Annotated in this window: 81 protein-coding genes, 1 tRNA gene and 2 pseudogenes (1 of these 84 running past the window's edge); 44 read left to right on the forward strand and 40 right to left on the reverse strand. The window is 72.2% G+C overall.

Going from position 1 to position 115,343, the window contains the following annotated elements:
- The 3 genes from ABH937_RS17395 to ABH937_RS17405 form a co-directional block, all read left to right on the forward strand.
- Nucleotides 1-2,397 (forward strand): acyltransferase domain-containing protein (locus ABH937_RS17395; RefSeq protein WP_370218711.1); only part of this gene is annotated, 2,397 nt, incomplete at its 5' end.
- Between the two features lie 57 nt (nucleotides 2,398-2,454).
- Nucleotides 2,455-2,655, forward strand: a complete 201-nt coding sequence (locus tag ABH937_RS17400; RefSeq protein ID WP_370218712.1) for a ferredoxin — start codon at nucleotides 2,455-2,457, stop codon at nucleotides 2,653-2,655.
- Between the two features lie 555 nt (nucleotides 2,656-3,210).
- Nucleotides 3,211-3,813 carry a TetR/AcrR family transcriptional regulator gene (locus ABH937_RS17405; RefSeq protein ID WP_370218713.1) on the forward strand — a complete coding sequence of 201 codons (603 nt, stop codon included), beginning with the start codon at nucleotides 3,211-3,213 and terminating at the stop codon, nucleotides 3,811-3,813.
- 18 nt (nucleotides 3,814-3,831) lie between these two features.
- Here the strand turns inward: ABH937_RS17405 and ABH937_RS17410 are convergent, their stop codons facing one another.
- Complete coding sequence (locus tag ABH937_RS17410; protein WP_370218714.1) at nucleotides 3,832-4,713, reverse strand: TetR/AcrR family transcriptional regulator; 882 nt, start codon at nucleotides 4,711-4,713, stop codon at nucleotides 3,832-3,834.
- Nucleotides 4,714-4,856: 143 nt separating this feature from the next.
- Here ABH937_RS17410 and ABH937_RS17415 point away from each other — a divergent pair, with 143 nt between their 5' ends.
- Nucleotides 4,857-5,318, forward strand: coding sequence for a nuclear transport factor 2 family protein (locus tag ABH937_RS17415; RefSeq protein WP_280693835.1), 462 nt, complete (start codon nucleotides 4,857-4,859; stop codon nucleotides 5,316-5,318).
- A gap of 89 nt (nucleotides 5,319-5,407) precedes the next feature.
- On the opposite strand, the gene ABH937_RS17420 is transcribed toward ABH937_RS17415, so the two are convergent.
- The 3 genes from ABH937_RS17420 to ABH937_RS17430 form a co-directional block, all read right to left on the reverse strand.
- On the reverse strand, nucleotides 5,408-5,998 hold the full coding sequence (locus tag ABH937_RS17420; protein ID WP_370218715.1) for a TIGR03086 family metal-binding protein: 591 nt from the start codon (nucleotides 5,996-5,998) through the stop codon (nucleotides 5,408-5,410).
- An 88-nt stretch (nucleotides 5,999-6,086) separates the two neighbouring features.
- Nucleotides 6,087-7,310, reverse strand: a complete 1,224-nt coding sequence (locus ABH937_RS17425; RefSeq protein WP_370218716.1) for a cytochrome P450 — start codon at nucleotides 7,308-7,310, stop codon at nucleotides 6,087-6,089.
- Nucleotides 7,311-7,391: 81 nt separating this feature from the next.
- Nucleotides 7,392-8,918, reverse strand: coding sequence for an FAD-dependent oxidoreductase (locus ABH937_RS17430; protein WP_280693832.1), 1,527 nt, complete (start codon nucleotides 8,916-8,918; stop codon nucleotides 7,392-7,394).
- 274 nt (nucleotides 8,919-9,192) lie between these two features.
- Here ABH937_RS17430 and ABH937_RS17435 point away from each other — a divergent pair, with 274 nt between their 5' ends.
- The 3 genes from ABH937_RS17435 (at nucleotide 9,193) to ABH937_RS17445 (ending at nucleotide 10,814) form a co-directional block, all read left to right on the forward strand.
- The gene (locus ABH937_RS17435) at nucleotides 9,193-9,381 is read left to right on the forward strand and encodes a ferredoxin (protein WP_280693831.1); all 189 of its coding nucleotides are present in this window, start codon (nucleotides 9,193-9,195) and stop codon (nucleotides 9,379-9,381) included.
- A 175-nt stretch (nucleotides 9,382-9,556) separates the two neighbouring features.
- Nucleotides 9,557-10,021, forward strand: coding sequence for a nuclear transport factor 2 family protein (locus tag ABH937_RS17440; protein WP_370218717.1), 465 nt, complete (start codon nucleotides 9,557-9,559; stop codon nucleotides 10,019-10,021).
- Between the two features lie 199 nt (nucleotides 10,022-10,220).
- On the forward strand, nucleotides 10,221-10,814 hold the full coding sequence (locus ABH937_RS17445) for a nuclear transport factor 2 family protein (protein ID WP_280693829.1): 594 nt from the start codon (nucleotides 10,221-10,223) through the stop codon (nucleotides 10,812-10,814).
- 101 nt (nucleotides 10,815-10,915) lie between these two features.
- Here the strand turns inward: ABH937_RS17445 and ABH937_RS17450 are convergent, their stop codons facing one another.
- The 4 genes from ABH937_RS17450 to ABH937_RS17465 all read right to left on the reverse strand — a co-directional run bounded on the left by ABH937_RS17450 (nucleotide 10,916) and on the right by ABH937_RS17465 (nucleotide 15,848).
- On the reverse strand, nucleotides 10,916-12,370 hold the full coding sequence (locus tag ABH937_RS17450) for an MDR family MFS transporter (RefSeq protein ID WP_280693828.1): 1,455 nt from the start codon (nucleotides 12,368-12,370) through the stop codon (nucleotides 10,916-10,918).
- A 170-nt stretch (nucleotides 12,371-12,540) separates the two neighbouring features.
- Entirely contained in the window at nucleotides 12,541-14,043 is a 1,503-nt protein-coding gene (locus ABH937_RS17455; protein ID WP_280693827.1) for an MFS transporter, read from the reverse strand.
- Between the two features lie 22 nt (nucleotides 14,044-14,065).
- The gene (locus tag ABH937_RS17460; protein WP_370218718.1) at nucleotides 14,066-14,602 is read right to left on the reverse strand and encodes a hypothetical protein; all 537 of its coding nucleotides are present in this window, start codon (nucleotides 14,600-14,602) and stop codon (nucleotides 14,066-14,068) included.
- 37 nt (nucleotides 14,603-14,639) lie between these two features.
- Nucleotides 14,640-15,848 carry a cytochrome P450 gene (locus tag ABH937_RS17465; RefSeq protein ID WP_370218719.1) on the reverse strand — a complete coding sequence of 403 codons (1,209 nt, stop codon included), beginning with the start codon at nucleotides 15,846-15,848 and terminating at the stop codon, nucleotides 14,640-14,642.
- Nucleotides 15,849-16,097: 249 nt separating this feature from the next.
- On the opposite strand from ABH937_RS17465, the gene ABH937_RS17470 reads away from it, so the two are divergent.
- From ABH937_RS17470 to ABH937_RS17490, 5 genes and pseudogenes are all read left to right on the forward strand, one after another.
- Nucleotides 16,098-16,682 (forward strand): hypothetical protein, encoded by a 585-nt coding sequence (locus ABH937_RS17470; protein WP_370218720.1) that lies wholly within the window; start codon nucleotides 16,098-16,100, stop codon nucleotides 16,680-16,682.
- Between the two features lie 167 nt (nucleotides 16,683-16,849).
- A complete protein-coding gene (locus ABH937_RS17475; protein WP_370218721.1) occupies nucleotides 16,850-17,671 on the forward strand; it encodes a thioesterase II family protein in 822 nt (273 codons plus the stop codon).
- A 77-nt stretch (nucleotides 17,672-17,748) separates the two neighbouring features.
- Entirely contained in the window at nucleotides 17,749-42,114 is a 24,366-nt protein-coding gene (locus tag ABH937_RS17480) for a type I polyketide synthase (protein ID WP_370218722.1), read from the forward strand.
- Nucleotides 42,115-42,152: 38 nt separating this feature from the next.
- Nucleotides 42,153-48,761, forward strand: a pseudogene (locus ABH937_RS17485) (SDR family NAD(P)-dependent oxidoreductase); the annotation flags it as partial.
- Between the two features lie 188 nt (nucleotides 48,762-48,949).
- Complete coding sequence (locus ABH937_RS17490) at nucleotides 48,950-49,690, forward strand: chitinase (protein WP_370218723.1); 741 nt, start codon at nucleotides 48,950-48,952, stop codon at nucleotides 49,688-49,690.
- Between the two features lie 166 nt (nucleotides 49,691-49,856).
- On the opposite strand, the gene ABH937_RS17495 is transcribed toward ABH937_RS17490, so the two are convergent.
- Nucleotides 49,857-50,567, reverse strand: a complete 711-nt coding sequence (locus ABH937_RS17495) for a hypothetical protein (RefSeq protein ID WP_370218724.1) — start codon at nucleotides 50,565-50,567, stop codon at nucleotides 49,857-49,859.
- Nucleotides 50,568-50,643: 76 nt separating this feature from the next.
- Between ABH937_RS17495 and ABH937_RS17500 the strand changes: the two genes are divergently transcribed.
- Nucleotides 50,644-51,561 carry a LysR family transcriptional regulator gene (locus tag ABH937_RS17500; protein WP_370218725.1) on the forward strand — a complete coding sequence of 306 codons (918 nt, stop codon included), beginning with the start codon at nucleotides 50,644-50,646 and terminating at the stop codon, nucleotides 51,559-51,561.
- On the opposite strand, the gene ABH937_RS17505 is transcribed toward ABH937_RS17500, so the two are convergent.
- Together ABH937_RS17505 and ABH937_RS17510 are read right to left on the reverse strand one after the other, a co-directional pair.
- A complete protein-coding gene (locus ABH937_RS17505) occupies nucleotides 51,554-52,048 on the reverse strand; it encodes a universal stress protein (protein ID WP_370218726.1) in 495 nt (164 codons plus the stop codon). The genes ABH937_RS17500 and ABH937_RS17505 overlap by 8 nt on opposite strands.
- Before the next feature lie 142 nt (nucleotides 52,049-52,190).
- Nucleotides 52,191-52,334 carry a hypothetical protein gene (locus ABH937_RS17510; protein ID WP_370218727.1) on the reverse strand — a complete coding sequence of 48 codons (144 nt, stop codon included), beginning with the start codon at nucleotides 52,332-52,334 and terminating at the stop codon, nucleotides 52,191-52,193.
- A gap of 220 nt (nucleotides 52,335-52,554) precedes the next feature.
- Here ABH937_RS17510 and ABH937_RS17515 point away from each other — a divergent pair, with 220 nt between their 5' ends.
- Nucleotides 52,555-53,142 (forward strand): DUF5994 family protein, encoded by a 588-nt coding sequence (locus ABH937_RS17515; RefSeq protein ID WP_370218728.1) that lies wholly within the window; start codon nucleotides 52,555-52,557, stop codon nucleotides 53,140-53,142.
- Between the two features lie 15 nt (nucleotides 53,143-53,157).
- Here ABH937_RS17515 and ABH937_RS17520 read toward each other — a convergent pair whose 3' ends face one another.
- On the reverse strand, nucleotides 53,158-53,409 hold the full coding sequence (locus ABH937_RS17520) for a hypothetical protein (RefSeq protein WP_370218729.1): 252 nt from the start codon (nucleotides 53,407-53,409) through the stop codon (nucleotides 53,158-53,160).
- Nucleotides 53,410-53,681: 272 nt separating this feature from the next.
- Between ABH937_RS17520 and ABH937_RS17525 the strand changes: the two genes are divergently transcribed.
- A complete protein-coding gene (locus ABH937_RS17525) occupies nucleotides 53,682-54,038 on the forward strand; it encodes a PRC-barrel domain-containing protein (RefSeq protein ID WP_280693813.1) in 357 nt (118 codons plus the stop codon).
- Nucleotides 54,039-54,070: 32 nt separating this feature from the next.
- Complete coding sequence (locus ABH937_RS17530) at nucleotides 54,071-54,235, forward strand: hypothetical protein (RefSeq protein ID WP_280693812.1); 165 nt, start codon at nucleotides 54,071-54,073, stop codon at nucleotides 54,233-54,235.
- Between the two features lie 38 nt (nucleotides 54,236-54,273).
- Here ABH937_RS17530 and ABH937_RS17535 read toward each other — a convergent pair whose 3' ends face one another.
- Nucleotides 54,274-54,867, reverse strand: coding sequence for a TetR/AcrR family transcriptional regulator (locus tag ABH937_RS17535; RefSeq protein WP_370218730.1), 594 nt, complete (start codon nucleotides 54,865-54,867; stop codon nucleotides 54,274-54,276).
- A 124-nt stretch (nucleotides 54,868-54,991) separates the two neighbouring features.
- Here ABH937_RS17535 and ABH937_RS17540 point away from each other — a divergent pair, with 124 nt between their 5' ends.
- Nucleotides 54,992-56,104, forward strand: coding sequence for an FAD-dependent oxidoreductase (locus ABH937_RS17540; protein WP_370218731.1), 1,113 nt, complete (start codon nucleotides 54,992-54,994; stop codon nucleotides 56,102-56,104).
- 49 nt (nucleotides 56,105-56,153) lie between these two features.
- Here the strand turns inward: ABH937_RS17540 and ABH937_RS17545 are convergent, their stop codons facing one another.
- Complete coding sequence (locus tag ABH937_RS17545; protein ID WP_370218732.1) at nucleotides 56,154-56,747, reverse strand: cupin domain-containing protein; 594 nt, start codon at nucleotides 56,745-56,747, stop codon at nucleotides 56,154-56,156.
- 37 nt (nucleotides 56,748-56,784) lie between these two features.
- Nucleotides 56,785-56,907 carry a hypothetical protein gene (locus ABH937_RS17550; RefSeq protein ID WP_280693808.1) on the reverse strand — a complete coding sequence of 41 codons (123 nt, stop codon included), beginning with the start codon at nucleotides 56,905-56,907 and terminating at the stop codon, nucleotides 56,785-56,787.
- A 147-nt stretch (nucleotides 56,908-57,054) separates the two neighbouring features.
- Between ABH937_RS17550 and ABH937_RS17555 the strand changes: the two genes are divergently transcribed.
- Nucleotides 57,055-57,657, forward strand: a complete 603-nt coding sequence (locus ABH937_RS17555) for a TetR/AcrR family transcriptional regulator (protein WP_280693807.1) — start codon at nucleotides 57,055-57,057, stop codon at nucleotides 57,655-57,657.
- A gap of 19 nt (nucleotides 57,658-57,676) precedes the next feature.
- Nucleotides 57,677-57,791 (forward strand): annotated as a pseudogene (locus ABH937_RS17560) (IMP dehydrogenase); the annotation flags it as partial.
- Here the strand turns inward: ABH937_RS17560 and ABH937_RS17565 are convergent.
- The gene (locus ABH937_RS17565; RefSeq protein ID WP_370146222.1) at nucleotides 57,775-57,972 is read right to left on the reverse strand and encodes an FAD-dependent monooxygenase; all 198 of its coding nucleotides are present in this window, start codon (nucleotides 57,970-57,972) and stop codon (nucleotides 57,775-57,777) included. The pseudogene ABH937_RS17560 and the gene ABH937_RS17565 overlap by 17 nt on opposite strands.
- Nucleotides 57,973-58,243: 271 nt before the next feature.
- Nucleotides 58,244-58,714 carry a MarR family transcriptional regulator gene (locus ABH937_RS17570; RefSeq protein WP_280693806.1) on the reverse strand — a complete coding sequence of 157 codons (471 nt, stop codon included), beginning with the start codon at nucleotides 58,712-58,714 and terminating at the stop codon, nucleotides 58,244-58,246.
- A gap of 115 nt (nucleotides 58,715-58,829) precedes the next feature.
- Here ABH937_RS17570 and ABH937_RS17575 point away from each other — a divergent pair, with 115 nt between their 5' ends.
- Nucleotides 58,830-59,186, forward strand: a complete 357-nt coding sequence (locus tag ABH937_RS17575; RefSeq protein WP_370218733.1) for a VOC family protein — start codon at nucleotides 58,830-58,832, stop codon at nucleotides 59,184-59,186.
- A 207-nt stretch (nucleotides 59,187-59,393) separates the two neighbouring features.
- Here ABH937_RS17575 and ABH937_RS17580 read toward each other — a convergent pair whose 3' ends face one another.
- Entirely contained in the window at nucleotides 59,394-59,828 is a 435-nt protein-coding gene (locus tag ABH937_RS17580; RefSeq protein ID WP_280693804.1) for a nuclear transport factor 2 family protein, read from the reverse strand.
- Nucleotides 59,829-60,013: 185 nt separating this feature from the next.
- Here ABH937_RS17580 and ABH937_RS17585 point away from each other — a divergent pair, with 185 nt between their 5' ends.
- Both ABH937_RS17585 and ABH937_RS17590 read left to right on the forward strand, forming a co-directional pair.
- Nucleotides 60,014-60,886, forward strand: a complete 873-nt coding sequence (locus ABH937_RS17585) for a helix-turn-helix domain-containing protein (RefSeq protein WP_370218734.1) — start codon at nucleotides 60,014-60,016, stop codon at nucleotides 60,884-60,886.
- A 53-nt stretch (nucleotides 60,887-60,939) separates the two neighbouring features.
- Complete coding sequence (locus tag ABH937_RS17590) at nucleotides 60,940-61,089, forward strand: hypothetical protein (protein ID WP_280693802.1); 150 nt, start codon at nucleotides 60,940-60,942, stop codon at nucleotides 61,087-61,089.
- Between the two features lie 64 nt (nucleotides 61,090-61,153).
- Here ABH937_RS17590 and ABH937_RS17595 read toward each other — a convergent pair whose 3' ends face one another.
- From ABH937_RS17595 to ABH937_RS17605, 3 genes are all read right to left on the reverse strand, one after another.
- The gene (locus ABH937_RS17595; protein ID WP_370218735.1) at nucleotides 61,154-61,744 is read right to left on the reverse strand and encodes a hypothetical protein; all 591 of its coding nucleotides are present in this window, start codon (nucleotides 61,742-61,744) and stop codon (nucleotides 61,154-61,156) included.
- An 11-nt stretch (nucleotides 61,745-61,755) separates the two neighbouring features.
- Nucleotides 61,756-62,262, reverse strand: a complete 507-nt coding sequence (locus tag ABH937_RS17600; protein WP_370218823.1) for a SigE family RNA polymerase sigma factor — start codon at nucleotides 62,260-62,262, stop codon at nucleotides 61,756-61,758.
- Nucleotides 62,263-62,363: 101 nt separating this feature from the next.
- Nucleotides 62,364-63,368 carry a helix-turn-helix transcriptional regulator gene (locus ABH937_RS17605; protein ID WP_370218736.1) on the reverse strand — a complete coding sequence of 335 codons (1,005 nt, stop codon included), beginning with the start codon at nucleotides 63,366-63,368 and terminating at the stop codon, nucleotides 62,364-62,366.
- 92 nt (nucleotides 63,369-63,460) lie between these two features.
- Here ABH937_RS17605 and ABH937_RS17610 point away from each other — a divergent pair, with 92 nt between their 5' ends.
- From ABH937_RS17610 to ABH937_RS17620, 3 genes are all read left to right on the forward strand, one after another.
- Nucleotides 63,461-63,868 (forward strand): VOC family protein, encoded by a 408-nt coding sequence (locus ABH937_RS17610; RefSeq protein ID WP_370218737.1) that lies wholly within the window; start codon nucleotides 63,461-63,463, stop codon nucleotides 63,866-63,868.
- 142 nt (nucleotides 63,869-64,010) lie between these two features.
- The gene (locus ABH937_RS17615; protein WP_280693798.1) at nucleotides 64,011-64,568 is read left to right on the forward strand and encodes a GNAT family N-acetyltransferase; all 558 of its coding nucleotides are present in this window, start codon (nucleotides 64,011-64,013) and stop codon (nucleotides 64,566-64,568) included.
- A gap of 71 nt (nucleotides 64,569-64,639) precedes the next feature.
- Nucleotides 64,640-65,350 carry a class I SAM-dependent methyltransferase gene (locus tag ABH937_RS17620; protein ID WP_370218738.1) on the forward strand — a complete coding sequence of 237 codons (711 nt, stop codon included), beginning with the start codon at nucleotides 64,640-64,642 and terminating at the stop codon, nucleotides 65,348-65,350.
- Nucleotides 65,351-65,425: 75 nt separating this feature from the next.
- Here ABH937_RS17620 and ABH937_RS17625 read toward each other — a convergent pair whose 3' ends face one another.
- Nucleotides 65,426-66,568 (reverse strand): DUF5954 family protein, encoded by a 1,143-nt coding sequence (locus ABH937_RS17625; protein ID WP_370218739.1) that lies wholly within the window; start codon nucleotides 66,566-66,568, stop codon nucleotides 65,426-65,428.
- Nucleotides 66,552-67,631, reverse strand: coding sequence for a bile acid:sodium symporter family protein (locus tag ABH937_RS17630; protein ID WP_370218740.1), 1,080 nt, complete (start codon nucleotides 67,629-67,631; stop codon nucleotides 66,552-66,554). Before ABH937_RS17630 ends, ABH937_RS17625 begins: the two co-directional genes overlap by 17 nt.
- 167 nt (nucleotides 67,632-67,798) lie before the next feature.
- On the opposite strand from ABH937_RS17630, the gene ABH937_RS17635 reads away from it, so the two are divergent.
- Nucleotides 67,799-68,716 (forward strand): LysR substrate-binding domain-containing protein, encoded by a 918-nt coding sequence (locus ABH937_RS17635; protein WP_370218741.1) that lies wholly within the window; start codon nucleotides 67,799-67,801, stop codon nucleotides 68,714-68,716.
- Between the two features lie 99 nt (nucleotides 68,717-68,815).
- Here ABH937_RS17635 and bla read toward each other — a convergent pair whose 3' ends face one another.
- Entirely contained in the window at nucleotides 68,816-69,793 is a 978-nt protein-coding gene (gene bla / locus ABH937_RS17640) for a class A beta-lactamase (protein WP_370218742.1), read from the reverse strand.
- A gap of 107 nt (nucleotides 69,794-69,900) precedes the next feature.
- Here bla and ABH937_RS17645 point away from each other — a divergent pair, with 107 nt between their 5' ends.
- Nucleotides 69,901-70,764: a LysR family transcriptional regulator gene (locus tag ABH937_RS17645; protein ID WP_370218743.1), complete on the forward strand. Its 864-nt coding sequence runs from the start codon at nucleotides 69,901-69,903 to the stop codon at nucleotides 70,762-70,764.
- On the forward strand, nucleotides 70,761-71,663 hold the full coding sequence (locus ABH937_RS17650) for a class A beta-lactamase-related serine hydrolase (protein ID WP_280693791.1): 903 nt from the start codon (nucleotides 70,761-70,763) through the stop codon (nucleotides 71,661-71,663). Before ABH937_RS17645 ends, ABH937_RS17650 begins: the two co-directional genes overlap by 4 nt.
- A 72-nt stretch (nucleotides 71,664-71,735) precedes the next feature.
- Here ABH937_RS17650 and ABH937_RS17655 read toward each other — a convergent pair whose 3' ends face one another.
- The 3 genes from ABH937_RS17655 to ABH937_RS17665 form a co-directional block, all read right to left on the reverse strand.
- Entirely contained in the window at nucleotides 71,736-73,847 is a 2,112-nt protein-coding gene (locus tag ABH937_RS17655) for an alpha-galactosidase (RefSeq protein WP_370218744.1), read from the reverse strand.
- 300 nt (nucleotides 73,848-74,147) lie between these two features.
- Nucleotides 74,148-75,509: a tetratricopeptide repeat protein gene (locus tag ABH937_RS17660; protein WP_370218824.1), complete on the reverse strand. Its 1,362-nt coding sequence runs from the start codon at nucleotides 75,507-75,509 to the stop codon at nucleotides 74,148-74,150.
- Between the two features lie 60 nt (nucleotides 75,510-75,569).
- The gene (locus ABH937_RS17665; RefSeq protein WP_370218825.1) at nucleotides 75,570-76,409 is read right to left on the reverse strand and encodes a glycosyltransferase family 2 protein; all 840 of its coding nucleotides are present in this window, start codon (nucleotides 76,407-76,409) and stop codon (nucleotides 75,570-75,572) included.
- Between the two features lie 190 nt (nucleotides 76,410-76,599).
- Between ABH937_RS17665 and ABH937_RS17670 the strand changes: the two genes are divergently transcribed.
- The 5 genes from ABH937_RS17670 to ABH937_RS17690 all read left to right on the forward strand — a co-directional run bounded on the left by ABH937_RS17670 (nucleotide 76,600) and on the right by ABH937_RS17690 (nucleotide 80,404).
- On the forward strand, nucleotides 76,600-77,016 hold the full coding sequence (locus ABH937_RS17670) for a hypothetical protein (protein WP_370218746.1): 417 nt from the start codon (nucleotides 76,600-76,602) through the stop codon (nucleotides 77,014-77,016).
- Nucleotides 77,017-77,107: 91 nt separating this feature from the next.
- The gene (locus tag ABH937_RS17675; protein WP_348533707.1) at nucleotides 77,108-77,677 is read left to right on the forward strand and encodes a hypothetical protein; all 570 of its coding nucleotides are present in this window, start codon (nucleotides 77,108-77,110) and stop codon (nucleotides 77,675-77,677) included.
- Nucleotides 77,641-78,492 carry a hypothetical protein gene (locus tag ABH937_RS17680; protein ID WP_370218747.1) on the forward strand — a complete coding sequence of 284 codons (852 nt, stop codon included), beginning with the start codon at nucleotides 77,641-77,643 and terminating at the stop codon, nucleotides 78,490-78,492. The genes ABH937_RS17675 and ABH937_RS17680 overlap by 37 nt, the downstream gene beginning before the upstream one ends.
- 2 nt (nucleotides 78,493-78,494) lie before the next feature.
- Complete coding sequence (locus ABH937_RS17685; RefSeq protein ID WP_370218748.1) at nucleotides 78,495-78,944, forward strand: GNAT family N-acetyltransferase; 450 nt, start codon at nucleotides 78,495-78,497, stop codon at nucleotides 78,942-78,944.
- Between the two features lie 287 nt (nucleotides 78,945-79,231).
- Entirely contained in the window at nucleotides 79,232-80,404 is a 1,173-nt protein-coding gene (locus ABH937_RS17690) for a glycosyltransferase 87 family protein (RefSeq protein ID WP_370218749.1), read from the forward strand.
- 68 nt (nucleotides 80,405-80,472) lie between these two features.
- On the opposite strand, the gene ABH937_RS17695 is transcribed toward ABH937_RS17690, so the two are convergent.
- A complete protein-coding gene (locus ABH937_RS17695; protein WP_370218750.1) occupies nucleotides 80,473-81,816 on the reverse strand; it encodes a hypothetical protein in 1,344 nt (447 codons plus the stop codon).
- Between the two features lie 304 nt (nucleotides 81,817-82,120).
- Here ABH937_RS17695 and ABH937_RS17700 point away from each other — a divergent pair, with 304 nt between their 5' ends.
- Nucleotides 82,121-84,049 carry a ricin-type beta-trefoil lectin domain protein gene (locus ABH937_RS17700; protein WP_370218751.1) on the forward strand — a complete coding sequence of 643 codons (1,929 nt, stop codon included), beginning with the start codon at nucleotides 82,121-82,123 and terminating at the stop codon, nucleotides 84,047-84,049.
- Nucleotides 84,050-84,128: 79 nt separating this feature from the next.
- Here the strand turns inward: ABH937_RS17700 and ABH937_RS17705 are convergent, their stop codons facing one another.
- The 4 genes from ABH937_RS17705 to ABH937_RS17720 are packed head-to-tail and all read right to left on the reverse strand — an operon-like array spanning nucleotide 84,129 to nucleotide 88,645.
- A complete protein-coding gene (locus ABH937_RS17705) occupies nucleotides 84,129-85,469 on the reverse strand; it encodes a GH1 family beta-glucosidase (RefSeq protein WP_370218752.1) in 1,341 nt (446 codons plus the stop codon).
- Nucleotides 85,470-85,528: 59 nt separating this feature from the next.
- Complete coding sequence (locus tag ABH937_RS17710) at nucleotides 85,529-86,407, reverse strand: carbohydrate ABC transporter permease (RefSeq protein WP_280693780.1); 879 nt, start codon at nucleotides 86,405-86,407, stop codon at nucleotides 85,529-85,531.
- Nucleotides 86,400-87,335, reverse strand: coding sequence for a carbohydrate ABC transporter permease (locus ABH937_RS17715; RefSeq protein ID WP_370218826.1), 936 nt, complete (start codon nucleotides 87,333-87,335; stop codon nucleotides 86,400-86,402). The genes ABH937_RS17710 and ABH937_RS17715 overlap by 8 nt, the downstream gene beginning before the upstream one ends.
- On the reverse strand, nucleotides 87,332-88,645 hold the full coding sequence (locus ABH937_RS17720) for a sugar ABC transporter substrate-binding protein (RefSeq protein WP_370218753.1): 1,314 nt from the start codon (nucleotides 88,643-88,645) through the stop codon (nucleotides 87,332-87,334). The genes ABH937_RS17715 and ABH937_RS17720 overlap by 4 nt, the downstream gene beginning before the upstream one ends.
- A 168-nt stretch (nucleotides 88,646-88,813) precedes the next feature.
- On the opposite strand from ABH937_RS17720, the gene ABH937_RS17725 reads away from it, so the two are divergent.
- Together ABH937_RS17725 and ABH937_RS17730 are read left to right on the forward strand one after the other, a co-directional pair.
- Entirely contained in the window at nucleotides 88,814-90,109 is a 1,296-nt protein-coding gene (locus ABH937_RS17725; RefSeq protein WP_370218754.1) for an ROK family protein, read from the forward strand.
- Nucleotides 90,110-90,410: 301 nt separating this feature from the next.
- Nucleotides 90,411-92,639, forward strand: coding sequence for a discoidin domain-containing protein (locus ABH937_RS17730; RefSeq protein WP_370218755.1), 2,229 nt, complete (start codon nucleotides 90,411-90,413; stop codon nucleotides 92,637-92,639).
- A gap of 71 nt (nucleotides 92,640-92,710) precedes the next feature.
- Here the strand turns inward: ABH937_RS17730 and ABH937_RS17735 are convergent, their stop codons facing one another.
- The 3 genes from ABH937_RS17735 to ABH937_RS17745 form a co-directional block, all read right to left on the reverse strand.
- Nucleotides 92,711-93,244 carry a nuclear transport factor 2 family protein gene (locus tag ABH937_RS17735; protein ID WP_370218756.1) on the reverse strand — a complete coding sequence of 178 codons (534 nt, stop codon included), beginning with the start codon at nucleotides 93,242-93,244 and terminating at the stop codon, nucleotides 92,711-92,713.
- 205 nt (nucleotides 93,245-93,449) lie between these two features.
- Entirely contained in the window at nucleotides 93,450-94,484 is a 1,035-nt protein-coding gene (locus ABH937_RS17740) for an alanine racemase (protein ID WP_370218757.1), read from the reverse strand.
- A gap of 59 nt (nucleotides 94,485-94,543) precedes the next feature.
- Nucleotides 94,544-95,674, reverse strand: a complete 1,131-nt coding sequence (locus tag ABH937_RS17745; RefSeq protein ID WP_370218827.1) for a lipid II:glycine glycyltransferase FemX — start codon at nucleotides 95,672-95,674, stop codon at nucleotides 94,544-94,546.
- Nucleotides 95,675-95,888: 214 nt separating this feature from the next.
- Here ABH937_RS17745 and ABH937_RS17750 point away from each other — a divergent pair, with 214 nt between their 5' ends.
- Nucleotides 95,889-96,248 carry a hypothetical protein gene (locus ABH937_RS17750; protein ID WP_280694964.1) on the forward strand — a complete coding sequence of 120 codons (360 nt, stop codon included), beginning with the start codon at nucleotides 95,889-95,891 and terminating at the stop codon, nucleotides 96,246-96,248.
- 280 nt (nucleotides 96,249-96,528) lie between these two features.
- On the opposite strand, the gene ABH937_RS17755 is transcribed toward ABH937_RS17750, so the two are convergent.
- Genes ABH937_RS17755 through ABH937_RS17765 form a run of 3 tightly spaced genes read right to left on the reverse strand, consistent with a single transcriptional unit; the run spans nucleotide 96,529 to nucleotide 99,264 of the window.
- On the reverse strand, nucleotides 96,529-97,818 hold the full coding sequence (locus ABH937_RS17755; protein WP_280694965.1) for a HAMP domain-containing sensor histidine kinase: 1,290 nt from the start codon (nucleotides 97,816-97,818) through the stop codon (nucleotides 96,529-96,531).
- A 7-nt stretch (nucleotides 97,819-97,825) separates the two neighbouring features.
- Nucleotides 97,826-98,557 carry a two-component system response regulator CseB gene (cseB, locus tag ABH937_RS17760; RefSeq protein ID WP_280694966.1) on the reverse strand — a complete coding sequence of 244 codons (732 nt, stop codon included), beginning with the start codon at nucleotides 98,555-98,557 and terminating at the stop codon, nucleotides 97,826-97,828.
- The gene (locus tag ABH937_RS17765; protein WP_370218758.1) at nucleotides 98,554-99,264 is read right to left on the reverse strand and encodes a hypothetical protein; all 711 of its coding nucleotides are present in this window, start codon (nucleotides 99,262-99,264) and stop codon (nucleotides 98,554-98,556) included. The genes cseB and ABH937_RS17765 overlap by 4 nt, the downstream gene beginning before the upstream one ends.
- A gap of 379 nt (nucleotides 99,265-99,643) precedes the next feature.
- Here ABH937_RS17765 and ABH937_RS17770 point away from each other — a divergent pair.
- The 4 genes from ABH937_RS17770 (at nucleotide 99,644) to ABH937_RS17785 (ending at nucleotide 105,907) form a co-directional block, all read left to right on the forward strand.
- Nucleotides 99,644-99,727 (forward strand) — tRNA-Leu (locus ABH937_RS17770).
- Between the two features lie 274 nt (nucleotides 99,728-100,001).
- Nucleotides 100,002-100,721, forward strand: coding sequence for a WXG100 family type VII secretion target (locus tag ABH937_RS17775; RefSeq protein ID WP_280694969.1), 720 nt, complete (start codon nucleotides 100,002-100,004; stop codon nucleotides 100,719-100,721).
- On the forward strand, nucleotides 100,718-104,647 hold the full coding sequence (locus tag ABH937_RS17780) for a DUF6531 domain-containing protein (protein ID WP_370218759.1): 3,930 nt from the start codon (nucleotides 100,718-100,720) through the stop codon (nucleotides 104,645-104,647). The genes ABH937_RS17775 and ABH937_RS17780 overlap by 4 nt, the downstream gene beginning before the upstream one ends.
- A gap of 177 nt (nucleotides 104,648-104,824) precedes the next feature.
- A complete protein-coding gene (locus ABH937_RS17785; protein WP_370218760.1) occupies nucleotides 104,825-105,907 on the forward strand; it encodes a sporulation protein in 1,083 nt (360 codons plus the stop codon).
- A 52-nt stretch (nucleotides 105,908-105,959) separates the two neighbouring features.
- Here the strand turns inward: ABH937_RS17785 and ABH937_RS17790 are convergent, their stop codons facing one another.
- Nucleotides 105,960-108,242 carry a DUF4185 domain-containing protein gene (locus ABH937_RS17790; RefSeq protein ID WP_370218761.1) on the reverse strand — a complete coding sequence of 761 codons (2,283 nt, stop codon included), beginning with the start codon at nucleotides 108,240-108,242 and terminating at the stop codon, nucleotides 105,960-105,962.
- A 420-nt stretch (nucleotides 108,243-108,662) separates the two neighbouring features.
- On the opposite strand from ABH937_RS17790, the gene ABH937_RS17795 reads away from it, so the two are divergent.
- The 3 genes from ABH937_RS17795 (at nucleotide 108,663) to lanL (ending at nucleotide 113,542) form a co-directional block, all read left to right on the forward strand.
- Entirely contained in the window at nucleotides 108,663-109,388 is a 726-nt protein-coding gene (locus tag ABH937_RS17795) for a dienelactone hydrolase family protein (protein ID WP_370218762.1), read from the forward strand.
- Nucleotides 109,389-109,605: 217 nt separating this feature from the next.
- Nucleotides 109,606-110,550 carry an SDR family NAD(P)-dependent oxidoreductase gene (locus ABH937_RS17800; protein ID WP_370218763.1) on the forward strand — a complete coding sequence of 315 codons (945 nt, stop codon included), beginning with the start codon at nucleotides 109,606-109,608 and terminating at the stop codon, nucleotides 110,548-110,550.
- Nucleotides 110,551-110,752: 202 nt separating this feature from the next.
- Nucleotides 110,753-113,542: a class IV lanthionine synthetase LanL gene (gene lanL / locus ABH937_RS17805; RefSeq protein WP_370218764.1), complete on the forward strand. Its 2,790-nt coding sequence runs from the start codon at nucleotides 110,753-110,755 to the stop codon at nucleotides 113,540-113,542.
- A gap of 15 nt (nucleotides 113,543-113,557) precedes the next feature.
- On the opposite strand, the gene ABH937_RS17810 is transcribed toward lanL, so the two are convergent.
- Nucleotides 113,558-115,343, reverse strand: partial view of an AAA family ATPase gene (locus ABH937_RS17810; protein ID WP_370218765.1) — the 3' portion only. Its footprint extends 1,148 nt past the window's final position; only the last 1,786 of its 2,934 coding nucleotides appear in the window; the start codon falls outside the window, past its right edge; it ends in the stop codon at nucleotides 113,558-113,560.

Here is a 115,343-nt window from a genome sequence, read left to right on the forward strand (position 1 = left end):
GCCGCCGAGGAGGCGATCCTTCCGCTGCTGGCGGGTCGGGAGGAACGGATCGGGATCGCCGCCGTCAACGGGCCCACCTCGGTGGTGGTCTCCGGTGAGCGGGAGGCCGTCGAGGAGTTGGCGGGCACGCTCGCCGCGCAGGGCCGCAAGCTGCGCCGGCTCAACGTCAGCCATGCGTTCCACTCGCCGCTGATGGAGCCGATGTTGGCGCAGTTCCGGGCGGTGGCCGAGAAGGTGGAGTTCCGGCCGCCGTTGCTGCCGGTGGTCTCCAACGTGACCGGTGAGATCGCTGACCCGGACGAGTTGTGCAGTCCGGACTACTGGGTGCGGCACGTGCGCCAGGCCGTGCGCTTCGCCGACGGGGTGCGCGCCCTGCACGCCCAGGGCGTGCGCACCTTCCTGGAACTCGGCCCCGACGCCGTGCTCACGCCGCTGACCAGCGAGAGCCTCGGGCACGACCGCGACTGCACGGTCGTCGCCACCCTGCAACGGGACCGGGCCGAGCCGCGTGCCGTGGCGCTGGCGGCGGCCCGGCTGTACGTCCAGGGCCGGTCGCTCGACTGGAACGCGGTGCTGCCGGCCGGCGGGCGTCCGGTCGACCTGCCCGGCTACCCGTTCCGCCGTCGCCGGTACTGGCTGGACGCGCCCGCCAAGGCCGCCGCCGAGGACACCGGCTTCTGGCAGGCGGTGGACGGCAACGACCTCGCTGCCCTCGCGGCCGAGTTGGGCCTGCCCCGGGAGAGCCGGGCGGCGCTGGGCGAGATCGTCCCGGCGCTGGCCTCCTGGCGGCGGCACCGCCGCAGCTGGTACCGCGAGGTGTGGCGCCCGGTGCCCGAGCCCGCGGCCGCCACGCTCTCCGGGACCTGGCTGGTGGTCACCCCCGAGGCGGGCGGGGACGAGAAGCTGGTCGACGGGATCGTGGACTCCCTGACCCGGCACGGCGCGACGGCGCACCGGCTGAGCCCGGACGCACTGGACGAACTCGCCGTCCCGGCCAGCCCTCAGCTGGTCGGCCCGCAGCCGGTCAGCCCGCAGCCGGTCGGCGTGCTCTCGCTGCTCGCCGTCGGCACCGTGGGCGACGGGCCCGGGGCGGCGGCGCTCGCCGCGACCACGCGCCTGCTGGCCGCGCTGGAGTCCGCCGGGATCGACGCGCCGCTCTGGCTGGCCACCGCGGACGCGGTGGCCGCCGACCACCTGGACGAGCCGGCCGAAACCGTGGGCGGCGCGCTGTGGGGCCTGGGTCGCGCGGCGGCCGCGGGCAGCGGGCTGCATGCCGGCGGCCTGCTGGACCTGCCCGCCGTGCTGGACACCCGGGCGCGTCAGCGGCTGGCCGCCGTCCTGTCCGGAGCCAGCGGTGAGCGGGAGTTGGCGATCCGCGCCTCCGGCCTCTTCACCCGCCGCCTGGTCGAGGTGTCCACCGAGGGCCTCGGGACCGAGCGGTGGCGCCCGCACGGGACGGTCCTGGTGCACGGTGGCATGCAAGGGCTCGGTGCGGAGGTCGCCCGCTGGCTGGCCCGGGAGGGCGCCGAGGAACTGCTGCTGACGGGTGCTCAGGACGCTGCGGCCGAGCTGGTGGCTGAACTCGGCGCGCTGGGCTGCCGAGTGAGGACGTCGGCGGGCGCGGACCGGGAGACGCTGCCGGCGCTGACCGCCGTGTTCTGCGTCGGGACGCCCGGCCCGAGCGCGGCCGACGGCCTGGCCGAGGCCGCCGCCATCCGCACCCTGGACGAGCTCACCCGGGAGAGCGGCCTGGAGGTCTTCGCGGTCTTCACCGGCTTCGACGGCGTCCTGGGTGCCGCTGACCAAGCCGGCACCGCCACCCTGGCCGTGCTGGCCGACACCCTGGTCCGGCGGCGCTGCCGGGCCGGACTGCCGGGCACCGCCCTCGCCTGGGGACCGTGGGCCGCCGCCGCCGCCGCCGCCGGCTTGGCGCCGGGACTGCGCCCGCTGGTCCCCGGTGCGGTGCTGGGCCGGCTGCCGGTCCGCACGGCGCCGGGCACGCTGGTCGCCGCCGACATCGACTGGGACGCCTTCCCCGCCGGTCATGCGCGCTTGCTGGCCGACCTGCCGGGCGCCCGGCAGGCGGCGGTCGGCGGTACCGAGGGCCGCGATCCGGCCGCGCTGCGGGCCGGCCTGGCCGGGCTGTCGGCGGAGGCCGCCGAGCGAGCGCTGCTCGACCTGGTCGACTCGCACGTCGCCGCGGTGCTGGGCAGCACGCCGGCGGAGATCGACGGCACCAGGAACTTCCTGGAGCTGGGGTTCACCTCGCTGACCGTCCTCGAACTGGGCAACGGCCTACAGGACGCACTCGGCATCGAGGTCGAGCCCCGCACGGTGTTCGAGCACCCCACCCCCGAGGCGCTCGCCGCCTACCTGCTCGGCCGACTCGCCGGCTGAGCACCCCGGGCCGGTCCGGGATCCGCCCGGCCGGCACAGTGAAGGAGCCTTGTACGAATGGACGTTGACGTCGACATCGACCGCGATGCCTGCGTGGGCGCCGGTCAGTGCACGCTGACCGCGCCGAGCCTGTTCGACCAGGACGAGGACGACGGGCTGGTCGTCCTGCTGCGCCGTCCCGAGGCGGCGGACCGGACCAAGCTGAGGGAGGTCGTCTCGATGTGCCCGGCCAGGGCGCTGCGGATCCGGGAGAGCTGAGCTGGGCGGGCCGGCGGTGGTGCCGGGACTCGTTGACAAGCGGAGAGACCGCCCCGTATCGTCCAATCGGGGCGCTCGTTCCGATACGGCTGCCTGGAGCCCAACTGCTGATCGCTGAGCTGGAGTCGGTCATGACGGAGCAGAGCCAAGCCACTTCGACCGCGCGTGAGGTGGTCGAACGCTTCCTCGACGCCGCACTGGACCCCGCCGGGAGCAAGCTGGCCGATCTGCCCGATCGTCGCCTCGAAGGCCCTGGGTATGCTCCCCAAGCTCCTCGAGCTGCTCGCGGCCGACAGCGTGAACGATAACGCGTAGTGGTCGCAGGGCGGTTGGCGTCGACGGTAGTACCGCCCGGGGGTGGCGGCCGTCGGCGCCAACTGTCGTTCGGCCCCAGCGCCTGGGCCGGCGTGCACGGTGGCGAGGTGCCGCAAGGCGCCGTCCTCGCCGGGCTCACGGGGCCCGGCGAGCCGTGTACTAGCCTGTGACGTGCCAATCCGGCTGCAGTGATCACCGCGGGAGCCGCGCCTGACCGGCCACGATCCGAGGAGGACCAGAGTGAACGCGCAGTCGACACCCCCGATGAGAGCGGACGCCCGGCGCAATCGGGCGCGCGTGCTGAAGGCGGCTCAGGAGGCCTTCGCCGCTGACGGCCTGCTGGTCCCGCTGGACGAGATCGCTCGGCGGGCGGGGGTCGGTGCCGGAACGGTCTACCGGCACTTCCCGACCAAGGAAGCGCTCTTCGACGCGGTCATTCTGCATCGGATGCAGAGCCTGGTGGAGGAAGCCCGGGAGCTGGCCCTCGCCGGGCGGGACGACCAGGCGCTCTTCGACTTCGTCATCCACCTGACTCGGGAGAGTGCGGCGAAGAAGGACCTGATCGACGCGCTCGCGGGTGCGGGCATCGACGTCACGGCGAACCTGGCCGAGGTGAACCGCGAGTTGCGGTCCGCGATCGCGGAACTGTTGTCGAGAGGTCAGCAGATCGGTGCGGTTCGCTCGGACGTCGACATCAACGACCTGATGGCGCTGCTGCGGGGCGTCTTCCTCGCCATCCACCAGGAGAGCGACGACAAGCAACTGGCGGACCGGGTGCTGAGCGTCATGTGTGACGGCCTGCGGGCAGCCGCGAGCGGGAGCTCTGACCGTCCGGCTCGCTGACCGCGGCTCCGGCCCGGCTCAGGGGGTGCCGACGCGGTTGCCGTGGCGCTGCCGGTGGGCCTTCTGGCGGCAGGCCGCGCCGCAGAAGCGGGCGCGCCGTCCGGTGGGTGCCAGCCGCAGTGGGCGGCCGCACACCTCGCAGTGAACGGCGCCCACCGGTCCGCCGGCCGGGGTTTCGTTCCACCGACCGGGCTCGGCTCCACTTCCGGTTTCGTTATGAAACGTTTCGCTACTCAGGTGGTCGGAGCCGCCGCTTTCGTTATGGAACGCCGCGCTGCCCGGGTGGTTCGTGACAAGCGGCCGGGAGCCCGGCGGGTCGGCCCGCAGGATGGCGCTGTGCAGGGCGGCCAGGCGGCCGGGGCGCGCGCTGTCGGCCCGGACCCGCTCGGTGGTCGCCGCGCCCACCACCAGGGCGCGCACGTCGGCCGCGTCGAGGTCGGCGCGGATCGCGCCGGTGGCCTGGGCGCGGGCCAGCAACTCGCCGAGCGCGGCCAGGAAGTCCCGCTCGGCCTCCGGGTCGCTGCGCAGGCCCGGATCGCCGTCGAGCGACTCGAGCCCCTCGCAGAGCGCTTTGTTGAGCATGGCCTGCTCGGTCATCCGGCGGAAGAAGTCGAGCAGTGCCTGCGCCGGGTCGCCGGCCTGCGACTGCCGGCGGGCCTCGTCGGTCAGCAGGCGGATCCCGTCGGCGAGGACGGCACGGAAGAGGTCGTTCTTGGTGGGGAAGTGCCGGTAGACCGTGCCGACTCCGACGCCCGCGTGCAGCGCCAGGTCGTCGAAGGAGACCCGCATGCCGTCGGCGGCCAGCAGCCGGTGGGCGACCGTCAGGATGTGCGCCCGGTTGCGCCGGGCGTCGGCCCGCTGGGACCCCACCGGCGCGGGCGTGGTGCTGCCGGATGTCATACCGCCTCCTCGGGCCGGTCAGGGTGTGACCGCTTGACATCCGGAGGATCCTCTCCGTATTGTCAAGCGGAGTTGTTCCTCAAGTTTTCCACCGGTCCTGGGCCCGGGGCAACCGGGTGCAGGCAGCTATCTGGGAGTGTTTCGTGACTGAAGCGACCAACGGCTCGGCGGCGACCCCTGTGGAGGTCGTCGAGCGGCTGCGCAAGGCCATGGAGGTCAAGGACCGGGCGGCGTTCGTCGACGAGTTCGCCGCCGACGGTGTGTACGAGCTGCCCTTCTCGCTCGCCGGCGCCCCCTCGACGTACACGGGGATCGACGAGGTCCGCGCGCTGCTGGTGCGGGACAACCCGATGTCGAAGGTGATGGAGTTCAACCGGGTCTCGGCCGAGGTGCACCAGAGCACCGACCCCGAGGTGGTGACCGTCGAGTTCACCATCGACGGCAAGAACAACAGCAGCGGGGAGTCGTTCACCTTCCTGTCGTCGGTCGGCGTGATCCGGGTGCGCGACGGCAAGATCGTGCACTACCGGGACTACCCCAGCATGCTGCGCGGCGCGCAGGTCGCCGGGATGCTCAAGCCGTTCGCCGAGTCGCTCGCGAAGTAAGCCCAGGCACCGGACCCGGGAGACAGCACAACGGCCGCCGAGAAGTTCGGCGGCCGTTGTGCTGTTCGGGGTCCGGGACCCGGCCGGGGTCAGCCGAGCCCTGGACCGTCCCACTGGGGGTCGCGGCCGCTGCAGGCCAGTGCGCGGTCGAGCGCCGAGGCCGTGGCGGGGACGGTGACCGGCGGGCCGAACATGCGCATCGCCCGGGTCTCGTCCGCGGTGGCCAGGATGATCCGGTTGGCGTGGTCGGCGACCGCGTCCGTGACCTGGAACTCCTGCCCGGTGGCGCGGGCCAGATCCCAGCCGTGCACCGCCAGTTCGACCAGCGTCTTCTCGCCGATGACCGCCGCCGGCACGGTGGCCGGGCCGAGGGTGGCCGTGCCCTCCCAGGCCGAGTCGCTCGCCCAGGCCCGGTCGATCCGGTCGAGCCAGCCGAGGTAGTCCGCCTGCCAGTCGCCACCGGTGTGGTCGTCGCGGCCCTCGGCCGCCCGGTCGATGACAGCGGTCTTGTGCAGGCCAACTCCCTCGATGATCGGTGCCCAGAAGAGCAGATGGTTGACCAGGCCGCGCACGTCGTACTCGGCGCAGGGCGTCGCCGCGGACAGCCGGGCGGGGTCGACCGAGCCCACCACCGTGGCCATGCGGGCGACGGCGTCGGACAGCGGTTGGTGCAGGTTCACTGATGCTCCCTGAGATCCGGGATGGGCCTCGTCCGGAACGGACGGGGCCGATGAACGTGGTTCGTCGGCCGGACGTGGTTCGTCGGCGTCACCAGGCGACCGGGAGGGTGTGCACACCCTGAACGTCCCCGGCGCCGCGCACCGGGAGGCTCGCGAAGGGTTCGGCCAGGCGCAGCGTGGGGATCCGCCGGAACAGCGCCTCCAGGGCGACCTCGATCTCCAGCCGGGCCAGGTTCTGGCCCAGGCACTGGTGGACGCCGTGGCTGAACGCCATGTGCGGCCGGGCGTCGCGCTGGATGTCCAGGCTGTCCGGGTCGGGGAAGACCTTCTCGTCCCGGTTCACCAGCGTGCTCGACACCACGACGCCCTCACCGGCGCGAATGGTCTGGCCGGCGATCTCGATGTCCGCCGTCACCACCCGCATGGCGGCGACGTCGGTGATCGCCAGGAGGCGCAGCAGCTCGTCCACCGCGCCCGGGAGCTTCGTGGGGTCGGCGCGCAGGATCGCGAGCTGTTCGGGGTGCTCCAGCAGCGCGGCGACGCTCAGCGAGATCATCGAAGCGGTGGTCTGGTGCCCGGCGACCAGCAGCAGCATGGCCATCTGGACCAACTCGTGGTGGGCGAGGGCGCCGCTGCCGACCTGCTCGACGGCGAGTCGGCCGATCACCCCCTCGTTCTCCCCGCTCGACTCCTGCTGCTTGGAGATCAGCTCGTTCAGGTAGCCGGCCAGCTTCGCCCCGGCGGCCTTGGAGCCCTCGGGGGTGGTGGCCTGGACCATCTGCAGGCTGTGCTCCTCGAAGAACGCGTGGTCCTCATAGGGCACGCCGAGCAGGTCGCTGATCACGATGGCCGGCACCGGCAGGGCGAACTCGGTCACCAGGTCGACTGGTTGCCGCATCGCCAGCATCCTGTCGATGCACTCCTCGACGACCCGCTCGATGCCGGGCCGCATCGCGCGCATCCGCTTGACGCTGAAGTCCGGGATCAGCATGCGGCGGTGGACGGTGTGGGCGGGCGGGTCCATCCCGATGAAGGACGGCGGCTGCGCCTTCATCCCCTCCATCCGGGGCGCGACGAACGGGTAGCCGTCGGCGCGCGAGTTGGCCGACAGCCGGGAGTCGGTGAGCAGTTGGCGCGCCTCGGCGTGGCCGGTCACCAGCCATGCCGAGGTCCCGTTGTAGAGCGTCACCCGCTGCAGCGGCGCGTCGTCGGCCCGGTTCGCGAAGCCCTTCGGCGGTTGGAAGGGGCAGGTCCGTGCCTCGGGGAAGGCGCGGCCCCCGGAGTGGGCCGTTGAGGTGGTCACCTCGACCATGAAGTCTCCTAGAGCGATTGGAGCGAGCGGAGCGGTTGGACAGAACGAAGGGAGCGGAGGAAGGCCGAACGGCGCCGGACGTCAGTCGATGGCCTGGCCGAACTGGAAGAAGCGGTACGGGTCGTACTGGGCCTTGGTCGCGACGAGCCGGGGGTAGTTCTCGGCGTAGTAGGCGGTGCGCCAGTCCGGCAGAGCGGTGTCGGGGTAGTTCTGGTACGTCTCGTGGTTGGAGTAGGCGTCGATGACCGCGAAACCGTTCGCCGCCCAGGCCTCGGCCGCGGCCTGGTCGCCGGGGGTCGGCGTGCCGGTCGGCAGCGAGTCGGCCATCAGCAGCAGGAACTGGGTGTCCCGGTGCACGTAGGCGGTGTCGGTCCTGGCCGGGTCGTTGGCCGCGCCGCCGAGCGCCGCGAAGTTGACGGTCCGGCCGTGACCGGCGGCCCGGGCCGAGTCGAACGCTGCCAGGATCTGCGCCACCCCGGTCTGGGGTATCCGGTTGCTCACCATCCGGCTGCGGGCGAGCAGGTAGTTGCCCCGGGCCAGTTGGCCCCCGGAGGTGGCGCCGATCGTGTGGCACTGCTCGACGCTCATGGTCGAGCAACCGTAGGTGGTCAGCATCGCGTCGTGGTACGAGTAGGCGGTGGCGGACCTGGTGGCGGGGGCCGCGCCGGCGAGTGAGACCAGCTGATCCAGCACCGCGCCGAGCGCGTTCGGATCCCCGGACCACGCTCCGGCCACGATCGCCACCGGCACGTTGCCGGGGGCGGCATCGGAGAGCGCCACGGTCAGGTTGCTGGCCAACTCCCGTGGGCCGCCGATGATCCAGTCCTGCCAGGCGCCCATGACCGCGGCGGCGTTCGCCCAGGGCCAGGTCAGGGTGAACAGGCTCAACTGGGTGACGGCCACCGGGCTCAGCTCGAACCGGGTCACCACACCGAAGTTCCCGCCGCCACCGCCGCGCAGCGCCCAGTAGAGGTCGGGCTCCTGGTTGGCGGAGCAGACCACGGTGGTCCCGTCGGCCAGCACCACCTCGGCGGAGACGATGCGGTCGCAGCCCATGCCGTAGTGCCGGGTCAGCAGGCCGAAGCCGCCGCCCTGCAAGAACCCGGCCACGCCGACCGTAGGGCACGAACCGCCTGGCACGGCCAGCCCGAGCGGTGCCAACTGGGTGGTCACGTCCACTAGTTGAGCACCGGATCCGACGCTCACCGTCGCCCCGTCGGGCCGCACCGAGTTCAGCCGGGACACGTCGAGGACCAGGCCCGTGGTGGTGGAGTAGCCGGCCGGGCTGTGGCCGCCGCTGCGCGGCACCAGCGGGAGGCCGTTGTCCTGGGCGAAGCGTATGCAGGCGGCGACGTCCGCGGCCGACTGGCAGTAGGCGACGGCGCTCGGGTTCACCCCGTCGAACTCCGTCCAGTGCAGCTGCTTGGCCACGGCGTAGCCGGGATCGGCGGGCAGCACCAGCGTGCCGGTCAGTTGGCCGCTGAGGTTCCCCCAGGGGGCGGTGGCACGGCGCGCTCGCGGGGTGCTGAGCAGACCGGGAAGTCCTGGCGTCGCCAATGCGGTGACACCGGCTCCGGCGCGTAGAAACGACCTGCGGGCGATGGGCATCCGTACCTCCGGCTCTGCGGCTGCGACCTGTCTGCGGCCTCGCCCGGATCGGGCCGACGCCGCAGTCCGGCAGTCAGGATGGGGGGCTGCGCTAAACCGTGCCTAAACCTCCCGAAGGCCGGTGCCTGCGCTGTCCGGGTGGTGCCCGGCGTCCCGCCGTTGACCTGGGGCTTTAGCGGGCCTTTGGAGTCGGCTGCTGACGATGGGGCCCGCTGGAGTCCGAACCGGCTCGGCTGAGGCCTCAACGAGTAGGCCTTCAAAGAAGAGGCAGAGTATGGGTGTTGAGGTTGACAGGGATGTCTGCACGGGGGCCGGTCAGTGCACCATGATGGCCCCGCAGCTGTTCGACCAGGACGACGACGACGGTCTCGTGGTGCTGCTGCGGCAGCCGGGACCCGCTGATGAGGCGAACGTCAGGCAGGCGGTGTCCCTCTGCCCCTCCCGGGCGCTGCGGCTGCGCTAGGGCTGAAGCCCACGCCGGCGAGCGGGGCGGAAGACCACGCCGGCGAGCGGGGCGGAAGACCATTGACGACCGGGGCGAGGGCCCCGCATAATCCGTAACCGGGCCAGCCGTTCCGGTTATCTGCCGCAGGCTCACCGGCCCCCGACGAACAGAAATGCCGAGCAGGGGAACTGTCATGAGTGATGATCAGAAGGTCCTGACGCCCCTTGAGGTCGCCGAGGCGATCGCCAAGAGCGTGGTGACGAAGGTGATGCCCGACGTCTTCGCCGAGGACGCCGTGTACGTGCCGCGGTTCGCGCTTCCCGGTGCACCGCAGTCCATCGCGGGCAAGGACGCGATCCTCCAGTACTTCGCGGCGGCCAGTTCGAGCCCGGCCTCGGGGATCCTGAAGATCGAGGATCTGGAGCCGGCCTACTACCAGGGCAAGGACCCTGAGGTTGTGGTCATGGAGTTCACGATCAAGGGTGTGAACAACAACTCCGGCAAGCCCTTCGGCTTCAACTCCTCGATCGGCATGCTGCGCGTGCGCCACGGCCAGATTGTGGAGTGGCACGACTACCCGAACATGATCGCTGGTGCCACGGCCGCGGGCACGCTGCCCCAGCTGATCTCGGTCCTGGAGAAGATCGCCGCCCAGTAGCCGGCGCCGACTTCGACCGACCCATCTCGCACGGGCGGTCTCTGCGAGCACGTACCACGGCTCGCGGGGGCCGCCCGTACGTCTGGCGCCACGGTACGTCTGGTGCCACCGGGCGCCGGTGCCGCCGGCGCCCGGACCGTTGCCGGCCGCGGGGAACGGTTCCCCGTCCGGCTCGACTCACCCATCTCCGGAGGTATGCATGCACATCGCCCGAAGACACTTCATGCGCGCCGGCGCCGGGGCCGCCGTGGCGGTGCCCGCCGTGTTCGGTGCAACGCAGGCCAGGGCGGCGGCCCCGACCGCCCCCCAGGCCCCGACCGTCCCCCAGGCGGTCACGGACGACACCGTTGCGACGCCGCTCCAGGTGGCGCAGCAGATCGCCACCAGCGTGGTGACGAAGGTGATGCCCGACGTCTTCGCCGACAACGCCGTGTACCTGCCGAAGTTCGCGCTTCCCGGTGCGCCGCAGTGCATCGTGGGCAAGGACGCGATCCTCCAGTACTTCGCGGCTGCCAGCTCCAGCCCGGCGTCAAGTGCCCTGCAGATCCAGGAACTCGACCCGGTCTACTACCCGGGCAGCGACCCCGAGGTCGTGACGATGGAGTTCACCATCAAGGGTGTGAACACCACCACCGGCAAGCCCTTCGACTTCAACGCCTCGATCGGTGTGCTGCGCGTGCAGAACGGGCGGATCGTGGAGTGGCACGACTACTCCAACTCGATAGGCGGGGCCACGGCTGCCGGAATGCTTCCGCAGCTGATCGGGGCCCTGCAGACGATCGCCGCTCAGTAGCGCCCAAAGGGCGGGAGCAGTACGCGGGCGGTCCCGTGCGGTGGTGCTCGACCACCCCGGGGCCGCCCGCGCTGCCGCCGCGCCGCCGTCCGCGGCTTGGGCTACTCGGCGCTCGACGTGCTCACGGTCGCGGGTGTCGGAGCGCTCGTGCCGGCGCTCTTCGCCGCCCGCCGGGGCAGCAGCAGCGCCGGGACCAGGGAGAGCACGGCGAAGGCGATCGTCCACAGGAAGGTGGTGCCGAACGCCGTGGCGCGCCCGGCCGGGTCCGCCGCGTGATCGGCGATCTGGCCCTGTAGGACGACAGCGAGCAGGGCGGTGCCGAACGACCCGCCCACCTGCTGCACGATCCGGGTGGCGCTGCTGGCATGCGGCACGAGCGAGGGCTGCATGCTCTGGAAGGCCGAGGCCATGACCGAGACGGTGGCCGCCCCGAGACCGGCGCCGCGCACGACCAGGCAGAGGTCGAGGAGCACGTTGTTCGCGTGCGGCTGGCCCAGGGCGAAGGGCACGGTGCCCAAGGCCGTGACGGCCATGCCGACCAGCACCACCGGCCGCGGGCCGAGCCGGTCGGTCAACCGCCCGGCCAGTCCCCGGGTCAGGATGCCGCCGATGCCCTGCGGAACCAGCAGCAGACCGGTGGTCAGCGCCGAGTAGCCGCGCAACTGCTGGTAGTAGAGCGGCAGCAGCATCAGCACGCCGTAGAGCGACAGGCCGGAGATGAAGAGCAGCACGGCCGCGCCGGTGAACGAGCGGATCCTGAACAGCCGTACGTCGACCACCGGTTCCTCGGTGCGCAGCGCGTGTCGGGCGAACACCGCCAGCAGCGCCGCGCCGGCCAGCAGGGGGGCGAGCACCTGGAGACGACCGAAGCCGCCGTGCCCGCTGATCTGGGAGAGCCCGAAGAGGAGGGCGGCCAGCGCGGGGGAGAGCAGTAGCAGACCGCGGACGTCCAGCGGCTTGCTGCTGCGCGCCGTGGACCGGGGCAGTCCGCGCCAGGCCAGGTACATGGCGATGAGGCAGATCGGGACGTTGATGTAGAAGATCCAGCGCCAGCTCAGATTGCTGATGATCAGCCCGCCGACGAACGGCCCGAGGATCGGCACGATCATGGCGGGCATGCCGACGACGGCCATCACCCGTCCGATCCGCTGCGGACCGGCGGCCTGGACCAGCAGGGTCTGCATGATCGGGACCAGCAGGCCGCCGCCGACACCTTGCAGGATCCGGAACGCGATCAGGCTGCCGATGTCCCACGACAGACCGGACAGCACCGAGCCGAGCAGGAACACGGCCAGCGAGAACAGCCACATCCGCTTGGCACCGAACCGGCCGACGGCCCAGGTGGTCAACGGGATGACCATGCCCAGAGCGAGCAGGTAGCCGGTGTTCACCCACTGGATCATCGACACCGGCACGTTCAGGGACTGCCGCATCGTGTCGATCGCCACGTTGACGACCGTGGTGTCCAGCAACGCCGCGCTGGTGCCGATGATGAGGATCCACATCAGCCTGCGCAGCTCCGGTTCGAGCCCGGTCGTCTTGTTCGCCCTCGCCATGCTTTCGCGCGCTCCTAGGTAGGCGACGTCGCTGACGGGTAGTCGGCCCGGGGGCGGACGCGGCTGGGGCCGTGGTCGGGTGACCGGGCAACTCCCGCAGAGGGCAGAGAGATTGGTGCCCCATCAGAAAAATACGGGGCGGCCGCCCCGGTTGTCAACGTCGCCCCGCGCTAGCCGGCGGCCGCCCGCACGCCCGGCTGCGGCTCGTCCGGTCGTGACCGGTCCGGCTGTGGCATCTGGTCGGGTCGGGGGCCGGCGGGCTCGGCGCGCCGGCGCGGGATGCAGGCCGCACCGACGCCGCCCAGCGCGACGACCGCGGCACCCACGAAGATCACCCAGCGCATCCCCCGGACGAACGCCTGCGCGGTGTCGACCGGTGACAGCAGGGTGGCGCGGAGCTTGTACAGGTCGCTGGTGTCGACGAAGTGGGCGTGGAAGACCGTGGTCAGCACGGCGATCCCGAGCGCTCCGCCGACCTCGCGGATGGTGTTGTTCGCCCCGGACGCCTTGCCGGCCTCGTGCGGCTGCACCGAGCCCAACACCACCGCCATGGTCGGGGCGAACACCAGCCCCATGCCGACCCCCGCGGCCAGCAGGGCCGGCACCAGCGCGCCGTAGTCCAGGTCGAACCGGGCGACCCAGGCGATCCAGGCGAGCGCACCGGCCTGGAGCAGCAGACCCGCGGTCATCAGTCGTCCGCCGCCGATCCGGTCGATGAACGGTCCGACCAGTGGTGCGACCACCATGGGCATCGCCGTCCACGGCAGCGTGCGCAGTCCCGCGGCGAGCGGGGAGAAACCCAGCGGTCCCTGGAAGTACTGGGCCAGGAAGAAGATCGAGCCGAACACGCCGAAGAACATGGCCAGCGAAGCGACGTTGCTCAGCACGAAGGCCCGCACCCGGTAGAAGCGCAGCGGCAGCAGCGGTGCCTTGGCCACCCGCTCCCACAGCACGAACAGCACCAGCAGGGCGGCCGCGCCCGCGCCCCCCAGCACGACCACCGGGGAGGTCCAGCCGGCCCGGCCGGCCTGGACGATCACCCACACCGCCAGCGTCACGGCGCTGGTCACCAGCAGCATCCCGGGCAGGTCGAGGCTGGCGTCCCGCCCCTTGGACTCGGTGATCACCCGCAGCACCAGGCCGATCGCCACCACGGCGACCGGCACGTTCACCCAGAAGATCCACTGCCAGGACATGCCTTCGGTGACGGCACCGCCGACCAGCGGCCCGAGTGCCACGCCGAGACCGTTGACGCCACCCCACATGCCGATGGCGGCGCTGCGCCGGTTCGCCGGGGCGGCCTCGGCGACCAGGGTGAGCGACAGCGGCTGCACCGCTGCCGCCCCGACGCCCTGGAGCACCCGGGCCGCCACCAGGGTCGCCACCGAGTGCGACAGCGCGCAGCCGATCGAACCCGCGGCGAACAGGGTGATCCCGCAGAGGAAGACCGTCCGCCGCCCGTAACGGTCGCCGAGCGCCGCGGCGGTGAGCAGCAGGCCGGCGAACGCGAGGATGTAGCCGTTCACCACCCACTGCAGCTGGGCCACGTCGGTCGACAGGTCACGGCTGATCTCGGGCAGCGCGTTGGTGACGACGAGGTTGTTCAGGGAGACCATCAGCATGGGCAGCGACGCGGCCAGGAAGGCCAGCGCGGTGCGCGCTCGTCCGGTCATTTCCGCTCCGATCAGTGTCTGGTCAGCCGAACATCCCGGTGGGGCACATCTGGATCTCGGCGCTGAACTCCCGGCCCGGCTGCACGGTTCGGAAGGTGAGGCGGCCCGCCTTGTTGTGGAACACCCCGGTGGCGCCGATGGTGGGGATGTACTGCGAGCCGCCCGCCGTCGCATCGGTGAGGTCGTAGAACCCCTGGGCTTGCACCGTCCCGTCGTCGAAGACGATCTGTTCGTCGGCGTAGGCCAGCAGGTGGCCGTCGGACTGGCGCAACTGCACGCCGCCGGCGCCGTAGACGGTCGCGGCGGGGCTGGTGCCGCCGTCGTAGAGCTCCCGCAGGTAGACCCCGCTGTCGCCGACACCGGGGGTACTTCCGCCGAGCGGACCCGCGACCTCGCCGATCTGCTGCTCGCGCAGGTTCTTCATGGTGATGCAGCCGGGGCGGGCCTGCGGCTCCGCCGCCCGGCTCCCGCACGACACCGTGCCGGCGGCGAGCGCCACGACGCCGAGCAGCACGGCCGCCCAGCGTCGTGGCGCACGGGGGCGCAGGCCCAGGGGCATGGGTTCCCTCTTCTCTGTCGGGCTGAGGTCGCGGGCCTCACCAGGTGACGGGCACCTCGTAGATGCCGTAGAAGGCCGCGTTGTGCTTGAACCGCAGTTGCTCCGCGGGAACGGTCAGCCGCAGGTCCGGGATGCGGCGGAACAGGGTGGTGTAGACGATCTCCAGTTCCAGCCGAGCCAGGCTCTGACCGAGGCACTGGTGGATGCCGTAGCCGAAGGCCATCTGACGGCGCGCATCCCGGTGGGCGTTGAACTCGGTCGGCTTCTCGAAGACCGTCTCGTCGTGATTGGCCGCCGAGTTGAGGGCGATCACCCCCGAGCCCTCGGGGATGACGACGCCGCCGATCTCGATGTCGGCCGTCGTCACCCGGCTGGTCGAGTAGTCGGCGATGCTGAAGTAGCGCAGCAACTCCTCGGCGACCTGCGGGGCGGTCTCCGGCCGGGCCTTGAAATCGGCCAGCACGTCCGGGTGTTCCAACAGGAAGACGGTGCCCAGCGAGATCATGTTGGCCGTGGTCTCGTGGCCCGCCACCAGGAGCGAATTGGTGAGACCGGTGAGCGTCTCCAGGTCGAAGATCTCCGCCTCCTGGTACTTCTTCACCAGCCGGCTGAGCAGGTCGTCCTGTGGCTGCGCCACCTTGCCGGCCACCAGGTCACGCAGGTAGCCGCGCAGCGCGCGCCAGGCAGTCATCCGCTCCTCGACCGAACTCTGGTGGTTGAGGATGACGTTGGTGCGCTGGTCGAACAACTCCCGGTCGTCGTAGGGCACCCCGAGCAGCTCGCAGATCACCCGTGACGGCACGGCCAGCGAGAGCGACTGGACCAGGTCGACCGGTCCGCCGGTGCGGAGCATCTCGTCCAGGCAGGAGTCGGTGATCTGCTGGATGTGCGGTGCCATCGCCGCGACCCGCTTGGTGGTGAACTCGTTGACCAGCATGCGCCGGTGAGTGGTGTGCTCCGGCGGGTCCATCCAGGTCAGCAGACCCTTCGCCTCCGCGCTCGACACCGGCTGGCGGGGCAGCATGGACGGGTAGGCCGGCAGGGTGCGATCGGCGCTGCCCCGCGGGTCGGCCAGGAACTCGCGGACCAGCTCGTAGCTGCTGAGCACCCAGGCGGTACTGCCGCTGGGCAGGGTGACCTGGGACACCGGCTGCTCGGCACGCAGTTCGGCGTATTGGGCGGGTGGCTGGAACGGGCACCCGCGGGCCATCGGAAAGTCTGGAAACGCGCCTGTGGTCTCGGTCAAGTCCCTCTCCTCTGCGCGAAGCTGTGGCGGCGGCAGCCCCGCAGAAGAGTTTCGAACGGGGCTAAAGGAAGACTTTCGCGCCGCTTAGGCACCCACTCCGGAAATGCGGGGGTGAGGATTTCGGGCTGCTGCCGCAGGCGTAAGGACGGCTTTAGCGTCGATGGCTAGCCTCCCGGCGGCAGCAGCCGTGATCCGGCCGCCGGGGGCGGGCGGACGCGGGAGGCAGACGACGGCGAGGGAAGGAAGGCCATGGCCTTCGGGTTTCGTTCACGCACTGGTCTGGCGGCGCTCGCCGCCCTGGTGGCGGCGCTTTCCACCGCCGCCGTACTGGTCGGGCCGACCAGCATCGATGCCGCCGCGGCCGGGGCGGCGGCGCCGGCCCCCGGGCAGACGTGCATCACCATGAAGGACATGACCGAGACGATCCTGGACGGCTCGGTTCGCGATCTCGGCGGCCCCTACCCGCACAGCATCGGCGGCAGTTCCACTTATCTGGACTACCTCTACGACTCTACGGGCAAGAAAGTCGCCACCCTGTACGGGAAGGCGAATGTCCCGCTGACGCTCCCGGGCGGGGACCTGGCCGAATTCTCCGACGAGCGGATCGAGTTCTCCGACGGTGTCATCGAGACGACGGGGTTCTACGACATCACCCAGGCCGAGACGGGGAGCTGGCAGTACCTGCCGGTGATCGGGGTGGAGGGGAAGTACCAGGGCATGATCGGGAAGCGCCATTTCCAGATCACCAAGATGGGCAAGTCCCTCAACGGGTGGATCGAGCTCTGCCCCGCCGGGCAGGCAGCCAGCCTGTCGAGCGGACCGGCGGCCCAGTGACCCGCCCGTTCTGACTCCCGGCGACCCGGGGTGCCGTGCTCGGTCTGTCCGGCCGAGGGCGCCCCGGGTCGCGGCCGTCGCGGCCCAGGGCCTGGGGAAGGTCCGCCTTAGAGCCGGTTAACCATCCCCGCTGAGCATGACGTGATGACGATCCGGGGAGGCACACCGTGACAGCAGGACTGACGGCGGACCGGCTCGGCGGCCCGAAGCCGGCCACCGCCTATCTGGCCTCCCGCCCCCTGGCGGACGGACGGCCCCGGCTCTTCTGCTTCCACCACGCGGGCGGCGGCGCCGCGGCCTACACCGCGCTGCGCCGGGCCCTGGCGCCGAGCGTCGAGGTCCTCAGGGTCCAACTGCCCGGCCGCGAGGGGCGGATCGGGGACCGGTTGCCCGGGACCATGGCCGAGCTGGTGGCCGAGCTCGACGAGCAGCTCGACCCGTACCTCAGCGGACCGTACGCCTGCTACGGCCACAGCATGGGCGCGCTGGTGGCGCACGACCTGCTGGCGGTCCGGCAGGCCAGAGGAGCCGAGCCGCCGCTGCGGCTGATCGCCGGCGCGTGCCGGGCGCCGCAGTTGCCGGCCGCGTTCGTGAGCGCCTACGCCGGGTCCGACGACCAACTGGTGCGCACCATGCTCGACATCGGCGGCCTGTCGCGGCAACTGCTCGACTACCCGGACTGGTTGGCCGCCGCAGTGGCGCTGACCCGAGGGGACCTGCGGCTCTGCGCGAGCCGCGACACCGCGCCCGGCGCACCGCTGTCCTGCCCGATCGAGATCTTCTACGGCGCCGCAGACCCGTTGGTGAGCGAGAGTGACGCGCTCGCCTGGCGGGAGCGCGCCGCCGCCGGCTTCCGGCTGCACCGCTTCGAGGGCGGGCACTTCTTCCACCTGGGCGCCGCGCGTGCGCGGTTCGCGGACCGGCTGGCCCGGCTGCTGACCGACCCGCCGGTACCGGCGCGGAACTCCGGCCTGGTGAGCGGAGTGTGACGAGCCCGGCGCCGAGCGCTGGACGGAACCGAACGGGCCCGAAGAACAGCCTTTCTGACGAGAAAGAGACGAACACGGTGACGGCTGACATCACTTCCGCATCCCTTCCCCGGCACGCCGAGCACGAGCCGATCGCGGTGGTCGGGCTGGCCTGCCGGCTGCCCCGGGCCGCGACTCCCGAGGAGTTCTGGCGGTTGCTCAGCGACGGGGTCGACGCCATCACCGAGGCCCCAGAAGGCCGGTGGGAGAGCGCGGAGTTGCCGCTCCGGTACGGCGGATTCCTGGACCACATCGACCAGTTCGACCCGGCGTTCTTCAGCATCTCCCCGCGCGAAGCGGCCGCCATGGACCCGCAGCAGCGGCTGATGCTGGAACTCAGCTGGGAGGCCCTGGAGAACGCCGGCGTGGTGCCCGGTGCGCTGCAGGACAGCCGCACCGGCGTCTTCGTCGGCACGGTCTGGGACGACTACGCCACCCTCGCGTACCAGCAGGGCATGGCGGCGATCGGCCGGCACACCCTGACCGGTTCGCATCGCAGCATCATCGCCAACCGGGTCTCCTACACGCTAGGCCTGCAGGGCCCCAGCCTCACCGTCGACACCGGTCAGTCCTCCTCGCTGGTCGCCGTGCACCTGGCCTGCGAGAGCCTGCGGCGCGGCGAGTCCACCGTGGCCATCGCGGGCGGGGTGAACCTGAACATCCTGCCGCAGAGCACCATGAGCAGTGTCCGGTTCGGCGGCCTGTCCCCGGACGGGCGGTGCTTCACCTTCGACGCCAGGGCCAACGGCTACGTGCGGGGCGAGGGCGGTGGCGCGGTGGTGCTCAAGCCGCTGTCGCGCGCGCTCGCCGACGGTGACCGGATCTACTGCGTCATCTCCGGCAGCGCGGTCAACAACGACGGGGCCTCCGAAGGACTGACCGTGCCGAGTGCCGAGGGGCAGCAGCGGGTGCTGCGCGCGGCGTACCGGCGGGCCGCCGTGGACCCCGCCCGGGTCCAGTACGTCGAACTGCACGGCACCGGCACCCGGGTCGGCGACCCGATCGAGGCGTCCGCGCTCGGGGCGGTGCTGGGTGCCGGGCGGACGGCGGACGCACCGCTGCTGGTCGGCTCCGCCAAGACCAACGTCGGTCACCTGGAGGGCGCCGCAGGCATCGTCGGCCTGCTCAAGGTGGCGTTGAGCGTCAGCCACCGGCAACTCCCGGCGAGCCTGAACTACCGCACGCCCAACCCGGACATCCCGTTGGACGAGTTGCGGCTGCGGGTCCAGGACGAGTTGCGCGCGTGGCCGGACCACGAGGGCGAACTGCTCGCCGGGGTCTCCTCGTTCGGCATGGGCGGGACCAACTGCCATCTGGTGGTCGTCGAACCGCCGGCCGTCCTGCCGGTCCCCGCGCCGAGCATCCCGGTGGTGCCCGAGCCGCTGCCCGTCCTGGTCTCCGCCCGGACCCGGCCGGCGCTGCGTGCCCAGGCCGCCAAGTTGCTCGGTCACCTGCATGAGCAGCCCGAACTTCCGGTGTCTGAGCTGGCGTTCGGGTTGGCGACGGGGCGGTCGGTGTTCGGTGAGCGGGCTGTGGTGTTGGGGGGTGATCGGGCGGAGCTGCTCGCTGGTTTGGCGGCGGTGGTGGCGGGGGAGCCGGCGGCGGGTGTGGTGTCGGGGAGTGCCGTGGATGGTGGTCGCACGGTGTTCGTGTTCCCGGGGCAGGGTTCGCAGTGGGTGGGTATGGCGCGGGAGTTGCTGGCTGAGTCTGCGGTGTTCGCGGCGGAGATCGCTGCGTGTGAGGAGGCGTTGGCTCCGTTCACGGACTGGTCGCTGACCGAGGTGCTGCGGGGTGCGGATGGGGCGCCCGGGTTCGATCGGGTGGATGTGGTGCAGCCTGCCCTGTGGGCGGTGATGGTCTCGCTGGCCGAGCTCTGGCGCTCGCTCGGGGTGGAGCCGGCTGCGGTGATCGGGCATTCGCAGGGTGAGATCGCGGCGGCTTGTGTGGCCGGCGCGCTGTCGCTGAGCGAGGCCGCCAAGGTGGTGGCGTTGCGGAGTCGGGCGTTGGCGTCGGTGGCGGGGTCGGGTGGGATGGTCTCGGTGCCGTTGCCCGAGGTTGAGGTGGTGTCGCGGTTGGCGTCGTGGCCGGGGCGGATCCATGTGGCTGCGGTGAACGGGCCTGGGTCGACGGTGGTGGCGGGTGATGTCGAGGCGTTGGAGGAGTTGCTGGCGGCGTGTGAGGTGGAGGGGGTGCGGGCGCGGCGGGTTCCGGTGGATTATGCGTCGCACACGCCGCACATGGAGGTGTTGCGTGAGCCGTTGGCGGAGGCGTTGGCGGGTCTGACGCCGCGTCGGTCCGAGGTCGCGTTCTACTCGACGTTGCACGGTGCCCGGATCGAGACGGACGCGTTGGATGGTTCGTACTGGTTCGAGAATCTGCGCAATCCGGTGCGGTTCGAGGAGGCGACGCGGGCGCTGGTGGCGGACGGTCATCTGGTGTTCGTGGAGAGCAGTGCGCATCCGGTGCTGACTGTCGGCATTGGCGAGACGCTGGAGAGTCTGGGTGCGGGCGGGGTGGCGGTGGGTTCGCTGCGTCGTGACGACGGTGGGTTGCGCCGGTTGTTGACCTCGTTCGCCGAGGCGCTGGTGCGGGGTGCGGTGGTGGACTGGCAGGTGTTCTTCGGCGGCGCATCGCGCCCCCTGATCGACCTGCCGACCTACGCCTTCCAGCGGCAGCGCTACTGGCTCGAGTTGTCCGACCCGGCGCCGACCGGCTCCGCTCGCCCCGCCGCCGCCAGGGCCATGGCGGCCGAGCCGGCCGACACCGATGACACCGGGACGCTCGCCGGGCGCCTGACCGGGCTGCCCGAGACCGATCGGACCCGGATCCTGCTCGACGTGGTGCGCACCGCCGTGGCGATCGTGCTCGGGCACGTCAGCGGCGACACCGTCGAGGGCGCCGACACCTTCAAGGGCCTCGGGTTCGACTCGGTGAGCTCGGTCGAGCTGCGCAACCGGCTGGCCGAGGCCACCGGCCTGCGGCTGCCGGCCGCCCTGCTCTTCAACCACCCGACCCCGAGCCGGCTCGCCGCCCACCTCGCCGCCGAACTGGCCGGGGCCGCTCCGGATCGCGCCACCGTGACCCGGTCCAGTGCCGGGCTCGACGAGCCGATCGCCATCGTCTCGATGAGCTGCCGCTACCCCGGTGACGTTCGCTCGCCCGAGGACCTGTGGCAGCTGGTGGCCGAGGAACGCGACGCGGTCGCGGACTTCCCGACGAACCGCGGCTGGGACCTGGACGCGCTCTACGACGCCGACCCCACCCGGCCCGGCACCACCTACACCCGCAAGGGCGGATTCCTCTACGACGCCGACCAGTTCGACCCGGCGTTCTTCGGCATCAACCCGCGCGAGGCCGCCGCGATGGACCCGCAGCAGCGGCTGCTGCTGGAGAACGCCTGGGAGGCGTTCGAGCGGGCCGGGCTGGACCCGGCCGCGCTGCGCGGCGAGCAGGTGGGCGTCTTCGTGGGTGCGATGGCCCAGGACTACGGCCCGCGGCTGCACGAGAGCGTCGAGGGCAGTGACGGCTACCTGCTGACCGGCAGCACCACCAGCGTGGCCTCCGGGCGGATCGCGTACGCCTTCGGCCTCGAAGGGCCCGCCGTCACCGTCGACACCGCATGCTCCTCCTCGCTGGTCGCGCTGCACCTGGCGACGCAGGCGCTGCGGCAGGGCGACTGCCGTCTCGCGCTGGCGGGCGGTGTCGCCGTGATGGCGAGCCCCGGGATCTTCGTCGAGTTCAGCCGGCAGCGCGGGCTCTCCGTGGACGGGCGGTGCAAGGCCTTCGCGGCCGGCGCCGACGGCACCGGCTGGGCCGAGGGCTCGGGCCTGGTGCTGCTGGAGCGGCTCTCCGACGCCCGGCGCAACGGCCACCAGGTGCTCGCCGTGCTTCGTGGCTCGGCGATCAACCAGGACGGCGCCAGCAACGGCCTGACCGCCCCCAACGGCCCCTCGCAGGAGCGGGTGATCCGGCAGGCGCTGGCCGGCGCGGGGCTCTCCACGGCGGACGTGGACGCGGTCGAGGCGCACGGCACCGGGACCACCCTCGGCGACCCGATCGAGGCGGGCGCGCTGCTCGCCACCTACGGCCAGGACCGACAGGCGGGCACGCCGCTCTACCTGGGCTCGCTGAAGTCGAACATCGGCCACTCCCAGGCGGCGGCCGGCATCGGCGGCGTGATCAAGATGGTCATGGCGCTGCGCCACGGCCGGCTGCCCCGCACCCTGCACGTGGACGCGCCCTCGCCGCACGTGGACTGGACCGACGGAGCCGTCGCGCTGCTCACCGAGGCCGTCGACTGGCCCGCCACCGGCCGCCCGCGCCGGGCGGGCGTCTCCTCGTTCGGCATCAGCGGCACCAACGCCCACGTGATCGTGGAGGAGGCGCCACAGGACCAACCGGTGGCGGCTGACGAACCCGCCTCGGCGCTGGGCGGCCCGCTGCCCCTGCTGCTGTCGGCCAAGGACGGCGCGGCGCTGCGTGCCCAGGCCGCCAAGTTGCTCGGTCACCTGCATGAGCAGCCCGAACTTCCGGTCTCTGAGCTGGCGTTCGGGTTGGCGGTGGGGCGGTCGGTGTTCGGTGAGCGGGCTGTGGTGTTGGGGGGTGATCGGGCGGAGTTGTTGGCGGGTTTGGCGGCGGTGGCTGCGGGGGAGCCGGCGGCGGGTGTGGTGTCGGGGAGTGCCGTGGATGGTGGTCGCACGGTGTTCGTGTTCCCGGGGCAGGGTTCGCAGTGGGTGGGTATGGCGCGGGAGTTGCTGGCTGAGTCTGCGGTGTTCGCGGCGGAGATCGCTGCGTGTGAGGAGGCGTTGGCTCCGTTCACGGACTGGTCGCTGACCGAGGTGCTGCGGGGTGCGGATGGGGCGCCCGGGTTCGATCGGGTGGATGTGGTGCAGCCTGCCCTGTGGGCGGTGATGGTCTCGCTGGCCGAGCTCTGGCGCTCGCTCGGGGTGGAGCCGGCTGCGGTGATCGGGCATTCGCAAGGTGAGATCGCGGCGGCTTGCGTGGCCGGCGCGCTGTCGCTGAGCGAGGCCGCCAAGGTGGTGGCGTTGCGGAGTCGGGCGTTGGCGTCGGTGGCGGGGTCGGGTGGGATGGTCTCGGTGCCGTTGCCCGAGGTTGAGGTGGTGTCGCGGCTGGCGTCGTGGCCGGAGCGGATCCACGTCGCGGCGGTGAACGGGCCCGGGTCGACGGTGGTGGCGGGTGATGTCGAGGCGTTGGAGGAGTTGCTGGCGGCGTGTGAGGTGGAGGGGGTGCGGGCGCGGCGGGTTCCGGTGGATTATGCGTCGCACACGCCGCACATGGAGGTGTTGCGTGAGCCGTTGGCGGAGGCGTTGACGGGTCTGACGCCGCGTCGGTCCGAGGTCGCGTTCTACTCCACGCTGCACGGTGCCCGGATGGACACGGACGCGTTGGATGGTTCGTACTGGTTTGAGAATCTGCGCAATCCGGTGCGGTTCGAGGAGGCGACGCGGGCGCTGGTGGCGGACGGTCATCTGGTGTTCGTGGAGAGCAGTGCGCATCCGGTGCTGACGGTGGGCATTGGCGAGACGCTGGAGAGTCTGGGTGCGGGCGGGGTGGCGGTGGGTTCGCTGCGTCGTGACGACGGTGGGTTGCGCCGGTTGTTGACCTCGTTCGGTGAGGCGCTGGTCCGGGGTGCGGTGGTGGACTGGCAGGTGTTCTTCGGCGCCGCGCCGCGTCGTCCGGTCGACCTGCCGACCTACGCCTTCCAACGGCAGCGCTACTGGATCACCGCGCCCGCCCGCACGGACGCGGCCGAGCTCGGCCTGGCCGGCGCCGACCACCCGCTGCTGGGCGCCCGGATCACCCTGGCCGAGGACGACGGGTTGCTGCTCACCACCCGGCTCTCCCGACACACCCACCCGTGGCTGGCCGACCACGCCGTACTCGGCACCGTGCTGCTGCCCGGCACCGCCTTCGTCGAACTGGCGCTGGCCGCCGGTGACCACCTGGGCTGCGGGCAACTGGACGAGCTGATGCTCCAGGCACCGCTGGTGGTCGCCGAGCACGGTGCCGTACGGGTGCAAGTCCGGGTGGGCGCGTCGGACGAGTCCGGTCGACGGACCGTCAGCGTGCACTCGCACCTCGAAGACGACGACGATGAGGCGCTCTGGACCTGCCACGCCACCGGCCTGCTGAGCGCGGCCGCGACGGGCGGGCGGCCCGAGGGCCTCACCGCCTGGCCGCCGGCCGGCGCGCGGCGGCTCGACCTCGACGACGTCTACCAGCGGCTGGCCGACCGGGGTTACGAGTACGGGCCGGTCTTCCAAGGGCTGCGCGCGGCCTGGCGCGCGGGCGACGAGCTGTACGCGGAAGTCGCGCTCGCCGAGGAGCAGCGTGCCGAGGCGGCCCGCTACGGCCTGCACCCGGCGCTGCTGGACGCCGCACTGCATCCGCTGGTGCTGGACCTCGGCGGCGCCGGGACCGACCCCGGCGCGCCGCCCCGGCTGCCGTTCTCCTGGACGGGCGTGCGGCTGCACGCGGTGGGCGCCGGCACGCTCCGGGTGTGGATCACCCCGGTCGGCGAGGACACCGTGGCGCTGACCGTCGCGGACGCCACCGGCGCCCCGGTGGCCTCGGTGGACGCGCTGGGGCTGCGGGCGCTCGCCCCGCAGGGGCTGGGCGCGGGACGGCACGGCGGCGCGCTGTACGAGTTGGGCTGGCAGCCGGTCGCGCTGCCCACCGAGTCGGCGGGTCCGGCCGGTGCCGATGAGTGGACGGTGCTGGGCGGCGGTGCGCTGGCCGACGGCCTGTCGGCGGCCGGCGCCCGGGTCGCGCCCTTCGCCGAGCTGGGTGAGCTGCTGGCCGCGCACGACGAGACGGCGGAGCTGCCCGGCCTGGTCCTGGCCGACTTCACCGGCCTCGTCATGGAAGCCGGCCAGGGCGCGGCAGCCGACCGGGTCACGGCCGACCCCGTCACGGCTGTCCACCAGGTGGCCCACCGGGCCCTCGCCCTGGTCCAGCAGTGGCTGGCCGAGCCGCGCACCGACCGGACCCGGCTGGTGCTGGTCACTCGCGGCGCGGTCGCGGCCGGGGACGGTCGGGTCGACGATCCGGCGGCCGCCGCCGCGTGGGGTCTGCTGCGCTCCACGCAGCTCGAACACCCGGACCGCTTCGGCCTGCTGGACCTCGACGACATGGCAGGGCCGGCGCTGTCGCCCGCCCTCCTGCATGCCGAGCCGCAGCTGGCTTTGCGTGGTGGCGCGGCCTTCGTGCCCAGGCTGGGCCGGGCCGCCACCGTTGCGGACGGCGGTGCCGCCGCCGTGACGCCGTTCGACGGCGAGGGCACGGTGCTGATCACCGGTGCGACCGGCACGCTGGGCGCCATGCTGGCCAGGCACCTGGTCGCCGAACACGGCGTGCGGCACCTGCTGTTGGCCAGCCGCAGCGGGCAGCAGGCCGCAGGCGCCATCGAGTTGGAGGCCGAACTTCTCGCGCACGGCGCCGCGGTCACCATCGCCGGCTGCGACGTCGGCGACCGCGCGGCCCTTGCGGAACTGCTCGAACTGGTCGATCCCGAGCACCCGTTGAGCGTGGTGATCCACGCGGCCGGGCTGCTGGACGACGGCACGGTGGAGGCGCTGGACGCCGACCGCCTGGACCGGGTGCTGCGGCCCAAGGCGGACGCGGCCTGGCACCTGCACGAGCTCACCGCGGGTCTCGACCTGCGGGCCTTCGTGCTCTTCTCCTCCGTGGTGGGGACCGCCGGCAACGGCGGGCAGGCCAACTACGGTGCGGCCAACGCCTTCCTGGACGCACTGGCCGCCCAGCGCCGGGCGCTCGGACTGCCCGCGACCTCGCTCGGCTGGGGCCTGTGGGCCGAGGCCAGCGGCATGACCCGGACGATGGCCTCGGTGGACACGGCCAGGCTCGGCCGGGCCGGCATCGTCCCGCTCGGCTCCGAAGAGGGGCTCGCTCTCTTCGACCAGGCCCTGACCGCGCCGGCCGCGCACCTGGTGCCGGTCCGGCTCGACCAGGCCGGGCTGCGCGCCCAGGCCGCGGCGGGCACGCTCGCACCCGTCTTCCGCGCTCTGGTCCGGACGGCCCCCCGGCGGGCGGCCGAGGCGGCGGGCGGCGGCTCGGCCCTGGCGGAGCGGCTGGCCGCGCTGCCACAGGCCGACCGCGAGCACGAACTGCTCGACCTGGTCCGGGCGCAGGTCGCGATCGTGCTCGGTCACGCGGACTCCGCCACCGTCGACCCGGGACGGGCCTTCAAGGAGCTCGGCTTCGACTCGCTGACCGCGGTCGAGCTGCGCAACCGGCTGAACGCGGCCACTGGGCTGCGGCTGCCGGCCACCCTGCTCTTCGACCACCCGACCGCCGCCGCGCTCGTCGCCCAGCTGGACCGGGAACTCCAGGGCCGCTCCGCCGAGTCCGGCCGGCCCGCCGTGGTGGGCGCGGCCGCGCCGGTCGACGAGCCGATCGCCATCGTGGCGATGAGCTGCCGCTATCCGGGGGAGATCCGTTCGCCGGAGGACCTGTGGCGGGTGGTCGCTGAGGGCGGCGACGTCATCGGTGGTTTCCCGACCGATCGTGGGTGGGATCTGGAGCGGCTCTACGATCCGGATCCCGAGCACAGCGGCACGAGTTATGTGCGGGAGGGCGGATTCCTGCACGAGGCAGCCGAGTTCGACGCGGACTTCTTCGGGATGAGCCCGCGCGAGGCGATGGCCACCGATCCGCAACAGCGGCTGCTCCTGGAGACCGCCTGGGAGGCGGTGGAGGCCGCCGGGATCGACCCGGCCGCCCTGCGTGGCAGCCGGACGGGCGTCTTCACCGGGGTGATGTACCACGACTACGGCTCGCGGCTGCAGCGCGCGCCGGAGGGCTACGAGGGGCTGCTGCTGGTCGGGAACCACGGCAGTGTGGCCTCGGGTCGGGTCTCCTACAGCTTCGGGTTCGAGGGTCCTGCGGTCACGGTGGACACGGCGTGCTCCTCGTCGCTGGTGGCGCTGCACCTGGCGGCGCAGGCGCTCCGCAGCGGGGAGTGCTCGCTGGCGCTGGCCGGTGGGGTGGCGGTGATGGCGACCCCGCACACCTTCGTGGAGTTCAGTCGGCAGCGCGGGTTGGCGCCTGATGGGCGGTGCAAGCCGTTCGCGGCGGCCGCCGACGGCACCGGCTGGGGTGAGGGTGTCGGGCTGCTGGTGCTGGAGCGGTTGTCGGACGCGCGGCGTAACGGGCATCCGGTGCTGGCGGTGGTGCGCGGTAGTGCGGTGAATCAGGACGGTGCGTCGAACGGGTTGACGGCGCCGAACGGGCCCTCGCAACAGCGGGTGATCCGGCGGGCGTTGGCGGTGGCGGGGCTGTCGGCTGCCGAGGTGGACGTGGTGGAGGCGCACGGCACTGGGACGGCGCTGGGGGATCCGATCGAGGCGCAGGCGCTGCTGGCCACGTACGGGCAGGACCGGCCGGCCGATCAGCCGCTCTGGCTCGGCTCGATCAAGTCGAACATCGGCCACACGCAGGCGGCGGCGGGTGTGGCGGGTGTGATCAAGATGGTTGAGGCGATGCGGCATGGTGTGTTGCCGCGGACCCTGCATGTGGACGCGCCGTCGCCGCATGTGGATTGGTCGGCGGGCGGGGTGTCGCTGCTCACCGAGGCCGTCGACTGGCCCGCCAATGACCGCCCGCGTCGGGCGGGGGTGTCCTCGTTCGGGATCAGTGGGACGAACGCGCACGTGATCCTGGAGCAGGCCGAGCCTTTCGAGGTCGAAGCCGCGTCCGAGGATGAAGGCGGCCCGGTGGCGTGGGTGTTGTCGGCGAAGGGTGCGGGGGCGCTGCGGGAGCAGGCCCGGCGGCTGCACCAGCACGTCTCGGAGCGTGCGGAGTTGCGCCCGGCCGAGATCGCGGCTGCGTTGGCGCATCGGGCGGGGTTGGCGCATCGGGCGGTGGTGGTCGGTGCGGATCGGGCCGCTCTGCTGGCTGGCCTCGAGGCGCTGTCCCGTGCTGAGTCGGCTGCCCAACTCACAATCGGCTCAGCGCGGGTGGCGGCGAAGCCGGTGTTCGTCTTCCCGGGCCAGGGTTCGCAGTGGGTCGGGATGGCGCTCGAACTGCTGGACAGCGCGCCGGTGTTCGCCGAGCGGTTGGCCGAGTGTGCGGCGGCGCTGGCCGAGTTCACCGACTGGTCGTTGCTGGAGGTGCTGCGTTCCGCGCCGGGTGCGCCCGGCTTCGAGCGGGTGGACGTGGTGCAGCCCGCGCTCTGGGCGGTGATGGTCTCGCTCGCCGAACTCTGGCGCTCGCTCGGCGTCGAGCCGGCCGCGGTCATCGGCCACTCGCAGGGCGAGATCGCGGCGGCCTGTGTCGCCGGCGCGCTCTCGCTGCGGGATGCGGCCATGGTGGTGGCGCTGCGCAGCCAGGCCCTCGGCGCGCTGGCCGGCACCGGCGGCATGGTCTCCGTCGCGCTGCCGGTCGACGACCTGCGCAGCAGGCTGGCGCAGTGGGCCGGCCGGATCGGCGTCGCCGCGGTCAACGGGCCGCAGTCGGTGGTGGTCTCCGGCGAGCCGCAAGCGCTCGACGAACTCCTCGCCGCCTGCGAGGCCGAGGGCGTCCGGGCCCGCCGGGTGCCGGTCGACTACGCCTCCCACTCCGACCATGTGACGGCGATCCGGGAGCGCCTGCTGGCCGACCTCGCCGGGCTCGCCCCGACCACGCCCACCATCGCCTTCCGCTCCACCGTCGGTGGCGGCGAGGCCGATGCCGGCCTGCTCGACGCCGAGTACTGGTACCAGAACCTGCGCCAGAGCGTGGAGTTCGAGGCCGTCACCAGCGAGCTGCTGCACCAGGGCCACACGGTCTTCATCGAGGTCAGCGCTCACCCGGTGCTGACCATGGCGATGCAGGAGACCTTCGAGGCGCAGGGCGTGGCCGCAGTGGCGGCCCCCACGCTGCGCCGTGCGGAAGGCGGCCTCGGTCGGCTGCTGATCTCGGCAGCCGAGGGATACGTCAACGGGCTCGACGTGCGCTGGCCCACCGGGCCGGCCGGCCACGGCGCCCGGACCGTCCCGCTGCCCGGCTACGCCTTCCAGCGCCGCCGCTACTGGCTGGAACCGGTTGCGGAGAACGCCGACGTCAGCTCCGCCGGACTGGCGACGGCGGATCACCCGCTGCTCGGCGCCTCGACCGAACTGGCCGCCGACGACAGCCTGTTGCTGACCGGTCGGCTGGCGCTGGACACCCACCCCTGGCTGGCCGACCACGCCGTGGCGGGGACCGTGCTGCTCCCCGGCACCGCGTTCGTCGAACTGGCCGTCGAGGCCGGCAACCACGTGGGCTGCGACACGATCGAGGACCTCACCCTGGAGGCGCCGCTGATCCTGCCCGAGCGCGGCGCGGTGCGCGTCCAGCTCGCGCTGGGCGCGCCCGACGGGCGGGGCAGCCGGCAACTCGGCGTCTACTCCCGCCCGGACGACGACGAGGACCCCACCTGGACCCGCCACGCCACCGGCCTGCTGCGCCCGGGTGACGGTGCGTCCGTCGCCCCGTCGCCCGACGGGGCCTGGCCGCCCGCCGGCGCCACCGCGGTGGCCCTGGATGGCGCATACCAGCGCCTGGCCGAGCAGGGTTACGGCTACGGCCCGGTCTTCCAGGGCCTGCGGGCCGCCTGGCAGGCGGGCGACCGGGTCTACGCCGACGTGGCCCTCGATGCCGACGACCGTGGCGCGGCGGCCGGTTTCGGCCTGCACCCGGCGCTGCTGGACGCGGCACTGCACCCCGTGGTGCTCGGCCTGCTCGGTGAGCGCGAGCCCGGCCTGCTGCCGTTCTCCTGGAGCGGCGTCCGGCTGCACGCGGTGGGCGCCACCGCGCTGCGCGTCACGATCGCTCCGCACGGCCCGGGCGGAATCTCGCTCAGCGCCGTGGACGGGACCGGGCAGGCCGTGGTCTCGGTGGCCTCGCTGGAACTGCGGCCGATCTCGGCCGACGGGCTCACCGACGCCCAGGACCCGGCCCGCCAGGCGCTGTTCGGTATCGACTGGACCCGCGTCGAGGCGGTGTCCTCGGTTGAGCCGGGCCACTGGGCGGTGCTCGCCCCGCAGTTCGGCGCGGTCGAGTTCGGCACGCCGCTGGCCGACGTGCCGGCCGTGGCCGCGCAGGACCCGCTGCCCGAGGCGGTCGTGCTGCCCGTGCTCCGCAGCCCCGGCTCCGACCTGGCCGGGCCGATCGATGCGGTGGCCGAATCGACCACCCGGGTGCTGCGGACGCTGCAGGACTGGCTGGCCGAGGAGCGGCTGGCCGGCACGCCGCTGGTCGTGCTGACCCGGGGTGCGGCGGCGGTCGGCGATCCGGCCGAGGTCACCGACCTCGCCGCGGCGGCGGTCTGGGGCCTGGTGCGCTCCGCGCAGAGCGAGCACCCGGGCCGGCTGATCCTGCTGGACGCCGACGAGTGGACCGCGCGGTCCGTCGCCGCCGCACTGGCGAGCGGCGAACCGCAGCTCGCCGTCCGGCGAGGGCACTGCCACGCCCCGCGCCTGGCCCGCCTCGTCCCCGCGCCCGACGCTTCGGCGCAGACTGCTCTGCAACAGGCCCTCCCTGCCGGTCGGTTCGGCGCCGACGGCACCGTCCTGATCACCGGCGGCACCGGCACCCTCGGCTCGCTGCTGGCCCGCCACCTGGTCGCCGAGCATGGCGTGCGCGACCTGCTGCTGACCAGCCGCAGCGGACCCGCCGCCCCCGGCGCGGCCGAACTCGTCGCCGAACTCAGCGAGTCGGGCGCCCGGGTTACCGTCGCCGCCTGCGACGCCGGCGACCGCGTGGCGCTCGGCGACCTGCTCGCGCTGCTCCCGGCCAGTCGCCCGCTGCGGGCCGTCGTGCACGCGGCCGGCACGCTGGACGATGGGACGGTCGACCGGCTGACGCCGGAGCAACTGGCCGCCGTGCTGCATGCCAAGGCCGCCGCGGCCTGGCACCTGCACGAGTTGACCGCGGACCTGGACCTCTCGGCGTTCGTGCTCTTCTCCTCCATCGCGGGCACCCTGGGCACGGCGGGGCAAGCCAACTACGCTGCCGCCAACGCGGTCCTCGACGCCCTGGCCGCCCAGCGCCGGGCCGCCTGCCGGCCCGCCCTCGCGCTCGCCTGGGGCCTGTGGGCCGACGGCAGCGGGATGACCGGCCACCTCGGGCAGACCGAACATGCCCGGATGGCGAGGACCGGACTCGCGCCGATGCCGGCCGAGTTCGCCCTCGCGCTCTTCGACGCCGCGCTCGCCTCGGACACCCACCTCGCGGTGCCGGCCCGGTTGGACCTCAGGGCGTTGCGGGCCCGCGCGGTCGCCGGCGACCTGCCGCCGCTGCTGCGGGGTCTCGTCCGCACCCCGGTGCGGCGCTCGGCCCAGGGCGGCGCCGACCCGGACGCGGCCACGCTGGCGGACCGGCTGCGGAACCTGCCCGAGGCCCAGCAGCGCGAGACGCTGCTCGCCCTGGTCCGCGGCGTGGTGGCCGCCGTGCTCAACCACGCCGGCGCCGAAGCGGTCGACCCGGCGCGGGCGTTCAAGGAGCTCGGCTTCGACTCGCTGACCGCGGTCGAGCTGCGCAACCGGCTGAACGCGGCCACCGGGCTGCGGCTGCCGGCCACCCTGGTCTTCGACCATCCCACCCCGAACGCGCTGGCCGGTCGGCTGCACAGCGAACTGCTGGGCACAGCAACGGCCTTGGTCCCTGTCACCGGGCTGCGTGGCGAGCTCGACGACGATCCGGTGGTGATCGTCGGCATGGCCTGCCGCTATCCGGGGGAGATCCGTTCGCCGGAGGACCTGTGGCGGGTGGTCGCTGAAGGCGGCGACGTCATCGGTGGTTTCCCGACCGATCGTGGGTGGGATCTGGAGCGGCTCTACGATCCGGATCCCGAGCACAGCGGCACGAGTTATGTGCGGGAGGGTGGATTCCTGTACGAGGCGGCGGAGTTCGACGCGGACTTCTTCGGGATGAGCCCGCGCGAGGCGCTGGCCACCGACCCGCAACAGCGGCTGCTGCTGGAGACCGGCTGGGAGGCGCTGGAGCGGGCGGGGATCGACCCGGCCACGCTGGCGGGCAGCGACACCGGGGTGTTCACCGGCGTGATGTACGACGACTACGGCTCCCGGCACAACCAGGCCCCGGACGGCTTCGAGGGCTACCTGGTCAGCGGCAGCGCGGGCAGTGTGGCCTCGGGTCGGGTCTCCTACAGCTTCGGGTTCGAGGGTCCTGCGGTCACCGTGGACACGGCCTGCTCCTCGTCGCTGGTGGCGCTGCACCTGGCGGCGCAGGCGCTGCGCGGCGGGGAGTGCTCGCTGGCGCTGGCCGGCGGCGTGGCGGTGATGGCCACTCCGGCGGTGTTCGTGGAGTTCAGCCGGCAGCGCGGGTTGGCGCCGGACGGGCGGTGCAAGCCGTTCGCGGCGGCCGCCGACGGCACCGGCTGGGGTGAGGGTGTCGGGCTGCTGGTGCTGGAGCGGTTGTCGGACGCGCGGCGTAACGGGCATCCGGTGCTGGCGGTGGTGCGCGGTAGTGCGGTGAATCAGGACGGTGCGTCGAACGGGTTGACGGCGCCGAACGGGCCCTCGCAACAGCGGGTGATCCGGCGGGCGTTGGCGGTGGCGGGGCTGTCGGCTGCCGAGGTGGACGTGGTGGAGGCGCACGGCACTGGGACGGCGCTGGGGGATCCGATCGAGGCGCAGGCGCTGCTGGCGACTTACGGGCAGGACCGGCCGGCCGATCAGCCGCTCTGGCTCGGCTCGATCAAGTCGAACATCGGCCACACGCAGGCGGCTGCGGGTGTGGCGGGTGTGATCAAGATGGTTGAGGCGATGCGGCATGGTGTGTTGCCGCGGACGCTGCATGTGGATGCGCCGTCGCCGCATGTGGATTGGTCGGCGGGCGGGGTGTCGCTGCTGACGGAGCCGGTGCCGTGGGAGGTGGACGGGCGGCCGCGTCGGGCGGGGGTGTCGTCGTTCGGGATCAGTGGGACGAACGCGCACGTGATCCTGGAGCAGGCTGAGCCTTTCGAGGTCGAAGCCGCGTCCGAGGATGAAGGCGGCCCGGTGGCGTGGGTGTTGTCGGCGAAGGGTGAGGGGGCGCTGCGGGAGCAGGCCCGGCGTCTGCACCAGCACGTGTCGGAGCGTGCCGAGTTGCGCCCGGCCGAGATCGCGGCTGCGTTGGCGCATCGCGCGGGGTTGGCGCATCGCGCGGTGGTGGTCGGTGCGGATCGGGCCGCTCTGCTGGTTGGCCTGGAGGCGCTGTCCCGTGCTGAGTCGGCTGCCCAACTAACTATCGGCGCAGCGCGGTTGGCGGCGAAGCCGGTGTTCGTCTTCCCGGGCCAGGGTTCGCAGTGGGTCGGGATGGCGCTGGAACTGCTGGACAGCGCGCCGGTGTTCGCTGAGCGGTTGGCCGAGTGTGCGGCGGCGCTGGCCGAGTTCACCGACTGGTCGTTGCTGGAGGTGTTGCGCTCGGCGCCGGGTGCGCCCGGCTTCGAGCGGGTGGACGTGGTGCAGCCCGCGCTCTGGGCGGTGATGGTCTCGCTCGCCGAACTCTGGCGCTCGCTCGGCGTGGAGCCGGCCGCGGTCATCGGCCACTCCCAGGGCGAGATCGCCGCCGCCACCGTCACCGGAGCGCTCTCGCTGCGGGACGGCGCACGCGTGGTGGCGCTGCGCAGCCAGGCGATCGGCGCGCTGGCCGGCACCGGCGGCATGATGTCCGTCGCGCTGCCCGCCGAGCAACTGACCGCCCTGCTCGCCGGCCGCGAGGACACCCTGTCCCTCGCCGCCGTGAACGGCGCCGCCTCGGCCGTCGTCTCCGGCGATCCCGATGCGCTGGCCGCGCTGCACGAGGAACTCACCGCCGCCGGGCACCGGGCCCGGATGATCGCGGTGGACTACGCCTCCCACTCGGTGCACGTCGAGCGGATCCGTGCCGAGATCCTGGAGCTGCTGGCGCCGGTCACCCCGCGCGCCACCACCATCCCGTTCCTCTCCACGGTCACCGGAACCGCGGTGGACACGACGGAGCTCGACGCCGACTACTGGTACCGCAACCTGCGCGGCACGGTGCGCTTCGACCTCGCCACCGCCGCCGCACTGGAGCTGGGCTGCTCGCTCTTCATCGAGTCGAGTGCTCACCCGGTCCTGGTGACCGGCATCCAGGAGACGCTGGAGCAGGCCGCCAGCCCGGCGGTGGCCGTGGGCTCGCTGCGCCGCGACGACGGCGGCTGGGACCGCTTCCTCGGCTCGCTGGCCGAGGCCCAGGTGCACGGCGGCACGGTCGACTGGCCCGCGCTGGTCGCGGCCCGGCCGGCCGCGCCGGTCGAGCTGCCGACCTACGCCTTCCAGCACGAGCGCTACTGGCTGGACGCGTCGCGGGAGTCCGGCGACGTGACCTCGGCGGGGTTGCACCGCGCCGACCACCCGCTGCTCGGTGCGGCGGTCGAACTCGGCGACGAGCAGGGCCTGGTGTTCACCGGGCTGCTCTCGCTGCGCACCCATCCGTGGCTTGCCGACCACGCCGTCACCGGCACCGTGCTGGTGCCCGGCGCCGGGCTGGTGGAGCTGGCCGCCGCAGCCGGTGCCACGGTGGGCTGCCCGCAGGTCGAGGACCTCACCCTGGAGAGCCCGCTGGCGCTGCCGGAGCAGGGCGGCGTCGAACTGCAGCTGTTCCTGGGTGCGCTGGACGAGACCGGCCGGCGCCGGATCGCCGTGTACGGGCGGGCGGCGGCTCAGCCGACCGAACAACCGTGGACCCGGCATGCGGCGGGCACCCTGGCGCCGGCCGAACCGGTCGGCCACGACACCGAGTGGGCCGCGCTCTGGCCGCCGGCCGGCGCCGAGGCCGTCGGCCTGGCCGATGCCTACGAGCGGCTCGCGCTGCGGGGCTACGACTACGGCCCCGCCTTCCAGGGGCTGCAGCGCCTCTGGCAGCGCGGCGAGGAGGTCTTCGCCGAGGTGCGGCTCGCCCCGGACACCGCCGCCGACGGCTTCGGCCTGCACCCGGCCCTGCTGGACGCGGCGCTGCACCCGGTGGCGCTGGGAGTCCTGGCGCCGACCGGCAGCGGGGACGCGGGCCGGGCCGAGGAACTGCGACTGCCGTTCGCCTGGAGCGGCACCGCCGTGCACCGCACGGGCGCCACCGAGCTGCGGGTGCGACTGTCGCCGGACGGCTCCGGCGGGGTGCGGATCACCGCGACCGACCCGCAGGCCGCCGCGGTGCTCAGCGTGGACGCGCTCTCGGTGCGGCCCATCTCGCCGGACCGGCTGACCGGTGGCACCGGCGGGACGCTCTACCGCACGGTCTGGACCGAGACGGTGGGCTCGGCGGCCGATGGCCCGGTCACCGGCTCGGCGCTGGACGACCTCACCGTGGCCTGGCTCGACCCCTCGGCCGCGGGCGACGAGGACGCCGCCGACGAGGGCGCCGCCCAGCCGCTGGACCTCGCGGCGCTCGGTGCCGCCGTCGAGGCGGGCGCCACGCTGCCGGACATCGTCGTGCTGCCGGTTCCGCCCGTTGCGGCGGACTCGGTCGAGCGCCTGCATGCTTTGGCAGCAACCGTTCTGACGGTGATTCAGCAGTGCTCGGCCGGCCCGCTCGCCGGAGCCAGGCTGGTGGTGCTCACCCGGGGCGCCGTGCCGGCGCGGCCGGGCGAGCCGGTGGCGGACCCGGCTGCGGCGGCGCTCTGGGGACTGGTCCGCACCGCCCAGGCGGAGCACCAGGACCACATCGTCCTGCTCGACAGCGATCAGCCGGTCGACGGCCCGGCCCTGGCGGCCGCGCTGGCCACCGGTGAGGAACAACTGGCCCTGCGCGCGGGCGTGTTCCTCGTCCCGCGGCTCTCGGCACGGGAAGCCGCCGAGCCGGCCACGGCGAGCCCGGCGTTCGCTCCGGGCGGCACCGTGCTGGTCACCGGCGGCACCGGCACCCTCGGCTCGCTGGTGGCCCGTCACCTGGTCGCCGAGCACGGCGTGCGCGACCTGCTGCTGACCAGCCGCAGCGGACCCGCCGCCCCCGGCGCGGCCGAACTCGTCGCCGAACTCGGCGAGTCGGGCGCCCGGGTGACCGTCGCCGCCTGCGATGTCGCCGACCGCGACGCGGTGGCGGCCCTGCTGGCCACGGTCGCGGCCGACCACCCGCTCACCGGGCTGGTGCACACCGCCGGTGTGCTCGACGACGCCACCCTCGACGCGCTGACGCCTGAGCGGCTCACCCCGGTGCTGCGCGCCAAGACCGACAGCGCCTGGCACCTGCACGAACTCACGCGAGCACACGAGTTGTCGGCCTTCGTCCTCTTCTCCTCGCTCGCCGGGACCGTCGGCAACCCGGGCCAGGCGGCCTACGCCGCCGCCAACGCCGGGCTGGACGCGCTCGCCGCGCACCGCCGTGACCAGGGCCTGCCCGCGGTCTCGCTGGCCTGGGGCCTGTGGGCCCAGGAGAGCGGGCTCACCGCCGGGCTGGGCGAGGCCGGCCGGGCCAGGCTGGCGCGGGCCGGGATCACGGCGATGAGCTCCGAGCAGGGTCTGGCCCTGTTCGACGCCGCGCTGACCGCCGTCGAACCCGCGCTGGTCGCGGCCCGGTTCGACACCGTGGCCCTGCGGGCGCAGGCCGCCGCGGGGACGCTGTCGCCGGTGCTGCGCGGCCTGGTGCGCATCCCCACCCGCCGGGCGACGGCGCGCCCCGCCGCCGGCTCGGCGGCCGAGCTGCTGACCGGCCGCTCCGAGGCCGAGCAGCACCGGGTGCTGGTCGACCTGGTCCGCGCCGAGGTGGCCGCCGTGCTGGCGCACGGCAACCCGGAGACCGTCGACCCCGAACGGGCCTTCAAGGACCTCGGGTTCGACTCGCTGACCGCGGTGGAGCTGCGCAACCGGCTCAGCACCAGGGCCGGCTTGAAGCTGCCCGCCACCCTGGTCTTCGACCACCCCAGCCCTGCCGCGCTGGCGGCCTACCTGCGCACCAGGTTGCTCGGTGCGGTGGTGGGCGGGCCGGCGGTGGCGCCCGTGGCGGCGGCTGTCGATGAGCCGATCGCGATCGTCGGGATGGCCTGCCGCTATCCGGGTGGGGTGCGTTCGCCGCAGGAGTTGTGGCGGCTGGTGGAGCAGGGTGTGGACGCGATCGGGGAGTTCCCGACCGATCGTGGTTGGGATCTGGCGGGTCTGTACGACCCGGATCCGGAGCGGTCGGGCAAGAGCTATGTGCGGGAGGGTGGATTCCTGTACGACGCGGCCGAGTTCGACCCGGACTTCTTCGGGATGAGCCCGCGCGAGGCGCTGGCCACCGACCCGCAGCAGCGGCTGCTCCTCGAGACCACCTGGGAGGCGCTGGAGAACGCCGGGATCGATCCGGCCGGCCTGCGGGGCAGCGCGACCGGGGTGTTCGCCGGGATCATGTACAACGACTACGCCTCGCGCGTCCAGCGGATCCCCAAGGACCTGGAGGGCTTCCTGGTCAGTGGCAGCGCGGGCAGCATCGCCTCGGGCCGGGTGGCCTACACCTTCGGCTTCGAGGGGCCCGCGGTCACCGTGGACACCGCCTGCTCCTCCTCGCTGGTCGGCATGCACCTGGCCGCGCAGGCGCTGCGCCGGGGCGAGTGCGACCTGGCGCTGGCGGGCGGCGTGACGGTGATGGCGACGCCGGCGGCCTTCGTGGAGTTCAGCCGCCAGCGCGGCCTCTCCCCGAACGGGCGCTGCAAGTCCTTCTCGGCGGCGGCGGACGGCGCGATCTGGTCCGAGGGCGTCGGCATGCTGCTGCTGGAGCGGCTCTCCGACGCCCGGGCGCGCGGTCACGAGGTCCTCGCGGTGATCCGCGGCTCGGCGGTGAACCAGGACGGCGCGAGCAACGGGCTCACCGCGCCCAACGGCCCCGCGCAGGAGCGGGTGATCCGCCGGGCGCTGGCCGACGCGGGACTCGCCGCCACCGACATCGACGTGGTGGAGGCGCACGGCACCGGCACCACGCTCGGCGACCCGATCGAGGCGCAGGCGCTGCTGGCCACCTACGGGCAGGACCGCCCGGTCGACCAGCCGCTCTGGCTCGGCTCGATCAAGTCCAACATCGGCCACGCCCAGGCGGCGGCCGGGGTGGCCGGGGTGATCAAGATGGTGCAGGCCATGCGGCACGGTGTGCTGCCCAGGACCATCCACGTCGACGAGCCGTCACCGCACATCGACTGGTCGGCGGGCGCGGTCCGGCTGCTGACCGAGGAACTGCCGTGGCCCCAGCAGGGCCGCCCGCGCCGGGCCGGCATCTCCTCCTTCGGCATCAGCGGCACCAACGCCCACCTGCTGCTCGAACAGGCACCGCAGCCGGCCCCCGAGCCGCAGCCGGTGCAGGAGCCGCGGCCCGACGCCCTCGGCACCCCGCTGCCCTGGCTGCTCTCGGCCCGCTCGGCGGCCGCGCTGCGCGACCAGGCCGGGCGGCTGGGCGAACTCGTCCGGCAGCGCACCGACCTCGCGCCGGCCGACATCGCCCACGCCCTGGTGACCACCCGCGGCACGCTCGGACACCGCGCCGCGATCGTCGCGGCCGACCGGGCGGGCTTCCTCGACGGGCTCGACGCGCTCGCCGCGGCCGACTCCGCCGAACAGTTGGTGCAGGGTCGTGCCGACGGCTCGGACGGCCGGGCGGTGTTCGTCTTCCCGGGTCAGGGTTCGCAGTGGGTCGGGATGGCGCTCGAACTGCTGGAGTCCGCACCGGTGTTCGCCGAGCGGTTGGCCGAATGCGCGGCGGCACTGGCCGAGTTCACCGACTGGTCGCTGTTCGACGTGCTGCGCTCGGCGCCGGATGCGCCCGGCTTCGATCGGGTGGACGTGGTGCAGCCGGTGCTGTGGGCGGTGATGGTCTCGCTGGCCGAACTCTGGCGCTCGCTCGGCGTGGAGCCGGCCGCGGTGATCGGGCACTCGCAGGGCGAGATCGCGGCGGCCTGCGTGGCCGGCGCGCTCTCGCTGAGCGACGCCGCCAAGGTGGTGGCGCTGCGCAGCCAGGCGCTGGCCGCGCTGGCCGGCACCGGCGGCATGGTCTCGGTGCCGCTGCCCGCGCCCGCGGCCACCGAACTGCTCACCGCGTGGCAGGGCCGGATCCACCTGGCCGCACTCAACGGCCCCGGCGCCACCGTGGTGGCCGGCGAGCCGGTGGCGCTGGACGAGTTGCTCGCCCAGTGCGAGGCGACCGGCGTGCGGGCCCGCCGCATCCCGGTGGACTACGCCTCGCACACCCCGCACGTCGAGGCGATCGAGGACCGGCTCGCCGAACTCCTCCAGGACATCACCCCGCGCCCGGCCGGCGTCCCGTTCTACTCGACCGTCAGCGGTGAGCTGCTGCCCGACACCACCGTGCTCGGCAGCCGCTACTGGTACCAGAACCTGCGCAGTACCGTGCTGTTGGAGCCGACCGTCCGGGCGCTGCTCGGCGCCGGCCACCGCGCCTTCGTCGAGGTGAGCCCGCACCCGGTGCTGACCGGAGCGATCGGCGACACCGTGGACGAGGCGGGCGCCGTGCTCGGCACCCTGCGCCGGGACCAGGGCGGCCTGGACCGCTTCCTGCGCTCCGCGGCGGAGGCCCATGTCCAGGGCGTGGCGGTGGACTGGGCCGCCTTGGCCACCGGCGCGACCGGCCGGGTCGAGCTGCCGACCTACCCCTTCGACCGACGCCGCTACTGGCTGGACGCGCCGGCCGCCGAGGAGAACGCGGCCGGCCTCGGGCAGACCAGCACCCACCACCCGCTGCTCGGCGCCGCGATCGAACTCGCCGACGGCCAGGGCGTGGTGCTCACCGGCCGGCTGGCCGCCGACACCAGCCCCTGGCTCGCCGACCACGCCGTGCTGGAGACGGTACTGCTGCCGGGCGCCGCGTTCGCCGAACTCGCCCTGCACGCGGCCCGGTACGCCGACTGCGCGGGCGTCGCGGAGCTGACCGTCGAGGCCCCGCTGGTGGTGCCCGCCGCGGGCGCCGTGCAGCTGCGGGTCACCGTCGGCCAGGCGGACGAGGACGGCCACCGACCGGTCACCGTGCACTCCAGGGCCGACGACGGCCCGGACTGGACCAGGCACGCCACCGGCACCCTCACGCCGGACGCCCCGCAGCCGGCCGCCGCGGACCTCACGGCCTGGCCGCCGCCCGGTGCCCAGCCGCTGGAACTCGTGGACCCGTACGCCGCCTTCAGCGGATTCGGACTCGACTACGGCCCGGTCTTCCAGGGGCTGCGCGCCGCGTGGCGCCTGGGCGAGGACCTGTACGCCGAGATCGCGCTGCCCGAGGAGACCGAGGCCGGCGGCTTCGGCATCCACCCCGCACTGTTGGACGCGGCGTTGCACGTCGCGGCCCTGCAGACCCTGCGGGCCGGCGAGGGCGGGCTGCGCCTGCCGTTCGCCTGGAGCGGGGTGGCCCTGCAGGCGGCCGGTGCGACCCGGGCCCGGGTGAAGCTGTCGCCCAGCGGACCGGACGCCTTCTCGGTGACCCTCGCGGACCACACCGGCGCGCCGCTCGCCTCGGTCGCGTCCATGCTGGCCCGGCCGGTCACGGCCGAACAGCTGGCCAGGGCGGGCAGCCAGGCCCCGGCGCCCACTGCGGTCGGCTGGGTCCGGCACGCCGTGCAGCCGGCCGCCGCGCCCGGGCGCTGGGCCGTCCTGGGCGACCTCGCCTGGGCCGACAGCGGCGCCCACGCCGACATCGACGTGTTCGCGGACCCGGCCGCCCTGGCCGAGGCGCTGGCCGGCGGCCTGCCGGTGCCCGACCAGGTGGTGCTGCCGGTGCCCGTCGAGACGGGCGCGGCCGCCGAGGTCCCCGAGCGGGTGCACGCGACCGCCCGGCGGGTGCTGGAGACCGTCCAGTGGTGGCTGGCCGACGAGCGCTTCGCGCGGTCCAGGCTGGTCGTGCTCACCTCGGGCGCGGTGGCCGCCGTCGACGGCGACCGGCTCGCCGACCTGGCCGGCGCCGCCGTCCGGGGCCTGGTGCGGGCCGCCCAGCAGGAGGAGCCGGACCGTCTGGTGCTGGTCGACGCCGACCGGGTGGACCGGACGGACCTGGCTGCCGCGCTCGCCACCGGCCTGCCGGAGACGGTCGTGCGGGCCGGGACGGTGTACGAACCCCGGCTGGCCAGGGTGCCCGCCGCCACCGCGCAGGCCGCCGCGCTCGACCCCGAGGGGACCGTGCTGATCACCGGCGCGGGCGGCACCCTCGGCGGCCTGGTGGCCCGTCACCTGGTCACCGAGCACGGCGTCCGCCATCTGCTGCTGACCAGCCGGCGCGGCCCGGCGGCCCCGGGCGCCGACCGGCTGGCGGCCCAACTCGCCGAGCTCGGCGCCGAGGTGACCACGCTGGCCTGCGACACCGCCGACCGCGCGGCGCTGGCCGCGCTGCTCGCCGGGATCCCGGCCGAGCACCCGCTCACCGCGGTGGTGCACGCCGCCGGTGTGCTGGCCGACGCCACCACCGCCGCGCTCACCCCGAAGCGACTCACCGAGGTGCTGCGCCCGAAGGTCGACGCCGCCTGGCACCTGCACGAGCTGACCCGGGACACCGGCCTCGCCGCCTTCGTGCTCTTCTCCTCGGCGGCCGGCACCCTGGGCAACCCCGGGCAGGCCAACTACGGTGCGGCCAACGCTTTCCTGGACGCGCTGGCCCGGTTCCGCCAGGACAGCGGGGTCGGCGCGGTGTCGCTCGGCTGGGGCCTGTGGGCCGACGAGAGCGAGATGACCGAGCAACTCGGCGCGGCGGGCCGGGACCGGCTGGCTCGCGGCGGCATCGCCCCGATGTCCGCGGCGGACGGGCTCGCGCTCTTCGACGCGGCCCTGCGGCTGCCCCAACCGGCGCTGCTCACCGCCCGGTTCGACACGGCCGGGCTGCGTGCCCGGGCCGCCGAGGGGACCCTGCCGGGGATCCTCCAGCAGTTGGCGGGCGCCGGTACCCGGCGGCGGGCCGCCGAGGGCGCGGGGCCGCTGGACGCCGAGCAGTTGAAGCAACGGCTGGCCGGCCTCGCCGGAAAGGAGCGCCGCCAGGCGGTGATCGATCTGGTCCGGCGCCAGGTCGCGGCGGTGCTGGCCCACCCGACCCCCGACGCCCTGGAGATCCACCGCGGCCTGCTCGACCTCGGCTTCGACTCGCTCACCGCGGTCGAGCTGCGCAACCGGCTCAACCGGGTCACCGGGCTGCGCCTGCCCAGCACCGTGCTCTTCGACCACCCCACCATCAACGCCCTGTCCGAGCACCTCGATGGGCAACTCGGGGCCGGGGACAGCGATCCGCTGCTCCCGGTGCTGGCCGAGCTGGACCGCCTCGAAGGCACCCTCGCCGCCCTGCCCGCCGACAGCCGGATCGAGCTGCGGCTGGCGGCGCTGCTGGGCCGGCTGCGACCGGCCCAGCCGGCCGACGCAGGCGAGGAGGACCTGGAGTCGGTGACCGACGACGAACTGTTCTCCGTGCTCGACGACGAACTGGGGCGCTCGTGACCACAGCACCTGGCGGCCGACCCGAACGAGAGGCTCACGTGACCACCAACGAGGACCGGCTCCGCGACTACCTCAAGCGGGCCACCACCGAACTCCGTCAGACCCGGCAGCGGTTGACCGACACCGAGGAGCGGGTCAGGGAGCCGATCGCGATCGTCGGGATGGCCTGCCGCTATCCGGGTGGGGTGCGTTCGCCGCAGGAGTTGTGGCGGCTGGTGGAGCAGGGTGTGGACGCGATCGGGGAGTTCCCGACCGATCGTGGTTGGGATCTGGCGGGTCTGTACGACCCGGATCCGGAGCGGTCGGGCAGGAGCTATGTGCGGGAGGGTGGATTCCTGTACGACGCGGCCGAGTTCGACCCGGACTTCTTCGGGATGAGCCCGCGTGAGGCGCTGGCCACCGACCCGCAGCAGCGGTTGCTGCTCGAGACCACCTGGGAGGCGCTGGAGAACGCCGGGGTCGACCCGGCCACCCTGCGCGAGAGCGACACCGGGGTGTTCGCCGGGGTGATGTACAACGACTACGCCGAGCAGGCCAGGCCGGCCCCCGCCGAGTTGGAGGGGTTCCTGGGCGTGGGCAGCGCGGGCAGCATCGCCTCGGGGCGGATCTCCTACCAGTTCGGCTTCCGCGGGCCCACCCTGACCGTGGACACGGCCTGCTCCTCCTCGCTGGTCGCCGTGCACCTGGCGATGCGGGCGCTGCGGCTGGGGGAGTGCGGGCTGGCGCTGGCCGGCGGGGCGACCGTGATGGCGACGCCGGCGGCCTTCGTGGAGTTCAGCCGCCAGCGCGGCCTCTCCCCGGCCGGCCGCTGCAAGTCCTTCGCGGAGGCGGCGGACGGCGCGATCTGGTCCGAGGGCGTCGGCATGCTGCTGCTGGAGCGGCTCTCCGATGCTCACGCCCACGGACACCCCGTGCTGGCCGTGTTGCGCGGCTCCGCCGTCAACTCCGACGGCACCAGCAGCCAGTTGACCGCGCCGAGCGGCCCGTCCCAGCAGCAGGTGATCGAACGGGCGCTCGCCGACGCCCGGTTGACGACGGCGGACGTCGACCTGGTGGAGGCGCACGGCACCGGCACCACGCTCGGCGACCCGATCGAGGCGCAGGCGCTGCTGGCCACCTACGGGCGCGGCCGGGCCGCCGATCGACCGCTCTGGCTGGGCTCGATCAAGTCCAACATCGGCCACGCCCAGGCCGCAGCCGGGGTGGCCGGGGTGATCAAGGCGGTCGAGGCCATGCGGCGCGGCGTGCTGCCCGCGACCCTGCACGTGGACCGACCCTCCACTCACGTGGACTGGTCGGACGGTACGGTCGCGCTGCTCACCGAGGCCCGGCCGTGGCCCGAGCGGGCGCCCCGGCGGGCGGCGGTCTCCTCGTTCGGCCTGAGCGGCACCAACGCGCACGTGATCCTCGAACAGGCGCCGGCCGAACCGGTCGCCGAGCCTGCTGCTGAACCGGTCGGCGGGCCGGTACCGCCGGCCCCGGCGCTGCCCTGGCTGCTCTCCGCGCGCAGCGAGGCCGCACTGCGGGCGAGCGCCCAGCGGCTGCTGGAGTCGGTGGCGGCCACCGAGCCGGCCGACGTCGGCCACGCGCTGGCGACCGCCCGCGGTTCCTTCGAGCACCGGGCGGTGGTCGTCGCGGCCGAGCCCGACGACTTCCGCCGGGCCCTGCTGGCCCTGGCCGAGCAGCGTCCTGCAGCCGAGTTGCTGACCGGCCGGACCACCACAGGCCGGACCGCCTTCCTCTTCCCCGGGCAGGGTGCCCAGCGTCCCGGCATGGGCCGTGAACTGCACGCCGCCTTCCCGGTGTTCGCCGCCGCCCTGGACCAGGCCTGCGCCGAGCTCGACCGCCACCTGGCGCGCCCGCTGCGCGAGGTCATGTTCGCCGACCCGGGCACCCCCGAGGCGGCGCTGCTCGACCAGACCGGCTACACCCAGCCCGCACTCTTCGCCTACGGCACCGCCCTGTTCCGCTTGCTGGAGAGCTTCGGCGCGGTGCCCGACCTGCTGGCCGGGCACTCCGTCGGCGAGCTCGCCGCCGCCCATGTCGCCGGCGTTCTGTCGCTGCCCGATGCGGCCGCGCTGGTCGCCGCACGCGGCCGGCTGATGCAGGAGCTGCCGGCCGGCGGCGCGATGGTCTCGGTCCAGGCGGCCGAGCAGGAGGTCCGCCCGCTGCTGGCCGATTACGGTGACCGGGTCGGGATCGCGGCGCTGAACGGACCGGGCTCCGTGGTCCTCTCCGGCGAGGCGGCGGCGGTCGCCGAGCTCGCCGAACACTTCCGTGAACTTGGTCGCAGGACCAAGCAACTGACGGTCAGTCATGCCTTTCACTCGCCGTTGATGGAACCGATGCTGGACGGGTTGCGCGCGGTCGCGGCAAAGGCGGCGTTCGCCGAACCGCGGATCCCGATCGTCTCCACCCTGACCGGACGGATCGAGAGCGGCGGCCTGGGCGACCCCGAGTACTGGGTGCGGCACGCCCGCGAGGCGGTGCGGTTCGCCGACTGCGTCCGCGAGTTGGTCGCGCAGGGCGTGGTGAACCACCTCGAACTGGGGCCGCAGCCGGTGCTCACCGCGATGCTGGTCGACTGCCTGCCCGACGACCCGGGCGCCGTGCTCGGCGCCGCGGGCCGCCGTGACGTGTCCGCCGTCCAAGGCGTGCTGCTGGCTCTCGCGGCGCTGCACGTCCGTGGCGTCGAGGTGGACTTCAGTGCCGCGTTCGGCACCGGGCGACGCCCGGTCGAACTGCCCAACTACCCCTTCGAGAAGGATCGTTACTGGCTCGGCTCGCCCCTCGTCACGGTGGATGCGGCGGGCCTGGGCCAGCGGGTGACCGGACACCCCCTGCTCGGCGCCACCCTGGACCTCGCCGGTGACCGGACCCTGGTCCTCACCGGCCGTCTCTCGCTGCGCACCCACCCCTGGCTGGCCGACCACGCGGTGGCGGGCACCGTGCTGCTGCCCGGCACCGCGTTCGTCGACCTCGCCTTGGAGGCCGGTCGGCAGGCGGGCTGCGACCGGGTCGAGGACCTCACCCTGGAGGGGCCGCTGGTGCTGCCCGTGGACGGCGACGTCCACCTGCAGCTCGTGGTCGGCGCCCCCGACGAGGCCGGGCGGCGGCCGATCGACATCCACGCGCGGCGCGCTGGGACCGATCAGGACGAGGAGGAGCAGCCCTGGACCCGGCACGCGACCGGGCTGCTCGACCGCACCGACCCCGACGGGCCGGCGCCGTGGGCGGCAGAGCAGTGGCCGCCCGCCGGTGCGACCGCGCTGGACACCGGCACCCTCTACCAGGAGCTGGCACGGCTCGGCCTCGGCTACGGCCCCGCCTTCCAGGGCCTGGCGGCCTGCTGGCGCCTGGGCACGGACCTCTACGCCGAGGTGGCGCTGCCCACCGACCTGCCCACCACGGGCTTCGGCGTCCACCCGGCACTGCTGGACGCGAGCCTGCACGCGCTCCTCTTCCAGGACCGCACCGGGCCGGACGGCGCGCCACAGCCCATGCTGCCGTTCTCCTGGCGCGGCATCACCCTGCACGCCACCGGTGCCGCCGCGGCCCGGGTGAAGCTCTCCCCGGCCGGGCCGGACGCCGTCACGCTCACCGTCACCGACCCGGTCGGCGCACCGGTCGCCGTGGTGGAGTCGCTGGCGCTGCGACCGCTGGCCGCCGACCAGTTGGCGGCGGACCTGCGGGCGGCGGCCGGCACCGAGGCACCGCTCTACCGCCTGGAGTGGCTCCCGCTGCCCGAGCCGACCACGGCGGGCGGCCGTGACGGCGACCCAGCGGCGGACACCTGGGTCACCGTCACGGCCGAGGAGCTGCCCGCGCTCGCCGAGTCGATCGCGGCGGGCGCACCGGCGCCGCAGACGGTGGTCCTCGCCTGGGCGGGCGGGGCCGGCGGTGGCGCGGAGCCCGGTGACGAGCTGGCCGAGCAGGTCCGCCGCGCGGTCCACGAGGTGCTCGACCTGGTCCGCCGCTGGCTGGCGGACGACCGGTTCACCGGCAGCCGGCTCGCCCTGCGCACCCGTGGCGCCGTGGCCGCCCGGCCGGGCGAGGATGTCGCCGAGTTGCCCGCCGCCGCGCTCTGGGGCCTGCTGCGCACCGCCCAACTCGAGTACCCGGACCGGCTCCTGCTGGTGGACTGCGACCCGGACTACGAGACCGACCCGGACCGCGAGGCCGACCCGGACCGCGAGGCCGACCAGGACCGCGAGACCGACCTGGACCGCGCGGTGGCGCGGGCGCTGGCCACCGGTGAGCCGCAGACCGCGATCCGCGACGGACGGGTGCTGGCACCGCGGGTGACCCGGGCCGACACCACCGGCCACCTCGTCCCGCCGGTCACCGGCCACTGGCGCCTGGACACGCTCGAACCCGGCACGCTGGAGCGGCTGGCGCCGGTCCCGGACGAGGACGCCGGGCGGCCGCTGGCCCGAGGCGAGGTCCGGATCGCCGTCCGCGCCGCCGGACTGAACTTCCGCGACGTGCTGGTCGCCCTCGGCATGTATCCGGGCGCTGCGGTGCTGGGCGGTGAGGGCGCCGGCGTGGTGCTGGAGACCGGACCCGGCGTGCCGGACCTGGCCCCCGGCGACCGGGTGCTGGGCCTGTTCGCGCCGGCCTTCGGCGCGACGGCCGTGGCCGACCGCCGCCGGCTCGCCCGGATCCCGGCCGGCTGGACCTTCGAGCAGGCCGCCGCGGTGCCGACGGTCTTCCTCACCGCCTATCACGGCCTGGTCGACGTGGCCGGGCTCAAGGCGGGCGAGCGGGTGCTGATCCACGCCGCGACCGGCGGCGTCGGCATGGCCGCGGTCCAACTCGCCCGGCACCTGGGCGCGGAGGTGTTCGGCACCGCCAGCCGGCCGAAGTGGGACACGCTGCGGGCGAGCGGACTGGACGACGCGCACATCGCCGACTCCCGCACCCTCGACTTCGAGCAGCAGGTCCGGGCGTCGACCGGCGGCCGGGGCGTGGACGTGGTCCTCGACTCGCTGGCCGGCGAGTTCGTCGACGCCTCGCTGCGGCTGCTGGCACCGGGCGGCCGGTTCGCCGAAATGGGCAAGACCGACATCCGCGACCCGCAGGCGGTCACGGCCGACCACCCCGGCATCAGCTACCAGGCGTTCGACCTGGCCGCGCTGGACCCGGACCGGATCGCCCAGCTGCTCGCCGAGGTGCTGGCGCTCTTCGAGGCCGGGGCGCTGCGGCCGCTGCCACTCACCAGCTGGCCGCTGCACCGCGCGCCCGAGGCGTTCCGGCACCTGCAACAGGCCCGGCACGTCGGCAAGGTGGTGCTGAGCATGCCGGCCCGGCTGGACGGCCCCGGCACCGTCCTGGTGACCGGCGGCACCGGCACCCTGGGCGCGCTGGTCGCGCGCCACCTGGTCACCCGGCACGGCGCCCGCCACCTGCTGCTGGTCAGCCGCCGGGGCCCGGACGCGCCGCACGCCCGGGAACTCGTCGCCGAGCTCACCGCGCTGGGCGCCCGGGCCACCGTCGTCGCCTGCGACACGGCGGACCGAGCGGCGCTGGCCGCGCTGCTCGCCGCGATCCCGGCCGAGCATCCGCTGACCGCCGTGCTGCACGTGGCCGGCGTCACCGCCGACGCCGCGCTGGCCGGCCTGACCGCCGATCAGGTCGACGCCGTGCTGCGGCCGAAGACCGACGCCGCCTGGCACCTGCACCGGCTGACCCGGGACAGCGGCCTCGCCGCCTTCGTGCTGTTCTCCTCGCTGGCCGGCACGCTCGGCAACCCGGGGCAGGCCAACTACGGTGCCGCCAACGCTTTCCTCGACGCGCTGGCCGCCCACCGCCAGGCCCGCGGCCTGCCCGGGACGGCGCTGGCCTGGGGCATGTGGGCGGCGGAGAGCGCCCTGACCGGCAAGCTGGGCAAGGCCGAGCTCGACCGGCTGCGCCGCACCGGCATCCAGCCGATCGAGGCCGAGCAGGCGCTGGACCTGCTCGACCGCGCGCTCGGCGGCCCGTTCCCGGTGACCCTGCCCGCCCGCTTCGACCACGCCGCCCTGCGGGCGCAGTCCGACGCCGGGCTGCTCCAGCCCGCGCTCACCACCCTGGTGCGGGCCCCCCGGCCCCGGGCCGCGGCCGGTGCGCCCGCGAACGCCAAGTCGCTGACCGACCGGCTGGCCCGGCTCCCCGCGACCGAGCAGCTGGACCTGCTGCTCGACCTGGTCCGCGGCGAGGTCGCCACCGTCCTCGCCCACGGCAACCCGGCCGCCGTCGACCGTGAACGCGCCTTCAAGGACCTCGGCTTCGACTCGCTGACCGCGGTGGAGCTGCGCAACCGCCTCAACGCGGCGACCGGCCTGCGGCTGGCCCCCACGCTGATCTTCGACCACCCGACCGTCGCGGCCCTGGCGGGCTACCTGCACGTCGAACTGGCACCGCGTGAGATCCCCTTCGTGGAACGGATGCGCGCCGAACTCGACGCCCTGGAGGCGGCCTTGCTCGCCGCCGACCCGGCCCCGGCCGAGCGCACCGAGATCCACCGCCGGCTCAGCTCCCTCACCGCCAAGTGGGCCGGTCCGCAGAACAGCGACGAGCCCACCGACGTCGACGACCTGCTCCAGGCCGCCGGCACCAGCGAGCTCTTCGCCTTCATCGACCAGGAGCTGGGCCGCACGGTGGACTGAGCAGCCGCGAGGCCGTCAACCCGTGGGCAAGATCGTCCCCGAGCGAGTGATCTACCGTCAATTCACGCTTGTTCGTGCCGAATTCATGAAAGGCTCCAGCCGTTGATTCGTCCTCGAAGCTCCGAGAATCCGAATCACTCGCCCCCGACGACTCGAGCAGCTCGGTCCCCGCCACCGAAGGAGTGCAGATGTCCCTTTCCCGTGCCGTATCCCGAACCCGGTCCCGCGTGCTGGCCATGCTGAGCGCCGCGGCGGTCGTCAGCGGGCTGGCGGTCGCCGTTCCGGCGGTGCCCGCCTCGGCCGCCGGGTCGTTCGTGGTCAGCCAGGCGCAGTTCAACCAGATGTTCCCGGCCCGGAACGGCTTCTACACCTACCAGGGCCTGACCAGCGCACTGAGTGCCTACCCGGGATTCGCCACGACCGGCAGCGATGCGGTGCGCAAGCGCGAGGCGGCCGCCTTCCTGGCCAACGTGAGCCACGAGACCGCCGGCCTGAAATACATCGTCGAGCAGAACCAGGCCAACTACTCCCACTACTGCGACCAGAGCCAGCCCTACGGCTGCCCGGCCGGTGTGGCCGCCTACTACGGGCGCGGCCCGCTGCAGCTGAGCTGGAACTTCAACTACAAGGCGGCCGGTGACGCCCTGCACATCGACCTGCTGAAGGACCCGTACCGGGTGGAGCGCGACGCCGCCGTGTCCTGGGAGACCGCCCTGTGGTTCTGGGACACCCAGAAGGGCGCCGGGACGATGACCCCGCACGACGCGATGGTCAACGGCAGGGGCTTCGGCGAGACGATCCGCAGCATCAACGGCGACCTGGAGTGCAACGGCAAGAACCCGGACGAGCGCAACGACCGGATCAACCTCTACAAGAGGTTCGTCGGCGTCCTCGGTACCGACGTCGGCGGCGGCGACATCTCCTGCTGAGCCGGCATCAGATTCTGCGGCGCTGAGCGCGCGGCACCGAGCGCGGCGTCCGGGAAGGTGGCGAGCGGGCTCCTGGCGTGGGCCTCGGGCACGGTGCACGCGCGCAGCCAGGCGCGGACGGGGGCGCCTGCCCGGTCCAGCACGGTGCCCAGTACGGTGCGCGCGCTCATCGGGCGGCGGCGTGGTCGGTGGCGGCTGCGGCCAGTCCGGTGATCAGCGGGTGGACCCGGGTGCCGTCACCGTCCAGCTCGGGCTGGAAGAGGGTGGCCAGGAAGAAGGGGTGGGTGGGCAGTTCGGCGATCCGGACGTCGCCGGACTCATCGGTCCCCGTGAAGGCCAGGCCGTGCTCGCGCAGCACGTCCAGGTGTTGCGGGTTGACGCCGTAATTGCAGTGGTACCGCGCCTGGGTGCGCTCCGCGCCGAGCAACTGGGCGGCCCGGGAGCCGGGGGTGACCCGGACGGCTCCCTCATGGCCGACCAGCGAGCAGGCCAGCGGGAGGATCACCGCGTCCTGGTCGGCGGTCGCCGGGTCGTTCTCGGCGTGGCCGGCGCGGTCGAGGCCGCAGACGTCGCGGGCGAACTCCAGTAGTGCGTGCTGGAAGCCGCCGCAGGTCCCCAGGAACGGGATGCGGTTCTCGCGTGCGGTGCGGATCGCTGCCAGGGCACCGTCCTCGCTGCGGTAGGGGCTGCCGGGCAGGACCCAGATCGCGTCGAAGCCGTCGAGGTCCTGGTCGGCGTCCTCGCTGGGGATCCAGTAGGCGTCCAGGTCCAGCCCGTCCCGTCCGCGCAGCGTCTCGAGCAGGCCGGGGATGCGGGTGTGGGCGCGGACGGCGTCGGAGCGGTCGCCGACCAGGGCGATACGTGCGGTGTGGTTCATGACCACCATCCTGCTGGCCCTCCAGCATCAGGTCCAACGATGTTCTCTGCACCGCGCATAAGCAATACTGATGCACGTGAATCCGCATCTGCTGCGCACCTTCGTCGCGGTCCTCGACCAGCGCTCCTTCTCCGCCGCCGCCTCGGTGCTCGGCTACACCCAGTCCGCCGTCTCCCAGCACATCGCCGCGCTCGAGGCCGACCTGAGCACCCGACTGATCGAACGCCGCCCCGTGGCCCCCACCCCGGCCGGAGCACGACTGCTGGAACACGCCCCCGCCCTGCTGCTGCTCCTGGACGCCGCCCGCGCCGACATCACCCGCCTGCGCCACACCCACCCCACCCGGCTGACCCTCGCCCACGCGCCCGCCGCCCTCGGTCCCGCCGTTGCCCGGGCCCTCGCCCAACTGCGCACCACCACCTACCCGCTGGACCTCGAGGTACGGGTCCTCGGCCGGGACGCGGTGATCGAGAACGTGCTCACCGGGGGCGCCGACATCGGCCTGGTCGACGGCGCCGCCGCCCCCAGCGACCCGCTCCCACTGCCCAACCTCGGCCCCACCACCACGCTCGCCGCAGCCGAGGAGACCCTGGCCGTGCTCTTCCCCCGCGACCATCCGCTGGCCGGGCGCGGGTCGGTGCGCCTGATCGACCTCACGCAGGCCCAGTGGATCGACGCCCCCGACACCGCGATCCCGCTCGACCGGCTGCGCGCCGTCTGCCGAGCCGACGGCTTCCACCCCCGCGTCCGCCACCGCGGGACCGATCTGCACGGCCTCGCCGCACTGGCCGCCGCCGGCCACGGCCTCGCCGCGCTCCCGCTGGCACTCGCCGCCACGCTTCCCGGCATCGCGGCCGTCCCGGTCGCCGCACCCCGCCTGGTCCACCGGACGGAACTCATCCACCCGGCCAACCCCACCGAGGCTGCCCGGCGGTTCGCCGATCTCGTGACCGATCGTCAGGTGCCGGACAGGCCCCAGGACATCGTCAGGTAGCGGCGGTGTCGTGCTCCACCGGTATGACCACGACGGGAAGGTGAGCGTGGTGGACGACCTCGGTGCTGGTCGAGCCGAGGGTGAGGCGTCCCCACGCACCTGATCCCCGGGAGCCGACCACGAGCAGGCAGGCACCCTTGCTCGCTTCGAGCAGGACCTGCGCCGGACGGCCTTTCTCGCAGACGATCTCCACGTCCACGGCGGGTCCGCCGAGCTGTTGCCGCAGTTGCTCGACGGAGTCGGCCACGGCCTGCGTGACGAGATCGCGTTGCTGGGGGATGGGGTTGCTGTCGGGGCCGGAGTCGACCGCCCGTTCGAAGCCTGAGTGCAGGGTGGGTGTGTACTCGTATGCGCAGACGGCTCGCAGCCCGGTGCCGCGCAGTTGGGCCTCGCGCAGCGCGAAGGTCACAGCCTGCCGGGCTGGGTCCGAACCGTCCGTGCCGACCACGATCGGGCCGGCCGGGTGGGGGACGGGAGGATCGGTCATGGGGGACCTCCAGGGATTCGGTGGGCGTGCAGGCGCGCGTGGCCGTCCTGTTGCGGCCGGCGACGGGGCGGCCTGTGCGGTCGTCCGGCACCGAGCCACTTCTCAGCCTGCTCCTGTCCGTCTGCGGGCACCAGCGCTCGCATCACACGTGGAGCGGGACGGTGGTGACGACGATCTCCGGGAGGATGGGGGAGAGGGCGATCTTGAGTGGTAGGTGGTCGAGTGTGGGCAACGGGGCGTCGGGACTGGGCGCACCGCTGCCGCCGTCCTTCTCTGTATTCGACACGCCACACAGTGTTACGCATGGCGTCCCTCCGGTGAGGCAAGGCGCCCGCCGGGTCGCGACCAGGGCGTGGCTGCCGCGCCAGTGCTCGCCCCGGCCTTGCTCGGAGTAACCTGGGTGTCACCGAAGGCACTTCGAATGCCGGCACCGGACACTGGCGTCGTCTCCGGCGCGCGGCTCTGCCGGACCCCTGCTCCGGGGGTCCGGAGACAGGTGCTTGATCATGACTATGACCCTCGACCGTGCGATCGCGATGCGATCCATCGACTCCGACGTGCGGTTGTCGCTTGCGCCTGACGGCGTACGGCCGGGCCGCCTGGATGGTGCGTGGTGGCCCCGATCACGTGACCTTCTTCTCGAAATCCCCTCCCTGGCCGCGGCATTGGAGAAGCGCTGGGGTGAGGTCCTGCGGATCACCGTGAACCCGGCGCAGTGGCCGGTCATCCCGCGGCGGATCCCGGTCGCGGGACACCTCGTGCACGTGGGCTGGTTCAGTGAGGAACAGGACCAGCAGGAGATCGTGGTCTGTTCCTACGCCCCGCTCCGACTCGAGCTGCTGGTCGTCCCGCCGTCCACGGACGTGGTCGATGCCGCTCGGCTGATGTCGGCGGCTGCCGACCCGGCCAGTACCCGTACCGCGAGCGCCCTGATCGCCGGAGAGGGGAAGGGCGGCGTCGATGGGAACGCGGGCCGGGGCGTCCGCTCGGGCTTCCTCCCGTCGGCCGCCGAGCCCGCCGGCGGCGCCGACGAGGCCGCCGGCCGCGCGCGCGTCGCCCGGACGCGGGCGGCCGCGTGGTGCGGGGCGGCGTAGCCAGGCGCTCCTGCCCTAGCCCTGTGACCACTCGCTCTCGGCCTGGGCGCCGTCGGCGGGGTCGCCTTCCTCGCGGACGCGGACCCTGACAGCCCGGGGGCCGGGAGCGGGTTCGGACAGCGTGCGGACGAACACGTCCCGCAGGTGGTTCGCCGCCTGCTGGGGCGGCCCGTCGTAGTCCAGCGGATTCGACATCGGGGCACCAGTTCGCGGGGACCAGAGGCCCTCGTCGTCCTGGACCTCGAGGATCCACCGATAGTGCCGCACCTTGACCTCCCGCGACGACGATTCCGATCCTCCACCTGCACCCGACCGTACGGGCACGACGGCGGCGTGGCGACCGGTGGACTGTCGCCGACACCGAAGGGGGCCTGTGTCAGGACGGTTCATTGGTGACGGACCGTCAGGCGGGAGGGGTTGGTGTTCATGGAGCAGGAGGGGCTGGTGTTCATGGAGGGATCGGGCGCAAGCTGGAAGGTACAGGCCGGCGGAGGCCGGGCGGGGCCCGTCGTGCCCCGTGCGGTGCGAAGGGAGCCGAGATGATCGAGATGGGCGACATCCGTGAGTGGCGCACCCATGACGTCGTGGACTCGGGTGGCCACAAGATCGGCGCGCTGGAGGCGGTGTACGTGGACACCAGCACCGATGAGCCGGCGATGGCGACCGTCCAGATCGGCCTGCCCACCCGACATCGCCTGGTCTTCGTGCCGTTGGACGGCGCGAGCGTGGGGCCCGGGTATGTGAAGGTCGCCTTCGACAAGGCACTGGTGAAGGGTTGCCCGGCGATCGGTATGGACGACATCCTGCCCGCCGAGGACGAGGAGGCCGTGTTCCGGCACTACGGCCTGACCTACCAGGTGGGCGCCGGCGGAGAGCGCCAACTCGCCCGCCGTTGAGCACTTCGGAACTACCACCGGGGAGTCATGCGATGGTCCTCTTCCTGTTCATCGTCATCGTGGCGATCCTGCTGGGTATCGTCGGCGCCGTCGTGCACGGGCTGATCTTCCTCCTCGTCATCGGCGCGGTCCTCCTCGTCGCCGACGTGGTGTACATCGCCGTGCGCTCGTCGCACAGTCGGCGTTCCCTGCGCTGACCCGCCCGCACATCGCACGTCGGCCCGCCTGCGCCGGGTCAGCTGCCGGGGTGGGCGGCCGCCCAGCCGTGTTCGAGCAACGCGAAGGCCTCGTCGGCGGCTCGGCGCGGCTCGGGGTGCCGCAGGATGAGGCTGCGGGACTCGAGAGCGAAACGCGCCAGCGCCGCGCAGCTGACCTCGTCCTCGGGGACGCCGACCGCCTCGGCGATGGCCCGCGCCAGCGCCGCTTCGTGGCGCGTCCACATCCGCTGGGCGTAGTCGCGCAGCGCCGGGGTCTCCTGCACCAGGCGCGTGAAGTCGGCGAACCGCGAGTCCGTGGCATGGACGGCCAACTGGGTCTGCTTCAGCAGGATGTGCTCGCGCAGCGCCTGCGGGATCGACTGCCCGTCGGTGCGGTCGCGCACGGCGGCGACGAGCGCGGCTTCCAGGTCGTCGTCCTGGTCGAAGACCAGGGCTTCCTTGCCGGAGAAGTGCTTGAACAGGGTGGTCACCGAGACGTCGGCGGCGTCGGCGACGTCCTTGACGCCGACCTGGTCGTAGCCGCGCTCCAGGAAGAGTTCGAGTGCGGCGTCGGCCAGGGACTGGCGGGTCTGGGCCTTCTTGCGCTCGCGGCGCCCGGTGGGTTCGGTCACTCGCCCACTGTACTCCAGGGTGCAACGGCTATGAAAGTGTAGTCGTTGCACTTATTTCATGAGTGTGCTTTCTTGGTAGCGCCGGCCTCCCGGCGGCTCACCCAACCTCCCGAGGGACACTCCCATGAACTCTGCTCGTGACCTCCGCATCGCGATCGTCGGCGCCGGCCTCGGTGGCCTCATCTGCGCTCGAGTCCTTCAGCAACACGGCCGCTCCGTCACCGTCTTCGAACGCGAGGCAGCCGCCGACGCCCGCCCGCAGGGCGGCACCCTGGACATGCACGCCGACACCGGCCAGGCCGCCCTGCGCGCGGCCGGGCTGTTCGACCGGTTCCAGGCGCTGTCCCGCCCCGAAGGAGACGAGTGGCGCGTGCTCGACTTCGCCACCGCCGCCCCGCTGGCGCAGCAGGTGCCGGCCACCGGAGAAGGGCCTCGGCCGGAGATCGACCGAGGCCAACTGCGTGCGCTGCTCCTGGACTCGCTCACCGAGGACACGGTGCGCTGGGGCCACGCCGTCAGCGGGGCCACCCCGCTGCCGGACGGCACCTGCCGGCTGCAATTCGGTGACGGCACCGCCGAGGAGTTCGACCTGGTGGTCGGCGCCGACGGCGCCTGGTCGCGAGTCCGCCCGGCCCTGTCGGAGGCCGTCCCCGGCTACACCGGTGTCACCTTCGTCGAGGTCGGCTTCGACCGCTGCGACACCCGCCACCCCGACCTCATGCGGCTGGTCGGCAACGGATCGATGCTGGCCAAGGGTGTCGACGGGACCCTGTTCGCCCAGCGCAACAGCAATGACCACATCCGCGCCTACGTCGCCTTCCGCGCGCCGGCGGACTGGCAGGTGGCCGCCGGTGTCGACCTCGACGACAAGCGGGCCGTGCGGACACACCTCCTGCGGATGTTCGACGGCTGGGACGAGAGCCTGCGCTACCTGCTGCGGAACAGCGACAGTGGGTTCGTCAACCGGCCCCTGTTCGTGCTGCCCGCTCCGCACACCTGGGCGCACGTTCCCGGCGTCACGCTGCTCGGCGATGCCGCGCACCTGATGCCGCCGGTCGGGCTGGGCGCCAACCTCGCCATGCTCGACGGCGCCGACCTCGCCCACGCCCTCGTCACCGAACCCACCGTCGACGATGCCGTCCGCGCCTACGAGAGCGTCATGCTGCCGCGCTCGAGCGAGGCGGCGACGGGCTGTGCGCAGGCACTCGACCACATGGTTCCCGCGCCGACCCGCTGAGCGTCCCTGGGCGTCCCTGAGCGTCCCCCTGGGCGTCCCTGACGGATCGTCAGCGCGGCGGCCCCACGATGACGCTGCCGTACTTCTCGACGAGGGCGGGGTCGGGCGTCACCTGGAAGCCGGGCGGGCGCGGCGTGGACTTGTCGCGGCCGCCCTCCCGGAACATCTCCTCGATCCCGGCCGGCGTGTTGACCACCAGCAGGTCGGCCTTCTTGGAGGTGATGCGGTACCCGTGCGGCTTCAGCTTCGGCAGGAACACCACGCCGCCCTCGGCGAGTTCGTACTCCTGATCGTCGCACCACACCAGGGCGGTGCCCTTGATCAGCAGGAAGATCTCATCCTCACGGGTGTGCATGTGATACGGCGGCGCCTCGCCCTCGGCGACGTCGAAGCGCCCCATCATCAGCTGGCCGTCGGTGGCCTTGGCGTCGAGCAGCATCGCCAGCGTGCCGCCGCCGAGCCATTCGAGTTGCTGCTGCTGCTCGGGTTGCGCGAGGTAGAGCATGCTCATTGCGAGCTCCGTTCGAGGTTCGGGATCGGGTTCGGATTTCGCGGTCAGTTCGGGGTCCTCGGCGCGGTGCGAGGCGCGCGGCCAGCCCTGGGTGACCTTGATCGGCAGCCCGGCGTCGGGGTCCGCGGACACCAACGAGACCTTGACGAAGACATCGAGGTCGCTCTGGTCACTCGAGGCGTAGCGGTAGGTGACGCAGCGCCTTCTGGTGGGGAGACGCGCCCAGCACGATCGGACAGGGGCCGCGCCCGCGCACCTCGACTTCGAACGGCGCTGCGTCCACGTCGACCATGTGGTCCCAACCTTCCGGTGGCATCGGGTAGTACGGGGAGCCGCCGCCATCGACACGACTAAGCGGACAGTATCGTCCGTTTGATGGAGCGTCAATGACGCGGACGGGCTGTCGGACGAGGGCGGCGGTGGTGCCATCATCGACGGTGTGACGAAGGCAGAGTCGAACGAAAGCGCCCCGCGGCGGGAGCTGCGGCGTGACGCGGCCGACAACCGGGACCGGGTGCTGGCGGCGGCGGCCGCCGCTGTCAGGCGGGAGGGCACCGCAGTACCGATGGCGACCGTCGCGGCGGACGCGGGAGTCGGCGTGGGCACCGTCTACCGCCACTTCCCCTCGCGCGAAGCCCTGCTCGGCGCCCTGACGCACCGCTCCTTCCAACTCGTCCTGGGCGCGGCCGGCCGGGCCGCCGAGACCGATCAGTCCGGACTCGAAGCCGTGCGCTGCTTCCTCGACCAGACCATCGAGCACGGTCCCGACCTCGTACTGCCCCTGCACGGCGGTCCGATGCCCCTCGACCAGGACACCCTCGCCCTCCAGACCGAGGTGCACCGCGAGCTCGGCTCGCTGCTGAGCCGGGGCAGGCAGGACGGCACGATCCGGGACGACGTGCGCACGGCCGACCTGGTGATCTTCGGCGCGCTGATGGCGCAACAACTCCCGCACGTCACCGACTGGCACCGAGCCGCGCGACGCCTGGTGGACGTCTTCCTCGCCGGCCTGGCACCGACGGCCCAGCCGCTCAGGAGCTGAGCCGGAGCGAGGGGCCGCCGGCGAGTACGTGCCGATCTGCTCCGACGGCGGACTGGCGCACGACTACCACGTGGCCCTGGCGCTGGCGATGGGAGCGGACTTCGTCATGATGGGACGCTACTTCGCCCGCTTCGGCCAGGCAGCCGGCGCGAAACTCGTCACCCGGGACGGCTTCGTGTCGTCGACCGCGCTGAGCGGATCTTGGCGGCCTTCGCCTTCCTCGATCAGGCAGCGGCGCAGCAGGTCGGCGTCGGGCAGTGCGGTGTTCGCGCCGTTGCCGCAGGTCGGGGAGGCGGCGTGGATCGCGTCGCAGATGCGGGTGCCAACCTTCCATCCTGGACAGCACGGCGTCCTGCGCGGTCAGGTTCTCCAGCGAGCCGTTCGGCGGCAGGATCATGGCCCAGCGCACGTAGTCGCCGATGTCGGGCAGCGTGACTTCGGGGGCCAGTTGCTCTGGCTGAGCACCCACGCATCATGAGGCGCGCGAAGGCTGAGCCGCTCCGCCCTCCACCAGCGGCGGGGCAAGTGTCTGGCACGTTCTACCGCACAGGTCCGACCTGCCGGCCGGCTGGAGTGTTTCGGCCGGTCACGGCGCTTCGAGCGCCTCCGGTTGTGCGGGGTTCAGGGCGGCGATGCAGGTGCGCAGCGCCGTGGCGAGTTGGCGGCGCTGGCCGGGGTCGAGCTCGGCGAGCATGCGTTGCTCGATGAGCGTCACCGTGGCGTCGCAGGCCTGCAGGGTTGTGCGCCCCTGCTCGGTGAGCTCGGTCTGCCGGATCCGGCCGTGGGTGGGGTGGTGGCTGCGGGTGACCCAGGTGCGCTGTTCGAGCTCGCGCAGGTTCTCGTTCATGCTCTGCGGGGTGATGAACGCGCGTCGCGCCAGCTCGGCGTTGGACAGGCCTGGTTCCTCGGCCAGGGCCGTGAGCGCGGCGAACTGGGCGAGCGTGACGCCGTGTTGGTGCAGGGCCCGGGTCATCTGGGCGTTGAGTGCGGCCTGGGCCCGTTTGATCAGGTATCCGGGCCGGTCGGCGGTGTTCTCCGGCCGGTGTGAACCACTCATGGTCCCCTCCTTCGCCTTTGGTCTTGCCTGGCTTGTATCAGGTTACCTTGCATTGTTCGGGGTGCGGACCTACTCTTAATGTCAGGTTTCCTGATACTGAAAGGGTGTTTCCACCATGGCTGTTGTCGGACCGTCGTTCGTCGCGCTTCAGGTACACGACCTGGAGGCCTCCGCACGCTTCTACGAAGAAAGGCTCGGGCTCACCCGCGCCCTCACCTCCCCGCCCCACGCGGTGGTCTTCGACACCCGGCCCGTCCCGTTCGCGGTGCGCGAACCCGTGGTCGACCTGGACGCCGTCGACAAGCTCGGCTGGGGCGTGGCGCTGTGGCTCAAGGCCGAGGACGTCGAGAAGATCCACAACGACCTGGTCGAGCACGGCGTGCGGATCGTGACCCCGCCGTTCGACGGCCCGTTCGGCCGGACCTTCGCATTCACCGACCCCGACGGGTACGTCGTCACCCTGCACGGCTGACGGCTCGGGCAGCGATCGCTGTCGAGGAGTGTCGGCTGACGGTTCGGCTTTGGACGATGGTCCTCGGGTCGCGCTGCGTCGACAGCCGGCCGAGCGGACAGGAGCGACGAAAGGCCCCGACCACCCCATCCAGGGGGCGGCCGGGGCCGCCCCGGACGCGATCGTCCAGGTCCGGGCGGCCGCCCGCCTCGGTGAAGCGTGTCGCCGTCAGCGGGTGCCCGCCTCGGCGCGTGCGTAGAACGCGGCGAGCTCGTGGGGGTTCTTGGCGTAGACGTCGATCTTGCGGACCATGCCGTCCTCGACCTGGTGGATCTCGACCAGGGTCAGCGGGAACTCCTCGCCGGTGGTGTGAGCCGTGAGCGTTCCGATGAGCGTTCCGATGACGCCGGCCGGGCCCTCGAACACCTCCGCCTCGGTGATGGCGACGTCGGCGTAGCCCATCATCACGCCCACGACCGACTGCACGAACGCCTCGCGGCCCTCGTGCACGCCGCCGTAGGGGAGTTGCTTCGGCTCGTCGACGATCACCTCCTGGGCGAGCTTGGCCAGGACACCCGGCACGTCGCCCTTGCGCAGCGCGTCATACAGCCCTCGCACGACATCCGACGGGCTCTGCGTCACCGTCTCGGTCAGGTTGCTCATCTTCTGTGCCCTCCAGTCTTGTTCAGGTAGAGGTCGGCCGGGGCGCGAATGTCCTCGCACCGGCCGGACCCCGGGGATCGGGGCACGCACCATGCAACGGGAGGTGGTCGTGGCGGGGGAGTCTCCGCCGTGAGGGGTACTGGCAGGGCCCCTCACCCGTCACGCGGCCCGCCTACCCTGTGCTCATGGACAACCGGGACGCAGTCAGCGCTTTCCTCCGCTCCCGGCGCGACAAGATCAGCCCCGAGCAGGCGGGTCTGCCGGCGTATGGTCAGCGTCGGGTGTCCGGACTGCGCAGGGGTGAGGTCGCGGCGCTCGCCGGGGTGAGCGTCGAGTACTACACGCGCTTGGAGCGCGGCAACCTCAAAGGTGTCTCCGACAGCGTGCTGGCCGCCCTCGCCCAGGCCCTGCGGCTCGACGACACGGAGCGCATGTATCTGTGCGACCTCGCCCGCGCTGCCGGGCCGGGGCCCGAGCCGCGGGTTCGGCAACGGGCGGTTCGGCCGACGGTGCGGCCGAGCGTGGCGCGGATCGTCGAGGGGATGCCGGAGCTGCCGGTGTTCGTGATGAACAACCGTCTGGACACGCTGGCCGCCAACGCGTTGGGCCGGGCCCTGTACTCGGAGATGTTCGCCGACCCGACCTGCGGGGCGAACGTCGCCCGGTTCGCGTTCCTCAACCCCGCAGCCAGGCGGTTCTACGTCAACTGGGAACGCATGGCCCGTTTCGGCGTAGGCGCGCTGCGCATCGAGGCGGGGAAGAACCCCTACGACCGGGAGCTGTCGAACCTGATCGGTGAACTGTCCACCCGCAGCGATGCCTTCCGCGTGATGTGGGGATCCCACGACGTCCATGTCTTCCGCGAGAGCACGCAACGCCTCAACCATCCGCTCGTCGGCGACTTGGAACTCGATCAGGAGACCATGGTCCTGCCGGACGAAAGTGGCCTGAGCCTGGTCGTCTACAGCGCGCCACCCGGAACCGCCGCGGCCGACGGCCTGAAGCTGCTCGCCGGCTGGTCCGCCACGGCCGGCCCGAACCCTGCGCCACATCCATGACGTCACCTACCTCGCGGGATGTGCCCACAGCCGGCGGAGCCTTCGGGTCCCGGGTGGACTTCAAGGCGCCCGGTCTGAACGATGGTCAGCCGTTCTCGGTGACCGTGCCGGCGGATCGCAAGCACGTCCTGGTCGTCCGCTTGACGAAGAACGCTGACGGCACGGTCACCGGGACGCAGGAACTGGTCCTTGCGCATGGATGAGCACGGCTATTGAGGCAGGGCTGATGCGTTCTCAAGCCGCAAGGTCGAGTTCACCCCCCGCTGACTACCGGGTCGTCGGTGTGGGCATCGGGTTACCGGCTTGCCCGGCCGAGGTGGGTGTGGGCGTCGGGGTACCGGGCTGCCCAGCCGGACTCGGAGTCGGCGTGGGGATGGGGTTGCCGGCCTGTCCGGCCGAGGTGGGTGTGGGTATCGGAGTACCGGGTTGCCCGCCCGGAGTCGGTGTGGGCGTCGGGTTGCCGGCCTGTCCGGCCGAGGTGGGTGTGGGCGTCGGGTTACCGGCTTGCCCGGCCGAGGTGGGTGTGGGTATCGGGTTACCGGCTTGCCCGGCCGAGGTGGGTGTGGACGTCGGGGTACCGGGCTGCCCAGCCGGACTCGGAGTCGGCCGGGGCACCGGGTTGCCGGTGGCCGTGGAGGCCGGGGTCGTCACAGCGTGGTGGTCCTGGGCGAAGGCGGCGGGCAGGCCGACGCCGACACCGGCGAGGATCAGGGCTGATCCGCCGGCCATGAGAGCCGCCCGGGTGCGGCGTCGGGCCCGCACGCCGGCCTGCAGGCGTTCCCGGTCCCGGGGTGCGAAGGGGGTGTCTTCCTGTGTGTCGCGCATCATCCGTGCCAGCTCCTGTTCGAAGTGGTCCATCTGTCTCTCCTTCACCTCACCGGCTCGCCGACCCCGGCCAGGACCTGCCGTAGTTTCGCCACTCCACGGGACGTCAGGGAGCGGGCGGTCCCTATGGGACAGCCCAGCACCTCTGCGACCTGCTGCTCCGGCAGGTCCTGGTAGTAGCGCAGTACCACCGCGGCCCGCTGCCGTATCGGCAGTAGGGCCAGCGCGCTCTCCAGCCGGGTGCGCTCCTCCACTGTCACGCTGAGATCCATGTGGTCAGCCATCTCGGGCAGTTGTTCGGTGGGGCGCTCGCCCCACCACCTCCTGCGCGCCGAGCGGGCCGCCGCACGAGCAAGGATCTGACGCACGTACGCCTCCGGCGCCTGACCCGCGACCTTCGGCCAGGCAAACCACAGCTTGACCAGTGCTTCCTGCAGAAGATCCTCGGCCCGGTGCCGGTCCCCACCGGTGAGCAGGCGTGCCAGGTGAAGCAGCGCCGGCCAGCGAGCCGCCACGAACTCATCGAAACCATCCGCCCGTGGCTGCTTCACCAGCACCGCCCTTCCACCCTCCACACGCCTGTACTTCTGGAAAGGCAGTGGCAGCCGGCCCGCTATGCACCAGCCCCCTGTGACCTGGATCACCCATCGGGTCAGCTGGCTCGGCGGCCGTAGGACGCGAGGCGTTCGGCGAACGCGACGACGAGGTCGCGCAGTTCGTCGGGGCGCTCGATGACGAACGGCCGGTCGAGTGCGGCGAGCGTGGGAGGCAACCAGTCGAGCCGCTCCGCCCGTAGTTCGACGCGCAGCCAGCGCTCGTCCGTCCGGTCCTGGTCCGCCGTGGGCGCGGGTGCCTGCGCGTGCTCCGCCAGGCTCGCGACGCTGGCGGGAAGGTGGGCGCGGATCTGCTCGACTGTCCCGTGGATTCGCAAGGTCACCTCATGCCGGTACTCGGCCGTGGCGAACCCTGACAACACGCGCTGTGCCGGATCGGGACCCACGGGCACCTCGAACGAGCCGGGCAGGGTCCTCGCGTCCGCGATGCGATCGAGCCGGAAGGTCCGGTCCTCGCCGATCTCGGGGTCCGTGCCCGTGACGTACCACCGGCCCGCGTGGGCGACGATCCCGTACGCGTGCAGCGTGCGTTCGCTGCGCCGGCCGTCGCGGTCGGTGTATCTGATCGAGACCGGTCGGCGGTGGCGTACCGCGTCGGCGATGGTGAGCAGGACCTCGGCGTCCGGGGCGGCGAACTCACCGGGCTGGTCCGTGAAGGCGAGGGATTCCAGGAGGGTGCCGAGCCGGTGGGCGGCGTGTGTGGGCAGCACGCGCCGGATCTTGGCCGATGCCGTCTCGCTCGCGGTGTGCCCCGCCGTCAGCAACCCTGCTCGGCGGCCGGCGACCAAGCCGAGCAGCACGGCCAGCGCCTCGTCGTCACTGAGCATGAGCGGAGGCAACCGGTATCCGGGGCCGAGCCGGTACCCGCCGTAGCGGCCGCGCACCGACTCCACGGGCACATCGAGGTCGATCAGATGGTCCACGTACCGCCGCACGGTGCGCCCGTCAACGCCGAGCCGGTCGGCGAGTTCGGCCACCGTCCGAGTGCCGCCCGACTGCAGCAGCTCCAGCAGGGTCAGCACGCGGCCGGTGGGTCGAGGCATGTGCAAAGGCTAGCGCGAATACCGGACCGATTCTGTCCACTATTTCTCCTAGCCTGCGACGTACAGCGATTCCATCAGCCAAGGAGATCACCATGGACTTCGTCTCGATCCGCATCATCACCAGCGACGTCGCGCGCCTCGTCGAGTTCTACGAGCGAGCCACCGGGGTGCGGGCGGTGTGGGCAACCGAGGACTTCGCCGAGCTCGACACCCCCAGCGCCACCCTCGCGATCGCCAGCACCCGGACCGTGCCGCTGTTCGCCCCGGGCTCTGCCCGTCCGGGGGAGAACCACAGCGTGATCACCGAGTTCCGCGTCGACGACGTGGACCGCGTGCACCAGAACCTGACCGGCATCGTCACCGACTTCGTCGCCGAGCCCACCACGATGCCCTGGGGCAACCGGTCGTTGCTGTTCCGCGACCCCGACGGCAACCTCGTCAACTTCTTCACCCCCGTCACGCCGGCGGCCATCGAGAAGTTCGCACGTCGACTGAAGTAGGGCCGGTCCGGCGGATCTTTCCGTTCGCACGCAACTGGCATCTCGTCGCAGCGCGTCCCGGTGTGTGGCGACGTCAGAAGTCGTTGCCTGCCATGGTCATACGAGGTCGAACCGTGTGGCCGAGAGGATCAGGAGCCGCTCCATGTCGGATGAGATCACGGTGCACCCCGTCCCCTGGCCGCCTGCCCCGATCAAGACCGAGCGGCTCGTGCTCCGCGAACCCGAGGTCCGGGACCGCGCGGCGATCATCGAGCTGTTCACCTCGCCGGAGGTGGGCACCTACATCGGCGGCGCTCGACCGCGTGACGAGTTCGAGCGTTCGTTGCCCGAGGTGCCCAGGCGGCGCCCCGGCCTTTTCGTGGTCGAGCTGGACGGAGCGATGATCGGCGCCATCGAGCTCAACCGGCGCGAGCCGGAGCATCGCAGTCAGGTCCGTCCGGATGCCGGGGAGCCCGAGCTCGGCTACCTGTTCCTGCCGCAGGTGTGGGGACGCGGGTACGCCGCCGAGGCGTGCACGGCGGCGCTCGGCTGGTTCGCCGACGCGCGACCCGGCGAGCCGGTGGTCCTCGTCACCCAGACCGCCAACGACCGTGGGATGCGCCTCGCGGCGAAACTGGGGTTCACCGAGGTGCAACGGTTCGAGGAGTGGGGCGCCGAACAGTGGTTCGGCGTGTGGTCCTCGGCCACGCCGCCCGCTTGAACCCATGGGCGCGGGGGCGATGTGGCTGGAGAGGCCCCGGCAAGCCGGGGCGCCTCCTCTACGCTGGGGCGGTGTTCTCCCCACAAGGCCCTTCGCTGCGCGGCCTGGTAGTCCAGGCGCTGTCCTCGGTCGAGCACGGCTACGACCTGCTCGCTCCCACGTTCGACCACACGCCCTTTCGCACCCCTGACAGCATCCTCGACGCGACCGCCGACGCGCTGCGTCCGCTCGGGCCGTTCGGGGAGGCACTGGACGTGTGCTGCGGCACCGGCGCGGGTCTGCGGGTGCTGGAGCCGCTGTGCCAAGGACGGATCACAGGTGTCGACTTCAGCGTCGGCATGCTCGCGGGGGCTCGCGGAACGCACCCGGGCGCCGAGTGGGTACGGGCCGACGCGCGGGTCCTGCCCTTCGCCGAGGCGTTCGACCTGGCGGTCACCTTCGGAGCCCTCGGACACTTCCTGCCCACGGAACGGCGCGCACTCTTCGCCGGTGTCCACCGCGCCCTGCGGCCCGGCGGACTCTTCGCCTTCCCGATCACCGCGCCCCCGCGCCTCGCCTCGCCCGGCTACTGGGTGCTGGCCGGTTTCGACGCGGTGATGCGGGTGCGGAACGCGGTGTGGCGCCCGCCCTTCGTCATGTACTACCGCACCTGCCCGTTGCAGGCCTTGCGCACGGACCTGGCAGCGGCCGGCTTCACCGTCACGACGGCGCCGCTGGAGGACCTGGGACGGCGCGAGGACGGCAGCCCGCGGTGCCGGCTGGTGCTCGCGCGCAGGCCGTAGGCGGCAGGCCGACCGGGGTTCGCGCCGCGGCAGCCGCGGCAGCCGAGGCGGCTGAGGCGGCTGACGGGCGGGCTGTCACTCCCCGTCGTCCTCCGCATGCTGGACCGGCTTGCCGCGCCGGGCCATCTCGGCCTCGAAGAGGCGCTGGAACTCCTTCGCGGTCTCGTCGAGGACGATCGGGGTGTTCTCGTCCAGGACGACGCCCTGCGCCCGCAGCCGCTGGTCCAGCACCATGCACGGGTCCTGCGGATCGTGGTCGGAGGGGCGCGGGCCCTCGGGGCCGTCCGGGCCGAACCGGACCGCCCGCTCCACCCGGATGATCCGCAGGAACCGGTCCTCGACGGCGAGTTCGTACGCCTGCTCGGCCTCGAGCTGGTCCGCCGCCTCGATGTAGCGCACCCGCTGCTCGGAGGAGAGCCCGCGTTCGATCGGCTCGGCCACGCGCAGCCGCATCGAGAGGATGTCCCGGGCCTGGAAGGCGGTGGGCGCGTCCATCATGCCGCCCGGACGCCAACGGCTGCCCACCAGCTCGGCGACGGTGAAGGCGGCTGGAAGCAGCACCACGCCCGGGTGGGTCAGGCTCGCCCGCAGCGCGTCCTCATGGACCTCCGGCGGAAACTGGCCCTCGACGGGCCGCAGTTGGAGCAGGTCGGCTTTCAGGATGCCCTCGGACATCCCGGTCGGCCGGGCGGGGTCCATGACGAAACCGGCGGTCGGGTCCAGGTCCTCGGTCCGGTCGCGCCTGTGGGGGTCGGCGCTGTCGCGCTCGGGGTGGTCGTCGGGGTCGCTGGGGCGGGGCGGCTCGGGGCCGTCCGGACCGCTGCGGATGTGCCGCTCGGCTCGTACCACGCGGTAGCGGGCGTCCAGTTCGACCTCGTCGATCTTCTCCCAGTCCAGCCGCTCGCCCAGCGCCGCGTACCGCTGCTGTGACTCGGCGTCGCCGGCCTCCCCCGCCTTGGCGGCCTGCTCGCGGCAGAGCATGCCCAGGTGCTCGCGGGCCGACTGCGGACAGACGTCGACCATCGAGGAGAGCAACTCCCAGCCGCCCTGCGGCCGCTCGCGGGCGACGCCGAAGACCGGGCTCCCGCCCGACATGATCTGCGGATACTTCTCGCGCGCCGTCCACGCCTCGACATCGGCGAGCTCCGCCATCGGACCGTCCGGGGCGGATACTCGGATGGTCAGGTAGCCAGGAGCATCGTCAGCGAAGTTCACCATGCGCACATGATGCGACCGGCCGGCCACCCAGCGCAGTCAAATGGCCTGTTTGTCCCCTTCCGGGGGCCGGTTCGTGGTCCTCGCCTGCGGCTACCGCCTCAGCGCCCCAGCGGCGGGCCAGGACGGCGCAGACCATCAGTTGCAGCTGGTGGAAGAGCATCAGCGGCAGCACGGTCAGGCCCAGCGCGGGGCCGGGGAAGAGCACCGTGGCCATCGGGATTCCGGTGGCCAGGCTCTTCTTCGAACCGCAGAAGACGATCACCTTCCGGTCCCGCTGGTCAACGCCGAGCCGGCGCCCGATCAGTGCGGACGAGACCAGTACCAGCGCCAGCAGCGCGGCTTCCAGCACCGCGAGTATCCCGAGCCGGGGTAGCGACACCTGCCTCCAGACACCGCCGAGCACGGCTTCGCTGAACGCGCTGTAGACCACCAGCAGGATCGAACCGCGGTCCACCAGGCCGAGTATTCGGCGGTGCCGGGTCAGTGCCGCGATGATCCGGCGCCGCAGCAACTGGCCTGCCAGAAACGGCAGTAGCAGTTGCTCGACGATGCCCAGCAGGGACCTCGAAGTGATCCCCGCGCCGTGGGTGCCGAGCAGCAGGGCGGCGAGCAGCGGGGTGAGCACGATGCCGAACAGGCTGGAGAAGGTGGCGCTGCAGACCGCGGCCGCGGTGTTGCCGCGGGCGATCGAGGTGAACGCGATCGACGACTGCACAGTGGACGGCAGCAGGCAGAGGAAGAGCAGGCCCTGGTAGAGCTGTTGGGGCAGCAGGGTCGGGACGAAGATCCGGCACGCCACGCCGAGCAGGGGGAAGAGTCCGAAGGTGATCGCGAGGACCACGCCGTGCAGGCGCCACTGCCGCAGGCCCTCCATCGCCTCGCGGGTCGACAGCCGGGCTCCGTAGAGGAAGAAGAGCAGTCCGACCGCGCCGACGGCCGCGTCCGAGGCGACGGGCGCCGCCGCGCCACCGGCGGGCAGCAGCAGGGCCAGGCCCACCACGCAGAGCAGCGCGGTGACGAACGGGTCCACGGGCAGGCGTCGGGTCGGTGTCGGACCGGGCATGGGGGCGCTCCACGGGCAGTTCGGGCGGTGACGGGGGCAGCGGTACGGGCGGTGGTTCGGGCAGTGGTTCGGGCACTCTCAGCCTTGCCGTCGGCTCGCTGATTGTGAATCCCGCTCACGGGACTCACTGTCATCACAAGATGTGATAAGCGCAGTACGATGGCGATGTGTTCGATCCGGTCCAGCTCAGATCCTTCCTCGCGGTCGCCCAGACCGGCGGGTTCACCCGCGCCGCCCAGCGGCTGGGACTGCGGCAGTCCACGGTCAGCCAGCACGTCCGCCGGCTCGAGGAGGCGACCGGGCGGCGGCTCTTCCACCGGGACACCCACACCGTGCAACTCACCGCGGAAGGCGAGGCGATGCTCGGCTTCGCCCGCTCGATCCTGGCGGCGCACGGGCAGGCCGCCGCGTACTTCGCCGACACCCCGGTCCGCGGTCGGGTGCGGTTCGGGGCATCCGAGGACTTCGTGCTGACCGAGCTGCCGCAGCTGCTGCGGACCTTCCGGCGCGGCCACCCCGAGGTCGACCTGGAGCTGACAGTGGGACGCAGCGCGCTGCTGTACGAGCAACTCGCCGACAGCAGGCTTGACTTGGTGCTCGGAAAGCGCCTGCTGGACAGGCCGGCGGACGGCACAGGGCCGGGGCCGGGCTACCCGGCGGACCGGCTGGTCTGGCGGGACCGCCTGGTCTGGATCGGCGCCGAGGACTACCGTCCCGAGCCCGGCCGGCCGGTCCCGCTGATCGTCTACCCGCCGCCCAGCCTCACCCGCTCCCGCGCCCTCGACACGCTCGACCGGGCCGGGCGGCCATGGCACATCGCCTGCACCAGTGCGAGCCTGTCCGGCGTACGCGCGGCCGCACTGGCCGGACTGGGCGTGGTGGCCCACGCCCAGTGCATGATCCCGCCGGGGCTGCGCGTCCTGCCACCCCAGTTCGGGCTGCCCGACCTCGGCGCCACCGAGTTCGTCCTGAGCACCGGCCGCACCACCGCCCGCGGCCCGGCCGCCGCGCTCGCCGACGCGATCCTGGCCGGCGGGGACCACCTGCAGCGGCTGGGCGGCCCGCTCTGGGGCGGCGGGGGTTAGGGCGTGTGGGCGGCCACCTGCACGAAGTCCGCTGGCCTGCCCCGCCGTTGACTCGGCGAGATTGGCGGGACCGGCGACCGGCAGCTCCCAACAGCACGATCAGTGCAGGGCGTCCAGGGCGGCCTTGGTGGCCTGCGCGATCAGGGCGTCGTCCGACGCGGCGTCGGCCTTGCCGCGGTCGGAGAGGACGGCGATGACGATCGGGCTGCCGCCGCCGGCCGGCCAGACGACCGCGATGTCGTTGCGGGTGCCGTACCCACCGTTGCCGGTCTTGTCCCCGACCTTCCAGCCGGCCGCGACGCCGGCCCGGATGTAGGGGGCGCCGGTCGTGTTGCCGAGCAGCCAACCGGTGAGCAGTTGCCGTCGATCGCCGGGAAGGGCGTCACCGAGGACGAAGCGGCGCAGGTCGGTGGCCATGGCCCGGGGTGTGCTGGTGTCCCGAGTGTCGCCCGGGGTCGCCTCGTTGAGGGTCGGCTCGGTGCGGTCGACGTTGGTGGTCGGGTCGCCGAGGGCGCGCAGTGCCTGCTGGAGCGCGGCTGGGCCGCCGAGGTTGTCGGTGACCAGGTTGGCGGCCGTGTTGTCGCTGTACTGGATGGCGGCGGCGGCCAGGTCGCGCAGCGGCATGCCCGTGGCCACGTGCTGCGAGGTGATCGGCGCGTACTTCTGCAGGTCCGCCGAGCTGTAGGTCACCACCTTGTCCAGGTCCGCCTCGGAGGCGTGGCTCAGCAGGACGCCGACGGCCAGGGCCTTGTAGGTCGAGGCGTGCGCGAATCGGTCGTCGGCGTGGTAGGTCACCTCCCGGCCGGTGCCGGTGTCCACCGCGTCGATCCCCAGTCGGGCGCCGAAGTGCTGCTCGAGCTGCTGGAAGGAGGCGGTGGCCGGGGCGGCGGCAGCGGTGCTGCGGGACCCCGCCGGTGTCGGTGCCCGGGTGTCGTTCGCGGCGCAGCCGGCCAGCAGGGCGGCCGCGAGTAGGGGGACCGTGACGAGCAGGACGCTTCGGCGCTTCGTGAATGGCGCGGTCGTGAATGGCGCGGTCGTGAAGGACGCGGTCGTGAAGGACGCAGTCGTGAAGGGCATGCTCGACAGCCTGCCGCCGGACGTCTCATGCGGGCAAAGACAGAACTGGCGTTTCTCATGCGATTTGTGCATAGGATGCGGCTGTGGATCTGGTGGGGGCGTGCCGCGTGTTCGTGCAGGTGGGTGAGCGAGGGAGCTTCACCCTGGGCGCCGCGGCGGCCGGCGTGCCGCAGCCGGTCGCGAGCCGGCGGATCGCCGCCCTGGAGAAGCACCTCGGTGGCCTGCTGTTCGACCGGTCCGGCCGTCGTGCCGTGCTGACGGCCTTCGGGCGGCAGTTGCTCCCGTCGGCGAAGAGGCTGGCCGAGCTCGCGGACGCGTTGGAGTGCGATGCCGAGCAGGCGCGACTCGAGCCGCTGGAATTCGCGGTCCCCGACGTCTGCCCGGTCAGGCAGTTGGCCGCGCTCGACGCGGCGGCCCGTGAGCTGGGCATGGTCCTCCGTTTCCGCACCGCGGGCCCGGCCGGGCGGGTCGACCTCCTCAACACCCGAGAGGTGGGCCTGGTGCTCGTCGCCGTCCCCACCCCCGAGGCCACCTGGGCCGTTCCGCTCGGAGTGGCCGACACGGTCGGCACCGATGCGCGACCGCTGCACCTGGAGACGCTCCGGCCCGGACGAGTGGAGCGCACGTTCCGGCGGATCTGGATCCAGCCGGAGGACGATCTGCCGCACATCCGGGACCAGTTGCAGCAGCTCGGACACCGCGCCGCCCTGCTGCCCGCGCAGATCGCGGTCGCGGCCTCACTGACCGCGGCCGTCGCCCACGCCCTGCGCAGCGGCGACCTGCTGCTCTGCGCGCCCAGCCAGGCCGACGAGTTGGGACTGTCCTGGCGCGCACTGGCCGGAACATCCGTCGCCCGCGGGTACCAGCTGCGCGCCCGCAGCGGTGTCGACGCACGACGCGTCAGCGACGGGCTCCGGGAACCGATCGCGCGCTGCCTGGGCGTACCGACCGACGTGCGGGAGCGGGCATGAACTCCCAGCGGGCCATCCGGGCGCTTCGAGCCGTGCTCGCGGACGGCGGGCTGTCCGGCTCGTTCCTGGTGCGGGACCTGGCCACCGGTGAGGAGGTCGGCATCGACCCGGACGTCGAGCTGCCCCTTGCGTCGCTGGTCAAGATCCCGCTCGCGGCCGCCGTGCTGGAACGCATCCAGGACGGCCGGATCGACGCGGCCACCATGATCGACGTGCTACCGGAGCGCAGCACGGCGGCCGGCCCGGTGGGACTGAGCAGGTTCCGCCACCCCGCCCGGATCGCGGTCGAGGACTTGCTCTACCTCAGCACCGCGTTCAGCGACAACGCCGCGGCGGACGCCCTCTTCCACCTGGTCCCACCCGCCGAGGTCAACGACGCGCTGGCGAACGCCGGCCTCACGGGTATCACCGTTCGCCACCCGATGCGAGAGCTCACCCGCACTCCGGCGGAACGGTTCGAGCCACGAGAGGTCCACCTCGCCCAGTCGCTGGCGATCGGTTCCCGCACGGCGGGGCACGGGCATCCGATCCCCCAACTGGACGTCAGCCAGGCGAACTCCGGGACCGCCCGAGCCTGCGTCGACCTGCTCCAGGCGCTGTGGCTGCCCACCCGCATCCCGCCGGCCGTCGCCGAACAGGTACGAGCGCTCATGGGCCAGAACGTCATCCGGCACCGGCTCGCCCCCGACTTCAGCTCCGACGCCTCACGCTGGTCCTCCAAGACCGGCACCCTGCTCAACCTGCGCCACGAGATCGGGGTGGTCGAACATGAGGACGGCTCGCGGTACGCCATCGCGGCCCTGACCGAATCCTCCGTGCCCGCAGCCGCCCAGCCGATGGCCGAGGCGGTCATGGCGAGGGTGGCCCGAGCCCTGCACGACCTGTTGCGGGCGCGGTGACCACGGGATGCTCCGCCGGACGGTCCCGTCGCCTCACGGGACCGTCCGGCGGAGCATCAGCGGGTCGGCTTGTCAGGACAGGACGGTCCAACTCTGTCCAGCTGCACCCGTGTTGGCCGGGTTGGTCATCCCGGTCGAGCCGGCGGTGCTGCCGGCGACGTCCAGGGTCAGGCCGTTGCCGACGTTGGTGATGGTCAGCGCGCCGGCGCTGTTCTGGGTGACCTTCCACTTCTGCCAGGGGTTGTTGGCCGAGGGGTTGAGCAGGTAGGCGGTGCCGACTCCGCCGCCGGCCGCGAGCACGGTGTGGTTCTGGGCGGAGGTGTAGCAGTTGTCGGTGATCGTCACGGTGCCGTCCGCGTTGGGCGTGAACAGCCACTGCTGGGCGGCGTTGCCGCTCTGGTAGGCGTTGATGTCGGAGTTGCCGCCGACGTTGGCGTTGCAGCCGCCCTGGACTTCGAGTGCCTGGCCGGCGGTGCCGCCCGCGCTGATCGCGTGGTACTTGCCGTCGCCGACGATGCCCGTCTGGCCGCCGCCGGTCCCGGTGCCGCCGCCGCTCATGCCGACGGCTCCGCCGGCGATGCGCAGGAGCGTGACGCCGTGCGCGGGGATCCAGCTGCCGCCGACGGTGCCGGTGAGGGTGCCGGTCGCGCCGGTCCACAGGTCCCGGTAGGAGTAGCTGGCGCCGGTCAGGCCGAGGGCGGCGAAACTGGCGCTGGGCATGGCCCAGTTGTTCGGGTCCTGGTTGATCAGCGCGACGGCCAGGTCACCGTTGGCGAGCCGGCGTTCGAGGATCACCGGGGCCGTCGAGGAGGCGGGCGGGTTGCCGACCAGGGTGGCGGGCTTGGCGAGGGTGTCCTGGTCGATGGCGATCATGTCGGGGTTCTTCAGCAGCCCCAGGGCGGAGGAGTTGATCCCGGTGGACCAGGTGTAGCCGCTCGCGGTGTGCTGCGAGTCGGCGGCGGTGCGCAGGTCGGCGCCGGAGATCAGCGGGGCGGCCATCATCGACAGGACGGACAGCTCGGTGCGCGACTCGTCGTCGGTGAACGGCTTGTTGCCCTTGTAGGTGTCGGTGACGCCCCAGACGCCGTACGGGTCTTGCCAGCCGGCGAACATCATGTCCATGTCGTTCCAGCTGCCGGGGTGCACGTTGCCCGGGTACTTCAGGGCGGTCTGCAACTGGCCGTTGTAGAGCACGCCGTCCAGCTCGCTGTCCCGGTCGCCGCCGATCCGGCACATGTTGGCGACCTGCCCGCACCACACGCCGGTGGGGTAGTAGCCGGCGGCCTGGTGCGGCTGGACTCCGGCGGCCACGATCAACGGGTCGGTGCGGGCCGGGTCGTTGGCGTTCAGCAGGTACGGGATGCCGGTGTGCGCGGGCTGCGCGGACAGGCTGAGGGTGACCTTCGGCCGGCCGGCAGCGGCGGTCGCCGCATCGAGGGCGCGCTGGAAGGTCTGGGTCCGGGCGTAGATGGACTCGGTGAGCTCCTTGCCCTCGCCCTGCGGGTAGTAGCTGTAGCCGTCGGGGCCCACGATCGTCGGGCCGTACGGGCAGTCGTCGTACTTCACGAAGTCGACGCCCCAGGAGACGAAGTCGCCGGCGTCGGTGCTCTCGTGGCCCAGGCTCCCGGGATGCCCCTGGCAGGTGGTGTAGGTGTCGGTGCCGTACAGCCCGAACTTCATGCCCTTGCTGTGGGCGTACCAGGCCAGGTACTGGATCCCGTTCATCGTCTGGCCGTTGACGGTCTGGCTGGGAAAGCTGCTCGGGTCCGGGACCAGGTGCCCGCTGGTGGGGTCGTTGCCGGTGCCGTCGGTGCCGGAGACCGGGTTGCCGTTGTTGTCGTACAGCTGCATGCCGTTGTCGGCGTTCTTCACGAAGTCCGTGCTCTGGCCGTCACGGTGGCGCAGCGACCAGCCGTCGTCGATGGTGACGGTGTTGTAGCCGGCCGGCACCAGGCCGTTGGCCGACATGAAGTCGATGGTCTGCTTCACCTGTTGCTCGTTCACGCTGGGGCCGAGCGAGTTCCAGGAGTTCCAGCCCATGGGCGGGGTCAGGGCGTTGCCGTTGCCCAGCGCGGCGGCCGGGGGCGCGGTGCTGACCGCCAGGGCCCCGAGCCCCGGGGTGGCCAGGGCGAGGGTCAGCAGGAGGCTGGGCAGGCGGGTGGATCTGCTGCGTGTCGCACGCATGGATGCTGCTCCGAGGGGCGCGTCGGGGGTGGGGGAGCCAGGATGTCCCGGACGGGGTCGACAGAAACGCACACGTGGTTCCGCTGCCGGTTTCGCCGTCTCCGGGTCAGGTGGGGGTCCTGACTGGGGCGTTGTCGCTGCCCCGTGTGCGACTGTAATGGCACATGCGACATGGCGACAGTGCTCGTGCGGAACTTTGTTTGCTGGTGATGGATTCTGTTGGGTGGTCAGGGTTCGGCGTGCTCGCGCCGCCGTGCCCTCGCCGGCGGGACGTATTCGTCGTTGTGGCAGTTCCGCGTTCTACGCCATGGCTCGGAGCACGTCCGCCGCCCGCTGGTCGAGTTCTGCGGCGCCGGCGATTCCGCGCTTCCGGTAGCCCACCAACACCGACCGCATGGTGGTGATTTCCTTCCTGTTGCGGTCCGAGGCGACACCGCCCATGAAGTCCAGGGACCGGTGCCACAGCCCCAGGGCCTCGTCGTGGCGCCGCTGGGCAGCCACCGACTTCGCGAGGTTCGCCATGGTCAGGCCGTGCACGCGCTGGTACGTCTCCGGCGTCCGATCCTTCAATGCCAGGCGGTAGTGCTGCTCCGCCGCCTTGTGGTCGCGCAACTCGGTCAGGGTCTTGGCCGTGTGGGAGGCGATCGTGGCTGCGACCGGTCCGGACGCGGCGGCGTACGAGGGGACGGCGTCGTCGGTGACGAGCATGGCGTCCTCGGCCGACACCAGCGCGGCGGCGGCCTTCGTGCCCTCGCCGCAGGCGCCATACGCCCGCGCGGCCGTCACCAGCAGCAGTGCCTCCGTGTTCCGATCCACCTTTTTCCGGGCCCGGGACAGTGCAGCTTCGGCCGACTCCACGCAGTGCGCGGGCTGTCCGACGTCAAGGGCCTGGTGTGTCAAAGCTCGCATCATCCATGCTCCGTGCCCGGCCGGGTCGGACTCGCATGCCAGTTGGTAGCCGAGGAGGTAGAACCGCTGGGCCGCGCCCTCGCGGCCGAGGTCGTGGTGCTTCCATCCGACCAGGCACGCCAGGGTGGCCGCCGCGCCGTAGGCGTCACGGCGGACCTGCTCGGAGGGGAAGCGGCCGGAGAGTAACGGAACGACGGTATCCGTGAAGTACACGGTGACTGCGGTCAGGCCGTATCCACCCCCAAGCCGGTCGTCCGCGCTCCTGAACATCTCGGTGAACCGCCGGATGCAGGAGACCTCCTCCATACCGATCCTGCCGCCGCTGTCGGCCGCCCTCAGCGTGGCGGCGGCGGCCTGATGGTCGTAGGTGAGGGGAAGGCCGACAGCGGCAGCCGCAAACGCGGCGGTGAGGAAGTCCCTGCGGTGCTGCATTGCGAATCTCCCGAGGTCTGCGGCAGCGGCCAGCGGATCGGCACTCATCGCCTCCCCGATCCCGTCGCAGCCCAGACGGATCTCGGTGACCGTCACCTTCCGCTTCGTCATTCTGCTCAGCGCCTCGGCGAGATAGGTCGCCGTCTTGCCGGTCGGCGTGCCGCCGTTCACCCAGAAGAAGACAGCCGACCGGGAGGTGCGCAGTGCCTCGCCCGCTTCAGCAGCGACGGTCCGGACCTGCTTTGCCAGCGCCTCGTACGTACACCCGGATTCCGCGATGACAGCCGCCAGCCGCTCGTTCGGTTCCCTGCGGACCGCCAAGTCAACCTCCTGAGAGGATCTCGAACCGAATGACCGGGCCGACCGCGCCATCACCGGCCGTCAGATCACCGGAGGCCGCCCCAAGCGCGCCATCCGCCACACCGTCCGCCACTGCATCGGGCGGCGTGGCGGGCATGAAGTCCGTACCCCCTCGAAGAACCCGGCCCACCATGCCTTGAGGCCGGCCAGCGGCGGCCTGCGGGCCACGGTGTAGGCACTCCACGACGCGAGGTACACCGGCACCAGGATGGCGGGCAGGTGCCTCTTGGCCAGCCACACCCGGTTGCGGGCCGTCAGCCGGTAGTACGTGGCATGGCGGGCCGGGTCGGTGCGCGGGTGCCTGAGCACCAGGTCGGCCCGGTAGTGGATCTCCCACCCGGCGTCCAACGCGCGCCACGCGAAGTCCGTCTCCTCATGCGCATAGAAGAAGGACGCGGGAAACGCGCCCACTTGGTCGATCACGCTCATCCGGATGGCATGAGCGCCTCCCAGGAAGGTGGTGACCTCGGACGAACGCAGCGGATCGGAGGCACCCAGCCGGGGTACGTGCCGGCGCGCGGTCCGCCCCTCCTCGTCCACGATCCGGAAACTCACCACCCCCAGCCGGGAGTTGTTGGCAAACGCATCCCGCACGAGGCGGAACGTGTCGGTTCGGGGCAGCAGGCCGTCGTCGTCCAGAACCACCACCACATCCACGCCGCGGTGGTCACGAAGCCACTCCACGCCCTTGTTGCGGCCGCCCGGGATCCCGAGGTTCTCCGGCAGCTCCACCGCGTCGACCCCCGAAGGCAGCTCGGGGAGTTGCACACCCTGGCCCAGCACCACGACCTTCGCAGGATCGCCCTCCTGTGCCGCCACCGACTCCAGGAGAGCACGCAACTCTACGGAGCGGTCTCCCATCGTCAACACCACGACGCCCAGCGTGAGGTCTTGGTCATCCCCGGTCCGACAATCCGTCAAGGTGCGCTCCTGCAATGGATCTTGAACGCTTTGAACAAGGTTCCCGATGTCCAACGGTACTCCTGTTGCGTCACTGAGCGTTCACTGAGTGCAGCTGCCAGACGGCGGCCCCAACCTGTAGGAGGAGTACATGAGCACCACCACCACGCGCAGCGTCGAGCTGGTCGAGCTCGGGAAGTTCTTCGCCATCACCGCGCACCGCTTCGACACCGGCCAGAGCGCGCCGGAGATGTTCAGCGCGGCGATCGACGCCGTGTGGCACCAGCTCGCCGAGGACAGCCAGGCGCACACCGCGTTCACCGAGAGGCACGCCGGCCGCGAGATCGTCCACGCCGAGACGTCCGGGCGTGGGTTCGTCGCTTGGGTGACTGCGTACGAGGAGGCGTACGGCCCGCTCCCGGCGATCTGGTTCACCGACGGCAATGGCGCTGTCGACACCGCTGCGCTCACCGCCTACCGGGAGACCGGCCGCGTGGTCGCCGAATGGAAGTGCTCGCCGGCCCCCGGCGACGGCGACGGCAACACCCCGGCCAAGACCGCCCGGTGACCTGTTGGCCACCATCCACGCCGACGGAGCGTCCCGGCCAACCGCCGGGGCGCTCCGCCTCGTCGAGTCCCGGTCGCCGAGTCCGACCGCTGTGGACGTCACCGGCTACACCGCCGCACTGTTCGGGCACTGCTCGTTCCTCGCACCGTCCGCCCAGCGCGGGCTGACCGGCTGGACGGTGTACGAGATCGCGCCCGGCGCCCACCGGTACGAGGTCGAAGCCGAGTTGTTCCACGCCGCCGTTCAGGCAGCCGAGTGGATCCGGCCGCTGATGAGTCGACCGCACGGCGCGTTCGTCTGCGAGAACATCGTCATCACCGGCGCCGCTCTGGACACCGACCACGGTGAACTGCTGTCCTGGCCGCACTGGGCGTTGAAACACCTCTACGGGCCGGTGGGCGTGATGTTCGGCAAGTTCACCCAGGGCGCCCGGGAGTGCGACAAGTTCGGCCGAAGCATCCCACCGCCGCCGTGCTCGTTCCTGCCGGTGCGCGCCGCCGTGCGGCCACGCGATCCGCAGTTCCTGATGGACACACCCGAGCTCGCGCGGGCGGTGGCCGTAGCCGACGACGATGGTCGAGACGTGTTCGAGCACATCCCCTGCGATTGGAAGGCGGTACGGGCATGGGCGACTTCGCTCCCTGTCCCCCCGAGGCGGTGACGGCCGCGCAGAACATCTGCGGGTCAGTCGAGTTGAGAGAGATCACCGACCGGCGAGGCTCGGCCGTGTGGCAGGCGACCGGACCGCTGGGCACGGTCGCGATCAAGCTCGGGTACGGCGCCGACGGCGAAGGCGCGGAGATCACCGCGCGGGAAGCCGCTGTACTCGACACCTTGCCGGACTACACCGTGACCGCCGGCCGCTCCGGCCCCCACGTCTGGTACGTCACGCCATGGCTGGACGGCCCGTCCACCTGGGAGCTGTTCCAGCCGGTGCGCGACGGTTCCGGCGCCCGCACGACCGCGCTCGCCGGGGCGGTGGCGCTGTGCCGGGCGGTCGGCGACTTCCATGCTGCCGGCTGGGTTCATGGCGACCTGCAACCGTCCCATGGCATCCACAACGCCACCGGCGTGAAGTTGATCGACTTCGCCTGGTCGTGGCGCGAGGGAACCGACCCGTGGCGGGAGTTCAACGGCGGCATCACGCACCTGGTCGCGCCGGAACTCGCCACCTGGATCAGCCTCGGCCCACAACCCGTGAAGCCCCCACCGGCGGCGGATGTCTACGCGCTCGCCGGGTTGCTCTGGACCTGCACCACCGGCCGCTGGCCGCTGGACTACGCCGCCACCGGCCTCGCTCTGAAGGACACCAGCCCGGCCGACCTGCGGAGGGCGATCGCCGCCGGCATCCCGCTGACCGCGGCGCGGCCGTGGCCGCACCTGCAGACGGTACTCGCCGACGTTCTCACCGCACCCGCCCCCGAGCGCCCCACCGCCGGCGAACTCGCCGACCGCCTCGCGGAGGTGACCACCTGAACGTGCGCCCGGCGTCCCCGGCCGACGCTGCCGAACTCGCCCGCATCCACGCCGAGATGGTGGGAGTCGATGCCACCGGGCCATGGCGCGACCGGCTCGCGGACCACCTACGCGAACAACTGGGTAGTGACCGGGTCGCCGCGTTCGTGATCGACGACCCGGCCGGCGGTCTCGCGGCCTGCGCGATCGGTGTCGTCCACCAGGGCCTACCGGGCCCCGACCACGCCGGGGTCTTCGGGCAGGTGCAGACCGTCGTCACCGAGCAGCCGTTCCGCCGGCGCGGCTACGGCCGGGCCGTCACTTGCGCGCTGGTCGAGTGGCTGACCGCCCGGGGCTGCACCCTGCTCACCCTCAACGCCAGCGACTCCGCCGTGCCGCTGTACGCCTCGCTCGGCTTCGCCTCGAGCTCCCGTGCGATGCGCTTCGTCGGCAAGCCTTACCACCGGGCGTGATCTGCCCGCGCCGGGGGCGCGTGCGCTGCCGTTGCCGAGCCCGTCACACAGGCCAGCCCCCGCCCAGAGTTCCTCGTATGAGAACCATCTGAACCTCCGTCAACGTCCTCCGTATCCCGGGGGAGCCTCAGGGAAACGATCTGGTCTGTCTCAACGGGGGTGGCATCGCGGTGCGCGAGTTCGATCTGAAACGGTGGGCACGGCAGGCGGGTATCGATGAGCGCGTCGATACCTCCGGCCCCGCAGGATCGACACCTTGGACCGCGGCTGCGGCTTGCGTGGCAGCGGTGTCGCTGGTGGTGTTCGCCGTCGTGCGTCACTTCCACGGCTCGACCATGGTCGACATGCTGGTCTACCGAGGTGAGGGCGCCGCGGTCGTCCATGGCGCGGACCTGTACGCGATGCGGGTGTGGGACCTGCCGGCCACCTACCCGCCGTTCGCCGCGATGCTCTTCGTGCCGAGCACCTGGTTCGACGTGAGCACGTTGCGGGTTCTGGTGGTGCTCCTCAGCCTCGCGCTGCTCGCCCTGGCCGTCCACCTTTCCCTGCGCCTGATCGGGTGGCCTCACGCACGTCACCGTTCAGCCGCCGTCCTTCTCGCGACGGGCCTGGGCGTCTGGCTGGAGCCGGTGTACACCACCTTCCAGTACGGCCAGATCAACCTCGGCATCCTCTGCCTGGTCCTGTGGGACCTGACCCTGCCGGACCGGAGCCGGTTCAAGGGCGTGGGCATCGGTCTGGCCACCGCCATCAAGATAACCCCGGGCCTGTTCGCCGTGTACCTGCTCCTCACCGGCCGGATCAGAGCCGCTCTGGTCTCAGGAGGCACATTCCTGGCGGCCGGCCTGATCGGCTGGCTCCTGCTGCCCGACGCCTCCTACGGCTTCTGGACCACGTACCTCTGGGACCCGAGCCGGGTAGGCGTCACGGTCCTCATGGACAACCAGTCCCTGCGGGGCGCCGTCTGCCGACTCCTCGACGTCAACGACCCGGGCCTGGTCGGCCTCGCCGCCTGCGTTGTCGTCGGGACGCTCGGCCTCGCGGTGGCCGTCCTGGCCGGGCGCTCCGCACGGCGACTGCGCCGGGCCGACGCCTGGGGCGCCGTCTGCACCGCGTTCACCGCGCTGCTGATCTCGCCGATCAGTTGGACCCACCACTGGGTCTGGTGCATCCCTCTCATCGCGCTGCTGGCCGTGGAGGCCAGGACCACAGGGCGGCGGGTGCTGCTCGGCATCACGCTGGCGGTGTTCCTCTGCCACGCCATGTGGCTATCGCCCCACCGATGGGGACGCGGCGTCGCCTGGTACTGGCAACTACCCGGCTCGATCTACCCGCCTCTGGCCATCGCCGTTCTCGTCGTCGTGGGGCTGCGCCTGTACGGCGCGCGGCGTCCGGTCGGCAACGAGTTCGAGGAGACCAACGCATCTCAGCCGGCAGGACCGGTCCTGATGCCGCACTGACGCGGTGGACGTCACGGCCTGTCCGACCCCACCGGGTCGGACAGGCCGTGACGTTCGTGTAGTGCCGGCTACCTGCCGACCGAGACGGTGGCGCTCGCCTGGGCGGCCGCCAGGTGGGCGTCACCGTCGTACGAGACCTGGTAGCTGACGGAGCCGGTGGCACACGGGGTGTCGGTGACGCTGAACGAGCCGTCGGTGGCCGTGGTCACGTTGGGCAGGCTGACGCCGTCCGGGTCGTCGGCGTCGACCCGGGACACGTGCACGCTCTGGCCCGCCGCGTACGGGGCGCTGCCGGCCAGGGTGCCGGTCAGCGTGACCTCCGACTCGGGAGCCGCGCTGGTCGGCCCGGTGAGGGAGAGGCCGGAGGTGACCTGCTCGGGATTCGGCAGGATGTTGAGCACCGGGTGGCCCGAGGCGTCGCCGCTGATCGCGAACAGCTCGGTGCCGTCCGGGGTGACGGCCAGACCCGCAGGGGCCGGGGGGCCCGAGAGGCTGAACGCCTTGAGCGGGGTGGGGTTGCCCGGGGCGAAGACGTAGATGGAGTTCGCGGAGGGGTTGTCGACCCCGGCCAGCACCGTGCCGTCCGCGGCGACCGAGACCGCGTCGGGGTAGTTGGTGCTGTTGTACTGCCCGGCCGGGGTCAGGTCGGAGACCTTGAACACCTGTTGGTAGTAGGGGTATCCGCTGGCCGTCACCACCTCGGAGCCGTCGGGGGTGAGCTGCAGGTTGGCCAGGTTGCCGCCGGTCTGCACGAACCGCTGCGCGGCGAGCACGCTCGCGGTGCCGCTGGAGACGTCGTAGCTGGCCAGCTGGTCAGGGCTCTGGCCGGGCTCGCCGGCGACCAGCTCACCGTTCGGGCCGGCAGCGAGCAGCGGAGCCGCGTACCAGGAGCCCGGGGCCGCGGCGAGGGTGACGGCTGCCGGGCCGCTGCTCGGATCGATCGAGCCGATCCCGCCGTGGGCGGCGACGCCGTAGCCGAACCAGATCTCGCCGCCGGTGTAGGCCACGTACATCGGGTCGGTGCCGGCACCGGTGGCGTAGCGGGCGCGCTCGGTGAGCGTGCGGGTGCTGATCGCTGAGACGGCGTCACCGTCCGCCAGCGCGGCGTAGACCGTGCGGCCGTCCGAGGAGAGCGCCAGCCCGGTGGCACCGGGCTCGTTGTCCACGGTCGTGACGGTCCGCCCGCTGTAGTCGGTGACCAGGATGCTGGTGCTGCCGGTGCCACCACTGATGAATAAGTGCCGATGAGCGGAGTCGATCAGGATGTGCGAGTAGTGCGCGAGCGGCAGGGTCACAGTGCTGGACGAGGCTTGAGCCTGGGCCTGGGCTGAGGTGGCGGGCAGGCAGACCGCGCCGGCGATCCCGACCGCCATCGCGATCGCCGCGGCTCGTGAGGTGCTCTTGTGAGGCATGGGGCTCCCGTTCGAAACAGAAAGGTGACGAATGCTCAGGAGCGAGCAAGAGCTATGGGATCACACAGGACCGACACAGATTCTGCCGGGGCAGCGCACTGACTCAACGTCACTTCTCCTCTCACGGACTCCACTTGTCGGCCAGATCTCTTGTCATGCACGCCAAGACGTCACGTGCCGTACCTCTCCCGGCTCTCTCGAAGCCTCCTTGCGACGCCACCCTGTCCCGAGCTCGGAGGTGATATCGCATCCGAGCGGTCAGGGCACCACCACCCCCGCCCAGCCGTCGAGAGGCCTTCCCGCCATGTCGCACCCCCGCCCGAGGCGGTGGCGCTCGCGCACCAGCGCGCTCGCCGCCGTGCTCTCCTGTCTGATCGCCCTGCTCAGCGGCCTGACGGCGGCTCCGGCCTCCGCCGGCGCGGCGGGCACCGCCAGCGGCACCGTCACCGGGCTCGCCGGCAAGTGCCTGGACGACTCGGGCGCCGGCACCGCTGACGGCAACCAGATCATCCTGTGGCACTGCGACGGCGGCGCCAACCAGAACTGGACGCTGCCCGGCGACGGGACCATCCGCACCCTGGGCAAGTGCCTCGACGCCGGCGGGGGCGGCACCGCCGCCGGCACCTACGCCGACCTGTACACCTGCGACGGGCAGGCCCGCCAGCAGTGGACCGGCGGCAACGGCACGCTGGTCAACCCGGTCTCCGGTCTCTGCCTGGACGTGTTCGGCGGCAGCTCCACCGACGGCACCCGGATCGACCTGTGGACCTGTGGCAGCGCCCAGGCCAACCAGCGGTGGACGGTGCCCGCCCCGAGTGGGAGCACCAGTGGCAACCTGATCGTCGACGCCGGCGGCGAGTCGGCCGCCATCTGCTCGCCCAACGGACTGGACGGCATGACCGTCCCGGGCTGGACGATCACCGGTGGCGAGCCGAACGTCGTCTGCTACGGCGCCGCGGGCGGCTTCCCCGACGCGAACACCCCGGGCTCCCCGAGCCGCGGCACCGGCTTCTTCGCGGGTGGCGCGACCGGCAACTCCGGTCTGTCGCAGACCGCTGACGTGTCGTCGGCCGCGAGCGCCATCGACGGCGGCGGTGTCGGCTACGACCTCTCGGGCTGGCTGGGCGGGTACGCCTCGCAGAACGACCGGGTCGGCCTGACCGCGACCTTCCGGAACGCCGCCGGCACCGCCCTGGGCAGCGCCCAGCTCGGCCCGGTCAGCAACACGGACCGCAACAACACCACCGAGTTCCTCCAGCGCACCGCGACCGGCACGCTGCCGGCCGGCACCCGCTCGATCAAGCTCGACCTGGCCTTCACCTGGACCGCCGGCAACACCACCGACGGCTACGCCGACGACCTCTCGCTGACCCTCTCGGCCCCGGTCGCGACCCCCGTGCTGACCGTTCCGGCCTCCGCCGTACCCGGCTACGACCACGTCTTCCTGGTCTACATGGAGAACCAGGACTACGCGAACATCATCGGCAACACCGCGCAGGCGCCGTACCTCAACGGCCTGCTGCCCAGCGCGACTTCACTGACCCAGTCGTACGCCACCACCCACCCCAGCGACCCCAACTACGTGGCCCTCGCGGCCGGCGGTCTGTACGGCCTGACCGGCAACAGCGTCTCCACCACCACCATCAACGCCCCGCACCTGGGCAACCGGGTCGAGCAGGCCGGCAAGACCTGGAAGGAGTACCTGCAGGGCGCCAACGGCAACTGCGATGCCAGTAGCCACGGTTACTACGCCCCGGACGACGCGCCGTTCTACTACTTCGGGGACATGAAGAGCGACGCCGCCTACTGCCAGGCCCACATGCAGCCGCTCACCCAACTGCCCACCGACCTGCGGTCCGCGGCGACGACGCCGGCCTTCTCCTGGTTCGCCGCCGACGACTGCGACGACATGGAGGCCTGCGGCATCACGGCGGGGGACACCTGGCTGAGCCAGACCCTGCCGGGCATCCTCAACTCGCCCGCCTGGACCACCCAGCGGTCCCTGCTGGTCATCACCTGGGACGAGGGAGCGGTGAAGTCGTTCGGCCCCGGCTACCCCAACCGGGTGCCCACGTTGCTGCTCGGCTCGCAGAACAGCGTCAAGCCCGGCTACCAGAGCAGCGGCCGGGTCGACCAGTACGGCCTGCTGCGCACCATCGACGACGCGCTCGGTCTGGCCCCGCTGACCAACAACGACCGGTACGCCGCGCCGGTCAACGACGCCTGGCAGTAACGCCGGTGGGCTGACCCGCCCGACCCGTCCGGCCCGCCCGGCCCGCCCGATCCGGGCGGGCCGGTGCCGGTGCCGCCGGTCAGCGGTTGCGGTGCTCGGCGATCAGCTCCGCGTAGCGGTGGCCGCTGGCCTTGATCGTGCGGCGCTGGGTGGCGTAGTCGACGTGGACCAGGCCGAAGCGCTTCTCATAGCCGTACGCCCACTCGAAGTTGTCCAGCAGCGACCAGGCGAAGTAGCCCGCGAGCGGGGCGCCCTTGGCGACCGCGCTGGCGCAGGCGGCCAGGTGCTGCTCCAGATAGCGCGCCCGCTGCGCATCGTGGATGCTGCCGTCCGCCGTCACGCTGTCGGGGTAGGCGGAGCCGTTCTCGGTGACGTAGATGCGCCGGGCGCCGTACTCCTCGGTCAGGCGCAGCAGCAGCTCTTCGAGGCCGGGGGCGTGGACCTCCCAACCCATCGCGGTGCGTTCGGGGTTGGGGCCGGGGACCTGGCGGGTGTACGGCGCGGGGCCGGACGGGTCGGCGGTCACGTGCTGGCGGAAGTAGTAGTTGAGGCCGAGCCAGTCCAGGGGGGCGGCGATCAGCTCCAGGTCGCCGGGGCGGATCGGCAGGTCGACGCCGTAGAGGTCGACCATGTCCTTCGGGTAGCCGCGGCCGTGGATCGGGTCCAGCCACCAGCGGTTGACGTGCCCGTCGGCGCGCCGGGCGGCGGCGCGGTCGGCCGCGCTGTCGCTCGCGGGCAGGATCGGGCTCAGGTTGTTGACGATGCCGATCCGGGCGCCGGGGACCGCGGCGCGCAGCGCCTGGACGGCCAGTCCGTGTCCCAGGTGCAGGTGGTACGAGGCGCGGACCGCGGCGGTGAGGTCCCGCAGGCCGGGGGCCATCGCACCGTCCAGGTGGCCGATCCAGGCCGAGCAGAGCGGCTCGTTCAGGGTGGCCCAGTCGGTGATCCGGTCGCCCAGGCGCTCGGCCACCACGGCCGCGTACTCGGCGAACCGTTCGGCGGTGGCCCGCTCGGGCCAGCCGCCGCGGTCCTGCTGGGCCTGCGGCAGGTCCCAGTGGTACAGGGTGGGGAAGGGGGTGAGGCCGGCTTCCAGCAGCGCGTCGGTGAGCCGGTCGTAGAAGGCCAGGCCGGCCTGGTTGACCCGGCCGTCGGCCTGCGGCACCACCCGGGGCCAGGCGATCGAGAACCGGTAGGCCGCCAGGCCCAGTTGGCCGGCCAGGCGCAGGTCCTCGGGCCAGCGGTGGTAGTGGTCGCAGGCGGTGTCGCCGGTGTCGCCGGCGGCCACCTTGCCGGGGGTGTGGGAGAAGGTGTCCCAGATCGAGGGGGCGCGGCCGTCCTCGGCCACGGCGCCCTCGATCTGATAGGCCGCGGTCGCGGCGCCCCAGAGGAAGTCGTGGGGCAGGGCGGTGAGGTCGTTCACGGCGGGCGGCCTTTCGACGGAAGGGGCGAGGGGACTGCCGGAGTCGCGGGCGGGGCCGGTCATTTGACGGCGCCCGCGGTGAGTCCGGCGACCAGGTAGCGCTGCAGAAGCAGGAAGCCGACCACCACCGGCACGCTGACCACGAGCGAGGCCGCCATGACCTGGTTCCAGTAGACGTCGGTCTGGGTGGCGTAGCCCTGCAGACCGACGGCGAGCGTGCGCGTCGTGTCGTCGGTCATGACGGAGGCGAAGAGCACCTCGCCCCAGGCGGTCATGAAGGCGTAGACGCTGACGGCGATGATGCCGGGCACCGCGGCGGGCAGCAGGATCCGCAGCAGGGTGCGAACCGGTCCGCAGCCGTCCACCGCGGCCGCCTCGTCGAGATCGCGCGGGATGGAGTCGAAGTACCCGACCAGCATCCAGATGGCGAACGGGAGCGAGAAGGTGAGGTAGGTGAGGATCAGGCCGCCGCGGCTGCCCAGCAGCGCGATGCCGGTGGAGTTGCCGATGTTGACGAAGAGCAGGAAGAGCGGCAACAGGAAGAGGATGCCCGGGAACATCTGGGTGGACAGCACCGTGACGGTGAAGAGCCTGCGGCCCGGGAAGCGGTAGCGGCTGACCGCGTAGGCGGCGAGGATCGCGATCACCACGGAGGCCGCGGTGGCGCTGACCGAGACGATCACCGAGTTGACGAAGTAGTGCCAGAGCGGCACGGTCGACCAGATGTCGAGGTAGGGCCGCAGCGTGATGGTGGTCGGAATCCACCGGAACGGTCCCTGGACGTCCTGCAGCGGTTTCAGCGAGGAGCTGATCATCACGAACACCGGGGTGAGCGTGAAGAGCGACAGCAGCGTCAGGAAGATCCGCCGGCTCCACCGGAAGGAGGCGGACGGCGCGGTCGGGGAGGCGGGCCGCCGGCGCCGGAACGAGTCAGGCATCGGCGCTCCTGCGGCGTGAGGTGACCAGCAGATAGGCCCCTGTCACCAGCAGCAGGAACAGCAGCAGAAGCACCGACATCGCCGAGCCGGTGCCGAAGTTCCAGGTGACGAAGGAGGATTGGTAGATGTGGATGGAGATGAGGTCGGCCGCCTGCGGGGCGGATCGGCCGAACAGCACGTAGGGGGTGTTGAAGTCGTTGAAGGTCCACAGGAACAGCACCAGGACGAGCACCTGGTTGACCGGGCGCAGCGAGGGCAGGGTGATCCGGCGGACCTGCTGCCAGGCGCCCGCGCCGTCCATCGAGGCGGCCTCGTAGAGTTCGCGGGGGATGTTCTGCAGACCGGCCATCAGCGTCAGGAAGGCGAACGGCCAGGTCTTCCAGACGGAGACGGTGACCAGCGCGGTGAAGCTGTTGTCGCCGATCAGCCAGAACGGCTTGCCGGAGGTGAGGTGGAGCTGGTCGTGCAGCACGTGGTTGATCAGGCCGGTGTCGTGCTGGAACATGAACGACCAGGTGATGACGGCGGCGTAGACCGGCAGCGCGTAGGGGATGAGGAAGATCGTGCGCAGCAGTCCCCGGCCGCGGAAGTTCTCCTGGAGATAGATCGCCGCCGCCGTGCCCAGCAGCCAGGAGAGGCCGACCGACAGCACGGTGAACTGGCAGGTGGTCCAGAACGAGTTGAGCAGCGAGCGCCCGACCGGAGCGCTGAAGTCCACCGCCGTACGGTAGTTGCCCAGGCCGCGCCAGGGCGCGGTGGACCAGTCGCGGATGAAGAACTGGGTGAGCTGTCTGAAGCTCATCACGACGCCGACCACCATCGGGACCAGGTGGATCAGCAGCTCCAGCAGGAGCGCGGGCACGAGCAGCAGATAGGGCAGGGCCGTTCGGGGAAGGCGCGGTCGGCGCAGGGGCTGTCGCACGGTCAGGAGGCCGGCATCTGCTGCTGGGCCTTGGTGAGTTCGGCCTTGACGGTGTCGTCGGTGATCGGCTGGCCCGCGGCGGCCGCGGCGAGCAGGTTCTTGACGGCGGTGCCGACCAGGGTCTCGAACTGGCTCTCATTGGCGACTTGCGGCAGCGGTGCCGCGCTGTTCGCGAGCACGCCGGCGATGGTCTTGAGCTCGGGCGTGCCGAAGGCCGGGTCGCTCTGTGCGTCCTTGACCGGTGGGATCGAGCCGTAGGCCTTGTTGAGCAGGGTGGACTCGTCGGTGCTCGTCATGAATTTGACGAAGTTCAGTGCGCCGTCCAGGTTCTTGGTGTTCTTGAAGACCGCCAGGTTGATGCCCGCCACCATCGAACTCGTCGCCATGGCGCCGGTGGCGCCGGGCGGGACCGGCACCGGGACCACCCCGAAGTCGTCGGGGTTCATGCCGTGGGACTTGAGGTTGGCGCCGGCCGCCTGCCACATCAGCATGGCGGCCTTGCCGGTGGCGAAGTCGGTGACGGACTGGTTGGCGGCGTACTCGGCGTCGCCGGGCGCGGCGATCTTGTCGGCGGCGATGAAGTCGACGTACTGCTTGACCGCGGCGACCGCCGCCGGGCTGTCGAACTGCGGCTTGCCGGCGGCGTCGAAGAAGCCGGTTCCGTGCTGCTGGCCCAGCGTGAACACGTTGTGCACGTTCTCCGAGACGTTGCCGCCCTCGATGGCCAGGCCGTACTGCGAGCCGGTGGTCAACTTCTTTCCGTCGGCGACAAGTTCGTCCCAGGTGGTGGGCGGGTTGGCGATCCCGGCGGCCTGGAAGAGCTTCTTGTCGTAGTACAGGCCGTAGGCCATGGAGTAGAGCGGCACGGCGGCCGGGCTCTGGCCCGCCGCGCCGGCCGAGGCGATGGTGGCCGGCATGAACCGGTCCGCGCCGCCGATCTTGGCGAAGGTGGCGCTGTCGAAGGGCAGCAGCGCGCCGGTGGCCTGCAGCGAGGCGGACCAGGTGTTGCCGATGTTGAGCACGTCGGGGCCCTGGCCCGAGGCGGTGGCGGCGAGGATCCGGTTGAGCAGATCGGACCACGGCACGACCTCGAGGTTGACCTTGATGCCGGTCTGTTGCTCGAACTTCTTCAACTCCGGGGTCAGCACCTGCTTGTCGATGTCCAGGCTGGCACCCTGGTTGGAGGCCCAGTAAGTCAGGGTCTTCGGGCTGGAGTTGCTCGCACCCGTGCTGCTCGACCCGCCGCCGCAGGCGGTGCCGGTGAGGGCGAGTGTGCTGGCCAGGGCGGTGCCGACGGCGATCCGGGTGAGGCGCATGACCGGTCCCCTCTCAGGGATGTGCTGGTGCGTCAGGTCGGGTGGAGTTAGCATCTCAAGCACTAACTTCAGGGCGTGATTTAACGTCTGAGAAAAGAGCGCGTCAAGACCTGGCGCCATGTCAGATCGCCGACCGAATGTCAGATCTCCGACCGATCGAGGAAGACCATGCCGAAGCGAGGCATTCAGACCGTTCGTGACCTGCGCCGGAGCAGCAGGTCGACGCTGCTGCGGCGGCTGTACTTCGACGGGCCGACCAGCAGGCAACAATTGGGTCACGCCACCGGCCTCAGTGCCGGATCGATCAGCAACGTGATCGGCGAGCTGATCGCCGACGGGCTGGTGGAGGAGGCCGGCACCGTCGAGTCCGACGGCGGCCGGCCCCGCATCATGCTCCGAGTCAGGCCCGACTTCGGCTACTTGGTCGGCGTGGACGTGGGGGAGACGCAGGTGCGGGTCGCGCTCTTCGACCTCGCCCGCACCGAGCTCGCCGCCGTCGACCAGCCGCTCTCCGACCACGGGCACGACGTCGACCACGTGGTGCGGTTGATCCTCAGCGGGCTGGCGCGGGTGCTCGCGCAGACCGGGACCGACCAGGCGGACGTGCTCGGAGTCGGGATCGGCGTGCCCGGCATCGTCGAGCAGCGCGAGCCCGCCGGGGACTGCCAGGGCATCGTGGTGCACGGCCCGACCGTGGGGTGGGACGCCGTCCCGCTGGGCCGCCTGCTGCGGACCGGCACCGACCTGCCGCTGCACGTCGACAACGGGGCCAAGACCCTGGGCCAGGCCGAGATGTGGTTCGGTGCCGGGCGTGGGGCCAGCCACGCGGTGGTGGCGCTGTTCGGCTCCGGGGTCGGCGCCTGCGTGATCGCCAACGGGGTGCCGTTCCGCGGGGCGACCAGCAGCGCGGGCGAGTGGGGGCACACCAAGGTGCACGTCGGCGGACGTCTGTGCCGGTGCGGCGCGCGTGGCTGCCTGGAGGCGTACATCGGCGCCGAGGCGCTGGTCGAGCGGTGGGGACGGGCGGCGTCGGACGCGGTCTCCGGCTCGGTCTCCGGCGCGTCCGGAAGCACCGTCTCCAGCGTCTCCAGCGCGGACGAGAAGGCCGGGCTCGCCGCGCTGCTCGCGGCCGCCGACCAGGACCCGGCCGCCGCCGAACTGCTCGGCGAGGCCGCCGAGTACCTCGGTGCGGCGATCGCCGACCTGATCAACCTGTTCAACCCCGAGCGGGTCATCATCGGTGGCTGGGCCGGCCTGCTCCTCGGGCCCCGGCTGCTGCCGGCCGTGCGGGAGGCGGCGACCGCCTACGCGCTCAGCTTTCCCCGGGCGCAGACCTCCATCGACCTCGGACTGCTCGGCCCGGACGCGGTGACGCTCGGCGCGGCCACCCTGCCGCTCGCCCGCTTTCTCGAGTCCGGAGGGGTCGTGCCGACGGGCGTGGAGTCCGTCCCGGCGCCCCGTTGACCTGCAACGGGGCGTCCCGGCGGGCAGCCGTGCGTCGGTCGGGAAGCGGGCGGCGCCGGGTTGCCGATCCGGGCGGCAAGCTGCGTCGAGGGTCTTGACACCGGGAAAGAACCGCCCCGAGACTCGCTGCGAGAGCGCTCCCCCGAGCTTCGGGGCGAAGGCGCCGTCTCCTCCCCTGCGTGGCCGTCCAGGCCGAACCACCGCCTTCCCCTTCGGCGTGCCCGCGCACCGGCAACCTCGCTTCCACGCTCCCGCGCTCCCGCAAGGCCCTCCGCACCTCACCCACCCGCAGGAGAAGCCCGTGAGCTCAACCCCGACACGCCGCGCCGCGGCCCGCGAGCGGCGCGGTGCCGCCGCGCTGGTCGCCGCGGTGCTGGTCGCCGTCCTGGCGCTGGCCGCCCCACCCGCCGTCGCGCGCGCCGGCACCACCGCCCCGCGCTCCCACAGCGCGTCCGCCACCACCGCGCCGCCCGCCTGCGGCACCACCGATGCCGCCCAGGGCGTGCCCGCCACGGCCTCCTCCACCGAGAACTCCGGCACCCCGGCCTCGGCGGCGGTCGACGGCAACCTCAACACCCGCTGGTCCAGCGCGTTCAGCGACCCGCAGTGGCTCCAGCTCGACCTCGGCAGCACCCAGCAGATCTGCCAGGTCGTGCTCAACTGGGAGACGGCGTACGGGAAGGCGTACCAGATCCAGACCTCCGCCGACGCCGTGAACTGGACCACGATCTACTCCACCACCAGCGGCCCCGGTGGCACGGAGACGCTCAACGTCACCGGCTCGGGGCGGTACGTGCGGCTGTACGGCACCCAGCGCGGCACCCAGTACGGCTACTCGCTCTGGGAGTTCGGGATCCACACGACCGGCGGCGTGCCACCGATCGCTGGCGGCGGCGACCTCGGTCCGAACGTGCTGGTCTTCGACCCGAGCACGCCCAACATCCAGGCCACCCTGGACAGCGTCTTCCAGCAGCAGCAGTCGGCGCAGTTCGGCACCGGCCGGTACGCGCTGCTCTTCAAGCCGGGGACCTACAGCAACATCAACGCCAACCTCGGCTTCTACACCTCGATCGCGGGTCTCGGCCTGAACCCGGACGACACCACCTTCAACGGTGACGTCACCGTGGATGCCGGCTGGAACAACGGCAACGCCACTCAGAACTTCTGGCGCTCCGCCGAGAACCTGGCGCTGAACCCGGTCAGCGGCACCGACCGCTGGGCGGTCGCGCAGGCCGCGCCGTTCCGCCGGATGGACGTGCACGGCGGACTCAACCTCTCGCCGACCGGCTACGGTTGGGCCAGCGGCGGCTACATCGCCGACAGCCGGATCTCCGGGAGCGTGGGCAACTACTCGCAGCAGCAGTGGTACACCCGGGACAGCTCGATCGGCGGCTTCTCCAACGGGGTCTGGAACCAGGTCTTCTCGGGTGTCCAGGGCGCTCCCGCCCAGAGCTTCCCGAGCCCGAGCTACACCACGCTGCCCACCACCCCGGTCTCACGCGAGAAGCCCTTCCTCTACCTGGACGGCTCGGGGAACTACCAGGTCTTCGTCCCGGCCCTGCGCACCAACGCCAGCGGCGTCGACTGGGCCAACGGGACCCCGCCCGGCAACTCGCTGCCGCTCAGCCAGTTCTACCTGGTCAAGCCCGGCGCCACCGCCGAGACCATCAACGCCGCCCTCGCGCAGGGCCTCAACCTGCTCTTCACGCCCGGCGTCTACCACGTCGACCAGACGATCAACGTGACCCGCCCGGACACCGTGGTGCTCGGGCTCGGGTTCGCCACGATCGTCCCGGACAACGGCGTGACCGCGATGGCGGTCTCCGACGTCGACGGCGTCAAGCTGGCCGGCCTGCTCTTCGACGCCGGCACCGTCAACTCCCCGGTGCTGCTTCAGGTCGGCCAGCCCGGCGCCTCGGCCGACCACACGGCGGACCCGACCACCGTGCAGGACGTCTTCGTCCGGGTCGGCGGCGCGGGCGCGGGCCTGACCACCACCGGCATGGAGATCAACAGCAACGAGACCGTCATCGACCACACCTGGATCTGGCGGGCCGACCACGGCACCGGCGTCGGCTGGACCGTCAACCCGGCCGACTACGGACTCACCGTCCACGGTAACAACGTGGAGGCGACCGGCCTGTTCGTCGAGCACTTCGAGAAGTACGACGTGGAGTGGTCGGGCCAGGGTGGCACGACGATCTTCTTCCAGAACGAGATCGCGTACGACGCGCCGAACCAGGCCGCCATCCAGAACGGCAACACCCTCGGCTACGCCGCCTACAAGGTGGACGACAACGTCACCAGCCACCAGGGCTGGGGGCTGGGCAGCTACTGCTACTTCAACGTCGACCCCACCATCCGGATGGACCACGGATTCGAGGCGCCGAACACCCCTGGCGTGCAGTTCCACGATCTCTCGGTGGTCTCGCTGGGCGGTGACGGCCAGTACAACCACGTGATCAACGGTGTCGGTTCGCCCACCTCGGGCACCGGCACGACCCCCTCCACCGTGGTCTCCTACCCCTGACCCGCGCACCACGCAGCGGCCAGCCGCCGCCCCAGCCCGCGGTCCGGCCGGGGCGGCGGCTGGCCGGCGGCTCAGCGGCGACCCCAGCCGGCGGGCGGGTCGATCTTCCCGGTGAGGATCCGGGAGTACTCGATGTTGCGTGAACAGAGCGTGGGCGTCGTGAACTTGAGGACGTTCGTCTCGATCAGGGTGACCCACTGCATGGTTCCGTCGGTGTCGGACGGGACCTGCATGGTCACCCAGATCTCGATGTCCGCGCGGTCACCACTGACCAGCGGCGTCCCGTAGCGCCAGGTCATCCCGGCCTGCGGCGCGGTGACGCCGGTCCAGTACCGGTGGATCTCGCTGCGGCCGTGGAACGTCTGGTCCGCGACGCCCGGGACGGACTCGTAGAGGGCGTCGGGCGTGAAGAGCTTGACGACGGCGTCGGCGTCCTTGGTCTGCCAGGCCCTGAGGTAGGCCGCCATCCAGCGGGTCACGTCCTGGTCCCGGAGCACGGGCGTCCGGGCCTCGGCCGGCGTCGCCGCGCCCACGGCGACCGCCGCGGGGATCGTGGTCGCCAGTCCCACACGCAGAACCGCGCGGCGGTCGGGAAGAGCGGGCATGTCGTGGTCCCTCCTGGTAGGTGATCAGCTCTCGGGCGGCTCGGGCGGGCGTGCGGCCCGAATGAGCAACGCACCCTTACCGGAACCACGTTGATCTGTTGCCCGGTGCGCTGCAGCAGACTAGGGCGGTCCTGGCCGCCGCTGAAGGGGGACTTGGAGCAGTGCGCGTGACATTGTCCGAGCGGTCGTCAGGCGGGGGTCGTCCTCAACGGTCCACCACCCGGTCGAAGCGCGTGGTGGTGTGCCGGACGTGCAGGGGGAGTTCGTCACCGATCGCCGGGGGCTTGGTGTCGCGGGGGAGGAAGAGGACGCTCACCTGCATGTGCGGCGGCTCGGCGAACCAGAGTTGGCGGTCCTGCCAGCTGTAGGGGGAGAGGGAGCGGTTGACCGTGGCGAGGCCGGCGCGGGCGATGCCCTTGGCGCGAGGCAGCAGGCCGTGCACGTACTTGGGCGCCTCCAGGCCGATGCCGTGGGCGGTGCCGCCGGAGACCACCAGCAGGTGGCCGTCGGAGGGTGCCTTGTGCTGGCGGTAGCCGTAGCGCTCACCCTTGGCCAATGGGGTCACGTCGAGCACGGTGGCCCGGGCGCCCAGCGCCCCGACGTCGCCGAGCCAGAGCCGGGTGCCGATCCGGGAGTGGAAGACGGTGTCCGGACAGCGGTCGGCGAGCCGGGCCAGGTCGGCCGGGCTCAGGTGGCTCACGAAGATCTCGCCAATGGGCAGTCGGGCTGCCGCGATCGCGTCCACGGTGTGCGCCGCCTCCTCGACCGGGTCCGAGTTGTCGGGCCGGTCCAGCGGCAGGTGCAGGGCGAAGCCCTTCACCTGCAGACCGTTCAACACCCCGGGGAGTACGGGCAGTTCGGTGAGAGCGATGCCGTGTCGCTTCATGCTGGTCGCGCACTCGATCACCACTCTGGACCCGTTCGGCAGGGCCGACAGCGCCTCGATGTTCGCGACCGTGCGGATCACCTCGCGGGGCAGCGGCGGCGCGTCCTCGCCGATCCGGTACGGGGTGAGCACCAGCAGCTCGCCGCCGTACCAGCAGGCGGCCTCGGCGGCCTCGTGCGGGGTGCCGACGGCCAGCAGCTTCGTGCCGAGCCGGGCCGCCTCCGCGGCGAGCCGGCGGTTTTCCAGACCGTAGCCGTTGCCCTTGGCCACCGGCACCAGGTTGGCGAACTCGGCCTGGACGGACTGCTGATGAGTGCGCCAGCGGTCGGTGTCGAGGTACAGCGACAGGGTCATGCGGTCCCTCCGATGACGTTCGGACGTTCAGTGTTCGGACGTGGACTCACGGGTGGCAGTCAGCGGCGCGACATGTAGAGGTCGAGCGCCTTGTGCAGCAGCTTGTTGAGCGGGAAGTCCCACTCCCCGAGGTACTCGGCGGCCTGGCCGCCGGTGCCGAGCTTGAACTGGATCAGCCCGAACAGGTGGTCGTTCCTGTCCAGGGTGTCGCTGATCCCGCGCAGGTCGTAGACGCCCGCGCCCAGCGCGTACGCGTCGCGCATCATCCGCCACTGGATCGCGTTGGACGGCTTGACCTCGCGCTTGTGGTCGGCCGAGGCGCCGTAGGAGTACCAGACGTGCTCGCCCACGGTCAGCATCGTGGTCCCGGCCAGCGGTTCGCCGTCGTGGTAGGCGAGGTAGAGCCGCATCCGGTTGGGGTCCTCGGAGTTGAGCGTCTGCCACATCCGCTGGAAGTAGCCCAGCGGGCGCGGGGTGAAGTGGTCGCGCTCGGCGGTGGTCACGTAGAGGCGGTGGAAGACGGCCAGGTCCTCGTAGCCGCCCTGGACCACCTCGACGCCGCTCTTCTCGGCCTTCTTGATGTTGCGCCGCCAGAGCTGGTTGAAGCCGCGCTGGATGTCGTCCAGCGAGCGGCCGGCCAGCGCCACCTGGAAGACGTAGCGCGGCTGAACGTCACCGAAACCGGCCCCGCCGTCCTCGCCCTGCAGCCAGCCGCCCCGGCGCAGCCGATCGGCCAGCTCGAAGGCCTGCGGCTCGTACCAGTCGGGGTCGAGGTCCCGCAGCCGCTTGGCCTGACCACCGGCGATCGCCTCCTTGATGGTGGTGGACTCCCAACGGCGGATCACCACCGGCGGCCCCATCTTCACCGAGAACGCACCCTGCGCCTTCAGATGCGCCAGCATCGGGCTCAGCCACCGGTCGAGATCCTGGTCGCACCAGTCGATCGTCGGCCCCTCCGGCAGATAGGCCAGGTAGCGCTTGAGCTTGGGCAACTGCCGGTAGAGCACCAGACCGGCACCGACCACCGCACCCGAAGCATCGATCCACCCGATCGACTCGCTGCGCCACTCCGACTTCACCTCGCCCCAGGACGGCACCTGCAGGTGGCTCGCTGACGGCAGGCTCCGGATGAAGGCGAGATGCTCCTCACGGGTGATCGTCCGCAGGGTCAGGCTCGCGTCGGGGCTCATGCTCGGGTTCACGCCGGGGCCCGGATTCATGCTCGGCCGCACAACTGACATCAGAAGACCCTCCGCTCATCGGCCGGCCACCACGGAAGATCGGGAACCGGCATCACGAACGGTAGGAATCCCATGTCGCATTGGCCCGGCGATCGTGTAACAGCAACCAGGCGGCTCCGTCACATCGGGACAATCCCCGGATTTCCGGTGGAATGCTGAGGCCATGGATGACGAGAGCCGCGTCTCTGCCCTGCGGGCCGCCGATGAACTGCTTTCCGCCCGATACGGGCAGGGCCGCCGAATGTCCGCGCTGGCGGCATTGGCGGCCGTCGACCGCGCCACCGACCCCCACTTCGCCCGGCGGGCCGCCGAGGCGGCGCGGGTACCGGTGGACGAGGTGCTGGCGGCGCTGGCCCAGGTGGCGGAGGCGCGCAGCCACGTCGACGGCATGGAACGGCGGCTCATCGAGGCGGCCGTCGACCGCGGGGCGAGTCGGCAACGGATCGCCGACGCACTCGGGTTGGCGAGCGGGCGGCGCGCCGAGGAACCGGCGGAGCGAGTCGGCGAACCCGGGCAGGGCTGAGGCGCCGGCGATGGTCTCGCAGGCGACTTGCCGAGCGCCGCGGAAATGGCTTTCGGAGTTCTTCGATCGGGCGGGCGCGAAGTGAAATGAACAATGACGTGAACGGGGCAGGGACATGGAGCGGATCAGACACGGAATCGGGGTCGCGTTGCTGGCGGGCGCCGTACTGGCGGGGACCAGCGGATGCGGCGGCGGCGGTGCCGCCGCGAAGACGGTCAAGGCCGCTCGGGCAGCGCGCTGCCGCACTGAGCCGACGGTGGCCCGGCTGCCGGATGCCCTGTCAGCCGGCCCGCCAGGTGTCGATGGTGCCCGTGCGTCCGGTGTCCGTGGCCTCGGTGGCGTCGGTGGGGATGCGCAGTTCGGCGACGGCGCCGCCGGCCGGGTCGTTGCGCAGTTGCAGGGCGATCCCGGTGGCCCGGGCGTGGCCCTGGGCGATGGTGAGACCCAGCCCGTGACCGTGGCCCCGTTCGCGGGCGCCGGTGCGGAACCGCTGCGGGCCCTCGCGCAGGATGTCCTCGGGGTAGCCGGGGCCGTGGTCGCGCACCGTCACGGTGGCGTCGGCCACGCTCACCACGACCGGGGGAGTGCCGTGCCGGTGGGCGTTGGCGATCAGGTTGGTGACGATCCGGTCCAGTCGGCGCGGATCGGTGGTGACCTCGGCGTCGCCCTCGATCCGCAGCTCGACCTGCGACGCGTCCGAGCCCAGCTCGCTCGGCGAGCCGACCCCCGCGACGATCCGGCTGACCACCGGGCCAAGCGCGACGACGGAGAGTTCGCAGGTCTCGGCCCGGGCGTCCAGCCGGGAGACCTCCAACAGATCCTCGGTCAGGTCGCACAGGAAGGCGACCCGGTTCTTCACCAGTTCGGTCGGCCGCCCCGGAGGCAGCAGTTCGGCGGCGGTCAGCAGACCGGTCAGCGGGGTGCGCAGCTCGTGCGCCACGTCGGCGGTGAACCGCTGCTCGTTGGCGAGCTTGCTGCGCAGCACGGCGGACATCGAGTCGACCGCGGCCGCCAGTTCGGCGACCTCGTCCCGGGGCCGGCCCAGCGGTCCGATCCGGGCGTCCAGGTCGCCGCCCGCGATGGTGCGGGCGGTGCGGGCGGCGGTCCGCAGCCGGCTGCTGATCCGGTCGGCGGCGAGCACGCCCGCGAGCACGGTGACGACCACCGAGAGGGCCGCGGATATCTGGATCGTCCGGTCCAGCTCGGCGATGGCGCGTTCGTCGTCGGTGTAGTCCAGCCGCACCGAGATCACCTGGCCGCCGGTGCCCGTCGCCGCCCACATCGCGGTGCCCTCGGGGCTACCGCCGAGCATCGACCCCTGGTGTCCGCGCTCGGCCAGGCGCCGCAGGGCCGCAGGCAGTTGGGGGTCGTCCTGTCGCGCGTGCCAGCCCAGCAGCTCGCCGGTGCCGTCGTAGGTGCCGACCACCAGGTTCAGCGCGGCCTCGGCTGACTTCCTGGCCTGCTCGGTGTGCTGGCGCACGGACGCCTGGTGGACCAGCAGCCCCACGGTCAGCGCCACCAGGAACGAGACCAGCGCCACGGTGGCGGCGATCTGCCGTCGCAGATTCATCGCCGGCTCACTGCTGCCGGCGCAGCTTGTAGCCGAAGCCGCGGATGGTCTCGATCCGACCCGCGCCGATCTTGGCCCGCAGGCGCTGGACGTGGACGTCCACCACCCGGCTGTCGGCGCTCCAGGAGTAGTCCCAGACCCGTTCCAGCAGGGTCTGCCGCTCCAGCACGATGCCCGGCGCCGCCGTGAACTCCAGCAGCAGCCGCAACTCGGTCGGGGTGAGCGGCACCTGGTGTCCGGCGACCCGCACCTCCATGGCCTCGGTGTCCACCTCCAGGTCGTCGATCACTCGGACCGCGGCGCGCTGCGCGGGGGCAGGATCAGGCGCACCCGGTGCCGGGGCCACGGCGGTGCGGCGCAGCACGGTCCGGATCCGGGCGACCAGGACGGCGATCTCGAAGGGCTTGACGACGTAGTCGTCGGCGCCGGCCTCCAGGCCCGAGATCACGTCGATCGGCTCGGTGCGCGCCGACATCATCAGGATCGGCAACTGGCTCTCCTCGCGGATCCGCCGGCAGAGCCCGACGCCGTCGAGCAGCGGCAGCATCACGTCGAGCAGCAGCAGGTCCGGCGGCTGGGCGCGGAACCGCTCCAGGCCTTCCAGCCCGTCGGCGGCGGTGTCGACCGGGAAGCCGTAGCGTTCCAGTGCCATCCGGGTGGCCTCGCGGATCACCTCGTCGTCCTCGACCAGCAGGATCCGCGGTGCGGCCGGCGCGGCGCCGGGCTGGGGCGTGCTCATCCGGTACTCCCTGCGGTGGCGGACGGTGCCGGTGCGGCGGGCGACTGCTCCGGCAGCGCATCAGCCGTGGTGTCGGCCGGCGGCGAGGTGGGGCCGCCCGGCGGCGTGACGGGCGTGGTCAGCTGGGAGACCAGGGACAGCCGCGGCGGGACCCAGCGGTAGGTGGTGCTGCGCTCGGTGAGCGGGGTCACCAACTGGTGGACGACCAGGTCCGTGCCGATGGTCTCGGCCGAGAAGCCAGGCTGCACTTCGGTGGACAGGATCGGCACGGCCTGACCGTCCTGCACGGTGTAGACGTTGAGGAAGGCGGTCCGCGCCATCGGCATCAGCACCGCCGTGATCAGGTCGAGGTGGCCGTCGCCGGTGAGGTCACGGTACTGCGCCGGCTCGACCTGGCAGAGGCTCGTGGTCCGGCAGCCGTTCATGCTGTGCAGCCAGAAGTTCTCGAGCGGCTGAGTCTGGTCGGCGAGCAGGAGCGTGCGGGCGTCGACGTTGCGCAGGTCGCCCTCCGGCACGGTCACCCCTGGTACCGGGTGCGGCGATCCCGGGGTCGGCGCCGGGGAGGCGGCCGCGCTTCCCACCGTGCCCGGCCAGAGCGGCGACGGGCTCGGATGCGGGGTGACGGGCTGGGCCGACCCGGCGTCGTGCAGGCCCCCGGCGTCGGCGCAGCCGGTGACCGACACCGCGGCCAGGACAGCCAGGAGCACACCTCTGCCCAGGGCGCCGCGGCTGAACCATGTCCTCACGGTGGAGTGGGCCTTTCGTCTACGTTCGGTGCATAAGTCTGCAACATATGAACATGTGCATGTGCACCAGCCCGGGCCGGGGGCGGGCCCGGGCTGGTGGGCCGCGGAGTTCCGCTGCGGACTCACCGACCGTAGGCAGCTCGCCCGACGGTCCACCGTCGTGCGGGTAACAGCAGCCGCCCGACTCCGTAACAGTCGGGCAGCGCCCGAGCAGGCATCTCTACCTCGCCCTGCGCACGCCCGGCCGCTGAGTCCGAGCCCGGCCGCCCCCGCCGCCGGCCCGCCGCCCCCGCTGGTCCGGAGCACCCCGGGGGATCGGCTACGATGTGTCCAACACCTTGCGCGGGTGGCGGAATAGGCAGACGCGCTGGATTCAGGTTCCAGTGCCCGAAAGGGCGTGGGGGTTCAACTCCCCCCTCGCGCACAGAGATCAATCGACCGAATGAGGCTGGTCGGACCGACATCATGTCGATCCGACCAGCCTCATTGCATTGCGGAACGTGTTCTGGCCCCCGGCGGCTCCTCTTCGCCGGGGGCCAGAACCGTCCGTGCCGGCCGTTCGGTTCCCGGCGCCCCGGACATCTGCCCCAAGGTGTAGACCTGTGGCTGTGCACGGCCTGTCCCGGTAAGTCGGCATATATGATCCGCTAATCTAGTTCCGACTGCGAACAGATAAGGCTTCGGGGGTCGTCGTGTCGATGGAACTGCCGCACCCGGTGGTCCAGTTGCTCTCCTTCATCGGTATCACCTGGCCGGAGATCGACGAGGACAAGGTCCGCGAACTCGCCGGCCATGTCAGAGACTTCGCCGACAAGGTGGACAACTCCCACCAGGACGCGACCGCCACCCTCAAGAACCTCTCCGAGGGCTACCAGGGCGCCTCCTACGAAGCCATGATCTCCACCTGGGCGACGATGTCGGACACCCACATGTCCGAACTCCACACCGCCTGCCACGCCGTGGCCACCGCGCTGGACATGGCCGCCACCGCCATCACCGGCCTCAAGGTCGCCGCCATCGGCGAGCTCGTCGGCCTGGCCGTCACCTTCGTCGCCGACCAGGCCGCCGCCGTCTTCACCTTCGGTCTGTCCGAAGCCGCCCTGCCGGCCATCGAGGCCGCCGCCAGCGGCATCATGAAGAAGCTCGTCAAGGACCTGGAGGACCAGATCGTCGGCCAGGTCGTCGAGGCCGCCATCTCCCCGCTGGAGGACACCGTCGCCAAGGCCGTGAGCGGCCTGGTGTACAAGGAGGTCGCCGCCGCCCTCGGCGAGGCCTCCAGCGGCAGTGTCGGCACCGCGTTCTCCATCGACCCCGACGTGGTCCGCACCGCTTCCAGCACCATGCGCAGCCACGCCGAGGACGTCGCCGGCCACGCCGACGAACTCTCCGCCCGCGTCAGTGAGATGAGCTTCGAATGAGCGAGATCGCCAAGATCGTCGAGGACGGCGCCAAGCGCATCGGCAAGTCCCTGGGGCAGGACACCGGACAGGCCGTCAAGAAGCTCTACCACCAGACCGGCGACAACCTCGAACGCGTCGTCAAGAACCACGTCGAGAACGACGCCAAGCACGCCGACGAACTCAAGAAGCTCCATACGAACGGGGGCAAGGACAAGGGCTTGCATCCCGGCCACTCCGGCCCGGGCGGCGACGGCAAGTCCTCGCCTGGGGGCAAGTCGGGGGGCAAGGAGACGCCCCCCGGTGGGGACAAGCCGAAGTCGGACGGCAGCGGCTCGGCCAAGAAGCAGGCGGGGAACCCGGACGAGTCCGGCCGCACGGACGACTCGATCTGCCCCGGCGGCGAGCCGGTGGACATGGCCACCGGCCGGATGTTCATGAACGCCGTGGACGTGTCGCTGCCCGGCGCACTGCCGCTGCTCTTCACCCGCTCCTTCGAGTCCGGCTACCAGGCCGGCCGCTGGATGGGCGAGCGCTGGGTCTGCACCTTCGACGAACGCCTGGAGCGTGACGAGGACGGCGTGGTCTACCTCGGTGCCGACCGCGTCGCACAGGTCTACCCCCACCCGGTGCCGGGCGGGGGCCCGGTGCAGGCCAGCGCCGGTGCCCGGTGGGACCTCGAGGTCGACGAGGAGAACGGCGGGTACACCCTCACCGACCTCGCGAGCGGCCGGGTACGGGAGTTCACTCCGAGCCCGGCGAGCAGCACCGCGCTGTTGACCAGGCTGCGGGACCGCGCCGGCCGTTGCGTGGACTTCGCGTACGACACGTCAGGGACCCCTGTCAGCATCACCCACCATGCCGGCTACCGCCTGCTGGTGACGGTGGACCGGGGCCGGATCACCGCCGTGCGGCTCGCGGACGCCGGCGGCGAGGGACACCACGCCCTGCTGGTCCGCTACGGCTACACCGACGGCCGGCTCACCGCCGTGTACAACCCCTCCGGCGAGGCCCTGCGCTTCAGCAACGACACGCACGGCCGGATCACCTCCTGGACCGACCGCAACGGCAGCCACTACACCTACACCTACGACGAGCTCGGCCGGGTGGTCGAGGAAGGCGGCGCACGGGGCTCGCAGCGGTTCCACTTCCGCTACGGCGATCCCGATCCGGACACGGGCATCAGGATCAACTACGAGACCAACGCGCACGGCCACACCAGCGAGTACCACATCAACCACCGGGCGCAGGTCGTCGCCCAGGTCAACCCCCTGGGCCACACCACCCGCACCGAGTACGACGAGTACCACCGCGTGCTCGCCCACACCGACGCCCTGGACCGGACCACCCGCTACGAGTACGACGGTCTGGGCGAGGTGACGGCGCTCACGCGCCCTGACGGCGAGCGGATCCAGCTGGCCTACCACGGCATGACGAGCCTCCCGACCGAGATCGAGCTGCCCGGCGGAGCGGTCTGGCGCCAGGAGTACGACCGCGCCCACCGCCGCACGGCGGCGATCGATCCGACCGGCTCGGTCACCCGCTACGGCTACGACGAACAGGGCAACCTGGCCGCCATCACCGACGCCCTGGGCCGGACCACCCGCTTCCGGTGCGACCCGGCCGGGCTGCCCGTCGAGGTCACCGCTCCCGACGGTTCGCGCACCTCCTGCGAGCGGGACGCGTTCGGACGGACCACCGCGGTCACCGACGCGCTCGGCGGCGTCACCCGCTTCACCTGGACCGCGGAGGGACAGCTGGCCTCCCGTCAGGATCCCGACGGCACGGTGGAGTCCTGGACCTGGGACGGCGAGGGCAACAACCGCAGCCACACCGACAAGCTCGGCCAGGTCAGCACCTTCGAGTACAACGACTTCGACCGCGTCTGCGCGGCCCGCACCCCCGAGGGCTCCCGCTTCACCTTCACCTGGGACGCCGAGCTCCAACTGGTGGCGGTGACCAATCCGCTGGGCCAGCAGTGGACCTACACCTACGATGCCGCCGGGCGCCTGACGTCGGAGACCGACTTCCACGGACGCACCGTCAGCTTCGGCTGGACCGCCGGGCCCCGGCCGGTCTCCCGTACGGACGCGCAGGGCCGCACGGTCCGGCACCAGTACGACCTGCTGGACCGCCTGATGTTCACCGAGTCCGAGGACGCCGTCACCACCTACGCCTACGACGTGGCCGGCCATCTCATCCGGGCCGCCAACGCGGACTGCGAGCTGAGCCGTACCGTCGACGCCCTCGGCAACATCCTCACCGAGACCGTCGACGGCCGCACCGTGACCCACACCTGGGACGCCCTGGGGCGGCGCACCAGCCGCGCCCTGCCCTCCGGCCACACCAGTTCCTTCGGCTACGACGCGGCAGGCAACCGCGCCTGGCTGCAGACGGCGGACGGCCGGCTCGACTTCGGCTACGACCCGGCGGGTTTGGAGAACCACCGCGCCCTCAGTGCGCAGCTGACCCTCTCCAGCGTCCGGGACGCCCAGCACCGGATCACCGCGCAGACCCTGCAGACCCCCGACCAGATCCTGCAGAGCAGGTCCTACACCTACCGCGCGGACGGCCACCCGACCCGGATCGAGGACCAGTCGGGCCGGACCCGCGACTTCCTGCTGGGACCCACCGGCCGGGTCACCTCGGTGCTCACGGCCGGACGCGAGGAGACCTACGCCTACGACCCGGGCGGCCACCTCACCACCGCCACCTGGCCCGCCACGGAGGCCACCCGACCCGCACTGGGCGAACGCGTCCGCTCGGGCGGCGAACTGACCCGGGCCGGCGGGGTGCGCTACGAGTACGACAGCGCGGGAAGGGTGACGATGCGTCAGGTCGAGCGCCTGTCCCGCAAGCCCGACACCTGGCGCTTCACCTGGGACCCGGAGGACCGCCTCACCCAGGTCCGCACCCCCGACGGCACCCGCTGGCGCTACCGGTACGACCCGCTCGGCCGCCGCGTCTCCAAGGAACGGCTGGGCGCGGACGGCAGCACCGTCGAGGAGCGCACCGACTTCACCTGGGACGGCCCGCGCATCGCCGAGCAGACCACCCACAGCCCCGCCCTGCCCGGACCGCACGCCCTGAGCTGGGACCACGACGGTTTCCGGCCCCTCGCGCAGACCGAGACCATCACCGACTCGGACCGGGACCGGACCGACCGACGCTTCTACGCCATCGTGACCGACCTGGTGGGCACGCCCACCGAACTCGTCGACCCCACGGACGGCACCATCGCCTGGCGCGCCAACACCACCCTGTGGGGCCACACCACCTGGCCGCGCGACAGCACCACCTACACCCCGCTCCGCTTCCCCGGGCAGTACTTCGACCCGGAAACCCGGCTGCACTACAACTACCACCGCTACTACGACCCGGCGACCGCCCGCTACACCTCGCCCGACCCCCTCGGCCTCGCCCCCGCCGCCAACCCCGACACCTACGTCCACAACCCGCTGATCTCATTCGACCCCCTTGGCCTCGCCCCCTGCGAGAACAACGGCGTCCTGAACGAGCACAACGTCGCAGACCCCAACCTGGACGCCAACGGGCAGGCTTTCCTCAACCACATCAAAACGACCTACCAGGGCGGCCGGCTCGATGTCGAGCGGCCTTGGAACAGCAACTTCGCCGTCCTGCACTACCGCGACAACACCACGGGGCTGGAGCATTATCGGCCTGCATTCAACACGGGTGGGGGCCTGTACCACTCGGAGGAAAGCATCGTCAACGGCCTGCATGCCGACGGTGTGACGAACTACAAGCCACTCAACCTCTTCACCGACCGCCAGCCGTGCGGAAACTGCTGGTCGGACATGAGCACGGCCTTCCGCCCGAAGGTCGGCAGCGATCCGGTCAACGTCTACTTCATCTCGGAATACCGGGGCCTGGACCGGGCGGCCAGGAATGGGACCTCCACCTTGCTGAAGCACTGGTGGAACTAGGGCCCCCTCTCTTACGGATCAGCCCGAGGGAGTGCCGCCGTGTCAGCGTCCCAGCGTCGGCCCAGGCAGCCGAACGAGGATCTGTCCTGGCTCATCGATGCCTCCGGCGCCAGCCACAAGGCGCCGGCCCATCGCGTCAACCAGCTCGAGATGGGGTCGGCCCCTCACCTTTGGAAGTTGGGCGCACGAGACCTCGCCGACGCGGTGCGCGTCGCCACCACCTTCTGGAGCAACGTGGACCGCCGCGACTTCCTCGGTACGAGCTTCGCCATCTCCGCGTTCACCACCCCCGTCACCCGATGGCTCGTCAGGCCGACCGACCCGGGCGTGGCCGCGCGCGGCAGCCGCCGCGTCGGGCGCCGCGATGTCGAAGAACTGTGGGACGCGGCTGACGAGGCCAGGCGCTGGGACTCCAAGTACGGCGGCGGGAACTGGAAGGCCAGTTCGATCACCGACTGCCTCAAGCACCGCGCCGCACCGCTGCTGAACGGCAGCTTCACCGACCAGATCGGCCGGGAACTGTTCTCCGTCACCTCGGAGCTGTCCCGCATCACCGGCTGGTCCGCCTTCGACGTCGGCCAGCACGACGCCGCACAGCGCCATTTCATCCAGGCACTGCGGCTCGCCCGTGCCGGCGGCAACGTGGAACTCGGCAGCTACGTCCTGACCACCATGGCCCTGCAAGCCCTGCTGCGGGGGTACACCAGCGAGGCGATCGACATGACCCAGGGCGCCTTCGAGCGGGCCAGGGACGTGGCCGCGCCGCGGGTGCTGGCGTTCACCAAGCTGATCGAGGCCAGGGCCCACGGCCGCGCGGGCGACCCGCGCGCCGTGGCTGCCGCCCTGTCCGCCTCGGAAACGTTGCTCGGCCGGGCCCGCACCGACAGGGAACCCGCGTGGATCGGCTACTTCGACCACGCGCGGATGTCCGCCGATGCCACTGAGATCTACCGGGACCTGCACAACCCCAAGGCCGCCCTCGGCTGGAACAGGCAGGCCGCCGCCATGTCGCCCGGCACGTTCACCCGGTCCGTCGGCCTGCGGATGACCGTGGTCGCGATGACCCACCTTCAGGCCCGCGACCTCGACCAGGGACTCGAACTCGGCAACCAGGCCGTGGACATCCTCGCCCGCGTCCAGTCCGCCCGCGCGCTCGACTACGTGCGCGACTTCACCACCGCGCTCTCCCCCTGGAAGGGGGAGGCCCGTGTCGCGGACTTCATCCACCGAACCCGCACCGAACTCGCCATGGCCGGCTGACCACCATGCGCCGCTACGGCCCGGCCGACGTCCCATCTCGTGCTGGCGGCGCTCAGTTGTTGGGGTGCCCCTTGGTGATCACCGTATGCATGATGACCGTCTGGTAGGGGTCCCAGGTGGACATCACGTAGTCGATGTCGGCCGCGTAAGGGTCGGCCGAGTCGGCGCGGGTGAAGCGGCTGAGGACGTAGGGGGCGTACGGGTCGCCTCTCCAGCCGCCGTCCGCGACGGGGTCGCAGTCCCGCTGCGTTTCGTGCATGAAGTGGCAGAGTCCGTTGTCGGCCTGGGGGTCGAAGATAGTGGAGGGCGCCGACCACGGCCCGGCGATGGAGTCGGCGAGCCTTGCCTGGATCTTTCCCGCGCAGTTGTAGAGCATGAGCCAGCTCTTGAGCGGCGCGACCCAGGAGATGGACGACTCGCCGACGCACTTGTCCTGCTGCGGGCTGTCCGTGAACATGTCGGAGGCCAGCTTGACGTCGCTGACCCACGACCGGGCCCCGTTCGGGGTGATGTGCAGGTAGCGCCAGTTGAGGTCGGTGGTGACGGGCCCGGGCGGCGCATAGGCCATGATCGGGTCGGTGGAGCGGTAGAGTCCGACTCCCCAGATGTAGGTGCCGCGTGGGTCCGGGGTCGGCGCTGCCGCGATGTTCTCGGTGTTCAGCGCTCCGGTGTAGGTGAACCGGCTGTTGAGCTGGAAGAGGTTCTTGTACAGGCCGAGTACCGGGTCGTACCGGGTCATCACCGCGTTGCCGTACTGGTTGACGCCCGGTTGGTGCCCGTCCTCGCAGTGGCTCGGGTCGGAGGATCCTGTCCCGGCGCAGTGGTTGGTCCAGAAGATCACGTACTGGTGGCCTCCGCTGACGAAGCCGCTCGACGGCACATTGAAGTACCCCTGGTAGATCGACGGGTTGACCACGATGGCCGGCCGATATGTGGGGGTGGGGAAAGTCTTCATGATCGGGTAGGTCAGATGCAGGCAGGAGGCGTAGCTCGGCGGTGTCGTGTCCTGGCTGGTCGCGACCGCGTCGTCGTAGCCGCTCTCCTTGTCGTCATCGATGGCGGCGGGATGGGTGTCGCCGAACAGCAGTGTGAGCGTCGAGCCGTCATCCACCGGGTAGCCGAGGTCGGTGCCCTGCACGTTCGCCCGGAGTCCGGTGAGGTTCGTGGTGAACGTGTGCTGCTCGCTGTCGACGTTGCCGGTGAGCTGGCACACCTTCTCGCTGCGTCCCCGGTAGGCGATCTGTTGGGAGCCGGGCTGCCAGGGCTTGTTCACGTCGGAGTTGTCGTGCCACCAGTGCTGCAGTTCGTTGCCGGAGAAGCCGCCCGCGACCTGGGCGTCGTCCGGGGGCTCGGGGGCGGCCGGTCCCGGTACGACGACCTCGAAGTTGCCGGGCCGGTCGCCCGCGCCGAAGCCGCTCTCGATCAGCGACGGTGACCCCGTCACTCCTGGGGCGAACGATCCCCCGGGCTGCCAGGGCTTGTTCACGTCGGAGTTGTCGTGCCACCAGTGTTCGAGGTGGTCACCCACTGGTACGACGACCTCGAAGTTGCCGGGCCGGTCGCCCGCGCCGAAGCCGCTCTCGATCAGCGACGGTGACCCCGTCACTCCGGAGGCGAACGATCCCCCGGGCTGCCAGGGCTTGTTCACGTCGGAGTTGTCGTGCCACCAGTGTTCGAGATGGCCACCCACCGGTACCACCACCTCGAAATTCTTGTGGTCTCCCCCGAAGCCGCCCTGGATCATGGCAGGGCCGCCCGACACTGCGGAGGCGAACGTCGCGGCCGGATGCCAGGAGGAGGTGTCTCGCCAGTAGGCGGCCAGCTGGTCGCCCTGCCGTGCCAGGACTTCGAGATGGCCGTGCCCGTCGCTCTGGAAGTCGCTCTGGACGATGGCGGGCCGGTCATCGGAGATTCCCGAGCCGAAGGTCGCGCCCTGGTGCCATGGGCCGCCCGTCCCGGCCCGCCAGTAGTGCACGAGCCGCCCGCTCTCGGGCACGACGACCTCCAGGTTCGGCAGCCCGGCTGTGGTGTAGTCGCTCTCGATCAGGCAGCCGGGCCCCGTGGCCCGGTCGGTGATGACCGGACCTCGGGTCCAGGCATAGTTCACGTCGGCATTGTCGTGCGAGTAGAAGACCAGGTCATTGCCCTGCAAGACCACCAGCTCGAAGTCGCCCTGCTGCCCGTGCGGCCGCACCCGGCTCTGGATCATGCACGGGTCCCCGGTCACCAGCGGCTCCACCACCGTCTGTGGGGGACGCGGCGCGTCCGCCGCGTCCGCCGCGGCGGGCCGCGCGTACGGCGCCGTTGCGGCGACCAGCAGGCAACTGAACGCCACCGTGAAGCCTCTCCACCACATCCCCACTGCGCCTCCCGTCCGAGCCGGGCCCTTCAGCCCGGCCGTCATCGTCTGCCCACCGCCTACCGGACGGCTTCCGGTCCGCTCGACGAGATGGTCGCCCGGGTGAGGACCTGAGCCGACCCACCGTCAACTCCAGGAGCCACTCATGATGCCGCCGATCCGGTGCCGCCTGCGATCACGAACCGCAGGCGGCACCCTTGGATTCATTCGTTCAGGTGGCGAGCGTCTCTGGTGGATGACGGAGTCGGGGACGAAGTTGCCACCAGGTCTCAGGTGACGTTGCCACAGTTGGCCGGGGCGGCGAGCCGGCGCCGTGGTTCAGCGGCACACCCGCGCTGTTCTGCCAGCGGTGAACACCGGCCCGCCCGGGACCGGCGATCACTACAGTCCCGTCTCATGACGACGGTTACCACACGCACGGTCGAATACGCGGCCGACGGCCTGACGATGATCGGGCACCTCGCGCTCCCGGCCGGTGTCGACCGCCGGCCCGCGGTCCTGGTCGGGCCCGAGGGGATGGGGCTCAGCGACGTCGAGCGCCGCCGGGCCGATGTACTCGCCGAGCTGGGATACGTGGCGCTGGCCTTCGACCTCCACGGCGGGCGCTATTTGGGCGACCCTCAGGAGATGCTTGCCCGTTGCCTGCCGCTGCTCGCCGACCCCGACCGGATGCGGGGTATCGGCCACGCGGCGCTCGACGTGTTGCGCGCCGAACCGCGGACCGACCCCGACCGGATCGCCGCCGTCGGCTACGGCACCGGGGGCGCGATCGGGCTGGAACTCGGGCGCCACGGCGTCGACCTGCGCGCGATCGGGACGGTCAACGCACTGACCACGGGCCGACCGGGCGAGGCGGCGCGCATCCGCTGCCCCGTGTGGGCCGGGGTCGGGTCGGAAGACCCGATCATGCCGCCCGCGCAACGGGACGCGTTCACCGCCGAGATGCAGGCCGCAGGTGTCGACTGGCGCCTCACGGTCTACGGCGGCGCCTTGCACGCCTTCCACCACCCGCCGGTCGACCACACCGTGCTCCCCGGCGTCGGCTACCACCCACGGCACGCGCAGCGAGCCTGGCGCGACGTCGTCGACCTGCTCGCCGAATGCCTGCCCGTGACGGAGTGATCGGATTCGATGCCGCTTCTCAGCGGGGTCACCTGTGCCGGGTACGGAGAGCGGCCGCGACGGATGATGGGCCCGCGCCATGTCGGTCGGCTGTCAGTGGGGACAGCGACCTGTCGGTGGGATGTGAGTGGCCTCCGGGACCGTAGGGACTGAGCCGGACCGGTTGTGAAGGTGCGCCGGCCCGCCGCCAGATCACTCCGAGCTCCGGGAGCACGCCATGCCCTCCGTACCCAAGGCCCCGACGTGGGACGTCCAACGGCTGCCTCGCGCCGAGGGCAGGAATTTCCTGGTCACCGGCGGCAACGCGGGCATCGGGTACTTCGTCGCCGAGCAGCTCGCCGGCACCGGGGCCACGGTCGTCCTCGGCAGCCGCGACGAGACGAAGGCCAAAGCCGCGATCGCTTCGATCAGTTCACGCGTCCCCGGCGCCCAGGTGCGGCATCTGCCGCTGGACCTGGCCGATCTCGCATCGCTCAGGACGTCTGTGGACGCGCTCGAACTCGACCGCCTCGACGCGGTCGTCCACAACGCCGGCGTGGCGCTCGACCAGCCGCCGCGCCGTGAGACCAAGGCCGGCCAGGAGCTGATGTTCGCAACCAACCACCTGGGGCACTTCGCACTCACCCACTGGCTGACCCCCCTGCTCATGGCAACCCCGGCAAGTCGGATCGTCACCACGGGCAGCTTCGCGGCCAAGTCCGAACGCCTGGACCTCGACGATCTCCAGAGCACGCATGACTACCAGCCCAAGCGCGCCTATGCGCGGTCGAAACTGGCCCAGATGTACTTCGCTCTCGAGCTCGACCGCCGCCTGGGCGCTGCCGGCAGCACCACGCTGAGCGTGGTCGTGCATCCCGGCGGCGCGCTCGACTCCCTCACCCCCTCGCGGCCGCCGGTTCAGGTCCGGACTGCCGGCGAGCGGCTGCGCGGCCTACCGCTCGGCCTTCTCGTCCAGGGCAAGGAAGCCGCCGCTTGGCCCACCGTGCGCGCCGTGCTCGACCCGGACGTGCGTGGCGGCCAGCTGTGGGGCCCCCGCGTGTTCGGGCTGCGCGGCAGGCCCAGGAGCGAACCCCTCTGGAACCAGCTGGCCGACACCACGACCGCGGCGCACCTCTGGACGGCCAGCTGTGCCCTGACCGGTGTCGTCCCGACGTTCACGTGAAACCCGCCCTCGTCACCGCATGCCGGAGACGCAGGGTGAGAACAGGCCGATGGTGGGGGCCACCCGGCAGGATGGGTGGGGTCGGCCGCCGGAACCTACGCGTGCCGCCCTGATGCAACGACCGCCGAGCGCCGGAAGCATGGTCGACGCACCCGGAGCAGGGCCCAGCCGCTGCTCCCTCCCCGGCAACGGAGGCCCGGCGATGACAGGTTCGAGCGCGACCCGGAGTGGACCACCTGAGGAGGACGGCGAGTTGCTCCCGGGTCTGGTCAGGTCGGCGCTGCGCCGGCAGGGCGCGTTCGGCTGGGAGGTCGACCCGGGGGAGTTCTGGTGCCGGGTGGTGCCCGGGGGGCACAGCCCGCGAGCACAGGGGTGGAAGCTGCACGTGTCGGCCACCCCGCTCGCCGCGCCGGTGGTGCTGGCCCAGGCCGCCGAGGTGCTGGTCGCGGAGCGCGCGTCGTTCAGGTTCGCGGGCACCCTGGGCCGGGTGGCCGAGCTGGTCGCCGCATGCTACGACCGGGGTGGCGGCGGCAAGTTCATCACGGTCTACCCGGACGACGACGACCACTTCCGCCGGCTGGCCGAGGAGCTCGACCAGGTCACCCGCGGGCTACCCGGGCCGGGCATCCTGTCCGACCGGCCGTACCGTCCCGGCAGTCTGGTGCACTACCGCTACGGCGTCTTCCACGGGGTGACCCGGCTCGGCAACGACGGCACGGTCGAGCCGATGCTGCGGGCTCCCGACGGCGGCTTCGTCCGGGACCGTCGCCAGGCCTGGTTCAGCCCGCCGGCCTGGGCGCGGTCGCCGCTACCCGTGCACCCTGAGGCCACGATCCGGCCTGGCGCGGTGCTGTTGGACGGTCGCTACGTGGTGCACAAGGCGATCCGGCACGCCTACAAGGGCGGGGTGTACCTCGCCACCGAGCTGGGCACCGAGCGTCCGGTCGTCATCAAGGAGGCCCGGCGCCACGTCGGGGCGAAGCTGACCGGCGCGGACGCCGGCGACCTGCTGCAGCACGAGGCACGGATGCACGCGGCGCTGACCCCGCTCGGCGTCTGCGCCGAGGCGCTCGGGGTGTTCACCCAGGGCGGCCACCTCTACCTGGTCCAGGAGCGGATCGACGGGCAGACGCTGCGCGGCTGGGCAACCGCGCATCCGGAGCCGACCAGACAGGCGCTGCTGGACCTGACCGAGCGGATCGTGGCGGTGGTCGAGCGGGTGCACCGGGCGGGCTACGTGCTGCGTGACCTGAACCCGAACAACCTCATGCTCACCGGCGACGGCGAACTCCGGCTGATCGACCTGCAGTCGGTCGCCCGCCCCGGCGATCAGGTGCAGCCCGCCCGCACCCCGGGGTACGCCGGACCCGAGGTGGTGGGCGCGGAGGCCAGCGGGCCCGCGCCGGAGCCCGGTTCGGACCTCTACAGCCTCGGCGCCGTCCTCTTCCACCTCGCGAGCGGCGCCGAGCCCCTGCTCACCGCGGACCAGCCGGTGGCCCGCTCGGCGGACGAGAGGCTGGCCCACCTGGTGAACCGGACCCTCGCGGACAACCCGGGCGGCCGGTCGCTGCGGCCGCTGATCCTCGGACTGACGGCCGAGGCCGCCGACCAGCGGTGGAGCCTGGAGCGGGTCCGGGGGTTCCTGGCCGTGCTGCGAGCGGCACACCCGGCTGACGGCGCCGCAGGACCTGACGACCCATCAACTACCGTCCTGTCGAAGGAGGTCGAGGAGAAGCTGCTGGCCGACGGGCTGACCCACCTGCTGGAGACGATGACGCCGACCGGCCAGGCCCGGCTGTGGCCAGCCGTTGGGTTCGCCGCCCGCAACGACCCGCTGAACGTGCAGCACGGTGCCGCCGGAGTGCTGGCGGTGCTGACGGCCGCCGCCGGGATGCGGATGGACCTGCGGCTGCGCTCCGGGGTCGCCCAGGCGGCCGACTGGATCACCGGGCGGCTGCGACTGGACGAACCGCAGCTGCCCGGACTGTACTTCGGCCGCGCCGGCACCGCCTGGGCCCTGCTGGACGCGGCCCGGCTGCTGGCCGACCGGACGCTGCTGGAGACCGCCTCGCAGCTGGCCCGTCAGCTTCCGGTGCGCTGGCCGAACCCCGGCATCTGCCACGGCGCGGCCGGCGCGGGCCTGACCCAGCTGCACTTCTGGCGGGTCACCGGCGAGCCGGACTTCCTGGCCCGCACGGTCGAGGTCGGCGAGGGGCTGCTGGCCGCCGCCGAGCAGGGCGGTGCCGGGGTGATCTGGCCGGTCCCGGCCGACTTCGACTCCGCGCTGGCCGGCGCCCGCCAGTTGGGGTTCGGGATCGGCGTGGCCGGGATCGGCACTTTCCTGCTGCTGGCCGGCCGGGCGGCCGGCCGGGACGGCTTCGTGGAGCTGGCCCGGCAGGCCGGCGACACGCTGGTGGCGGCCGCCCAGGTCGAGGCGGGCGCGGCCTGGTGGCCGAAGGACGACCAGGAGATCGGCGCCCCGGGCGCCCGGCCGTCGACCAGGCCCGCCTTCCAACCACCGTACTGGTGCGGCGGATCCGCCGGGGTCGGCAGCTTCCTCGGCAGGCTCTGGCAGGCCACCGCCAACCCGCGCTACCGGGAGCTGGCGGAGCAGGCGGCCGTGGAGGTCCACCGCCGCCGGTGGCAGCTCTCGCCGGCGGTCTGCCACGGGCTGGCGGGCAACGCCGAGTTCCTGCTGGACCTGGCCGCGGTCCTGGACGAACCGCGCTACCGCGGCTGGGCGGCCGAGCTCGTGGCCTGTGCTTACGCCCGGCACACCCGGCGCGACGGGCTGTTGCTGCTCCCCGACGAGTCGTGCACCGAGGTGACGGCCGGTTGCAGCACCGGGACGGCCGGCATGCTGGCCGCGCTGCTCCGGCTGCGGCACGGCTGCACCCGGAGCTGGCTGCCCGACTCCCTGGCGCTGCCGGCAGCGATGGACGGGCTGGGCGGACCGGTCGGGCTGGTCGGGGCGCAGGCCGGCGCGCGTTGAGCGAGCGAGCCCCGGTCAGACCTGCGGTTCGCCTTCCGCCGCGCAGCTCTCGACCGCCAACTCGCAGAGCGCCGCCCGGTCCTGGCAGCCGGTCTTGCTGATCAGGTTCGCCATGTGCTTCTCCACCGTGCGCGGCGAGATGGACAGCTCCCGGGCGATCTGCTGGTTGCCCGGTCCCTCGACCAGCAGTGTGAACACCTCGTACTCGCGCAACGTGACGCCCACGGCGCGCAGCGCGGGCGGAATGCGGTCCCGGCCGCCGCGGTGCTGCGCCACGCTGACCCCCGCCTGCCGCAGCAGGGTCCGGCAGGCGCGCGCCACGGCCGGCACGTCGAGGGCGTGGAAGTACTCCTCGGCCGTCCGCAGCCACGCCACCGGGTCACCCCAGCCGTCGCGCACGGCGGCCTCCGCCACCAGCCGCAGGCCCAGGTGCCGGGCCATCGGAAAGAGCGCGGCGCATCGCTGGGCCGCGGCGACGGCCTGCTCGGCCTCCTCGCCCCGCCCGTCCCGGCCGAGCAGCACGGCCCGGGCGAGCAGCAGGAACTGGCCGTTCCAGGTGAGCGGAGCGGCCGGGCCCGCCTCGACCTCCTGGTACCGGTCCCAGCCCGCCTCGCCGGCCAGTACCTCCAGCAGCGGGTGCAGGCCGTGCTGCCCGGCCAGGTAGTAGACGTTGGGGTTGCGCCGCTCCCAGTCCCGGGCCGCCGCCAACTCGGCCGTGGCCAGCGGCCGGTCCTCCTCCAGCAACGCGCAGATCGCCCGGCACAGCCCGAGCAGCACCGGCATCAGGAAGAAGTCCTCACCGCCGATCTGGCTGAACGCCAGCAACTCGCGTTCCATCTCCCGACGACGGCCCTGGTGCGCCGCGAGCGTGGCGGCGGTCAGCAGCAGGTAGCGGTGGGTGGCGAGGTTGCCCAGACGCGCGGTGGCGCCCAGGCAGCGGTCGATGATCTCCCGCGCCGCCTGCGGCTCGCCCCGCAGCACCGCGTTCATCGCCAGCGCGCCCTCGGCGCTCTGCGTCACGCGCACCGAACCGAGCTGGAGCGAGGCCTGGCGGGCCTGGTCGAGCCGGTGCGGCTCGCCGGTCCGCATGCATTCGTTCATGCCCAGGCGCAGGAGCGCTTCCACCCGCCAGCTGCCCAGACCGTGGGTCTCGGCGACCTCCAGCATCCGGATCAGGTAGCTGTCGGCGTGGTCGAAGCCCTGCTCGCGTGCCAGCAGGGCGAGCAACTGCCAGGCCTGGCAAGCCACCACGGGCAGCGGCACCCGCTGCGCCACCTGCGCCGCCTGCCGGGCCAGCCGCTCGGCGTCGGCCTGCCGGGCCTGCGGGTCGCCCGGCCCGGGGAGCAGGGCCAGATGCGACTCGACCGCGGCCAGCGGGGCACGTTGCTCGGGTGCGGCGCCGTCGTCGAGCAGCGCCCGGGCCGCCGCCACCTGGGCGGCCGCCTCCTGCGGGCGCTCGGCCGTCACCGCACACCAGGCCAGCCGCGTGTGCAGGGCGAGCCGGCGGCCGACGCCCAGGGACGCGGCCCCGGCCGGCGGCAGCGCGGTCACCAGGGTGAGTGCCTGGCGGAGCTGGCCGGCCTCGGCCAGGGCGTCGATCAGCGACTCCGTCACGGCCGTCCGGTCCGGCACGGCCGCGAGCTGCTGCGCGCGCTCCAGCAGGGCCACGGCCGAGCCGGACGCACCGGCCGCCAGGGCCCGGCGTCCGGCCTCGGCGTAGTGGACGGCCGCACCGCCCGGATCGTCGGCCGCCAGGCGCAGATCGGCGGCCAGTTGGCAGTGGTCGTCGCGCAGTTCGGGG

It is taken from the genome of Kitasatospora sp. GAS1066B, assembly GCF_041262605.1.
In the GTDB taxonomy this organism is placed as follows: Bacteria; Actinomycetota; Actinomycetes; order Streptomycetales; family Streptomycetaceae; genus Kitasatospora.

Excerpts from the sequence above, each read along its gene's own strand:
- ABH937_RS17455 (WP_280693827.1), bottom strand. The coding sequence starts at position 14,043 with ATGACCGGACGAGCGCGCACCGCGCTGGCCTTCCTGGCCGCGTCGCTG.
- ABH937_RS17740 (WP_370218757.1), bottom strand. The coding sequence starts at position 94,484 with ATGACCCTGTCGCTGTACCTCGACACCGACCGCTGGCGCACTCATCAG.
- ABH937_RS17745 (WP_370218827.1), bottom strand. The coding sequence starts at position 95,674 with ATGAGCCCCGACGCGAGCCTGACCCTGCGGACGATCACCCGTGAGGAG.
- ABH937_RS17525 (WP_280693813.1), top strand. The coding sequence starts at position 53,682 with ATGATCGAGATGGGCGACATCCGTGAGTGGCGCACCCATGACGTCGTG.
- cseB (WP_280694966.1), bottom strand. The coding sequence starts at position 98,557 with ATGAGCACGCCCCAGCCCGGCGCCGCGCCGGCCGCACCGCGGATCCTG.
- ABH937_RS17595 (WP_370218735.1), bottom strand. The coding sequence starts at position 61,744 with ATGGACCACTTCGAACAGGAGCTGGCACGGATGATGCGCGACACACAG.
- ABH937_RS17615 (WP_280693798.1), top strand. The coding sequence starts at position 64,011 with ATGTCGGATGAGATCACGGTGCACCCCGTCCCCTGGCCGCCTGCCCCG.
- ABH937_RS17540 (WP_370218731.1), top strand. The coding sequence starts at position 54,992 with ATGAACTCTGCTCGTGACCTCCGCATCGCGATCGTCGGCGCCGGCCTC.
- ABH937_RS17735 (WP_370218756.1), bottom strand. The coding sequence starts at position 93,244 with ATGCCCGCTCTTCCCGACCGCCGCGCGGTTCTGCGTGTGGGACTGGCG.
- ABH937_RS17470 (WP_370218720.1), top strand. The coding sequence starts at position 16,098 with ATGGCCTTCGGGTTTCGTTCACGCACTGGTCTGGCGGCGCTCGCCGCC.
- ABH937_RS17725 (WP_370218754.1), top strand. The coding sequence starts at position 88,814 with ATGCCGAAGCGAGGCATTCAGACCGTTCGTGACCTGCGCCGGAGCAGC.
- ABH937_RS17700 (WP_370218751.1), top strand. The coding sequence starts at position 82,121 with ATGTCGCACCCCCGCCCGAGGCGGTGGCGCTCGCGCACCAGCGCGCTC.
- ABH937_RS17750 (WP_280694964.1), top strand. The coding sequence starts at position 95,889 with ATGGATGACGAGAGCCGCGTCTCTGCCCTGCGGGCCGCCGATGAACTG.
- ABH937_RS17410 (WP_370218714.1), bottom strand. The coding sequence starts at position 4,713 with ATGACATCCGGCAGCACCACGCCCGCGCCGGTGGGGTCCCAGCGGGCC.
- ABH937_RS17570 (WP_280693806.1), bottom strand. The coding sequence starts at position 58,714 with ATGAGTGGTTCACACCGGCCGGAGAACACCGCCGACCGGCCCGGATAC.
- bla (WP_370218742.1), bottom strand. The coding sequence starts at position 69,793 with ATGCCCTTCACGACTGCGTCCTTCACGACCGCGTCCTTCACGACCGCG.
- ABH937_RS17630 (WP_370218740.1), bottom strand. The coding sequence starts at position 67,631 with ATGCCCGGTCCGACACCGACCCGACGCCTGCCCGTGGACCCGTTCGTC.
- ABH937_RS17505 (WP_370218726.1), bottom strand. The coding sequence starts at position 52,048 with ATGACCGATCCTCCCGTCCCCCACCCGGCCGGCCCGATCGTGGTCGGC.
- ABH937_RS17460 (WP_370218718.1), bottom strand. The coding sequence starts at position 14,602 with ATGCCCCTGGGCCTGCGCCCCCGTGCGCCACGACGCTGGGCGGCCGTG.
- ABH937_RS17710 (WP_280693780.1), bottom strand. The coding sequence starts at position 86,407 with ATGCCTGACTCGTTCCGGCGCCGGCGGCCCGCCTCCCCGACCGCGCCG.
- ABH937_RS17450 (WP_280693828.1), bottom strand. The coding sequence starts at position 12,370 with ATGGCGAGGGCGAACAAGACGACCGGGCTCGAACCGGAGCTGCGCAGG.
- ABH937_RS17625 (WP_370218739.1), bottom strand. The coding sequence starts at position 66,568 with ATGGTGAACTTCGCTGACGATGCTCCTGGCTACCTGACCATCCGAGTA.
- lanL (WP_370218764.1), top strand. The coding sequence starts at position 110,753 with ATGACAGGTTCGAGCGCGACCCGGAGTGGACCACCTGAGGAGGACGGC.
- ABH937_RS17720 (WP_370218753.1), bottom strand. The coding sequence starts at position 88,645 with ATGCGCCTCACCCGGATCGCCGTCGGCACCGCCCTGGCCAGCACACTC.
- ABH937_RS17605 (WP_370218736.1), bottom strand. The coding sequence starts at position 63,368 with ATGCCTCGACCCACCGGCCGCGTGCTGACCCTGCTGGAGCTGCTGCAG.
- ABH937_RS17795 (WP_370218762.1), top strand. The coding sequence starts at position 108,663 with ATGACGACGGTTACCACACGCACGGTCGAATACGCGGCCGACGGCCTG.
- ABH937_RS17490 (WP_370218723.1), top strand. The coding sequence starts at position 48,950 with ATGTCCCTTTCCCGTGCCGTATCCCGAACCCGGTCCCGCGTGCTGGCC.
- ABH937_RS17580 (WP_280693804.1), bottom strand. The coding sequence starts at position 59,828 with ATGAGCAACCTGACCGAGACGGTGACGCAGAGCCCGTCGGATGTCGTG.
- ABH937_RS17780 (WP_370218759.1), top strand. The coding sequence starts at position 100,718 with ATGAGCGAGATCGCCAAGATCGTCGAGGACGGCGCCAAGCGCATCGGC.
- ABH937_RS17610 (WP_370218737.1), top strand. The coding sequence starts at position 63,461 with ATGGACTTCGTCTCGATCCGCATCATCACCAGCGACGTCGCGCGCCTC.
- ABH937_RS17515 (WP_370218728.1), top strand. The coding sequence starts at position 52,555 with ATGACTATGACCCTCGACCGTGCGATCGCGATGCGATCCATCGACTCC.
- ABH937_RS17400 (WP_370218712.1), top strand. The coding sequence starts at position 2,455 with ATGGACGTTGACGTCGACATCGACCGCGATGCCTGCGTGGGCGCCGGT.
- ABH937_RS17695 (WP_370218750.1), bottom strand. The coding sequence starts at position 81,816 with ATGCCTCACAAGAGCACCTCACGAGCCGCGGCGATCGCGATGGCGGTC.
- ABH937_RS17445 (WP_280693829.1), top strand. The coding sequence starts at position 10,221 with ATGCACATCGCCCGAAGACACTTCATGCGCGCCGGCGCCGGGGCCGCC.
- ABH937_RS17585 (WP_370218734.1), top strand. The coding sequence starts at position 60,014 with ATGGACAACCGGGACGCAGTCAGCGCTTTCCTCCGCTCCCGGCGCGAC.
- ABH937_RS17440 (WP_370218717.1), top strand. The coding sequence starts at position 9,557 with ATGAGTGATGATCAGAAGGTCCTGACGCCCCTTGAGGTCGCCGAGGCG.
- ABH937_RS17670 (WP_370218746.1), top strand. The coding sequence starts at position 76,600 with ATGAGCACCACCACCACGCGCAGCGTCGAGCTGGTCGAGCTCGGGAAG.
- ABH937_RS17430 (WP_280693832.1), bottom strand. The coding sequence starts at position 8,918 with ATGCCCATCGCCCGCAGGTCGTTTCTACGCGCCGGAGCCGGTGTCACC.
- ABH937_RS17495 (WP_370218724.1), bottom strand. The coding sequence starts at position 50,567 with ATGAACCACACCGCACGTATCGCCCTGGTCGGCGACCGCTCCGACGCC.
- ABH937_RS17775 (WP_280694969.1), top strand. The coding sequence starts at position 100,002 with ATGGAACTGCCGCACCCGGTGGTCCAGTTGCTCTCCTTCATCGGTATC.
- ABH937_RS17575 (WP_370218733.1), top strand. The coding sequence starts at position 58,830 with ATGGCTGTTGTCGGACCGTCGTTCGTCGCGCTTCAGGTACACGACCTG.
- ABH937_RS17755 (WP_280694965.1), bottom strand. The coding sequence starts at position 97,818 with ATGAATCTGCGACGGCAGATCGCCGCCACCGTGGCGCTGGTCTCGTTC.
- ABH937_RS17530 (WP_280693812.1), top strand. The coding sequence starts at position 54,071 with ATGGTCCTCTTCCTGTTCATCGTCATCGTGGCGATCCTGCTGGGTATC.
- ABH937_RS17550 (WP_280693808.1), bottom strand. The coding sequence starts at position 56,907 with ATGGTCGACGTGGACGCAGCGCCGTTCGAAGTCGAGGTGCGCGGGCGC.
- ABH937_RS17655 (WP_370218744.1), bottom strand. The coding sequence starts at position 73,847 with ATGCGTGCGACACGCAGCAGATCCACCCGCCTGCCCAGCCTCCTGCTG.
- ABH937_RS17650 (WP_280693791.1), top strand. The coding sequence starts at position 70,761 with ATGAACTCCCAGCGGGCCATCCGGGCGCTTCGAGCCGTGCTCGCGGAC.
- ABH937_RS17665 (WP_370218825.1), bottom strand. The coding sequence starts at position 76,409 with ATGGGAGACCGCTCCGTAGAGTTGCGTGCTCTCCTGGAGTCGGTGGCG.
- ABH937_RS17680 (WP_370218747.1), top strand. The coding sequence starts at position 77,641 with ATGGGCGACTTCGCTCCCTGTCCCCCCGAGGCGGTGACGGCCGCGCAG.
- ABH937_RS17425 (WP_370218716.1), bottom strand. The coding sequence starts at position 7,310 with ATGGTCGAGGTGACCACCTCAACGGCCCACTCCGGGGGCCGCGCCTTC.
- ABH937_RS17435 (WP_280693831.1), top strand. The coding sequence starts at position 9,193 with ATGGGTGTTGAGGTTGACAGGGATGTCTGCACGGGGGCCGGTCAGTGC.
- ABH937_RS17800 (WP_370218763.1), top strand. The coding sequence starts at position 109,606 with ATGCCCTCCGTACCCAAGGCCCCGACGTGGGACGTCCAACGGCTGCCT.